Raw genomic sequence first — 115343 nt, forward strand, 5'->3', positions numbered from 1 at the left:
CCATGGGCGACGCGTTTCCGCACGACTTCACATCGAAGCTTCGCCCGGTTTGGCGGGGATACCTCGAAATCCAGCAAGCGCTGGCCGCTGATGATGCGACCGCGGCGAGGTCCGGCTTTCAAAGCGTGAAGCAAACCTTGGCGGCACTGGACACGTCGGGCCTCGACGAAGATCAATTCCGGCTGGGCCGGGCCTTGCTGCAAAACATGATCGAGGCTTGCGACGCCGGCGGCCGGACGGAAGACATCGAAACGCTACGCACGGCCTTCGACTCGTTATCGCGGGCTGCCGATGAGTTGATGCGGTCGACCGGACACGACCTACCCCGGCCCTTGGTCCGCGTGCATTGCCCGATGGCCTTTTCCAATCGCGGCGCGGATTGGATCCAGGCGGAAGGCGACGTCGCGAATCCCTATTTCGGCGCCAAGATGCTCCGCTGCGGTGCGCCGGAGGCGACTTACGCGCCGCGCCGGTCGTCACCGTGACGCCGGAGCGACCTTCCGCGCGCGTCGCGATGACCGCCGCGGAGAGCAGCGCCACCGAAAGCACAAGGAATCCATGCACTGGGGATAGAACCATGAATCAGCGTGAAGATCAGCCTTTTGGTTCCGGTTTCGTGGATGCGGTGATCCGCTTCACGTTGGAAAACAAGCTCGTCGTCTTTCTGATTATCGCGGCGGTTATCGGTTGGGGAGCGGCAGTGATGCCCTTCCGCTGGGAACTGCCCTGGCTGCCGCGCAGTCCCGTGCCCGTGGATGCCATCCCCGACATCGGCGAGAACCAGCAGATCGTGTTGGTGGAGTGGCCGGGGCGATCGCCGCAGGACGTGGAGGACCAAATCACCTACCCCTTGACGACGTCGCTGCTGGGCGTGCCCGGCGTCAAGACGATCCGCAGCTCGTCGTATTTCGGCTTCGCGGTGGTGTACGTGATCTTTCAGGAGAAGGTGGACTTCTATTGGGCGCGGACGCGCATTCTGGAAAGGCTGCCGATCGCGCAGCGACTGCTTCCGCCCGGCGTTGCTCCCACCCTGGGACCGGACGCCACGGCCCTGGGCCAAATCTTTTGGTACACGCTGGAAGGCCGCGATCCCGAAAGCGGAAAGCCTGCCGGCGGCTGGGACCTGGAGGAATTGCGGTCCATTCAGGACTGGCAGGTCCGCTACGCCTTGCAAGCCGCGGAGGGCGTGGCGGAAGTCGCTTCGGTGGGAGGATTCGTACGGGAGTATCAAGTGGACGTCGATCCGGAACTGCTAGCGCATTACGGCGTGACCTTGCACGAGGTGCTCGATGCGGTCCGTCGTTCCAATCTCGACGTCGGTGCTCGGACCATCGAGATCAACGGCGTGGATTACATGATTCGCAGCCGGGGATTCATCCGCGACATCGCGGACCTGGAGAACGCGGTCGTGCGAGCGGACCGCGAGACGCCGATCTTGGTCAAGCATCTGGCCCGAGTGACGACCGGCCCCGCCATGCGTCGCGGCGTGCTGAACAAGGGCGGGGCGGAGGCGGTGGGCGGCGTGGTCGTCGCCCGCTACGGCGAAAACCCCATGGCCGTGATCCAAAACGTCCGCCGAAAAATCGCCGAGCTTGCCCCGGGGCTTCCAGTCAAGACCCTGGCCGACGGAAGCCGCTCCCAGGTTACCGTCGTTCCCTTCTATGATCGCACGGAATTGATTCAAGAGACGCTGGGGACCTTGGGCGACGCCTTGCGCCAGCAGGTATTGGTCACCATCATCGTCGTACTGATCATGGTGAACCACTTCCGCTCCTCGCTTCTCATTTCGTCCCTGCTGCCATTGGCCGTGCTGATGTCCTTCATCGGCATGAAAGTCCTGCATGTCGATTCCAATATCATGTCGCTTGCCGGTATCGCCATCGCTATCGGGACGATGGTCGATATGGGGATCATCCTCACGGAGAACATGTTGCGGCATTTGGACGAGGCAACGCCCGAGGAGTCGCGCGTGGAGGTCATTTTCCGAGCGGCCTCGGAAGTGGGGCGCCCCGTGCTGACCGCCGTAAGCACGACGATTCTGGGATTCTTGCCGGTCTTCGTGATGATCGGGCCGGAGGGCAAGCTGTTCCGGCCGCTGGCTTATACCAAGACGTTCGCTCTGCTGGCCTCCGTGATCGTGGCTTTGACGCTGCTGCCTCCCTTGGCCCACATCCTCTTCAGCGTCAATCGCCCTCGGTTGTGGTTTCGGGTCGGTGCGGCCGTCGCCTTGGTCGCAGCGGGAATCGCGGGCGCCGTCACTTTCGCGTGGTGGTTGCTTCCCGCCGCACTTCTGTGGTCCGGCAACATCCTGATCGCGGAGTTCGCACCGCGTTTTGCGGCCGTCTATCGTCGCGTGCTCACCGCTGCCGCGGCCGTTCTCGGGGTGTTCTTGCTGTCGCAGGACTGGATGCCTCTGGGGGCCGACGCCGGATGGATGCGGAACTCCGTATTCTGCGGCGGCGTGGTCGGCGGCTTGCTCGCGACGTTTCTGATCTTCCAGCGGTTCTACGGGCAACTCTTGCGGTTTTTCCTGGCACACAAGGCGGTTTTCTACGTGTTCCCCATCTCGGCCGTGCTCCTGGCCGGCTGCGTCTGGCTGGGCTTCGAACGCATGTTCGGCTTCCTGGCGCACCTTCCGTCGCCGCTGGGAATATCGTCGGATTCGGTGCGCGGTCACCCCTGGTGGGTTTGGGCGAGCCATGAATTCCCCGGGCTGGGTCGAGAATTCATGCCGCCCTTGGATGAGGGATCCTTTCTCCTCATGCCGACCGCCATGCCGCACGTCTCTTTAGCCCAAGCGGAGGACTACCTCGGCAAACAAGTCCGAGCGATCTCGGCGATTCCGGAAGTCGAATCGGTGGTGGGCAAGCTGGGACGCGTGGAAAGCGCCCTCGATCCCGCCCCTGTGGGGATGATCGAAACCGTCATCACCTACAAACCGGAATATGCCGTCGATGCCGATGGAAGACGGCTCTATTACCGCTATCAGGAAAAGGACGGCCGGATCGAATTCGTTCGCGATGCGGCGGGTAACTTGATTCCCGACCCCCACGGCAAGCCCTATCGCCAGTGGCGGCCGGAAATTCGTTCCTCCGACGACTTGTGGCAGTTGATCGAACGGACGGCCCGACTGCCGGGATTGACGGCGGCGCCGAAGTTGCAACCGATCGCCGCGCGGATCGTCATGTTGCAGACCGGTATTCGAGCCGCCATGGCCGCCCGAATTCGCGGTAATCGCCTCGAGGATATCCAAGCCGTGGGGTTGCAGTTGGAGGAACTCCTCCGCCGGGCGCCGGGTGTCGATTCCAAAACCGTCTTCGCCGACCGCATGGTCGCCTCACCCTATTTGGAGATTCACCTCCGCCGCGACGACTTGGCGCGTTACGGCGTCACGGTGGCCCAGGTGCAAGACCTGGTGGAGACGGCGGTGGGCGGTGAGCCGCTCACCACGACGGTGGAGGGCCGGGAACGTTATCCCGTCCGCGTCCGCTATCTTCGCGAACGCCGTGATTCCATCGAGCAATTGAAGCGGATCCTGGTCACGACCTCCGCCGGCGCCCAAATTCCCCTGGAATTGGTCGCCGACATCGAATACGTACGGGGACCGATGGAGATTCGTTCCGAAGACACCAAATTGGTCGGATACGTGATCTTCGACAAGCTTCCCGGATTCGCCGAGGTCGATGTGGTGGAAGGCTGCCGCAATCTGCTGCGCGATGCTTACGCCAAGGGGGAACTGGTCCTGCCGCCGGGTACGGAGATGCCGACGTTCATCGGTTCGTACGAGAATCAGGTGCGATCCGCGCGGACGCTGGCGGTGGTCATTCCCCTTACCTTTTTCATCATCTTCCTCGTGCTCTATTTGCAGTTTCGCAGCGTGGCCACCACGTTCATCGTGTTCAGCGGAGTGTTCGTGGCGGCGTCCGGCGGATTCCTTTTGCTTTACCTTTACGGCAAGGCGTGGTTCGGGGATTTTGCGGTCTTCGACGTGCACCTGCGACAACTGTTCCAGATGAAGGCCATGAATCTCAGCGTCGCGGTGTGGGTCGGGTTCATCGCGTTGTGGGGTATCGCCACGGATGACGGAGTCGTCATCGCCGGATACTTGGATCAGCAGTTCGCGCGGCAGAAGCCGGGAAGCATCGCCGAGATTCGCGAGGCGACCGTGGCGGCGGGATTGCGGCGAATCCGTCCCTGCCTCATGACGACCGCCACCACCGTCCTCGCCCTGCTGCCCGTTCTGACAAGCGTGGGGCGGGGGAGCGACGTCATGGTGCCGATCGCCATTCCATCTTTCGGGGGCATGTTGATCGAGCTGATGACGTTGTTCGTCGTCCCCGTATCCTATTGCATGGTCAAGGAGTGGCATTGGCGTTGGACCGGCAAGTCGAATAGTCGTTAGAATCGTCACCCGCCGAACGCCGGGACTGCGGTTCTCCCCAAGCACAAAACGGACGGGGCCGGTGCCCGAATCATTTTTCGAGGAATCCGCGGCGAACATCGGAGTCGATTTGCCCAACTCGATTCCGCGACCTACGTTTTTGGGGAATGGAGGCTTTTGCCGACTCCCTTGGGGGTCACACTTCGGGAATAGCCGCATCCGTGGATCACCTCATGAATGCTATTTCTCGTTCTCACGGCCGGACGTTGGGAGCCCTCGTTTCGATAGCGGCCTTGTGCTTGATCGGTTACGCGAGCCGATCTTGGCGGCCGCCGTTGAGCGAGCTGTCGCCCGTTTGCATGGAATCGCGGGGCGGAGATGCGGGAGAATGCCGCGCCTCGTTCTCGCAGGCGATGTCCTTCCGCCGTTCGGCGAGGCCCGCCCACGCCGTGGGCGCGGACGCTCCGCTTGCCGGCATCGCGAACACGTCGGCCATCGACCTGCCGATGCCGAACGGTGACCCGGCGGGACCGCCCGACGAGATCCTCCGCACCGCCCTGGCGCTTGACAACGCGCCCGTCACCGATCCCGACTACGCCTGGCTGGTTGCGACGACGCGATCGGAGACGACGGAGCTGGAACGGCGCATTTTTCAAGACGCCTTGGACGGTCGCTGGGATACGCTGTCGCTTCCGGAAGCGGCCGCGGTGGCTGCGGGAGTCCGAGACGCGGCCGAATTGGAGTGGCTGCGACGCCGCATGGAATCGCATGTGCGAAATGCCGCGAAACGAATTCCCGCCGATGCATCCGCCCGACAAAGACTGGAAGCCGTCTTTCGCTACCTGCATCAAGAGATACTGACGGGCGACTATCGCTTGGAAGCCACTTCGCCCTTGGAGCCGTTGACCCGAGGACGCTACAACTGCGTCAGCGCGACGGTCTGGTTTTGCACGCTGGCGGAGCGTCTCGGCTTGGCGGTGGAGCCGCTTCAGTCGCCGACGCACGCATATTGCCGCGTGGATTGCGGGGGAAAAGCCGTCATCGTGGAAGCGACGTGCGCGGAGTGGTTCGACCTTGGGCGGGACCATCCCGGCGCATCGCCCCGTGAGTACCTTGTCGCTGGGACGGAGAGCATGGAGAGCGGCCCTCTGGTTTCCGGGCCGAAGTCGGCGGGAAACACGAATCCTTACGGAGAGGCGGCCCGACCCCTGAGCCCGGTCGCACTCGTGGGTACGGTGTATTACAACCGCGGCGTCGAAGCCGTCTTGAAAAAACGGTTTTCCGCGGCGGTGGCGGACAACGTGAAGGCGCTCTACCTCGATCCGGGCAACCGCACGGCGCGGGATAACCTTTTGGCGGCGTTGAACAACTGGGCCATCGCGGCGGCCGGCGAGAAGGACTACCCGGCGGCGGCACAACGGCTGCGCTTGGCCGTGCGAATCGACCCCGGTTACGGCCCGTTGCCCGGCAACCTTGCCCAGTTGTATGCCCGCTGGGCCTTGCATCTGGCGGATACGGAGGGTACAACGCAAGCCGCGACCGTCATCCGCGAGGCCCTGCAACTCCTGCCTCCGGAAAAGGCCTTTGCCGAGCAGCGGAAATTCTTGGAAGGGCTTCGCCTCCATTGAGAGATCCTCATGGCGGCAGGGGCGGGGCGACGGTCGCTCCGTATCTCGCAACTCTCTAAAAAACCCCTCCTTGCACGCGGCGATCGGCCGATTCGACTCGGGCGGCAAGTCGCCGCGATCGCTTTTGCCCAAGGCCCTCGAATCCCGTGTATAATATCGGCAGCACGCCGCGACGGCAGGCGTGGGCGGCCTCATCGATTTGCCAGGGGGATTTGGAAGCGAGCCTTGCGTGCGGCCTTTTTCGCGGGTGGCGATGTTTTCTCTCATCGGGGATGCCCATTCGGAAACACGTTTTGGGCGGGAAGCGATTGCGAATAGCGGGTTGCCGGCAAACGGGTCGTTATGATTCGCATGGTGATGAGTCGCCGGAGCGTAGCTCGTGCAGCCCTTGCCGCCGGGGCGATGGTCTGCTGGTTTGCCTTTTGGTGGTGGATCGGGCCTTGGTGGCAGGATCAGTACTACCGGGAGCGCGGCCGAGAACTGCTCTTGCGGCATCAATCCGCCGATGCCCTGTCGGAATTGCGGAAGGCCCTGCGTTACAACCCCCACGATGCCGAGGCGGTATTCCTGTTATCCCGCGCTCACCGCCATCAGGGCGACTTGGAGCGAGCGGATTGGTTGTTGCAGCGCGCGGAGGCGATGGGGCTTGATCCGCGCCGAGGGCGGCGAGAACGGTGGCTCCTTCAAGCTCAGTCGGGAGACCTGCAAGCCGCCGAGCCTCATTTGCGCGAGTTGCTGGTCGATCAAGAGGGCGAGGTCCTGGAAACCTGCCAGGCCTACGTGCTCGGCTACTTCGCCAATTTGAGATTCGATGATGCAAGGCTACTGCTCGATACTTGGCAAAAGGACCATCCCCAAGACCCGCAAGTTCATTACTTGCGCGGTTACTTGAACCAGGCGATGGCGCATTTTCCCGAGGCGGCCGAAGCGTATCGAAAAGCCCTGACGCTCCAGCCGGACCGCGATGAGCTTCGATGCCGATTGGCCGAAGTGCTCATGGAAATGCGGAGGTACGACGAGGCCGCGGAGCTGTTGGAGTACGCGCGGCGATCGAGGACGGCCGTGCCCGAAGCGGCCCTGCTTTGGGCGGAAAGTTCCTATCGTGCGGGCCGCGTCGCCGAGGCACGTGAAGAGTTGGAATCACTCGTGTCGCAAGGAGCGGACGGATTTGCTGCGCGATCCTTGTTGGGGGAAATCTGCCTGGCGGAAGGGGATTTTGCGTCGGCCCTCCCGCATCTGGAGTTGGCGGCGGCGGAACGACCGTTCGATGTCACGGTCCGCAACGCTTTGGTTCAAACCTTGCGAGGTCTGGGTCGCGATGACGCGGCCCGCCCGCACGCCGAATACGTGGCGCAGGCAGAGCCGGCTTTGCGGCGGCTCGATCAGTTGATCCGGACGGCGGTGGAAAAGCCCGGTGATCCGGGAATCCGCTGCGAAATCGGTGCGATTCTGCTGCGGTACGGGAATCCGAACGATGCCGCTCGCTGGCTGCGGTCGGCCTTGCAGCTAAACCCCCGAGAGGCGACCGCGCATGCCCTCTTGGCGGCGTATTATCGCGTCACGGGCGACCTGCTCCAGTCCCGACGGCACGAGCGCGAGGCGGCGGCCTCGGCGTCGGCCGACTCTGCGCGTTCCACGATTTCCGACGTAACGTCGGAAATGCCGGACCACGACCTGCGGGAGGAGGCCGGCAAGCAATGAGCAGGTGGCGCACCGGTCCGCACTTGGCGTGGGCGGCAGTCATCGTCATATTGGGCAGCGTCGCCTTCGTGGTGCTTCAACGCTCTCGGAATCGGCCGCCTCACGTTGATGTGCCGAACGCCACGGCCTTACCCGGCACGAAGCGTGCGGAGCTCACGGGCGAAGCCGAAACGCCCGGCAGGCGTTTTCGCGAATATCGGCCGCCGATCGCGGCGCCGGACGACCGGAAGGTCTCCACCGCGGTACGATTCACCGACATAACGACGTCGAGCGGCATCAGATTCGTTCACACGGATGGATCGAGCGGCCGACACTACATCATGGAGGCGATGAGCGCCGGACTGGCGATCTTCGATTACGACAACGACGGCGACGAGGATGTTTACCTGCTCAACGGTGCCCCCCTGCCCGGCACGGTCGTCGAGCAGCCCCCGCGCAACGCCCTTTACCGCAACAACGGCGACGGCACCTTTACCGACGTCACCGACCAGGCCGGCGTGGGCGATACCGGTTTCGGTCTGGGCGTGACCGCGGGAGACTACGACGGGGACGGCTTCCTCGATCTGTACCTCAACAACTTCGGTCCCAACGTGCTCTATCGCAACAACGGCGACGGCACCTTCACCGACGTCACCGAAATTGCCGGCACGGCCGGCGGCAACAAGGTCGGCGCCGGCTGCGCCTTCTTCGACATGGACGGCGACGGCGATCTCGACCTCTACGTGGCCAACTACGTGAAATTCGATCCGGCAACGCATCGGCCGCGCATGGTACAAGGCGTGGTGTTCTATCCCGGCCCGTTGGAGCATGAACCGGAACCGGATACGCTCTACCGCAATAACGGCGATGGTACCTTCACGGACGTAAGCGCGGAGGCAGGGATCGCTCAACATGCGGGCACGGGTATGGGAATCGTCTGTTTCGATGTCAATGGCGATGAACGAACGGATGTCTTTGTAGCCAACGACGAAATGGCGAATTTCTTGTTTCTCAATCGCGGTGACGGCCGTTTCGAGGAGGTCGGCGTCATCTACGGGGTGGCTTATGATTTGGCCGGGTTACCCCAAGGCAGCATGGCCCCCGATGCAGCGGATTATGATAACGACGGTTGGCCGGATGTGATCGTGACGTCGTACGAGAACGAGTCCGCCATGCTGTATCGGAACTTCGGAGGGGAGTATTTCCTCGATGTAAGTCGAAAAGCCGGATTGGATCGCGCCACGTTGCCGTATGTGACGTGGGGATCGCCTTGGGCGGACTTCGACAATGACGGAGATCAGGACGTGTTTATTGCTTGCGGGCACACGGAGGACAACATCCAACAACGCTATCCCGAACGCCGATACCGTGTGCCAAACTTGGTCCTGATGAATACCGGCGACGGCAGGTTGGCAAACGTCACCTCGCAATGCGGGTCGGTGGCGGAAATCGTGGAAGCCTCTCGCGGGGCCGGCGTCGCCGATCTGGACAACGACGGCGACCTGGATGTGGTCATACTCAATTCGCGACGTCCTCCCACCATCCTTCGCAACGACACGCCGCGGGATCATCACTGGCTCCAAATCAGCCTCCGCGGCGAACCGCCCAACCGCTTCGCCGTGGGTGCCAAAGTCGCCGTGACGGCCGGCGGTCGCAGGCAAGTCCAAGTGGTACACGCCGGCCGCGGCTATCAAAGCCATTGGGGATTGCGGCTGCATTTCGGCCTAGGAAAAAGTACCGTCGCCGACCGCATTGAGGTGACTTGGCCTTCCGGGAAGAAGGAGGTTTTCGAGAACGTGCCCGCCGATCATCATGCGACGCTGACCGCGGGAACCGGCCGGGCCATTCCGCCTTGATGCGGGACCGACTGTGCGGCGTGAACGGTCCCCCGTTGCCGTTTTCGGTTATGGCACCGGCACGACCTCGCCGCCTTTGCGAAGGACGTAGCGCCGATCGACGGCCGGTACTTGGAACGTCTCGACGGGTCCGCCGGGCCAACGGACTTCCACCCGGTCCACGCGATCATACCTCCCTAATCCGAAGTGCAGCCGCAGTCCCCAGTGGCTTTGATAGCCGCGCCCGCTGTGGACCTCATCGACCCACCGCGAGCTTCCCGCCAGGACCGTCACCTTGGCGCCCACCCCGAAACGATTGCCGCCGGGCGCCCGAAGTTCGAGTTGCAACCAATGTCCGGCCGCCGGGCTATCGTTGCGCAACACGGTAACTTTGTCGCGGATATTAAGGACGACCACGTCGAGGTCGCCGTCGTTGTCCAGATCGGCGACGCCGGCGCCGCGACTGGCGAGGACGGGCTTCAGACCGCTTCCACAGTCGGGCGGCAGAGGCATGAAGCCGCCGTGTCCCGTATTCACAAGAACCGTGTTGGCCGCTTTGTACGACGTCGTGTCGTCGTACATATCCACGTAGTCCTCCGTGTGGCCGTTGGAAATGAAAATGTCTCGGAAGCCGTCATTGTTGAAGTCGGCGAGGGCGGTTCCCCAATTGACGTGGCGAAAAACCGCCGCTCCCGCATTGGTTTGGGCGGTGACGTCCTCGAAGTATCCCTTGCCGGTGTTGCGATAAAGGACGGGCAGTTCATTCTGGTAGGAGGTCATGAAGAAGTCCAACAGGCCGTCGTTGTCGTAGTCGCCGCAATCCACGCCCATGCTGGCGTTTTCCTCGCCGTTGCCGTTGTACGCCGTACCGAGAAAGACGGCCTCTTCTCGGAAGGTGCCGTCGCCTTGGTTGACGAAAAAGAAATTCGCGCCGACGTCATTGCAGACGAAGACATCAGGGTCGCCGTCGTCGTCGAAATCGGCGCAGACGATGCCCATGCCGCTGCCCGCGTGCGCGGCGATGCCCGCCTCCTCGCTCACATCCGTAAAAGTGCCGTCGCCGTTGTTGCGATAGAGCGTATCCGGCACGGGGTCGTAATCGCGCGGAGAGGGATAGGCGGGATAGCCGTTTTTCGTCCGCATGACGTGCATGTCGTACTCGAACACGAGATAGTTGGCCACATACAGGTCGAGATCGCCGTCGCCGTCCATGTCGAAGAAGGCGCAGCCGGCGCCGACCTTGTTGCCGCCGGCCGTGCCGGCAATTTCGGTGACGTCGGTGAAGGTGCCGTCGCCGTTGTTGCGATAGAGCACGTTGGGACCGAAGTTGTTGAGGTACAGATCGAGGAAGCCGTCCCCGTCGTAGTCTCCCGCGGTCACGCCCAGACCGAAACCGGTATCGCCCACGCCGGCCTGGTCGGTGACGTCGGTAAAGGTGCCGTCGCCGTTGTTGCGGTAAAGGGCGTTGCGCGGGGGCTGCTCGACGACCGTGCCGGGCAGGGGGGCACCGTTGAGCAGGTAAACATCCTCGTCGCCGTCGTTGTCGTAATCGAAGATCGCCAGTCCGGCGCTCATCGCCTCCATGATGTAGTGTCGGCCGCTCGATCCGTCCGTGTGAACGAAAGTGATACCGCTGGATGCGCTCGCATCCGTGAATACCACGGGGCAGCGCAGGCCCGCATCGAGGGGGGAAGCGTCGCCCGACCGCACATCACGACGCGGCGAGGTCTTGTCATCCTCCGAGCGTTGGACCGGACAGCCGGCGACGAGCAAGATCGCGATCAGCAATGCTGGCGGCGCGAAACGAAGGGGGGCGGATGGATTCATACGCGAAGGACGAGGCCGACCGTTCGGAATGGCTCCCCTAGGACGGGCCGCATGCCCGCGGGTCTTTCCATTGTGGAAGCACTCAAGGGGCCGGTCAAGCTGCATGGTCGAAGCCGCCGTGCGGCGAGCGTGGTTGCCGGTTGCCTGCGGTATAATGAATCGCGATAGGTCGCGTCTTTGTCTATGCCGGTTCTATGGCCGTTGTTCGCGCGGGTGCGGGGTGATCGCGGCGGTGAATGCTCGTCTGTCGGTCGGGTATCGAACTTGAATACGTACTGGCGAAGATGAGCGAATCTCTCGACTCTATTCAATCCGAAGCCCCCATAGGGGATACGTTCGCCAAGGTCGGACCTTCATCCATGGGGTTGCGGCGTCTGGGAGCGGCGATACTTTGTCTCGCTTTCTTGGCGGGACCGGGGCTCGGGGTGTGGCGAACTTCGCTGCGGTACCGGACGGCTCCGGAGCGGGCTTTTCGCGAGGCCCAGACGGCGATGCGCGACGGCGATGCGGCGGCCGTCCTCGCGGCGGCCGAGATCCTTCCGCAACATCCGGACTGGGAACCGCATCGAGCGTTGTTGAACGGCTATCTCCTGCTCCGTCGCGGAAGACCCGGCCCGGCGCTGGACGTCCTGACCGCGGCGCGAGATCATCCGGACACGAGGGCTTGGGCGCTGTGCGCGGCGGGCGAGGCCCTTTATCAATTGGATCGATTGGGCGAGGCCGTGCAGGTGTTGCGGCAGGCCCTGGACATGAAGCCCGATCTGACGGAGGCGCACCGCTGGATCGCCGCCTGTTACTACGATTTGGGGGCCATGAACCAGGCCACGCATCATCTGCAAATCGTCGCTGAACAAGATCCTACCGATGCCCGATCGCTACGTTTGTTGGGGCTGATGTTTCACGATTTCGAAGAGTGGCCGCGCGCGGTGGCGGCCTATCGCGAGTCGTTGCTCCGAGACCCGCGGCAGGCGGCAGCTCCGGAGATTCAATTCGAATTAGCGGAATGCCTGGTGCGGCAGCGCGAATTCGAAGAGGCGTTGAAAATATTGGAGCCCCTGTCGCCGTCCGCGGAAATCTGCGCACTCAAGGCGGAATGCTACGACGGCTTGCGGAATTCCGCCGCCGCGGAGGAGCAGATCACCGCGGCCCTGCAAATGGATTCGGGCAATATCCGTGCCTTGCAGCTCAAGGCCCAACGCCGATTGAACGAGGCCCGTTATGCCGAAGCTGTGGAGGTCCTGGAATCAGCCGTACAAAAACATCCGGCCCATTGGCGGTTCCGCTTCTTTTTGGTGCAGGCATACGAACGCCTGGGTGATCGCGAGTCCGCTCAACGAGAATTGCAGCAGATGCAGGCGTGGCGCAAGCTGCACGACCGCTTCGCCGAACTGCACATGGAGGCCATCAAAAAGCCGTTCGATGCGGCCGTGCGCCTCGAACTGGCGCAGATCGCGGAGAAAATCGATCGTCCGTTGTTAGCACTTTCGTGGTATCGGGCAACCCTCGGGCTGGATCCGGCCAATGAATCCGCTTATCAATCCATTTTGAGGTTGGAGGCCGCGGCCAATCGGGGCGACGTTTCTCCCGCGTCGGGGTCTTCGAAGGTGGAGACCCCGAAAGACGGCGACGGAACTCGCTCGCTGCCTTGAACGCGAGTCGAGCTCGTACCCCTGTGCCATTGTGGCACGGTCGCTCTTCCCTTTGGCTGAAGCGTCAAGGCTTGGCTAAAGCGTTAAGGCCCCAATGCGATGTCGATCGTGTTGCTGCCGGCTTTGACGGTGAACTCCAATCCGGAGGTGGCAGGGTTTCCATATTTGGCCGGTATGCCGCCGGGGGACGAAGCCTGGCCGGCCGGCGGCTGACCTGAAGCGGCCGCCGCCATGGCTTGACCGTACGCTGCCGAGGGATCCGCCGCGTTGATGCTCGACAATTGCTCGGCGCCTTGCTGCACGGTCACCGAGACGCGATGAGTACCGATGATCGCGCCTTTTTCGGCGCCGGTCATCAGCGTGTACCGGCCGTTCGAATCGGTGGTACCGATGGCATTTTGCCCTCCCTCCTTGGGTTGGAACACCACCTGAGCGTTGGCAACAGGCTGACCGTTAAAGGTGACCGTCCCGCTCACGCTGCCGGTCTTCAGGCCGCTACCCTTCGAGCAACCGGTCACGAAAATCGCCCCTGCCGCCACGGCGCTGATCAGGGCCGATGCCGAGACTCGAATTTGCATAGAGACCTCCCGCTCGTACCTTGGATAGACACTGTGCCGAAATTACCTGCGGCTGGCAACAAACGGCCATGCCGCGGCGCCTCATTTCACCACGGATCGAACGTTCGTTATTGGGCGTCAGAAGTTCCCGACGGGCAGGTTATCCCAACGGTCGCCCAGTCGCTGGTAAGTTTCGTAATCGATGGTCTGCGATAGGAACCGAGCCGAACCGTCGGCGAACAGGAATTGGGCACCGCCCGGGTGCTTGGACTTGAACCCTTGCGACGTTTGCCAGTTCCCGTACGCGTTGCAACCGTCCGTGCCGCCGTTGCCCGGTGCTTCGTCCGGGCAGGTGGGATAATTGATGGGCGACGTGGTCGCCGTCCACAAGGCGTTGGGATTCATCCATCCGCCGCGGTGATGATCGCCGCACCAAGGACGGATCTCGCCCATCAGAATCGTGTTCGACGTACCATCGGTGATTTGGGCCATGGTGGCGGCAAAGGAGAAACGGGAAAAACAACCCGACGTTTGATTCGCGCTCTCCGTGCTTCCATGCCCGGTAAGACCGCTGTGGAAATAATTCAGGACATTAGGGGGTTCATAAGCGGTGCAAGACCGGCCGGGCATGGGCTGGAAACCAAGGGACGGCGCGTAATTCGATTGGCCGGTGGTGCCCGCATCGCGCCAGGGATCGCTGGGGCAGCGAAATCCGGGAATCTCCCTGGTGCCGTAGCCCAACGAACTTAGTCGGGCCACGACGTCGCCGCGGAAGTCGAGCTGCTCGTAGAGCGGCCGTTGTTCCACGTAGGGGAGCATTTTTACCAACAGGCTACCCTTGCGGTGAGCACCGGCCTCCCATATGTTGCCGTAGCCGCCCGAGCAGGAACCGGTCCCCGGATTGGCCGGATCACAATTACGGTTGCCGGGCGCGAACTGGAGATTGACGTCATGATAATTGTGCATTCCCAGGCCGAGCTGCTTGAGGTTATTCAAGCATTGACTGCGCCGGGCCGCTTCCCGAGCCGCCTGGACGGCAGGCAACAGAAGGGCGATTAAGATGCCGATGATGGCGATCACCACCAGCAGCTCCACCAAAGTGAAGCCTTTCCATCGGGCCGTAAAACGTAACATAAGGCACCCTCCTTCCGGTAACAACTGACGAAGGACAAAGATCGGTCAACGCCGAAACACCGCCCTGTACCGTGTTACTTGTATCAGCGCCCCGGTGAAATCGAATCGCTTTCACGCGAGTTGGAGGAGCCGTAGTAAGTCGAAACCATCGCAATCTGAAAAGCGACTTTCTATGAGTATCGCAGGTCGGTTGGGCGCCCGATCGCGAACTTCTTCCAGCCGCCGAGCAACGGCCGAGCGCGCCAACCACTTACCGCGTCGCGCAGTATGTTAACGTTGATCGAAAACACTGTCAAGCTTTTTGTGCAAGTCGTTTCATTTCATAAATTGGGCATTCTCGCAGCAATTTACTTCTTTTCGTGTAGATCGATTCAGGCGGGTTTCCACGGATGTTGGTTCTTGCCTGGCGGATCCGAAGTGAGCCTGCGTGGTGGTTTCCGCTATTCGGATATGGGCTTCGGTGTCACATCGTACCGGCCCAGCATCTCCGCCAGCAATTCCATCGGCAAACCGACCACATTCGACTCGCTCCCCTCGATCAGCGTTAACCAATCCAAGCGATCTTGATAGCCGAAGGCGCCGGCTTTGCCTTCCCATTGACCGGTTTCCAGGTATTCCTCGACGGCGTCGTCCGGAATAGGGTGCATCTGCAACACCGAAACGGCGGAGCCTAGCCGAAGCTCGCCGCCGGGATAGTCCCAAACGCATAGCCCGCTGATCACTTCGTGCCGTTGTCCGCGGAGGAGTTGCAAGATGTGCCGGGCGTGATCGCGATCTTGCGGCTTGCCGAGCAACTGCCCGCGGCAAACCACGATGGTATCGCAGGCGAGTATCAGCCCGTTTTCCACCCTCCGGGCCACGTTTTCGGCCTTCTGCCGCGCAAGCCGCACAGCCGTGCGCATGGGCGGTTCGCCGCTGCATACACCTTCTTCGGCCGAGGGATCGGGCGGAATGACGCGAAAGGCGTAGCCCGCCGCCGCCAAAAGTTCACGCCTTCGGGGCGAGTTGCTCGCGAGAATCAGTTCACGCCCGGCTGCACTCTCGGGGCTTTGCCGCATGCCGCCGTCTCCCGTATGCTGAACCCCTAAGGGCGTTTCCGCATTCCGACGTGTCACGTTCCGCGCGAACAGGGTCCAAGGGATGACCCGGTCCGGGTTCCTCAATGGAAATCCTATTTGAAGATCGACAAGTGCTGGTCGTCAATAAGCCGGCGGGGCTGGCCACGATGGGACTTCCCGCGGGTAAGCCCACGCTCCTGACGGCATTGAGGGACTTCATCAAGAGACGGGACGGCAAGCCGGGCAACGTCTATCTGGGAATCGTCAGCCGCCTGGATGTGCCGGTCAGCGGGGCGGTTCTGGTCGCCAAGACCTCGAAGGCCGCCGCTCGGTTGGCCGAGCAATTCCGCCTGCGCTCCGTCGAGAAGACCTACTGGGCGGTCGTGGAAGATGGGCCGAAGGTTCGCGAAGGGCGATTGCGGCACTGGCTTCGCGGCGATTCCCGATTCCGTCGCGTGCACGTCACCCACCGCGGCGATCCCGACGCTCAAGAGGCGTCGCTTCTGATCCGTCGCCTGGCCGCACAACAAGGCTTGGTGTTGCTGGAGATCGAGCTGGAGACCGGCCGCAAGCACCAAATCCGCGTCCAGTTGTCGGCGGAGGGAATGCCCATCGTGGGCGACCGAAAATACGGCAGCCGTCGCGACTTCGGGGGAGGGATCGCCCTGCACGCACGGCGACTGGCGTTCATCCACCCTACGGACAACCGGCTGATGACGGTCACGGCGCCGCTGCCCCGTTCGTGGCAGGCTTTCGGATTTCCGACGGACGCCTTCCAGGAAGGCTCTTAGCGTCTGGGAGGGCTTTTAGCGTCAATCACCGTTTGCGGAGGTCGCGAAGGGCGACTTCACGATTGGCACCGCGGGTCTTGATATAGCCGTCCGCGAGGCGAACTCGGCCGGCTGGGAGGCCGGATCGCCGGGGGAGGTCCGCCGCGCTTTTCGCTGCTTGTTTGGGTAAATCGCCGGGGCTAAGATGATTCCGCGGCTTGCCGGCACGGCGTTGCGTTACGGCGTTGCATCGCGAGGTGCCCGATAACCGGTAGTGCCATACCGTGCGACCGGCGAAGTTGCGGAGTCGCGAGCTTGCGCCGACCACGCAACCGCGAGGCCTATTGCTCTAAAGAGGGCATGGTGATTTGCAACACAAAAGAAATATCTGCGAGTAGAACCTTTCATGGAAACTCTTTTGCGATGGCTCCTACCGACAATGGCGGCGGTGCTGGGTTGCCTGCCGATGATCGCGCTCGAGGGGCCTTTGGGGCCGATCGGCAGTGCCACCGGCTTGCTGCCGCGGGCAACCCGCGCCGGGGAGACGGAAGCGGCGAACAAGCCTCCCGAGGCATCTCAACGGAGTTGGGAGCTGGCAACGTTTGAAGCGGATATCACCATACCCGTCGGTCACGCCTGCATGGGCGGCGGGGTAGCCGACGCGAAGGAGATATTGGATCCCCTCTGGGCCAAGGGCTTCGTGCTGCGGCCCACGAATGCCGGAAAGCAAGATGCCGAGGATCCGCGGTCCGTTTCCCTGAAGGCCGCGGACTTCCCCTTGGTTGTGGTCGCCTTGGATTGGTGTCAGTGCAATAACGACTCGTACGATCGCTGGCGAGAGGTTTTGGCGGAGGCTGCGGGGACGACGCGGCAGCGGGTGTTGTTGGCTACGGTTCATCAGCACGACGCTCCGATTTGCGACCTTCGCGCACAAGAGTTGCTGGACCAAGTCGGGCGGAAAGGGTGGAACTGCGACCCCGAATTTCACGAGCAGGCGGTGCAGCGCGCGGCTAAAGCTCTGCGAGAGGGGTTGAGCAAGCCGCGCCGCGTGACGCACATCGGCCTGGGGCAAGCGAAGGTGGAGAGAATCGCCTCCAACCGCCGCATTCAAGGCCCCGACGGGCGCGTCCATTGGGGGCGAAGCAGTGCCAGCGGGGACCAATACGGCGAAGCGCCGGAAGGCGAAATCGATCCGTGGTTGAAAACCCTGAGTCTATGGGACGGAGATCAACCGCTGGCAGCCTGGAGTTGCTACGCGGTTCACCCGATGAGCTATTACGGACGCGGGCAGGTCTCGGCGGATTTTCCCGGCATGGCCCGCGATCGCCGACAGCGAGATGACCCCGACGTGCTGCAAATCTATTTTACGGGTTGCGCGGGCGATACCACGGCCGGCAAGTACAATAACGGCGATCCGGCCAATCGGCCTGTGCTGGCCGATCGACTTTACCAGGCGATGGTATCGGCTTGGCGAGATACTCGGCGGTTTCCGCTGGAGTCCGTCACGTTCCGCTCTTCGCCCCTCTATTTCGCACCGAGAGATGACGGCAAGTTCACCGTTGCAAGGATGCGGGAGATTCTGGCTGATGAGAACGCTTCTCGTTGGGAGCGGATCTCCGCGGCCTTGGGGCTAAGCTGGCGAGAGCGCGTAGCCGCCGGGCAACCGATCGACGTGCCGTGTTTGGACTTCAACGGCGGCCTAGTGTAGTGTCTCACTCAGATGGGGCCTTATCCAGTGCGGCGCGGGCGCGACGGACTTTGGCGAGGATCGCCTCGGCCTTGGCCGTCCACGTGAAGCCCTTGGGATTGGCATTGTGATCGGCAATGTATTCATAGATCGCCCGTTCCAACTGCCGAACGCTCTTGAAGACGCCGCGGCGAATGCGGCGATCCGTGATGTCGCGAAACCAGCGTTCGACCAGATTCAGCCAGGAACTACTCGTCGGCGTGAAGTGGATGTGAAAGCGTTGGTGCCGTGCCAGCCACCGCTGCACCTTCGGATGCTTGTGCGTGGCGTAGTTGTCCACGATCAAATGCAAGTCGAGTTCGGGCGGCGTCTCCGCATCGATCTTCTTGAGAAACTTCAACCATTCCTGATGGCGATGTCGCGGCATGCACTCGGCGATGACCTTGCCTTCAGCCACCTCGATGGCCGCAAACAGCGTCGTCGTCCCGTGGCGTTTGTAGTCGTGCGTCAGCGTACCCAACCGGCCGGGATACAGCGGCAAACTTTTCTGCGTGCGATCGAGCGCCTGAATCTGGCTCTTCTCGTCGCAGGAGAGCACCAAGGCGTGTTCGGGCGGGTTGAGGTACAGGCCTACGAGGTCCACGACCTTTTCGACAAACCGCGGATCGTTGGAGACCTTGAAGGTCTTCACCAAGTGCGGCTTCAAGCCGTGGTCACGCCAAATGCGATGCACAGTCGCCTTGCTTACCCCCACGGCCTTCGCCATCGAGCGGGTCGACCAGTGCGTGGCGTTGGCGGGCTTCTCCTGCGTCGTCTTGCGGAGGATCTCCGCCTCCTTGGCGGCGCGGACCTTCGGTCTGCGACCGCCGCGCGGCTTGTCCTTGTCGAGGCCCGCCAGACCCGCCTCCAGGAAGCGGGTCCGCCACGTTCCCACCGTGCGACGCGTGCAGCCGAGTTCGGCGGCAATCTCGTCGTTACGCTTGCCCGCCGCCGCGGCCAGGACGATCTTGGCACGCAACACCACGCGTGCCGGCGTGCTCCGACCCCGCGACCATTTCGTCAGCGTCGTTCGTTCCGCGTCACTCAACTCGATGGCTTTCGCAACTCGCATGGCGTCATCCTCCTCGGTCTGAGAGTGAGACGCCGGCGGCCATGGATAAGTTCCCTCAATTACAAGACACTACACTAGCTCTATTCACAGTCTTGCCCGCCGAGAGCTTCGTCGGCTATCAACTGGCCGCCGAGCGGCTGCGGCCCGATTCTTTCGTCATGGTGGCCGGTTTCGGCGACGGAGCACCCGGCTACATTCCCACCGATCAATGCTGGAAAGACGGTTACGATGACGACTACTGCTGGGTGGCGCCGATGACCGATCTTCCCATCTTGGAGGTGCTCCGCCAAGTCTTGGCCGTACCGGCCGATGACGACCGGCCTCCGCCCTCGCCGCTGCCGGCCGAGAAGACCCCCTGGAACTCCCGGCCCCCGGAAATCCGCGTCGAACAGATTCACCAGGAGCTTAGCCCGGAATTCTTGTGGTTCCATCCCCGGGCTGCGGCCGTGCCGGGTGCCGGTTGGAACGGTGCGACGGCCGTCATTTTGACCCTGCAACGGCATTTGGTCGTCTCGGATTACTATTCGGGCCTTTATTACATGCGGACCGATGACTTGGGTAAGACTTGGAGGGGACCGATCGAAGTTCCGGAGTTGGCGTGGCGACCTCAGCCGGATGGTAGCAACTTCGCCGTGGCGGATGTCACGCCGGGCTATCATGCGCCGACCGGCAAAGTACTCGCCATTGGTTGTTATGTCTACTACAGCCGGCAAGGCGGCCAACTTCAGGATCGGCCGCGCTATTCGGGAACGGCGTACGCAGTCTACGACCCCGGTACCGATCGCTGGAGTTCTTGGCAGATCCTGGAACCCCCGGAAGAAGAGAGATTCAATGCGGTCCGGAACGCCTGCTCGCAATGGCTGGTGGAAGAAGACGGCAGTCTTTTGATCCCCGTTTACTTCCAAGCCCGGCCGGAGGATCCCTATGCGGTTACCGTGTTCCGTTGTCGATTCGACGGCCGGAAGCTGACCTATCAAGAGCACGGCGATGAGTTGCAACTCAACGAGGCACGCGGCCTGTGCGAACCGTCGATCATCAAGTGCGGCGAATATTATTACCTGACCATTCGGCATGACCTCCGCGGCTATATCACCCGCAGCAAAGACGGCCTCCGCTGGGAACCGATTCGGCCGTGGACCTTTGACGACGGAAGCGAGCTGGGCAGTTACAACACGCAGCAGCACTGGGCGGCCCGCGGTGAGGAGTTGTATCTGGTCTATACCCGGCGAGGGGCGAAGAACGATCACATCGCGCGGCATCGTGCGCCGCTGTTCATCGCCCGGGTGGATACGGATAGGCTTTGCGTCTTGCGGAATACGGAAAAAACGGTGCTGCCGGAGCGAGGCGCTCAGATGGGCAACTTCGGCGCAGCCCGAATATCCGAACGCGAATGGTGGGTCACCGTGGGCGAGTACGTCTACGCGAACCGAACCGCCGACCGCAGCAAACCCGATCCCCGCGGCGGCGACGGCAGCGTGCTGTTGGGGCGACTCCGCTGGCCGGAGGAATAGGGACGCGGTAATATGGCGGCAGTAATGGTCCGCCGCCCCATGCGATAGGATGCCGCGGCGATTGTCTTTAGAATAGGGACATTCGCCGTGGCCGTGATGCAAGGGGTTGGTGATTTCTCGCCTTGAGCGCCCGGATGCGGTACTGGGGTTGCATCGGGGTTGGAACGGCTTTCGGCGCAGAGAGACGAGGAGCAAGCTATGTCGGTACTGCGATACGGCATCGTCGGTGGCGGTTTCTACGCGAAGTTTCAGCTTCGTGCCCTGACCCAGGTCCGCGGCGTCGAGGTGGCCGGGCTGGTATCGCGGCGTCCGCCGGAGGCGGCTGCAAGCTACGTGCGCGATGTGCGACTGGGCGAAGGACGCATTTTCCCGAGCGTTCGCGAAATGGCGCATCACGTAGACGTCGTGGCAATTTTCTCGCCCAACTTCACGCGCGTTGCGGTCTGCGAGGAGATTGCGGCCGCCTTGAGCGAGGGAGCCAAGCTGCGGGCGGTGATCTGCGATAAGCCGCTCGCACGAAACCTCATCGAGGCGCGACGGATGATCGACCTCCTGCAACCTTTCGGCGTGCCGCTGGTCTATTACGAGAATCAGCTCCACATGAAGGCCGTCAAGGCCGTTCGCGCACAACTGGAGCCGGTGATGGGGGCGATGGGGCCGCTGATGCTGGTCCGCGCCTCGGAGGAACATGCCGGGCCGCATAGCGCGTGGTTTTGGGATCCCACGCAACAGGGCGGCGGCGTGATGGAAGATATGGGATGCCACAGCCTGGCGGTGGCCTGGTATCTATTGACGCCGCCCGGCAAGCCGCTGCGATACCTCCGCCCGGTTTCCGTACAAGCCGACTTGGCGTTACTCAAATGGGGAAGGCCGAAGTGGCGGGCGGAACTGCTCGAGCGATTCGGCGTCGATTATGCGAAGACGCCCGCCGACGACTTCGCCACCGGCTTGGTCACGTTTCAAGATCCCGAGACCGGCTTTCTCAGCAAAGCCCAATTCACGGTCTCGTGGATGTACGACAAGCAGGGGCTGCGGGTAATGATGGACGGTTTGGGGCCGGGCTATGCCTTCGAACTGAACAGCCTGCGGTCGCCGGTCGAGGTCTTCGTCGGCGACGCCGCCGCGCAAGGTCTGGCCGACGCCGAAACGGCCTTGGAAAAGCAGCAGGCCACGCGCGGCCTGTTGACCATTCAGCCCAACGAGCCGGACTTGTACGGCTACGTTGATGAAAATCTCGATCTGGTCGATGCGTTGAATACGGGTCGGCCGCCGCTGATGGATTGGGAATACGGGCGAGAAATCGTTCGGCTGACGATCGCGGCCTACCTCTCCGCGGAGCGCAAGGCCGCGGTGGACCTTACCGATCCGTCCACGCAACAATGGTTGGAAGAATACGTCCCGCTGATCCAACAGGGACGCGGCGCCGAAGTCTTGCATGTGCCGCATGGATCGTCGGGATGAGCCGGCGAATTGCAAGCCACCGGCGGTTACGTTGATTACGATACGGGATGAGTGTGCCCACCGTCGAAACGGGGCGCCGGTTCGTCTTAAACTCGGAATGTGCAACGCTGAGGAAGAACCATGCCAGGAACAATGACGCGATTGGGGGTGGCCGCGGCGGTCGCCGTGTTTTCGCTTGCCGTCCAGGGACCGCAGTTGCGGGCCGAAGACCCGTGGGTCACCTATGAGGGCGGAGAAGGCCCGGGCAAGGGTAAGCACATCGTGTTGGTCTCGGGCGACGAGGAATACCGCTCCGAGGAAGCGATGCCCATGCTTGGCAAGATTCTGGCCAAGCGTCACGGGTTCCGCTGCACGGTTTTGTTCGCGATCAATCCCGAGACCGGGGAGATCGATCCGGTCCATGTCACCAACATTCCAGGCTTGGAGTTGTTGGACACGGCCGACCTGATGATCGTCTTTACGCGATTTCGCAATCTGCCGGACAAGCAAATGGCGTCGATCGATCGCTACGTCAAATCGGGCAAGCCGATCATCGGATTGCGGACGGCGACGCACGCCTTCAACATCCCGGCCGATCGTGCTTTCGCCCGCTACAGCTTCAATAGTAAGGAATGGGACGGCGGGTTCGGGCGGCAGATCCTGGGCGAAACCTGGATCAGCCATCACGGCGCCCACAATAAGGAAAGTACGCGCGGCGTGATTGCGCCGGGGATGGAGCATCATCCCATCGTCCGCGGTTGCGAAGACATCTGGGGGCCGACCGACGTTTATACCGTCCGGTTGCCGCTTCCCGGCGATTCGCAGCCGCTCGTGCTGGGGCAAGTATTGACGGGGATGTCGCCCCAAGATCCGCCGCTCGACGGTCCCAAAAACGATCCGATGATGCCTATCGCCTGGACCAAGACCTATCGGGGCGAGAATGGCGTAATCGGTCGCGTGTTTACCACCACGATGGGGGCCGCCGTGGATCTGAAGAGCGAAGGGTTACGACGGCTGTTGGTGAACGCCGCCTATTGGTGCCTGGGCATGGAGGACAAGATTCCGCCGCGAGCCGATGTGGAAACGGTCGGGCCGTACGAGCCTAGCTACTTCGGTTTCGGCGCGTTCCGCAAGGGGATGCGTCCCAAGGATTACACGATGGAGTGAACCGGGCTTCGTTGTTGCCGTGATGCAAGGCGTGCGGCAACGGCGGATGGCGATAAGGGTACCCGGCACGGCGGCGGTCGATCAGAGAAACGCTTTGTTTTTCGCTTTTTTGGCCTGTTTTTGAAAGATAGGGAGGTAATGTGATGATGCGTATGAAGGAGGCCCTTTCACGGCGCGCGTTGCTGTCACGGGCGACGAAAGCCGCAGCGATTGCGACCGTGCCGTACTTTGTCCCGGGAACCGCGCTGGGGATGAGCAACACCTTTGCGCCCAGCAACCGGATCGTCATGGGCGGATTGGGGATCGGTCCCCGCGGCCGAGAAGATCTTCGGCATTTCTTGGAGAATCCGGACGTGCAGTTCGTCGCCGTTTGCGACGCCCAGGCCGAACGTCGCAACATGGTCAAGCAAATGGTCGATGAACACTACGGCAATACCGATTGCCGCACTTATCAAAACATGTTCGAATTCCTTGCCCGGGACGACATCGACGCCGTGCTGATCGCGACGGGCGACCGTTGGCACACAATGGCGTCGATCATCGCCGCCAAGGCCGGCAAGGACATCTACTGCGAAAAGCCGTGCTCGATGACGATCGCGGAAAGTCGTGCCCTGGCCGACACGATGCGGCGCTATAGCCGCGTGTACCAAGCCGGCACGCAGCGCCGCAATATCGGCAACTTCATCTATGCCGTGAACTTGGTTTATTCCGGACGGCTCGGCAAACTGCACACCGTTCACGCCAACACGCTGGCCCCCGCCACCACGCACGATTGGTTGCCCGAGGAGCCGCTTCCGTCCAAGGACGAGTGCGATTGGGACATGTGGCTGGGACCGTCGCCATGGCGGCCGTTCAATCGCCGCTACGTCAACGGGGGATGGCGGGGCTTCTTCGATTTCCACGGCGGCGGCATCCTGGAATGGGGTTCGCACACCGTGGACCTTTGCCAATGGGCGAACAAGGCCGACGACACCGCTCCCATCGAATACGAGCCGCACGGCAACGAGGTCCATGCCGTGTATGCCAACGGCGTAAAGCTCATCATGCGGGACACGGGTTGGCTGGGTCTGGGCACGTGCAGCGTTCGCTTCGAGTGCGAGGAAGGTTGGATCGAGACCGGGGATCGCGGTCTGGTCGCTCTCGAGCCGGAGTCGCTGCGGGCCGAAATGCCGGTATTTACCATGGCAGGCACGGATCCGAGCACGCACATCCGCGATTTCCTGGATTGCGTCAAGACGCGGGCCAAGCCCAAGGCCGGTGCCGACGTCGCCGGCCAATCGCATATCGCCAGCCATTGTGCGTACATTGCTTGGCAGTTGGGACGCAAGGTCCGCTTCGATCCCGTCAAGGAGGAATTCCTCGGCGACGATGAGGCGAATCGCATGCGGTCAAGGGCCTTGCGCCAACCGTGGCATATCTGATGGGGAAAGCTAGGTAGGGATGGGTCGGACGCGACCGGCCGATCCGGATGGGCGAGCGCGTGCGAGGTATCCGAAAGATCATGCCGCGCGGCTCGCAAACCGATTCCAAAGCCGTTTGACAAATCAGAGGATCGAGATCATGAAATCGGTAACAGGTAGCATGTTTTTGGCGTGCGCGGCGGCGATCGGATGCTTGGTCGCCGCACGGCCTTCACCTGCGCAACAGGCCGGGGCCGTCGATCCGGCTTCGCTGATAGCCGTCCTGCAATCCGCGGATGCCTCGCTGCACGACAAAGCCTTGGCGTGCAAACAGTTGGCCGTCGTGGGCGACGAATCGGCCGTGCCGGTCCTGGCTGCCTTGCTGGGAGACGAAAACCTTTCCCATTATGCACGGTTCGCCTTGGAGCCTATCCCGGGTAAGGCGGTGGACGCGGCACTGCGGGATGCCTTGAACACCGTGCAAGGGACGCTGAAATTGGGCGTTATCAATTCCATCGGTGCCCGCCGCGACGCCGATGCCGTTCCCACTCTGAAAGAACTCCTGGCATCGGAGGATGCCGCCTTGGTCGATGCGGCAGCCTCGGCCTTGGCCCGCATCGGTACGCCCGATTCCGTGGGAATCTTGATCGAGGCGCTCGCTTCGGCTCAGGGGGATCGAGCCGATAGCATCGCCGACGCGCTGGTGATCGGGGCCGACGTCTTGCGGCGAGACGGCAACAAGGAACAGGCGGTGGCCGCTTACCGAGCGTTACGCGGCGCCCGGCTTCCCGTCCGGTACCTGATTGCGGCGGTTCGCGGTGAGATAGAGACGGCGGGCGATGCCGGGCTTGCCCTCTGGGATGAAACGGCGAAGTCCGCGGACGATGCCATGTTCTCCGCGGCGATGGGGGCGGCGCGAGATCTCGATCCCGCCGCAGTGGTTCCGCGCTTGACGCAGCTTTATGCGGCTGCCCCCGCCGAACGGAAAGGCGTGATCCTGCAGGCCATCTCCGATTTGCACGGCGGGACGGCCGCGGAGTTGGCCCGGCAGGCTTTGCAGGGGGATGATGCGGGCCTCCAGGTAGCCGCCCTGCGCGTTTTGGCAAAGCATGGCGGAGCGCAGGATCTCGATCTGCTGGGGCAGGCCGTGGGTAGCGCAAACGATGACGTGCGTGCGGCTGCACAAGCGGCCTTGGATTCGCTCGACGCGCCCGGCATCGGTGAGGCCCTGGCCCAACGCTTGCGGTCGGCAGAAGCAGGTGATTGGCCGGTCCTGGCGGCGACTGCGGGACGGCGCCGTTTGGCGGCTGCCGCGCCGGTGCTCCGCGAGGCGCTCGATTCTCCGGATGCCGCACGACGGTCGGCTGCGGTTACGGCCTTGGGCGCCATCGCCCAGTGGGATGACGTCGTCGCCCTGTTGTCGCGATTGGGCAAAGCGTCCACCGAAGAGGAGAAGAACGTCATTCGCGAAGCCCTGCGGACGGCCTTACGCCGGCAACCCGACGCCGACGCTGCCGCGGGACGCTTGGCGGAGATGCTGAACGGATCCAGCGGCGAAATCCGGGCTTTCATCTTCGAACTGTTGACCATCGTCGGCGGAAAGACCGCCCTGGAGACGGTCGTGCAAGCGGCTCAAGGGAATGATCCCGAATTGCAGGACTTGGCGACGGTCGCCTTGGGCAACTGGATGACGCCGGACGCTGCCCAACCGTTGGTCGATCTCATCGAGTCGGGCAAAGCCGAACGGTTCCAGGTTCGCATGTTGCGGGCATACATCCGCATCGCCCGGCAGTTGAACGTCGAACCTCAGGAGCGGTTGGCCATGTGCGAGAAGGCGCTGGCGCTCGCGCGGCGGGACGCCGAGCGGGAATTGGTGATGGAGGTGCTGGGGCGGAATCCGAGTCCGGCCTCCCTGCAAATGGTGATGGCGGAGATGGGACGCCCCGCTACGGCCGAGGCGGCTTATGCGGCGGCGGTGGCCATCGGTGAAAAATGGACTGCCAACCGCAACCTGGTCACTCAAGCCATGGAGCGGGTCATTGCCGGGACCAAGGATGCCCAGCTTAAGGCCCGAGCCGAAGCGGTTCTCAATCGCATCCGGTAAAGGCGGGGCGGACGATCGGTTTCGAAACGCCGGGCGGCAGGTTTCCATCACGTGGCCTATCCCGGCGCGGCTTTGGTGATTTGGGCGAACGTCGCCCGACTTGTTCACGCTTCGTAGCATACGGTTCCACCGCTCCGCGTCCAATCGGGCGGTGGGGCCGTATCTTTACCGTCGCGATTTCTCGAAAGGTCTCCTTCCCTCGTTGACCTGCTCGGCAGGCAGGCGGTCCGACATGCGGATGAATCGCTACTTGATGCTGTGCGTTTTGGTTTCCTCGCTGGGCGGACTGCTGTTCGGCTTCGACACCGCCGTGATTTCCGGCACGGAGAAATTGCTCCAAAGCGTCTTTCAGTTGTCGGACTTCTGGTTGGGGTTTACCGTGGCCTCAGCGCTGATCGGGACGATCATCGGCTCCCTGACGGCGGGTTATCCCGCGGATCGCTGGGGCCGACGCCCCACCCTCATCTTGATCGCGGTGCTGTATTTCATATCGGCGGTCGGCAGCGGATTGGCATGGGATTGGTTTTCGCTGGTTTTCTTCCGGTTCTTGGGCGGCTTGGGGGTCGGCGGCGCCTCGGTTGTGGCCCCGATGTACATCGCGGAGATAACCCCGCCGCAAGCGCGGGGCCGTTTGGTGGCGGTGGTTCAATTCAATATCGTGCTGGGGATTCTGCTGGCCTTCCTCTCGAACTACGGCATTGCCTTGCTACAGTTGGGCGAGGTCGAATGGCGTTGGATGTTCGGCGTCGAGGCGATTCCGGCGGCGGCCTTTTGGTTCCTGCTTTATGCCACGCCGCGCAGCCCGCGTTGGCTGGTGGCCCGCGGTCGATCTCCCGAAGCAACCGAGGTCCTGGTTCGCTTGGGCGTCGCTGCCGAGCAGGCCGGCCGGCTGGTGCGGGAAATCGAGGAGTCCTTGGCAAACCGCGAGGCGGCGGCTTGGGATGCACTGTTAGCTCGCCGCTATCGAAAGTCCGTGCTCTTGGCGATCGCCATTGCGGCCTTCAATCAGCTTTCGGGCATCAATGCCCTAATGTACTACGCCCCCCGCATCTTCGAGATGGCGGGAGCCGGTAAAGACACCGCCTTTTTGCAGGCCGTGGCGGTGGGCGGTACGAACTTGATCTTTACGCTCTTGGCCATGGCCGTCATCGACCGCTTCGGCCGGCGATTCCTGATGCTGGTCGGTTCCATCGGTTACATCCTCAGCCTCACTGCAACGGCCGGAGCCTTCTACTGGTATGGATCGCATTTCGACGGCCTGGGAAACGCCGTCGTTCTGATCAGCCTCTTGGTGTTCATCGCGTCGCACGCTTTCGGGCAGGGAGCGGTGATTTGGGTCTTCATCAGCGAGGTGTTTCCCAATACGGTTCGCGCCTACGGCCAGGCGTTGGGCAGCTTTACGCACTGGTTCATGTGCGCCGCCATTTCGTGGACGTTTCCCATGATCGCGGCGGCATCGGGCGGTCATGCCTTCGCCTTTTACGCCGTCATGATGGTTCTGCAATTGCTGTGGGTGCTGTTCGTGATGCCCGAGACCAAAGGGGTTCCGCTGGAGGAAATCGAAAAGCGTTTGGCGGGACGCGGGGATACGGCCGCGAGTTGACCAAGGCTGCGTCGCCGCACGAACTATAGCGATACCTATCCGTCATTGGCGGCCTCGAAGGCGACCGGCGGAGTCGCTCCCCCGAGGCGGTGCGCTGGAAAGGGAAATGCTCATGCGGACCTCTTGGAGTAACGCGTTGATTTGGGGCGCCGTGGTGGTGTTGGCGGCGCTGGGGAGAGAGACCGCGGTGATCGCCGAGCAAGAGGCGGGGCAAGAGGAAAGGGATATCCTGATCGACGATTTCGAGAGGGCGGAGTACGCCCCGTGGACGACGGAGGGGGAGGCCTTCGGTCCCGGGCCGGCGGAAGGTACGTTGCCCAATCAAATGCCGGTGACCGGCTATCGCGGCAAGCGGCTTGTCAATTCCTACCACGGCGGCGACGGCCCGCAAGGAAGCCTCGTCAGCCCGCCCTTTCGCATCGAAAGACGGTATTTGTGCTTTCTGATCGGCGGAGGCGGCTATCCGGACGAGACCTTCATGGAGCTGCTCGTGGACGGCAAGAGCGTACGCACCGCTCATGGGCCGAACGTCGCTCCCGGTGGATCCGAGGAGCTGGATTGGGAATCTTGGGATGTTTCCGAGTTCATCGGCAAGACGGCCGTTCTGCGCATCGTGGATCGTCGCTCCGGCGGCTGGGGCCATATCAATGTGGATGAAATCATTCAATCGAACGTGAACAAGGCCGAGGCTGCCGCGCACGCATTCATCCCCGAAGCGAGGTTCCTTTTGCTGCCGGTCGGTGACGACACCGAGCGGATTCGGTGCCGGCTGCGGTTGGGGGATCGCGTGGTGCGCTATTTTGCCGTGGACGTGGCGGAGCCCGGCACGCGGGAACGGTTTTGGGCTTCCGTGGATGTCGCGGAATTTCGCGGTCAGAAGCTCCTGTGGGATGTTCGGCCCCGGTCCGCCGCGGAGATTGTGGCGGCACGCGCACGGCAGGCGGAAATGCCGATCTTCCCCGAGGATTTGTACCGGGAAGCGTTGCGCCCGCAGTTTCATTTTTCGCCCCGCGTGGGATGGACGAACGATCCCAACGGTTTGGTTTATGATCAGGGCGAATACCACCTCTTTTTCCAGCACAATCCGTTCGGCGTTCAATGGGGAAACATGACTTGGGGGCACGCCGTCAGTCGCGATTTGGTCCACTGGGAAGAATTGGGCGATGCCCTTTTGCCCGACGAATCGGGGACCATCTTTTCCGGGTCGGCGGTCATCGATCACGCCAATACGTCGGGGTTGGGGTCGAGCGAGCGCCCGCCTATGTGCGCTTTTTACACGGCGGCGGGCGGCGAATCTTTCGACCCGCGACCGTTCACGCAGTGCATGGCCTGGTCTGTGGATGGAGGGCGAAGCTGGAGAAAGTTCGCGGGGAATCCGGTGGTCGGCCCCATCGCAGAAGGCAATCGCGATCCCAAGGTCTTTTGGTTTGCCCCGACCTCGCGCTGGATCATGGTGCTGTACGTGCGGCGAGATGCCTTTTCCCTCTTCTCATCGCAGGATTTAAAGACGTGGCGCGCAGAGGGCGAAGTGGAGTTCCCCACCGCCTTTGAATGTCCGGAATTGTTCGAACTCCCTATCGAAGACCGGCCTGCCGAGACGCGTTGGGTGCTGTGGTCCGCCTCGGGGAACCATCTGATCGGAAGGTTCGACGGACATGCCTTCACGCCGGAAAGTCCCGTCTTGCGGAGCGAGTGGGGAAAGAATTGCTACGCGGGGCAAACGTGGAATGACGTGCCGGACGGAAGACGCATTTTCATCGGCTGGATGAACTCCGACGGCTCCGCCTACCGCGACATGCCCTTCAGTCAACAGATGACCTTTCCCCGTCGGTTCACCCTGCGAGACACGGAGGAAGGCTTGCGCCTTCACGCCTTGCCCATCGAGGAGATTCAAAGGCTGTACCGCAAAGTGGCGGAGGGACGGGAGATTCCCTTGGCGGCGGACAGGGTTCAGGAGTTTGCGGGCGGAGAATTGCTCGACGTCGAGCTTTCCTTGGAAGGACGTGGGGCGTCGCTCATCCGGGTGAATGTGCGCGGCGTGGAGATTGCCTATCGTCCCGGCGAAGGCGTGTTGGAGTGTCTCGGGAGCAAGATCGAAGGCTTGCCGAAGGACAAGCCGCTGCAACTGCGTCTGCTTGTCGATCGGACCTCGCTCGAGGTTTTCGCCGTGGACGGCCGGTATGTCATGTCGTTCGTCCTGCCTCTTGATCCTCGGCAAACGGGACTTCAGATTACGGCCGATGGTGCGGCGGAGGTTGGTTCGCTTGCGATTCGGGAATTGAGTTCCATCTGGCATGTTTCGGCCGACGGATCGCAGTGATGTCGCAACGCGGCGCGGCACGGAAGACCGGCCTCAACAGAAATCTCGGGATCGGGCGTCGAGGTTTCCCAATAGGGAAGACAGATCCTCCAGTCGCATGACGACGACGTGAAGGACGCCTTCCTGCTTTTGCAGGCGACCGACGGCGAAGAGCAGAACGGCCTCCAGGGCGGCGCTTCGCCAGCGCCGCCATACGTCCGGCTTGACGATCAGGTTGATGATGCCCGTTTCGTCTTCCAGGCTCACGAAGGTAATCCCCTTCGCGGTACTAGGGCGCTGCCGCACCAGAACGATTCCCGCCACGCGGACGGGACTTCCCGGCGGGAGACGTTCCAGCTCTTTCGCCGTCACCGCTCCGCGTTCTCGCAACATGGGACGTAGAAAGAGAAGCGGGTGCTTCCGCAACGACATGCCCGTACAGGCGTAGTCGGCCAACACCTCCTCCACCGGTGCGGCTTTGGGCGGCGAGTACGCGGGGCCGGCTGCGTCTCGGCGGAGGGGCAAGCCGGCTTCTTCCGCGGCGTCGAAGAGCGGCATCGGTCGGTTTTCCGTCTCTAAGGTCTTCCAACCGGCGCGGCGGCGATCCAAGGCCAGGGAACGGAAAGCGTCGGCGCGGGACAGCCGAGCGAGAGCCGATCGCGACAGTCCCGTCCTGCGCGCGAATTCGTCGAAATCGCCGAACGGTCCGCCGCGGTCGCGCTCGGCGACGAGCCTCTCGACGTCTTGACGCCGCAAACCGTCCACCAAGTGGAATCCCAGGCGAACGGCCTTGGGAGGAGCAAGGGCCGATTCCGCGAGGCACGCCGTGGGCTTTTTCCCCGCCGTGTCGTCCGGCGGCGGCGATCCGTGCCAAGGGGCCGCCGGCTCTTCTTCCTCGGTTGACGAACCTTCACGCCGGCGATGGATTTCCTTCGAGGCGAGGTCGGGGGCTTCCGCCGCTCGGGTTTTCGGGCACGGGGCGACGGATCGAGAAGGAGCGCCGACTCGCGGCGCGGCATCCTCCAAGATGGTTTCCCAACGGCTGTAGTTGATATCCACGGGGCGTATTTCCACGCCGTGGCGCCGGGCATCGGCGATCAGTTGCGCCGGGGCGTAAAAACCCATCGGTTGGCTGTTGAGCAATCCCACCGTGAACGCGGCGTGATAGTGATACTTGAGCCAGGCCGAGACGTACACCAAAAGGGCGAAGCTGGCCGCGTGCGACTCGGGAAATCCATAATCCCCGAAACCGCGAATTTGGCGAAAGACGGCCTCCGCGTAGTCGGCGTCGAAGCCTTGGGCGGCCATGCCGTCGATCAACTTTTTGCGGAAGGCGTCGATCAAGCCGGGCCGCCGCCAGGCTCCCATCGCGCGGCGCAACTGGTCGGCCTCCCCCGGCGTGAAACCCGCCGCTTCCACGGCCAGTCGCATGGCTTGCTCTTGAAACAGGGGTACGCCCAGCGTCTTCCCCAGCACGCGGCGGATCGTTTCGTGGGGATAGGTCACGGGTTCTCGCCCCGCCCGCCGGCGAAGATAGGGATGGACCATGTTTCCCTGAATCGGTCCCGGCCGGACGATGGCCACCTCGATCACCAGGTCGTAGAAGCATTTCGGTTGGAGCCGCGGCAGCATGCTCATTTGGGCGCGGCTTTCGATTTGAAAGACGCCCATCGTGTCGGCGCGGCGAATCATGGCGTAGACGCCGGCGTCTCCCTCCGGAATCGAGGCCAACGTCAGCCTTTTGCCGTAGTGCCGCTCGATCAATTGAAAGGACCGTCGCACGGCCGTCAACATCCCCAAGGCCAGGCAATCCACCTTGAGGATTCCCAGTTCGTCCAGGTCGTCCTTGTTCCATTGGATGACGGTCCTTTGCGGCATGGCGGCGTTTTCGATGGGGACGAGTTCGCAGAGAGGACCTCGCGTCATCACCATGCCGCCCGTGTGTTGCGAGAGATGCCGCGGGAAACCGACCAGGGTTTGCGTCAGAGCGACCCATTGCCGGGCCGCGGCGGCGTCCGCGTCGAGGCCGATTTCGCGGAGTCGTCCCGCCAGGTCCGGCTCATTATGAAAGTGCTCGATCCGCTTGGCCAGGCGATCGATCTCCGCGAGAGGAAACCCCAGCGCTTTGCCGGTTTCACGAACCGCGGAACGCGGGCGATAGGTGATGACTTCGGCCGTCATGCCGGCCCGATCTCGGCCGTACTTTTGATAGATGTATTGCAGGATCTCTTCCCGCCGCTGGTGTTCGAAATCGATGTCGATATCGGGGGCCTCATTCCGCTCCCGGCTGACGAACCGCTCGAACAAGAGGTCCATCCGATCCGGATCGACGGCCGTGATTCCCAAGCAGTAGCAGACGGCCGAATTGGCGGCCGAACCGCGACCTTGATAGAGGATGCCGCGCGAGCGTGCGAAACGACCCAGATCCCAAACGGTTAAAAAGTAGGCCTCGTAGTGCAATTCCCGAATCAATCGCAGCTCGTGTTCCAGCAAGCGCCGTACCTTTTCGGGAATCCCTTGGGGATACCGCCGCTGCGCCCCTTCCCAGGTCAAGCGAGCCAGATAGTCGCTCGGCGACTCGCCGTCCGGAGATGATTCTTGGGGATATTCGTACCGCAGTTCATCGAGGGAAAATCGGCAGCGATCGACGACTTCTTCGGTGCGGCGCACGGCATCGGACGATTCCTGCCATAGAGCGGCCGTTTCCTCGGGTGTTTTCAGGCAACGTTGGGCGTTGGCGAAGCGGTGGGCCCCTAATTGATCGACCGTCGTGCCCAGGCGGATCGCGGCCAGCACGTCCGCCAGCGCCGCCCGGTCGGAGTGGTGATAATACACGTCTCCCGCGGCCAGGGTGGGAAGACGCGATCGCCGCGAGAGTTCGCACAGCCACTCCCGGCGGCGGCGGTCGTTCGAGCCGAAATACAACTCGCACAAAAGATAACCGCGATCGCCGAAGAGGGCACGGTATTCTTGCAACCGCGACAGCAGGGCGTCGGGGCGTCGCGCGCGAGGAATCACTCCGGCCAACAACCCCTCCGCGTGTTCCGCCACGTCGGCGAAGGAAAGCGAGCAGCGGCCCTTCTCCGCTCGGCGCCGTCCTAGGGTGATGAGACGGCACAATCGGCCGTAGGATGCCCGATCGGTCGCCCAAAGCACGATCGGCGGGGAATCTTCGGGTTCGATCTCGGCTCCGATCACCAACTTGATTCCTGCTTCCTTGGCCGCGATATGAGCGCGGACGATACCGGCGAGGCCGGCGCGGTCGGTGATCGCCACGGCGCGGCAGCCCATTTCGGCGGCCTGCCGCACGATCTCGTCGGGATGGGAAGCTCCTTCCAGAAACGAGAAGTTCGTCTTGGCGTGCAGTTCGCAATACATGGTGCGAGTCGAGGGCGTAGAAGGACGGCCGCCGAAGGCTCAGCGGCGATAAAAGATCATGCGAAGCAGCCGTGGATGAACCATCGGGCGTCTTGCAGCCGCCGGTAAAGCCACAAGTGCGACCCGTCCTCCCATTCCGTGCGGTAGTAATCGCGCGCGGTCAGCCGGCCGCGCCACCAACCGGTTTCGATGCGCTCCGGACCCCAGGCCCGAATCACGGAAAACCACTTTCCGCGGTAAAAGCAGCGGTAAGGCGGGCCGTCGGGATGCGCCGCCACAACCTGAACCGGAATCGGTCGAGCATATAAGCGCGTCGGTCGAGGGCCGACCTCGGGAAGCGGCGGAGAGTCCCGGCGACTCCGCTTTTGTTTTCGGGCGGACGACAGCGGTATTCCTTGCCAAGCCGCCTCCGGTTCGTATTCGGCCCGCGAAACGGGTTGGAGCACGCGTTCATCGCCCAAGCGGGCGGCAAGCCGCTCCGCCAAGCGTACCCACCGCTCGGTACGTCGTCTTTCTCCCGCCAATTCCTCGAACATCGGGCAAGGGTGCCGGATCAAAGGCGCCGTCTCGACGGCTGTAAGGCGGACCCCGGCCACCGCCCCCGGAAAACGACGGCGCTCCAACCGCAGGTGAATCATCTCCAGAATGCGGCGAGGGTCGGTCGCGGGGATGAAAAATTCCAGGCCTTCCTCCACGCTCCTACCGCCTTCGCAGTGGACGGTGATCGCCAACCTCGTAATGCCCTGATCCCTCACGGCGGGTTGAAGCAGCAAAAGTTCCACGGCCCGCTGGAGGCAGAAGGCGGGCGACTCGGGCGAGGTGCTGGGGTATTCCAACCACTGCGTTACGGATTCTTCTTTGGGAGGCTGCCAGGAGGGGAGGATTTCGGGGCGTCGGCCCAGGATTTCCTCCCAGCGATGCCATGTATCGCGGCCGAATTTGGCGGCGATCTCGTCGGCCGGTATTGCCATGAAATCGGCGACCGTCCGAATGCCTAATTCTCGGCACCAAACCGCGACCTCCCGCCGAAACCCCAATGCCGTAACGGGGTAACGGCGAAGAAATGCGATTCCTCGCCCCGGCGGAATCCAATACACCCAGGAAAGATCGGGGGACGAGGCGCCACCTTCGGTCAGCAATGCCGGTTCTCGCGCAAAGATGCCGGCCATGCCGATCGTGTCTCCGAAGGCGAGGCGGACGGGCGGCGTTCCCAAGTCTTCGCAATCGGCCAGAATGTCCAGTACGAGGGCCGCTTCCGAGGGAAAAAGATGCGACAGCCCCGTGAGGTCCAAAATCAACGCGCGGTCTTCGCAAGGATCCGGCGCGATGCTCGGCGTGTACTTGGTCAATCTCTCAGCCAGTACATCGCGAAGGGATCGCCTTGCATCCCCCCGGAGCCCTTTGGGGTAAGGGGCGGAGGGCGTCGCCGGCATGGAGTCTTTCGGCCAGTCGCCGATCATCAGGCAAAGGATTCGTCGGTTCATGCACGAGTATCTCCACGCTGCGTCCGGGAATCATTCCCCGAGCGAACACTAGATGGATCCGCAGCCGGCGAACCTCCGCAAGCGTGTCGCCGCGATGCGGCCAAGGTAACGGCTCCACGAGGAGGCGAGCAGCGGCCCAGCAAGGCTCGGCTTTTGCCGCGGCCGGCCGCAAGAGCAACCCCAACCCGCCGCCTCTCTCGACGGCCAATTGGAATCGCCGCGGCACGACATCATCCAGGCGGGGAAAGGCGGCGAGCACCACCGCCACGCTTTCATCGGCAAGGCACTGATGCACCGCCCAAACGGCGTCGCGCGGCGATGCCGGGCGGAGGAGGACGGTCCTCTCCGGATCGAGTCCTCGTCGGAATGCCGCCGGCGGATAGAACGTGCCCGTATCGTCCACGATCACCGCCATCCCGCCGCGGCGGCAAGCCGCGGCCGCCAGCCGCAACGCCGTCTCTTCGGCTCCGGAGCCGGGGCGTTCCGCAAGCCATTCCACAAGGGAAGCGGGCGGAATCCCGCCGCCGAGCAATTCTTCGTCGATTTCCCGAATGCCCGTTTGCAATCGCGGACCGGCGGTCGTGGGAAGTGATCGCAATCCCTCCAATCGCCGCCGCAAGTCTTCCACCACCCGGCGAACGGAGGGTCCGGCGAGAGAGGAAGTCTCGGCGGAAGACGTGGCGGTCTTCATGGCGACGTCGTCGAACATCCGGTTTGCATTGGGGGACGTATGTACATGTAGTGTACTTTTGTACCATATCGGCGTCAAGCCGGAAAAACTTGCGTCCTTCGCGGCGGGGAGAGGGATGCGGCCATCTCGAGGACGGAGTTGAACGGCGGCGGCGAGGAACGAAAACAGGAGCGACGACCCGCCGGAATGACGAGACAAGACGAGCCTCGGCATGGACTGCCCGGGCGCCGATCGGGAAGAGCGACGGAGCGCCTCAATCGCCCCAACGAATTGCTAGGAGCGTCCGCAAAAGCTGAGAGAAACCGAGGTGCTCCAACAGCCCGATATCACACTCGAAAGGGACGCAAGAAGCGGGAGTCATGCCTGCTGCGGGGCCGGCTCTTCTTGCGGTTCCGCACTGGGGGGAACGAACTTGGGGGCGGGATTCGTTTGTTTGTCTTCTTCGTTTTCGCGAGCTTTCGGTGGCGTCGGCTTGGCCGTCTCCGTAGCTGCCGACCTCAATTCGTCTTCAATCCCTTGCAGGCCTTTTTTGAATTCCATAAAGCTGCGCCCCACCGAGCGCGCGACCTGCGGAAGGCGATTACCGAATAGCAGCAGGGCGACGATCATGATGATGATCATCTCTCCGCCGCCCGGCATGCCGAATTGCGCCCACAACGGAACCATGAACGCCACCTCCACTCCTGGAACGAGCCGCTGTTCCGCGACCGGACCTGGGGTGATCTCAAGTCGATTTAGGATCCTTCTTTTCCTCGGTAACGGCTTTGTCGCTGCCGTCGTCCTCACCGGAGAGGCCCTTTTTGAATTCCACAACGCCTCTTCCGAGGGAACGCATGACGCTAGGAAGCCGGTTTCCAAATAGCAGCAAGATGATGACGCCGATGATGATCATCTCCATCGGCCCGGGCATGCCAAAAAAGACTGCGAAAGGCAGGGACACGGCGGAAACCTCCGAAATCGAGATCACAAGAGTGGCGCGAGGCGACACGCCGGCGGTGTCGGTGGGCGTCAAAGTTCATTATATTGCCGCAATCCGGGCCGTCAAACTACCCTTCGGGCATTCGGCTTTCGGGAGCCCCGCCGCTCGCGACGGAAGCGTTTGCTCGAGCCGGACGCCGATCGCCGGTGATAGGGGGCCGGCGGGCCTCGGCCGTCACGGCTCGCGTTCCAAGGCATGCTCCCAAAATGTAACCGTGCTTTCCGCCTTGGCGATCACAGTGATGCCGCTTTCCGTGACGAGGAAACCTCGGGCGCGATCCGCATCGGAGTCGTAGCCGATCTCCATGCCCTCGGGAATGCGGACCCGCTTGTCGATGATGGCGCGGCGAACCTTGGCGTGTCGTCCCACCTCCACGCCTTCGAACAGAATGGAGTCCTCGACCAAGGCGTAACTATTGATCCTGACGCGGTGCCCGAGGATGGATCGCCGCACCGTCCCCCCGGAGACGATCGTTCCATTGCAGACGATGCTGTCCAGGGCCTGACCGCATCGTTGGGGATCGGCGAACACGAATTTGGGAGGCGGATAGTTCGGCTGGTACGTGCGGATGGGCCAGCGCTCGTCATAGAGATTGAGTTCCGGGTCCACGCCCACCAGGTCCATATTGGCCGCGTAAAAGCTGTCCAACGTTCCCACGTCGCGCCAGTACGAGTTCCGCTTGCGGTTTTCGTCCATGAACGGATAGGCGAACACGCGGTGGGCGTGCAGGATGGAGGGAATGACATCGCGGCCGAAATCGTGCGTGCTGCCGCGTTTGGTGGCGTCGCGGCACAATTCCTCGAACAGAAAGCGGGCCGGAAAGACGTAGATGCCCATCGAGGCGTAACACCAACCCGGCTCCTGGGGGATCGACTTGGGGAATTCCGGTTTTTCCTCGAAACCGATGACGCGACCGTCGGCATCGACTTCGAGGACGCCGAATTGGCGGCTGGCGGTCTCGCAGCGCTCTTTGAGGACGCCGATCGTGGCGTCGGCCCCCTGCGCCACGTGATACTCCACGAGCCGGCGGTAATTCATTTTGTAGATGTGATCGCCCGCGAGAATAACGACGTAATCCGGGTGCTCCTTTTCGATGGCATAGATGTTTTGGTACACGGCGTCGGCCGTACCCTGGTACCAGTTTTCGTCGATCCGCTGTTGGGGAGGTACGACATCGGCGAATTCGCCCAGCTCTCGGCAGAAATAGCGCTGCCAGCCCATGTTGATGTGCCGATCCAGGCTCATGGCTTTGTATTGCGTGAGGATCAGGATCTTTCGCAGCCCGCTGTTCAGGCAGTTCGACATCGTGAAGTCGATAATGCGGTAGGCGCCGCCGAAGGGAACGGCGGGCTTGGCGCGGTCCCGCGTCAAAGGATCCAGCCGCGAGCCTTTGCCGCCTGCCAAGATTACCGCCACGATGCGTTCTTGCGTTGCGCTCATCACCGATCTCCTCGAGCCACGTTTTCTCGGATCGCCGAGCCGACCGTCTTGCCGTGCGTGCCCCACTCGTTGACGATCATCGCCGCGGTCAAGGCCGGCCGAAGAGGGACGGAATCGGCAGCATCGTCCGCCGGCCGTATTCCCTTCCGGTTCGCCCGCGGTCCGCTCTCTGTCACATTGTATCGGCAGGGTCGCGCGGCGCGGTACCACCTTGCGACGCCTTTGCGGGACTTTTGGCTTGGGTGGGGCGGACAACCGCGTCGAAGTTTTCTTCAAGCCTTCGAAAATGCGATCACGCACGCTCGCAAGGAATCGTAGCGAGCGATTGGATCGAAGTTTACGCCATCGTGGGGCCGATACCGAGGGCTTTTGGACTCAAATGAATGAATCAAACGTTTTGACAGCCGGGATCGTCATAAAGATTAAAAGGGCGCGGCGAGTCGTAGGCTCTCGCGCCGGCTCCGACCTCCGGTCGCGTCGGCGGCGTTACGGGGCCGTCTTCAAGGCCGAGATGATCGAATCGGGGTCGCGATCGATCCAGCGGCGCTGCCACAATTCGAAAAACAACAAGGCCCAGATGCGATGGCTATGATTCCAGACGCCGGATTGGTGTTCTTGGAGCAGTCGCCGCACGGCCTCGGGCCGAAACCATCCTCGGCGAAGCGTTCGGCCGTCGAGCAGAATGTTCCAGGCCGGCTGAGACAGCGGTCCGCGGAACCAGTGGTCCAGGGGGACGCCGAAACCCATCTTACCCCGCCGCAATATGGAAGGCGGAATCAAATCGGAAAAGGCCTCGAGGAGAATCCGCTTGCCTTTTCGCCCTCGCAATTTCGCTCGTATCGGTAGCGAGGCGGCCAATTCCACCACGCGGTGATCCAGGAAGGGCGGCCGCGTCTCCAGGCTGTGCGCCATGGAAGCGATATCCACCTTGACCATCAGGTCGCAGGGCAGGTACGTCGTCAAGTCGGCCAGAGTGGTGGAAGTGATGATATCCCGCCCGGAGGAGCGGGCGTAGCTCTCTTCCAGGAAATCGGCGGGATCGTAGCCGTCGAGCGCTTCGTGAAACTGGGGCGAATACAGTTCGGCACGCCGAGCCAGGTTGAAGATCGCGATCCAATCCAAGTAGCGGCGTTGTGGGGAGAGTTGCAGCGACTCGGCAAACCGCCGCACTCGGCTCCAGAAGGATTTCTGACGGCGTTGCGGCAGGGCGCGCCACCACGGTGCCGTCGACAGCCGGCGAATCGCGGCCGGCAGGGCGTCGAACCGTTGACCGATGCGCATGGCCCAATACCGCGGATAGCCGGCGAACAGCTCATCGCCTCCGTCGCCGGTCAGGGCCACGGTCACATGCGATCGGGTTTCACGGGATACATACCAAGTGGGGACGGCGGAACTGTCGGCGAACGGTTCGTCGTAGTGCCAAACCAACCGGTCCAAGATTTGAACCGCGTCCGGCTCCACGCGGAACTCGTGATGTTCGGTTCCGAAGGCATGAGCCGCCGTTTTGGCGTAATCGGTCTCGTCGTATTCGGCGATAGGGAACCCGATGGAAAAGGTCTTGACGGGGGACGATGAGAATTGTTGCATCAGCCCGACGATGATCGTGGAATCGATTCCCCCGGAAAGAAACGCCCCCAACGGAACCTCGGACTCGAGGCGGATGCGGACCGAATCGCTGAGCAAGGCGCGAAGATGATCGCCGGCCTCGGAGACTTCGCGCTCCGAAAGTTCGCGATTGAAGTCGGGATTCCAATACGGGCGAATTCGCAATTCGCCGTTTTCGTAGACGGCCATGTGGGCCGGCGGAAGTTTACGGATGTCGCGGTAGATCGTCCGCGGATGCGGGACGTATTGGTAAACCAGATACGCGTCCACGGAGGCGGGGTCCACCTCGACCGGCATGCCCGGCACCGCCGGCAGGGCCTTCAACTCGCTGGCGAAGGTCAAACGGCCCCGCTCTTGGCGGTAGACCAGCGGCTTTTCCCCCAAGCGATCGCGCGCCAGGATCAAGCGTCTGCGATTCTCATCCCACAAAGCGAATGCGAACATGCCGTTGACGTGCTCGAGGAAGTCGTCTCCCTCTTGCTCGTACAGGTGGATGAGAACCTCGGTATCGGAGTGCGTGCGGAAGCGGTGGCCCTGCCGTTGCAGGCGATCGCGCAGGGCGCGAAAGTTGTAGATTTCGCCGTTGAAGACAATGTGGATGGAGTCGTCTTCATTGCTCATCGGCTGGCGGCCGCCGGAGACGTCGATGATGGAGAGGCGACGATGGGCGAGACCGGCGGTGATGCTCGGCGATGTCTCCGAGGGGGGCAAGGTCCGCAGGAACAGCCCTTCATCGTCGGGACCGCGATGCCTCAAAACGTCGGCCATGCGGCGGAGGGTCGGCGAGTCCAGGGCCAGCCGAGAGTCGGTCCACACAGCGCCGGCGATCCCACACATCAGGACTTTCTCCCTCCATCACAAGGCAAGAGGTTGTCGTTCAAACGCACGGACAGGCCGACTGAGCCGGCGCCGGCCTCCGGCTCAGCAATCCCTCGTACAGGCGGCAGTAGGCGTCGGCCATGCGCGAAAGGCTGAATTCGTCGCGGGCACGGCGTCGAGCCGCTTCGCCCATGCGACGTCGCAGGTCCTCGTCTTCGAGCAGTTTCTTGGTCTTGGCGGCCAGGGGCGCCCTCCCGCTCTTTCCGGCCGGGACTAGGAAACCCGTTTCGTCCGGGACGATCAATTCACGGTTGCCGGGGATATCCGCGGCGACCACCGGCACCCCACAGGCCATGGCCTCCAAAACGGCATTGGATTGCCCCTCGTACGCACTGGTGTTCCAGAGCACGTCGAAGTGCGGCAGCCAACGGGGCAAGTCCGTCCGATGCCCGACGAAGTGAACCCGATCCGCGATCTCGATTTGGTCGCGATATTGGATTAACCTTTCCCGCAGCGGGCCGTCTCCGATGACCAGCAGATGGACGTCGTCGCGGATGCGCTTCAAGAGATCGGCCGCCCAAATCGCGTCCTCGACCCGTTTTTGCGGCCAGAGGCGACCGACCAGCGCAATGACCCGAGCTTCGTCGGGCAGGCCGAATTCCAGTAGCATCGCCCGCCGGGAATCCGAAGGGGCGGGCGGCTCGAGGACCGCATTGGGGATGACGACGATCTTATCCCGGGGTATCCCGTGGGAAGCGTAGAAATCTTGGACGTAACGTCCGTTCACCACGACGGCGTCGCTCCGCCGGGCCAAGAAACGATCGATCGTAAAATGCCACCAGGACTTCCAGTAATCCGCACAGCGCTCCGAGGCGATGATATGAGGCACGCCGGTCCGCCACGCAGCCCAACGACCGTAGGCGTTGGCGGCGAAGAGCCAAGTCTGAACGATATCGGGGCGGATTTGCCGGAGGAAACGGCGGAGACGCAGATAGGCGAAGGGATCGAGCTTGGTCGCCTTGCCGATCACGGTGACGGGGACGCCGGCCGCCTCCAGCTTCTTCTGGTAAGGGCCGCCGCGCGTTAGGGCGCATACATGCACCGGCCAGCCGCGGCGTTTCAGCTCACCGGCCAAAAGAGCCAACTGCTTTTCGGCTCCCGCCTGGTCCAACGTGGGGATGATGTGCAGTACGGTTCCCGTTTCGGACACGAAGTACAATCCCTATGGTTGCTGTGCCGGCGGGTCATGACGGCTCTTGCCCGCGCGTATCCGCGTAACGCGCTCCAACACCGGACGCTCTTGCCGCCGCCGAAAGTTCGCCATTTTCCGGCCGGTTGGGGTACGGATTACGCGAAAATCTTTGTGGCTCTTACTCGGTTTATCAGTCCTCGCCATTGTGGTCAAGACTAACATGCATGCTGCCATGCATGCTGTAAGCGAGGGCCGAATGCTCGAGGAAACGCCGCCTAATTCCTCGCCGACACGGCAAGGATGCTTCATGCTGCGGAGGTTTTTCGGCGGGCAAGCAGCCGCGAGAAAAGCTCCAGGTGGGCATCCAGGACCTGATCGAAACCGAATTCCGCCTCGACCCTTGCCCGGGCGCTGTCGGCCAACGACCGTGCCAATTGAGGCTCTTCCATAAGCCGCAATAAGGCTCGGCTGAGAGCCGCGGGGGATCGCACCGGCACGAGCAGCCCGTCACGATCCGGACGGATCAAGATGCGGTTGCCCGGGATGTCGGTGGCGACGATGGGCAGGGCGGCCTCCATTGACTCCAAAAGCGCCAGGGGCATTCCCTCTTGGTGCGAGGGAAAAACGAAGAGATCCGCCGCCATCAGAAAATCGCGGACGTCGTCGAATGCCCCCGGCAGCACGATGCGGTGTTGGAGGCCCCTTGCACGGATTGCCCGCCGCAAATCCGCTTCCAGCGGACCTTCTCCCACCAACCAAAGATAAGCGTTGGGGTGCCGGTGAACTACGGTTTCCCAGGCTTCGACCAGCTCGAGCAACCCTTTTCCGAAATGGAGTCGACCGACGTAAACGGCCGCCACGTCGGACTCGGCCGCCCGGAGTTGCGGTTGGAGTCGTCCCAGTGCATCTCGGGCACGGTTGCGGTCGGTCGGCGCCCGCTTCGCGCGGACAACGATGCCGTGGGGAAGAAGGTGCAGGCGATCACGTGGGTAACCGGCGGCGAGCAGCTCGTCGAAGACCTGCGGGCTGGGGGCCGTGATCGCGTCCGCCCGGCGGCAAATCCGACGGATATGGGTGCCGAGCAAGGCGGTTTGCTGCCACGCACAGTCGCCCGTCGGGCCGCTTCCCGGCGCGAAAAGAATGACGGGATGCGTTCGGGAGACGGCTTGGATCGTCGCCCAGGCATCGTGCTTCAGCATGGCCGTGTAGACGACGTCGTACTCGAGCGCATGTCGCCGCAGCCAGCTCTTGAGCGCCTGCATGTAGCGGAGCGTTCCCCAAAAACGCACGTTGGGATTGGGCAAGCGAAGGACGGGAACCCCGCGGAAATGGATACGGTCGGGCCAAGATGGATCCAGCCTGGCGGTCAACAGCGTGACCGAGTTGCCGCGCGGGGCCAAAGCGGCGGCCAACTCGGCCATGAATCGTTCGGCTCCGCCGATGAGCGGCCAGAATCGCCGGGTGACCAACACGACGCGCAGCTCGGCCGTCACGATGCGGCTCCCGGCGAAAGCTCCGCCGACTCCAGCGCGGCGACGTAGGGCAGGTGGCGATATTGGCCCGCGTAATCCATGCCGTAGCCCACCACGAACAGGTCCGGTATTTCGAATCCTTTGAAGTCCGGTTGGATGGGGGTGCGACGCCGACCTTGCTTGACGAGGAGCACGACGGAGCGCACGCGCGCGGCCCCCAGATCGTCGAGCTGCGGAATTAACTCCCACAATGTCTCACCGGTATCGAAAATATCATCCGCCACCAATACGTCGCGGCCTTCCACGATCGGGGCCAGGACGTCCGGGTTGATGACCAGCGGTCCGGGGCGCTCCGAGGTATCCATCGGTTGGCGGGAGGACACCATCTCCAGTTCGTAGGGAATGCCGATTCTACGGATCAAATCCGCCAAGAACACCACGCTGCCCAGCAGCAGGCCGATGATGGTGAGTTTGCGCCCCGAGTAGGCTTCCTCGATTTGCCGCGCCAGGCGATCGACCGTTTCCCGCAATTGCTCCTCGGTAATCAAAACCCGCATGTCATGACCTCCTTCCGGTCAGCGAGGTGTCCAGGAACGGCCTCGGGCGGAACTCATTCGCCGGGGCTGATGTGCAGGCAACAGCATCCGTCCTCGCCGGGTTGCCAAGTATCGGCTCGAAATCGGAAGCCGGCGCCTTCAAACGTGCCGTAATCCACCTCGGCCGCGATGCGGCAGAGCGTCACCACCAGCTCGTCCGATAGCCCGGCCTCTTGCCATGCCTCCCGCAAAGGACAGCGGCGGAAATAGATGTCCAAGCCCTCGGGCGAGCTGTTCAGCACCTCCGGTTGGAACATGCGGCCTTCATCGGGGATGTCGCCCAAAAATGCCGCCTTCAGACCTTCAATGTTTTTGGGGGCATAGGGGCGGAATTTTCGGCCCACCTCTTCACCGCGACGCCGGATTGCCCGCTTCATGATTTCCTCGGCGCGTTCGGGACCCACTTCGGCCGAGAGTTCGTCGAAGAGATGCCAATAGATCAGGGCGCGATTTTTGTAGGCATCGTACAGACGCCGTCGCAAATCGCTCTCGACGGAGTTTTGGTCGGGGGATGCGTTCATCGCGAGGGGATCCTTATGCTCGATGCTTGGATATTTCGGGATACGCAGCTTGCACGGCCGCGCTCGGCGAGATCGGTAAAGCCCCGACCAAGCCGTTTGACATGCCGGGTCCGGAACCGTCGTTCAGCCGTTGGCGTTGCAACCTGGGTGCATGCTGTCACAAAGAACGATGGTAAGGCACTGTGGCGATCGTGGCAACTCGCCCTCGTGCATCGGATGTCAAAGGCGTAGTCGTCGCTCGACCATCCGGGAAGATTAGGGTCGCAATCCTCCGCTCGGGCGCCGCACGGCGGTCGGTCGGAGGATGGGTCGAAAGAGCCGCGCCGGGCTTGCATCTTGTCGGCGGCCGCGGAAGACGCTAGCTTAGGACTTCGGAAACACGCCCGGATCATGGATTCCGCGGCGGTAGGCGGGCGCGGCCTTCCCGTCCCGAATTGGGAGAGGGCTAAGCTGCGTTCATGCCGGAAAAGAGGCTTTTCTTGGTGATTCGGCGGGAGATCAGCGAGGAGTCCATCATGGCTAAACGGGGAGAGCGGCGGTTCGCCATCGGCGTGGATTACGGCACCAACAGCGTTCGCGCGGTCGTTGTGGATGTCGCCGACGGCTCGGAGGCGGCAACGTCCGTCTTCCCCTACCCCAGCGGAGACCATGGGGTGATCCTAGATCCGAAGAACCCCAATCTCGCGCGCCAAAACCCGGCCGACTATGTGGAAGGGTTCTATCGCTCGGTACGCGGCGCGATCCGGGCCGTCCCGCGCGACGCCGGGTTCCGTCCCGAGAACGTGGTGGGAATCGGGATCGACACGACCGGTTCCACGCCGTTGCCGGTGGATCAGGACGGCCTGCCGCTGGCCTTTAAGAAGGAGTTTCAGCATCATCCGGCCGCGCAGGCCTGGTTGTGGAAAGATCACACTTCCTACCAAGAGGCGAATGAGATCACGGAAAAGGCTCGGGCGATGGGGCTGCCGTATCTGGCGAAGTGCGGCGGGACCTACAGCTCGGAGTGGTTCTGGTCCAAGATTCTGCACTGCCGCCGGGCACATCCGAAGGTCTTTCAAGCCGCTTATGCCTGGGTGGAATTGGCGGACTTCGTACCCGCATTCATTACCGGAAACCTCAAGCCCGAGACCATGCCGCGCTCGATCTGCGCCGCGGGTCACAAGGCCATGTACCACGAGTCTTGGGGCGGCCTGCCGAGCGAGGAATTCCTGGCCGCGCTGGATCCGGACTTGGTTAAAGTCCGCAGGCGATACGCCGATCGGGCGATTCCTTCCGACCGGGCGGCGGGACGTCTCGATCCCGCCGTGGCGAAAAAGGTCGGTCTGCCGGCGGGGATTCCGGTGGCGGTGGGCGCGTTCGACGCTCACATGGGTGCCGTGGGCGCGGGCATCAAACCCGGCACGTTGGTCAAGATTATCGGCACCAGTACCTGCGACATGATGGTCGTGCCTTTGGACCAGGACCTTCCCGACATCCCCGGGCTGTGCGGCATCGTTCCGCATTCCATCGTGCCCGGCATGTACGGCTTGGAGGCCGGCCAGTCCGCCGTGGGCGATATCTTTCATTGGTTCGTGCAGCACTTGACGCCCGCGGCCTATTCCGCCAAAGGAGATCCGCACGCCAATCTGACGCGGCAAGCGGAAATGCTCAAGCCCGGCGAAAGCGGACTTTTGGCCCTGGATTGGAACAACGGTAACCGAACGATCCTGGTTGATCCGCTCTTGACGGGGCTTTTGATCGGCCAGACGCTGGCAACGACCGCTCCCGAGGTCTATCGAGCCTTGGTGGAAGCCACGGCCTTCGGCGCGTTGACCATCATCAAGAGGTTCGAAGAATACGGCGTGGCGGTCAAGGAAGTGGTCAACTGCGGCGGCATCGCGGAGAAGAATCCCTTCGTGATGCAAATCTACGCCGACGTCTGCAATCGACCGATGAAAATCAGCCGGGCATCGCAGACCTGTGCCTTGGGCGCCGCCGTTTTCGGCGCCGTCGTGGGCGGAGTCTACAAATCCGTGCAACAGGCTCAGCAACGCATGACCGGCACCAAGGCCGCCGTTTTTCGCCCCCGCAAAGCCGCGGCGGAAACCTACGCCGAGCTGTATCAACTCTATCGTCGTTTGCACGATGCTTTCGGGCTGCCGAACGCTTCGGGGGAGCTGTACGACGTGATGAAGCGGCTGATCGCCGTTCGCAAACGAGTTCGCGGCGAAAAATAGCCGTGCCGGGCGTAGAATATGAGGGCATTCCGTGTCGGACTCGGCGCCGTCCGCTCGAAACGGCGAAACCGCGCCCCCGCGCGTTCCGCAAAGGAAACGGTCATGGATTTGAAGGAATTACGAGAACAGGTCTGCTGGGCGAACAAGCTCCTCGCGCAGCACGGATTGGTTTGTCTTCACTCGGGAAACGTGAGCGGGTTGGACCGCGAGAGCGGGCGCTTGGTCATCAAACCGTCGGGCGTCGATTACGAAACCCTGACCCCCGACGACATGGTGGCCGTAGAACTGATTACCGGCAGAGTGCTCGATTCCCGCTTGCGTCCCAGTGTAGACCTCCCGCATCACCTACACCTTTACAGGAATCTCCCGGGGGTCCAAGGGATCACGCACACGCACAGCACGTACGCCACGGCCTGGGCGGCGGCGGGGCGGGCCATCCCGCTCTGTCTCACGCCGATCGCCGATCACTTCGGAGCGGAGATTCCTTGTGCTCCCTACGTGGACAATGACGGAAACAACATCGGCCAGGCCATCATCCGCTATCGCAATCGAGCACCGGCCATCCTGCTGGCCAATCACGGCGCGTTTACCTGGGGACCGACGGCGCTCGATTCCGTGAAATTGGCGATCGTCTTGGAGGATGTGGCCAAAAAGGCCTTCCTGGCGGCGCAGTTGGGAGGGCCGTTGACCATTCCGCCCGACGAAGCACGGAAATGGTACGATCGGTATCACCACGGATACGGTCAAATCGTACCCCCACGTACTCCGTCCACGGTGACGCGGTCGGGCGGTTGAACGTCCGAGCCGATCCCGCCCCCCGAGTTTTCAACCGCCGGGTTCCGCAGGGGAGGCTTCAGCGGCCGCCTTGGCCTTTTCCCGACGCATGAACTCTTCAATACCGCGCTCAAACTCGTCCGTTTGCTCCGAGTCCGGACTGCTCCCTGTGGGCGCGACCGATTTCGCCGGCGGAGCATTCGCGGGGGCGGTACCGGCGCGGCGCGTGCCCAGCAGCAAGAATACGACCGCGGCGACGGACAGCACGACGGCCCCGGCGATCAGAGCGGCCGGCAGTCTTCGTTGGACGCGGCGAACAGCCGCTGCGTCCGCTCCGGCGACGGCTTTCGGGCCGCTCGCTTCCACGGCGGACTGCTGAGGCTTGGCCGGTCTCCGATCCGGCCGAGTCGCGAACGGCGCCGGCCGAATGTCGGCGGGACCGGGTACGGCGGCCTCGGCGGGGATTTGGGCCGAAACTGCCACGCCTTGAGATGCCGGCTCGCCTTCCGGTTCCGGAGCCGCTCCGATTTCCTCCAAGGGTTTTGCTCGCACCAAGTGCTGCGAGCGGCCTTCCTCCCATTGCCGGATAGCTTCGACGACCGACCGGGCGTGGACCGGACGCTCCTCGGGCGACTTGGCCAGCATCCATGCGCACAGCCGGGCCAATTCCTCCGGCACGTCGGGCCGCAAGGACGCCAGGGGAGGCGGCGGCGTCATCTGGTGCTTCAAAATGCGTTCGGCCACGGTCCCCTCGGCGAAGGGCGCCCGCCCCGTCAGGGCAAAGAAAAAGGTGCACCCCAGTGAGTAGATATCCGCGCGGCAGTCGAGCGAACCGCTCTGCATGGCCATTTCCGGGGCCATGAAATCCACGCTGCCGACAAGGCCGTCTTGAGGCTGCGATCCGGCGGCGCGTTCGCCTTGAATCAGTCGGGCCATTCCCAGGTCCATGATCTTGACCACCCCCTGTCCGTTAATCAGAAGGTTGGCCGGCTTGATATCGCAGTGCAAAACGCCTTGATCGTGGACGTGGCTCAGCCCGTCGGCGCATTGCCGGATGACGTCCGCGGCTTCCGGAATGGGCAAGGGTCCGTGTGCGTCCACCAACTCTTGCAAGCTTTCCCCTTCCACGTACTCCATGACCAGATAATACTGGTCGCCGAACGTATCGACGTTATAGGCATGGACGATGTTGGGGTGATCGAGCGCGGCGATGGAGCGGGCCTCCGTGAGGAATTGCTCGACCGCCTGCGGGTTGCGGCGGATGCGCGGCGAGATCAGTTTGATGGCGGCTCGACGGTGCATGGTGACGTGCTCGGCCAAATAGACCTCGCCCATGCCGCCTTGCCCCAATAGCCGGAGCAAACGATACTTGCCCAGAAAGAAATTGCGGCGACCGCGCAGCAGCTCCGCCAACTGCCAGTCGGTCAGGAGATTCCGCTCCTTCAGCCAAGCCAAAGCGTCCTCGACGGCCGGACCGCGGTCGTCACGCATCAGCTCGCGCCATTGCTCGTCATCGAGGAGGCGACTTTCCCGCAACCGTTGAAAGGCGGCGTCATTCATCGAGAGGGACATGAGTTACCGGTGGTTCTTCCCCTGGGCAGATCCGCGCTGAGCCGTCGGCTAATGCTCCGTCGAAGACGGTGCTCCCGAGGCCGCCGGGGCGGTCTTATCAGGCGGCGCGAACGGCCCTACGGCAATATCATCCGAGATTCCTCCCTTTTCGCCACCGTCATTATGCAAATTCTCGCCGACCGAGTAAACGATCCAACCTTTCTCCGTTGAAGCCAAGCGAAGCTCTTGCCCGTCGAAGGGGTCGCGTTTCCATTCGGCCGGCACTTCGACTTCACGTAGGCTTTGGGGCAAGACACCGTTCGCTTGAGTTTGCTCCAGGATGTGACCGGCGGTGAGCAGCAATCGCCGGAACGCTTCCACGCGGAAGGCGTCCGCGATGGCCATTTTCAACGAGGGGGCCGTCATCTTGGCGGCGTCCGTCTCGGGAGAGACGTAGCTTTCGATCCTGACGTTGGCTATGTCTCCGTAAACGCCGGTCTTCAATCCCGATTCCAGCCTCTCGAAATACTTCACGTAATTCAGGCGGAAGCGATTGTACGCGTAGCGTCTCCAATAGGAGTCCTTGTCCGGATAGCGCTCGGTCCATGCCAGCCCGAAAGCCCTTTCCTGTCGAATCACGGCAAGCAGACGATCCGTCAGCGGCGGCGATTGCGATAAGGCTTCCAAAACCGCCTTCGCCTCCGCAAGCGGCCCCTCTCGCAAGAAGACGTGGAGCAACTCCAGTGCTTGTTTCTCGGCGAACAGGGAGGTTTGCGAGGCCATAGCCCCCGGCAGCCCTTCGCAGCGACGCGAGAACCGCAATAGTATCTGAATAACGTGCGCCAGTTCCGCCCAATCCTTCTCTTCCAGAGCCAGCAGGGCGCGGAAATGCAACGCTCGGGCGACGGTCGTGCGGGACTGCGTGACGGAGACGATGTGCTGCATGAATTGTTCGAGCGACTCCGCGGGCGGCGGAGCATCCGCCGCAGGCGAGCTTGCCGCCCACTTCTCCACGTCGGCCGCAAAGTCGGGATGGCCCGCAATGGCTTGACGCGCGCGGGCCAATCCTTGCTCGTTGTAGCGACCGTCTGTGAGAACGGCCGGAGCATAGGAATCCTGCAACTTCTTGCAAATGTCCTTGGCGGCGGCGAGGGCGGCTTCGAAAGCTTGGTTCGCCTCTGCGGCATCCTCCGTACCGGGGCCCGCGGTCGTCGCCTCGGTCAATTCCGCCAAGCTGATCGGCGCTCCCGACTCTTTGATCTTGGCAAGATTGTTCGCAATCGAAGCAGTCGAAACTTGCGTCAATACGGCAAATACAGCCGACGCGCACAGTCCAAGCACGACGATTCCCAATAACGCCCAAAGAATTCGTTTGTTCGATGCCACGTGTTCCGTTCTCCGGCCGCACACCGAGACCGCCGATACCGGCGGGGGAGCGTGCTGGGGTAATGAATGTTCTTGACTACCGAAAGCCTGCCGCCGGCCGCCGTATAGTCGGCGAAACGGTCTCGTAGAGGGCACGACGACGCGGGTCGCTCCGCGATGCATGCGTTCCGCCCACGTGCGAGGACTGCCGATCCCGGTCGCTCATTATGTGCTGGAATGATTCCGCGTTACAAGCATTTTGCGCGGTGTGCGATTCGTTGGCACCGTCCATGAGTAGCATGAACGGCGGGAATTGCCGCCGAGGTCGGAATCGCGCTCCCGGCGGCGTGCCCGTTCCAGAGCGGCGTCATGGAGGGCGCGCGGGCGGAGGCATTCGAGGGGGGAGCGGAATCCTCGGGAACCCGCCGCGGATGTGTCCCCGAATGATCGCGGATGACGGCGGTCCCTAGCCCGCGGCACCGATTCGAGGGTCTTCCTCCGGGAAGGAGCGAAAGTGTTGAGGTCGCACGAAAATCCGGCTTCCCAAGGTCCAATCGCGAGGCAGGTCTCGGCCGTTTCCCGGTTCGACCGTGAAAACCTCCCCCGATTCCGCTTGCAACCAAAGCCGCTCGCGGGCCCCCGCTGCGTGCACGCGGAGAATCTTGGCCCAGAAACCGTCAGATTCGGCCTTGCCGCTGAGAGCGAATTCGTGGGGACGCACGAAGACGACGGCTCGTTGTTGCGGCGTCGAATTGCCTGACGCGATGTCGGCCGTACCGAAGACGATCCGATCCCCGTCCCGTCGCCCGGAAAAGCGGTTGACCGCGCCGACAAACTCGGTGACGAAGGCCGTCTTGGGGCGATTGTAAACGTCCTCGGGCGTGCCGACTTGCTCGATCCGCCCGTCGTTCATGACCACAACTTCATCGGCCAGTTCCAAGGCCTCGTCCTGATCGTGGGTGACGAAGACGCTCGTCAATCCGATCTCGTCGTGCAATCGTCGTAACCACGCGCGGAGCTGCCCCCGAACCTTGGCGTCCAAAGCGCCGAACGGTTCATCGAGCAGCAGCACTCTTGGCTCCACCGCCAATGCCCGCGCCAGCGCCACCCGCTGCCGCTGCCCTCCCGAGAGCTGGTGCGGGTAGCGATGACTCATTTGTTCGAGCTGAATCAAGCGTAAGAGGGAGGTGACGCGGTCCGCGACGGCTCGATCGGAGAGGCCCAAGCGGCGACGCTGCACGCGGAGTCCGAAGGCGATGTTCTCGAATACGGTCATGTGCCGGAACAGGGCATAGTGCTGAAACACGAATCCCACCTCGCGTTGCCGCGGGGAGTGCGCGATCACGTCGCGGCCGTCGAAAAGGACCGCGCCCTCGCCCGGGTCCGGGTTTTCCAGTCCGGCGATAATGCGCAGCAACGTGGTCTTGCCCGATCCGGACGGCCCGAGCAGGGCCGCCAGGCGTCCCGACTCGATGGTCAGCGATACTTGATCCAGTGCCCGAAAACCGCCGAACGTCTTCGACAAATTGCGTATCTCGATTTTCACGGCGCGCTCTTCCGTCGCAATAGGGTTTTGTGCGGTCGGCGATCCTGCTCGTAGGCTCGCTCCATGATCCTTTTGGAGATCAAGGAAACCAGGGCCGCGATGGTCAACAGGGATGCCGCGGCAAAGGCCGCGGAAAAACGGTACTCGTTGTAAAGAATCTCCACGTGCAGCGGCAGCGTGGTGGTCGAACCGCGAATGTGGCCGGAGACCACGGATACCGCCCCGAATTCGCCCATGGCGCGGGCCGTACAAAGCACGATTCCATAGAGCAACGCCCAGCGGATGTTGGGTAAGGTCACGTGCCAAAAGATCTGGAAGCCGTTCGCGCCGAGCAGCCGGGCGGCCTCTTCTTCCTCCGTCCCCTGCGCTTCCATGATGGGAATCAACTCCCGCGCGATCATGGGCAGGGTTACGAATGCCGTGGCGAGTATGATGCCCGGCACCGCGAAGATGATTTCGATTCCCCACTGCGCGAGGATCCCTCCCAGCCAGGAGTGACGGCCGAACAACATGACCAGCAATAACCCGGCCACGACGGGCGATACGGCATAGGGTAAATCAATCAGGGAAAGCAAAAGATTGCGTCCCCGAAACCGATGCTTTCCCAAACACCATGCGGCAAACAGGCCGAACACCGTGTTCAGCAGCAAGGCCGCGACCGTTGCGCACAGAGTCAGCCGCACCGCGGCTAAGGCCTCCGGTTCGGTTATCGCCGCAACGTAGGCCCGCCATCCGTGTCGAAGGGCTTCCCTGAAGACCACCGCCAAAGGCAAGATCAGAAAGGTCGCAAGAAAGCCGACGACGACCGCGATCGCGGCCGCGCGAAGCAGCCGGACCCCGCTGTCGGCGCCGGTGCCGCGGCTGCCCGACGCTGCTTTGCGGAGCGGTCTTGCGCCCCGATCGCCGATGAGCGGCCGATTTTCCACGGTGGGAGGACGCATCATGCCGTCTCCGTGTAGCGAAAGGCTTCGACCCTCGCCTGAAAGCGGTTGATAGCCCACAGCGCCGACAAAGACATGAGGGACATCAAGACGGCCAAAGCCGCCGCGCCCTGATAGTCGTATTCTTCCAACTTGATCACGATCAATAAGGGGGCGATTTCGGTCTTCATCGGCAGGTTGCCGGCGATGAAAATCACCGATCCGTATTCCCCCAGCCCGCGAGCGAAGGCCAGCGTAGCGCCGGTTAACAGGGCGGGAAACAGCGAGGGAAAAACCACGCGTCGAAAGGTCGCCCAAGGCCCGGCTCCCAGGCAGGCGGCCGCTTCTTCCATGGCCGGATCCAGATCTTCGATCGCGGGTTGCAGCGTCCGGACCACGAACGGCAGCCCGATGAACATCAGGGCGATCACGATGCCGAGCGGGGTGTAAGCCGCCTGAACGCCCAACGGCTCCAACATCCGCCCGATCCAGCCGTTCGGGGCAAAGAGCGTGGTCAACGCAATGCCCGAAACGGCCGTCGGCAGCGCGAAAGGGAGGTCGATCAGACCGTCCAGCCACCTACGGAAAGGGAAACGATAACGGACCAGCACCCAAGCGGTTAAGAAACCCATCACGGCGGTGAGTAGAGCGGCGATCAAGGCCGTGGAGAAGCTGAGTCGAATTGCCGCCCACACCCGCGGTTCCCGGAGGGTGGAGCCGATCGCACGCCAATCGCCCGATGCCAGGAATCCGGCCAGCGCCGCCCAAGGCAGCAACAACATCACTCCTAGGTAGGCCAGGGTGATCCCCAGGCTCAATCCCAGGCCCGGCAGCGCGCCTCGATTCGAGAAACGTGAATGCATCGTGCATCCCCTAACGTTCGGCGTTCATGATTTGGTCGAAGCTGCCGACGTCGTCGAAGTGCTCCCTTTTGGCCCGTTCCCAGCCGCCGAAAACCTGATCCACGGTGAATCGTTCCAGATTGGGGAACCGTTCTCGGAATTCCTCGGCCACGGTGTCGACCGACGGACGAAAGTAGTGCTTGGCGATGACGCGCTGCGCTTCGGGTTCGTACAGGAATTTCAGGTACGCCTCGGCGTATGTCCGCGTGCCGCGTCGATCGACTACCGCATCCACGACCGCGACGGGAGGTTCGGCCAGGATGCTGACGGAGGGCAATACTATTTCCAGTCGATCCGCCCCCAATTCCTTGACGGCCAGTAGGGCCTCGTTTTCCCAAGCAATCAGTACGTCGCCGATTCCCCGCTGCACGAAGGTATTGGTCGCCGCCCGGGCACCCGTATCCATCACGGGAACGCGGCCGAAAATCCGCTTGACGAACGCTTGCGCGTCCTCTTGCGCCCGAGCGACTTCTTCCTTCGCGCGGGGATCGCGGAGCTTGTCCCAGGACCCCAGCGAGCGTTTCAAGGCGTATCCCCACGCCGCCAGATAGTTCCACCGTGCGCCGCCCGAGGTCTTCGGATTGGGTGTGACAACCGCGACGTCGTCCCGAGCGAGATCATCCCAGTCTCGAATGCCTTTGGGGTTTCCTCTGCGAACCAGGAAAACGACGGTCGAGGTGTAGGGACAGCTATTGTTCGGGAACTGCTTTTGCCAATCGCGGCGTATCCAGCCGCGCAATTCGGCGATGGCGTCGATATCCGAAGCTACCGCCAGCGTCACCACGTCGGCCTCCAAGCCGTCGATCACCGCCCGCGTCTGCTTTCCCGATCCGCCGTGAGATTGCCGAACCGCGACCTGCACTCCGTTTTCTTTCCACATCCGTTCGGCAAACATGCCGTTGATCTCGTGGTACAACTCCCGCGTAGGGTCATACGAAACATTGAGAAGCGTGACGACGTTCTCCGACTTCCGGCAGCCGGCAAAAAGGGTGCAGATCAGCAGTCCGAGCCCGCCGCCCAGGAGGAGGATAAGTCGAGCGCTGATGCACGGCTGGACACCGCGGCAAAGAAAACAGGCGAGGGCGCGCCGTCTCACAGCCGCGCGCCGCTGCGTCTGACACCTTGAAGCGAGGAACATGAATTGATTTACCCCCGTCTGCGCCATCGATTTTCCGAAACGAGTGTCCGCGTCGCTCCCCGGGGTTTCACCATTTGCAATTCCCTTTCCATTCGTTTTGAAAACGTCACAAGTGATTATTTGGATTCAAGATATAGCGATCGATGGATTCCTGATCGACAATTGGCAGGACGATCCCTTGATATTTAGCGGATAAAATCCGTTACAATCAACGGTATGCCGTGTTATTTAACGGATTCTTGGGGTGGTTTTTCGTTTTGAGCTGGGGAGGCACAGCCATGTCGGTCCCCCGATCCGTCGTAGCCGCCATTTGGAGGGAAGCCAGTCGCCATCTCGAGATACAGGAGACGACCGAAGCGATCTTTTATGCGATCGCCGAACATCTGCCCGCCGCCTACCTCGTTGTTCGCCGCCTTCAACTCGCGGAATCGCAGTTGGAAACGGTTGCGGCCGCCCTTACTTCGCCTCCTTGGTTGGGGCATCGCGTGGCCCCGCTCCCGCCCCCTCTTCTGACCCAAGCGATCGATTTCGCCGTTCGTGGTTCCGTTGTCGAATTCGTCCCCGAGGAGCCCGGTCGATTGGACGGTGAAGTTCACTGGATGCTGGGAAACCCGCCCTGTCCCATCTTGCTGGGAGGTCTTCGCAACGAGGATCGCCCTCTGGGGCTTTTGGCTGTGGCGGGAATGCCCGGCACACGCTTCTCTCCGTCGGATCGAGAGTTCTTCCAGCTCCTTTTGGAGCCGTTTGCCACGTGCCTGGAGAACGACCAACGCATTCGGGAGATTTCCGTGCTCCGGGAAGCCGCCGAGGCCGACAAACAACGCCTTCTGACCAAGCTCGGCCGACAATCGCTGGGCGACACGATCGTGGGCGCTGAAGCGGGCCTCCGGCACGTGATGGAGCGGGTGGATCTGGTGGCCGCCTCCGATGCCCCCGTCTTGCTCCTCGGCGAGACCGGAACCGGGAAGGAGTTGATCGCCCGAGCGATTCACAGCCGGTCCCGCCGTGCCCGAGGCCCCTGCCTAAGAGTCAATTGCGGGGCAATTCCCCCGGAATTGATCGATTCACAGCTCTTCGGACACGAGCGCGGGAGCTTTACCGGGGCTTCCGAGACGCACCGCGGCTGGTTCGAGCGGGCAAATCACGGAACATTGTTCTTGGACGAGATCGGCGAACTCTCCTTGCCGGCCCAGGTTCGCCTTTTGCAAGTCTTGCAAGACGGGGCCTTCGAGCGCGTCGGCGGACGCCAAACCATCGTGGTGGATGTTCGCATCGTGGCCGCGACCCACCGTGACTTGCGGGAAATGGCTCAGAATCGGTTGTTTCGCGAGGATCTCTGGTACCGTTTGGCGGTATTCCCGATCTTTCTGCCGCCGTTAAGGGAGCGATTGGAAGATATCCCCGCCCTCGCCCGACACTTCGCGGAGCGGGCGGCCGTCCGGTTCGGGTTGGCGTTGCAGTTGCCGAACGAGGAAGACCTCCGTCTGTTGATGGCCTATCACTGGCCGGGCAACGTGCGCGAGCTGGCGGCGGTCATCGACCGCGCCGCCATTTTGGGAAATGGCAAGCGGCTGGAGATCGCGAAAGCCCTCGGTGTCGGCGATCCGGAGACCTCGACCGGCGCGGGGTTTCGCTCGGCCGAGCCGAAAGGGCGAACAACCGAGCCGTTCGTTTCCCTGGACGAGGCCGTCCGCAGGCACATCATCGAGGCCCTGCGTCGCACCGGCGGCCGAATTGAAGGCCCGCGCGGAGCGGCCGCCCTGCTTCAAGTCAACCCACACACGCTTCGTTCTCGGATGCGGAAACTCGGCATACCGTGGAAACAGTACAGGAACCTTTAGGAGGGGGTTTTAGCCCCTTGAAGACGGGATTTGTCCGGATTTCTTGTCTGTGATGACCTGGATCAGCCCCCAACCTGGGCTTGCCGACTCCAGGGTATATCGAGCGGCCGTCTCCGGCCGGCACTTTTGCCAATCTCTCGCTCGTCCGGTTAAGCCATAAACGCGGAACTCTCAGCCTCAGCAGTGCATCCAAATGTTAACCGCGAAGGTCATCGCCCACACTTTGCTTCGAGATGGATGGGCCGTGTGAGCTGCCGAAGGGAAGCGAAGGATCGCGGTCCCCGAATACCGCTCACCCTGACTGGAAGCCTTGTTAAAGGTTTTACAGGGTGGATCGCCTGGGTAAATCGAGGCCTTTGCGGAGAATTGAGAATTGCGGCGCACCTCCGGGAAGGGAGGGGGCCTGGCGGCGCCGCGGCGTCAAAAAGTACCGCACTGGAGGTCGCGCCTTGACGGCCGAGTACACTGCAATCATGATAAAGCAGTCGATATGGAGAGCATGGATAAAAAATCACGCCGCTCCTTCGGTGCATATCCCAGAAAAGTGCAGTTCAAGGGATCGCCGAGGGCCGAGGTCGTCCGGTCCCGGCTCGGTATACGTCTTTTTTTGAGGTTCGTAACAGGTTTTGGGTTGCGGCACTTGAGATTTGGGCCGGTGTCTGGGTGAGCTGGGCGAAACCGAATGCTTTCCCATTTGCTCGCGTGAGACTCGTCGAAAGGATTCTCGCACACACCTGCAAGGGCGGAACTGACAACGACTGAGGAATCTGACATGGCGCAGTTTCGGTTGTCCTCTCGGCGGCATAAAAAGTCCCTCTGGGAGACTTTATGGAATCGGCGCGGCGGCAAGTCGCTGGGAAAAAAGAGGACACGCAAACATCGTCGCCTCTCCCTGGATGCTCTGGAAGAGCGGACGCTGCTCAGCGTTACACCGGTCGATGTTCTGGATAAGCTCGTCAATCAATCGCTGCTTCCCTCGTCGACGAACGGTACGATCGCCGGTCAATCGATCGCCGTCGATAATGACGGCGATTTCGTGGTGGTTTGGACTCGTTACGATGCGATCATGGATCCGTTCTCCGGGTCGCCGATGCTCGATCCTTTGACCGGGCAACCTCTCACGGAGGCGAACATTTATGCTCGCTATTTTACCGACGAGGTCCAACGCATCACGCTGCCCAGCGGCGTTCTCAACGATGCGAACTCCAACCAGCACGCGAAGGTGTCGTTGATCTACGGCGGCACGACGCTGGTGCAACGTCTGAACATTACGGCGACGTACCAGCCCTACACGTCGTTTCAGCAGAATATCCAGGGCACGTTCGTGTTGCAGGCCGACACCAACGGCGACACGATCATTTCGCCCACCGAGCGAGTCACGATCGTTTATGACGAGACGGTCGCGCCGAATCAGTTGGCCGGCACGATTCAAGCCGGGCTCCAAGGCTTGGGCGGCCCGTTGCAAAATGCGAAGGTTACGGCGGTCAGCGGCCGCGAGTTCCTCATCGAATACGGCAGCGCGGCGCTGGGTGTCAATCAGCCCAAACTCTCGGTAGCCAATCCCAATTTCACCGGCGGGTTTTTCCCCAACGTCTCGGTGACGACGGTCCGGCAGCCGACCCTGATCGCCGACATTCCGATTTCTCCCACCAACCCCCAAGCAACGGCGACGGCGATCGAGCAGTACTTCAACGCCCGGCTGCAAAGCGAACCGCTGGGACCGATCGACTTCCCGCCTCCCGATCGTGTGCCGAGCGGCGTGGAAGGTCCTTACACGGAACCGACCACGATTGTAACCGCACGGCCGCGGATCTCCGTTACCGCCCGCAGCGCTACGGAATTCGACGTGCGATTCGTGGGCGACTCCGGCAAGGAGGATCATCCCGAGCTGATCATCGCGGAGGTCAAGGACGAATTGGGGAACAACCTCTTGCCCTCCGCGCAAGCGAAGGTCGTCACACTCAAGGAATCGAGTCCGGAATTCCGCGTGAATCCGGAAGAGCCCGATGACCCGTTCACGCCCGGACCGGACAAATACAACCAGACGAACCCCGCCGTGGCCATGGACGCGGACGGCGATTTCGTCATCGTGTGGCAAGGAGAGGTTCCGGATTCACAAGTTTTCGGCAGCGTTACCGACATTTTCGCGCGCCGATATCGTCCTGCGGCGAAGGCAGACCCGGATACCGACGGTGTTCCCGGCGTCGAGGTCGTGGCGATTCCCGATACGGAAAACATCGCGCGCGTGGACCCCTACACCTTCCGCGTGAACGACGAGACCACCCGTCCGCAATTCCAGCCGGCGGTGGCCATGGATAACGTCGGCAACTTCGTCATCGCTTGGGCGAACGGGGCGCAGGACTTCAGCTTTTTCAACGGCATCAAGGCCCAGATCTTCAATCGAAAAGGCGAGCGCATCGGGACGGAGTTTTTGGTCAGCACTGAGGAAACGGCGATCCAGTTCGATCCGTCGGTGGGTATGAGCCACGACGGCAACTTCGTCATCACCTGGGATCGTACGGACGACGTTCGTTATCTGACGGGCGGGCCTTTCGCCTCCGCGGTCTTCGCCAAGGCTTACGACCTGAACGGCCAAGTGCTGCTAAACCAGTTCGGCGTGGGCGGCGGCGGGGCTTCCACGGTGGCGTTCGATTCCGCCAACCATTTCCTCGTCACTTGGCAAACGATCGGCGATGCCGACAACACGGGACAGACCAGTTCCGGCGTACGCGCCATCATGTACGAACTGGTGGACGCCCAGGGGAATCCCACCGGAACTGTCATTCGCGACGTGTTCCGGGCCAATAGTGCGTCTTTGGCGGCCGGCGGCGCACCGCTTTGGCCGGGCTTCCAGGGCGGCGCCCAAGCCGGACTCGACGCCGACGGCGACATCGTGATCTCTTACGAGGGTTACGGCCCCGACGTCTCGACCGATGCCTTCTTGTTCGCCAATGCGTTTCTCCAACGTCAAATCAACGCCACGACCAACTCCGACCTGTTGACCTATTTCGATCCCAGCTTCGAGTTCTTCCCGGTCGGATTCCAAAATAACGGCGACGTAGACGGGGCGCTGGAAGAGATTCTCGTGCGGGCGGTCAATCGCGGCGCCAACGCGGAGCAGATCGGCCGACTGCGCGGCATTCTCGACGGTGTGGTCGGCCTCCTCCGCGGCGAGGCCAACGGCATCATGTTCAGCCGTTTCGATGCCGATCCCAACTTCAATGTGGTCACGCTCTTCAGCGATAGCATCGCCAATGCCTACCGCGACGGCCACAACCAGCGATACTTCATCATCATGAATCGCAACCTGAACTGGGAATCGTTCCAGGTTCGGCTCTTCCGCGGCGGGCAGGCAGGATTCGAGAACCTCACGATCGATAACCTGCAAATCAATAACGTGTGGAGCTTGCAGCAAACGGTCGATCGCATCGATGCCGTGTTGGAGGGGGCGGCCCGAACCGGCGTGAACTGGGCCGAGACGACTTACGAAGGTCCCATCGACGTGCGTCTGCTCTCGTTCGCGGAAATCCTCGACCGGCAGGGCACGCCCTGGGAAGTTAGGGACGGACTGGGAAACCCGATCGATCCACTCAATTTTGCGGTCTTCGAAGTCACGTTCCAAGGCGAAGGTCACGACTGGCCGTTCACGTTGATTCCGAACCCGGGGGCGCCGGGCCGGGCGGGCGGGGCCGACGTGCCGCCGCCTTCCATCGTCCAATATACGGCGGCCGACGAAGGCACGACTCAGACGCAAGCCTCGCTGGGCGTCACGCCCGAGGGGTCCTTCGTCATCGCTTGGACGCAATGGGAGCGGGCCACGGACGGTACGATCACCAACTCCACGATTCGCTATCGCCAATTCCTGGAAACGTTGGACACGGCCGGCCCGATCGTCTCCGATGTGCTGGCCCCCGACGGCCAGGCCATCGACGGGACCCAGTTGGTGACGCCGAACGGAGTGCAGTATCTGGTGATCGACTTCGACGAAGAAATGCTCGCCTTCGACGACGCGACCCTGGCCTGGGCCATCCAGCAGCGGGACCAGGCCCTGGCCAACGGCCAGCCGGTTCCCGCCTCCGTCAAGCGCGTCTTGGATAGCGTCACGAACCCCGAAAACTATCGCCTGTCCAAGGACGGCGTCCTGATGGGGGGCGCGGTGACGCGCGTCCACTTCGGCATGAACAAAGCGGCGGAGCTGGGGACGCAACTCGGGCTCGATGTTCCGGCCGCCAATAAATGGCAGGCGGTCCTGGAAATCGACGCCGACCCCGGTCAAGCCGGATTGCAACCGCTGGACAGCGCCGTTTACCAACTGGAGGTCTTGGCACCTGTTCCGGCGGGTCCCGGTCAGACAGAGCAAAGCGGGGTGCGAGATAAGGCCGGCAACCCCTTGGGTCGGACCGGGTTCAACCCCAATGGGTCCAATTATACGCTCGGTTTTCGTCTCTTAGTCGGCGTTCCCGGCCCGGGAGTACCCGGAACGCCCGGCGCAGGCGATGTGGACGCGATTGCCAACACGACCCTGCTCGACAATCAAACCGCCCCCGCCGTGGCCATGAACAACAACGGCGATTATGTGGTGGTTTGGGTCAGCCCCGGCCAAGGAGCCGATACCGGAACCACGAACACCAACATTATCGCTCAGCGGTACAATCGCCGCGGTGAACCCCAGGGTCCGGAGTTCATCGTCAACACGTTCGAGACCGGCAACCAGGTCGAGCCGGACGTCGCTATGGACGATGCCGGCAACTTCGTCGTCGTCTGGTCCGGACAGGGCGATACCGACGCGGACGGAATCTGGGCTCGCGTCTTCGATCGCTTCGGCACGCCGCAAGGTCAACAGTTCCGCGTCAATCAGTACCGCCTGAACGCCCAATACAGCCCCAAGGTGGCGATGGATTCGGTGGGTAATTTCGTCGTGACCTGGAGCAGCTTCGGCCAGGATCTCGACAGCAACGCGGTGATCGGGCGGCGGTACAACCGTTTCGGTCAGGCTCTGGGCAATGAATTCATGGTCAATTTGCCCAACTCGAGCTCGCAGCGGAATTCCGACGTCGCCATGGACGACGCCGGGAATTTCGTCGTCGTATGGATGAGCGACGGCCAAGACGGCAACGATTGGGGCGTGGTAGCCCGGATCTTCAACGCCGATGGAACCGCCCGGACCGGTGAAATCCTTGCCACCCAATACCGCGTCAACCGCCAGATCGATCCCCGCGTGGCGATGGACGCCGACGGTGATTTCGTCATCACTTGGAGCAGCTTCGGGCAAGACGGCAGCGGCTTCGGCGTGTTCGCCCGACGGTTTGCGCCGAACGGTACTCCGAAAGGTGATGAGTTCCGGGTCAACCAGACCACATTGCACTGGCAATATCAGAGCGATGTGGCCATGGACAAGGCCGGCAATTTCACCATCGTTTGGACGACGATGGGCCAGGACAACGATTTGGCCGTGGATTGGGGCATCTACGCTCGCATGTTCATGGCCGACGGAAACGACTACGTGCTGCCGCCCAAAGGCCAGGCGGGGGAGTTCCGCGTGAATGCCGACGTGACGGGGGACCAAGTCACGCCCGTCATCGCCATGGACGCCGTCGGCAATTACGTGGTGGCTTGGGTCGGCCCCTCCACCGATCCCGATCCTCTCGTGGCGGCCGCCAATGGAACCGACATCTTCACGCGCTTGCTCGATCCTCCCGGTGTGCAACCCTTGGGGGTGGAGATTGCGCAACTGGCCCTGCGGGGGACCGAGGGCGATGACGTGATCGAGTTCATCGCCGGCGCCACGCCCGAGAATTGGACCGTCAAGATCAACGGCAACCTGCAAGCAATTCCCAAGACCCTTACCTATCTGATCATCGACGGTTTGGGCGGCAGGGACACCGTGTCGATTCGCGGAACCGCCGGAAACGACACCGCCGTGGTGTGGTCGAGCGGGGCCGCCGTCATGTTCGGGGGCATCTATCGCTTCCAAGCGGAAAACGTGGAGAGCGTTTCGATCGACGGCTTGGGCGGAACGGATTCGCTGACCGTGTATGACTCGCCGCGGGTCGATACGGTGACGGCCCGCCCCGGGTTGCTAACGATCTCCGATGCCGAGCAAACCTATGCTCACACGGCCAAGAACTTCGAGCAGGTGTTGATGATCTCCCAGGCCGGCGGCGAGGACGTGGCCTTCCTCTACGACTCGTCCGGGGATGATCTGTTCACGGGCACGCCGACGTACGGTGAGATGACCGGTGCGGGTTTCCGCTTGCGAGCGGAGAACTTCCGCTATGTTCATGCTTACGCGACGGGCGGCGGCTTCGACGCGGCGCAATTGTACGACTCGTCCGGCAACGACCGTTTCGTCGCCACGCCGGAATACGCGCTGTTCGACGGCTCGAATTTCTACTTCCGAGCCAAGTTCTTCGACGCCGTCCATGCCTACTCCGTCAACGGCGGCTACGACACCGCGTTGATCAAGGGTTCGGCGGGCGACGACAAAGTGGTCTTGGACGCGGTTCAAGCGAGGCTGAATTCCGGCAGCTATGTGCACCGAGCCAAGTTCTTCGACGAGGTCACCTTCCGCGGCAACGGAGGGCGAGACATCGCCTACGTGACCGGCGGGACCGTGATCCCCGGCGTCGTTGCCCCCGGAACCGAACCCGTACCGTCCGGTGCGGCGGAGGTTGCCTATCTGACGGGCCTCTACAAGATCAACGTCACCGACGAAGGCGGCGTGGTCGGAAAGAACAGCACCATTCGTACCGCAATCGACGCCGTCTTCACGTCATTCTGGCTCTGAGCCGAAGACTCCCGCGCGGGTCGGATCACCGCGCGGCGGTTGGAATGTCGTACGCTGCCACGGCAAGACGACAGGGCGTCCGGACTTGATCGCCCGGACGCCCTGATTTTTTCGAAATGCCGCAAGCCGCCGTGCCCGGCCGTGCCCACTGCCGGGCGCGGTCCGAGGCGACCGGACGACGATCAGCGAATCAATACTCGCGGTCGGTCTTTACGCCCGGCATGGGCTGCGGATACAGCCCGTTCTCTTGTACGGTGACCGGGGCGGGTGAGTCGTCCGTGAACTTGTCGACATCCGGCGCCATTTCGTGCGGGCAATTGAGGATATCCTCGCGGGTCACGATGCGACCGGTATGTGCGGCCATGCGGCCCATCGACGTGACGAGACTTGCCTCCACGCCGCGCTCCACCTCGTTGTAGGGCTGATCCGTACGAATGGCCTCGATCAGGTCGTCCCACTCCAATTGGTAGGGGTTGGGTTCCGGCTGGGGGAATGCCCAAAGCTGATTCTCGGGGCTGAAAACGTGACCTTGGAAGGTCCGGACCTTGCCCGGTGTATGGGCGGAGGTGGAGACGATGGCGCATCCTTTAGTGCCGTGGACATAGCTGGCGAATTCGTTGTGGCAGCCGGCCATCTGGCGACCGAAGTAGAACAGTTTGGTGCCGTCCGGATAGGTGTACTCGACGGAATAGGTGTCTAGATTCTGATCCACGGCGTTCCCGCGGTAGTGCCTTCCGCCCAAGGCGTGGGCCTTGACGGGAAAGGCCCCCTTCATCCAAGAACATTCGTCGATCTGGTGGATGTAGAAATCGCTATATACGCCGCCGCTGGCCCAGATGAAGCTGTGGAACTGCCGCACCTGATACAGCAACTCGGTGATGCCGTCGGGCTTGGGGCCGCAGTTTGCCGCCGGACCGCCCATCCGATAGGCGTGCATCATGGTGATCTCGCCGATTTCGCCGTCTTCGATCCGCTTCTTCAATTCCCGGCGACCGCGGCAGTGACGCACCATCAGGCCCACGCCGACCTTGAGGTTCTTCTCGCCCGCCTTCTTGGCCAAGTCGAACATTCTCCGCGACGTCGGGCCGTCGACGGTGATCGGCTTCTCCATGAAGACGTTGAGATTCTTGTCGATGGCATAAGTGAAATGCACCCAGCGGAAAGCGGGAGGCGTGGCGAAGATGGCCACGTCGCCCGGCCGAAGACAATCCATCGCCTTCTTGTAGGCGTCGAACCCCAGGAACTTGCGATCATCCGGCACGTCGACCTTGTCGCCCATCCGTTCCTTGAGGCTTTTGTAGCTGTTTTCCAGCCGGTTCGGGAAGACGTCGGCCAGGGCGACCAGCTTGATCGGGCCGTTTTTTACGGAAAGCGCGTTCTGAGCGGCGCCCGTCCCCCGGCCGCCGCAGCCGATCAGGGCCACTTGAATGGTATTATCCTCTCCCGCATGAACGGAGGGCACAAACGTCCCGGCCAGCGCCGACGCGGCCGCGATGCGACTCGTGGTTTTCATGAATCCTCGTCGCGTGGAGCCTTCCAGTCCCTCATCTCTCATTGCAAGCCTCCTCTTTGGAGATTCAAAACTACGCGAACGCTACCGTTTTTCCCAAACGTGAACGCCGGAAACGCTCGAAGGCCGCCGCGCGGTCGCAGCGGACCGGCGACGCCGAATCGAAGCGAAACGCCGCGACACGCCGGGATCGTCAGTTCCGATTGGGGATCCGCCAATTGGGGTGCGGAACGTGGGCTTCGTTCATGTAGCGCACGGCCTGCTGCACCACCGCCGGGTACTCCTCCGCCACGTTGCGTGTCTCGCCCAGATCGTCGCTCAAGTCGTAAAGCTCCACGGGTCCGGAGAGCATGGGCTTGCGGATCGCCTTCCAGTTTCCGAAGCGGACCGCTTGCGCAGAGCCTCGCTCGTAGAACTCCCAATAAAGATACTCGTGAGTCTTCTGCTCATCCGGTCGTCCGAGCAAAGTGGGCAGGAAGCTGACGGCATCTCGGTCCGGCGGTAAGGGCACCCCGGCCAAATCGCACAAGGTAGCCATCATATCGCCGAAGTACGCGACGTGATCGCTGACCGTTCCCGGCGCGACCCGTCCCGGCCACCAAGCGATCAAGGGGACGCGTATTCCGCCTTCGTACAGGTCTCGCTTCATGCCGCGCAGCGGTCCGGAGGGCTGAAAGCGCCGCGGATCATGGCCGGCCTCGTTGTGCGGCCCATTGTCCGAACTGAACATGACCAGCGTGTGCTCCGCCAAGCCCAATTCCCGCAACCGGTCGAGGAGCCGCCCGACATCCGCATCCATCCTGGTGATCATCGCGGCCTGCCCTTTGTCGGGGTCCGGCCAGTCCTTATCGGCATAGATGCCGTAGTCGGGAACCTCCGCGCCGTTGCCCGTGCCGCGGGTGCCTTCGTTGTTGGCGTGAGGAATCGTCAGGGCCAAGAACAGGAAGAAGGGGCGATCCCGATTTTCGGCCACGAATTGCAGGGCTTCGGCCGCGAATAAATCGTGCGAATAGTCGATGCGCTTAACGGCATAACCGGGCGTAAAGCCACCGCCGTAATCCGGCCCCGGCCCGTCCTTCTTGCCCTCCAAACCGACGACTTCGTTTCGGAGAGGCACTTTTTCCAGGTTCCGCCAGAGGTATTCGGGATAGTAATTGTGGGCATGACCTTGATTGAGATAACCGAAGAAATAATCGAACCCTTTCACGAGCGGATGCCCCGGCTCGTTGAGTTCTCCCAAACCCCACTTGCCGATGAGGGCGGTGCGGTAGCCGGCGGAGTGCATGAGTTCCGCCAGGGTGACGTCTTCCGCCCGCAGCGATTGGTTGATGCGCTGGTTGCCCGGTGCGTTCCCGCGGACATGGCAATGGCCGGTATGCTGCCCGACCATCAAGACGCAACGCGAGGGAGCGCAAACCGTGGCCCCGGCGTAAAACTGCGTGAATCGCATCCCCTCGGCGGCCATGCGATCGAGTCGCGGGGTCTGGATGATCTGTTGCCCGTAGCAGCCCAAGTCCCCGTACCCGAGATCGTCCGCGAGAACGAAGATCACGTTGGGCAGCGGCCTCGCCGTCTCGGCGGCGGAGCGTTCCGCGGCGAAACCCCATCGGCCGAAAAGGATCGGCCCGAATAAAAACGCAACGAGCGCGGCGAAACGTGCGGTGACAAGCAGGTATTCCATGGCGTGGCCTTTTTTCGAAATCCCAATCGTCGCCCATGTACTGAGACGAATCCGCGAATGCTGCCGCATTGTATCGCGCGGCCCGCCGAGATCACAACCCTCTTTGCCGGCCTGCCACGGACGCCCGGAACCCCGGGTCGGTCGGGATCGCCCGGCTGCCGCCCGTTCCGCACAAAGACTATAATTCCATAGTTCCGCAGGTTGGAGTGGTTGTCTGTCCCGCAAGGAGGTTGGCGCCGCTTGGTCGGCGCCGCCTAAGGGGCGGCTCTTACGGAGAATGAATGATGGAAGGTGAAATACTGAACCGTGCGCAAGCAATTCGAGAGCGGCTGACTCAATTGCGAGACTCTCTTTGACTACGCGGGAAAAAAAGCCCGCGAGGCCGAAATCGAATCCATCATGTCCGGGCCGGATTTTTGGAACGACCAGGAGAAGTCGGCCGAAATCTTGAGCGAATTGAAGGCGGTTCGGGCGGTCCTCAAGCCGATCGACGAGGCCTTTCGCCAACTCGAGGACGTTGACGCCATGATCCAATTGGCGGAGGAGGATCCGGCCTTCGGGGAAGAGGTTCCTTCCGCCGTGGAAAAGCTCGATCGTCTCGTCGAGGATTTGGAGATCAAGTCGCTGCTCAACGGCGAGCACGATGCTTGCAACGCCCTGTTGACGATCAACGCCCGCGACGGCGGGACGGACGCCCACGATTGGGCCGCCATGCTCTTGCGGATGTACATCCAGTGGGCCGAGAAGCAGGGGTACGAGGTGGAGCTGCTGGACCGCCAAGATGGCGAAGTCGCCGGGATCAATTCCGCCACGATCGCCGTACGCGGTCCCATGGCCTACGGCTATTTGAAGGGCGAAACGGGCATCCATCGCCTGGTCCGCATCAGCCCCTTCAACGCGGAAGGCAAGCGGCAGACCAGTTTCGCGGCGGTGGATGTCACCCCCGAGATCACGAACGACAACGAAATCGTCATCCGCGACGAAGACCTCGAGGAACAGGCCATTCGGGCCAGCGGTCCCGGCGGACAGCACGTCAATAAGACGTCCAGCGCGATCCGCCTATTGCATGTCCCTACGGGGATCATGATCAAATGCCAGAGCGAGCGGAGCCAGCATCAGAATCGCGCGATGGCGCTCAAGATGTTGCGTGCGCAACTCGCCCGATTGGAGGAGATCAAGCGCGAGGAGGCCTTGGCCGCCAAGTACGAGTCCATGCCCAAGACCGGTTTTGGATCTCAGATTCGCAGCTACTTCCAGCACCCCGACCAAAGAATCAAGGACGCGAGGACCGGCTATTCGCTGAACAATTTCCAGGCCGTCATGGATGGAGACATTCAGGGGTTCTTGGATGCTTACCTACGCTGGCGCGTCGCGCAGGAGGACGCCGCCAAGGCAAAGGCCAAGGCCGCGGGGAAAACGTGAAACGAGGCGGTCAAGAATCGGCCGTGAGATGCCTTTCGCGAGGCCGCGGGGACGCAGTTCGATGGATATGCAGCGGATTGCCAATTTGAGATTGGAGTACACCGACCGTTACGTCGTGGTGGAGGGGGATCGCCCCGAGTTGGCGCGGTTTCACGGCAGGGTCGGAAGGGTACAGACCATCAATTGCAACGGCCGCGCGGTTGTCCAGTTCGAAGGCGTGGACCGATCGTGGTACGACCTCGATCTGGATTATTTGAAGATCGTGGAGGCTCCCAAAGCGCCGGGCGAGTCGAAAGCCTCGGGGACCGCGGGAGACGCGAACAAGCCGCCTTCCGAGGCTGCAAAGGCCAAGGGCGATGCTTACCGACCGTCCGCCCTGGAGATCGCCCGTGAGACCAAGGAGAAGGCCCCGCCTCCCAACGTCTCCCCTCCGGCGAATGAAGAACCGCCCGAGAAAAAATCCGGCATCCCGTCGGCAAACCCGGGATGATCGGTCCGCAGCGTCGCGCGGCGGACGCCGCGGATACCGAGGGTGGCGATGCCGTTCGTCTTCGCGGCCCCGAGTCCGATCCGTATGCCGCGTACCTTTTCGTAGGATTGTGCCCGATGACAGACGCGCGATTCCTTCAGGTCTTCGTCACCGTTCCCAGCGCGGAGTTGGGCGACAAGATCGCTTCGCGGGTGGTTGAAGAGCGGCTTGCCGCTTGCGTGCAACGGATGGGCCCGATCCGCAGCGTTTACCGCTGGCAGGGAAACATCGAGAGCAGTGAGGAGTGGCTGTTGATGCTGAAGACGGACGGCGACTCGTGGCCGGCGCTCCGGGAACGCATCGTCGCCTTGCACTCTTACGAAGTTCCGGAAATCCTGGCCCTCCCCGTCGTGGAAGGCCATCCGCCGTATCTGCGGTGGGTGGCCGAATCACTTCGGCGCGACAAGGCCTCGCCCGAAACGTGAGGCCCGCTTCGCCTCACCGTCAATCCAGCCAATCTCGGTCGCGTAGGCGTTGCGGGGCATAGACTTCCGTCACGTAGCTGATGTCCTTGGAGATCAAGGCCTCGACCTCCAGCTTGAAGCCGTTGTCCAGCAGCTTCTTAATTTCCTCCTGCCACGCCTTCTTGTTGGCGAACCACGGATATTCCATGATTTGCTTGGCCCGCTTGCGGTCCGTATCGGTCAAGTTGATGATCACGCTATCCGATAGGCCGCAGCGCTCGAAATCAAAGGACCGAAGCCCCAAGAACCGGGCGTCGGGAATCGCCATCCGCTGGGATTCGTAGGCGAGGTTGATCGAGCCTTGCTTGATCACGCTGTAGATGTAATACCCCCAGGGGTCGTTGTCCAACAGGCAATAGACGGGCAGCCCCAGTTCCTGATGCATCCGGTGCAGCAATCTCCGCACGCCGCGCGGTGGCTGCCCCATGCCGTGCGTCAGAATGCACTTGTGCTTCCGCCAGAATTTGTCCTCGTTGAATCGCCGCCAAACCGTGTCCTTTTCGACGTGCAGGATGAACTCGGCGTTGCACTTCACGAACTGGATCACGCTCGGTTCCACGATGGAGGGAATGGAGTAACCGCCGGACCCCATTCGCGTGCAATCGATCTCGTCCCCGCTGTCGCGGAGGGTGATTTCGCCGACCATGGCGCCCCGATTGCTGGCATAAACGTGCAATTCTTCGCGCAAGGCATTCAGCGTCACCTCGACGTCTTCGATGACCGGATCGCACTCCTCTTGCGTGGCGAACGTCTCCTCCCGGGTTCCGTCGATGGTGTGCTTGAGTAGGTAGAACAAACCACGGATGCTGGTCGTCTTGCTTTGCTCGATCAAGCGTTTGCAACCGCTCGCCACCAACATGGTCTGCATGTAGCTCTTAGCCTGGGCCAGATTGAAGAGGTGCCGGCGATTGCGGGCGTTGCCCATCTCGATGAAGCGCTTTTTGCGGTTGTAATGCACGTTGGATAGGGTGCGCGACGGGATATCGAGATAGGGATCCTTCCCCGCCCGGGCGGCCGTGATCACATGGTCGGCCAACCCGGCGATTCGCTCTAGGGTGCGTTGATCGCGCTCATCCAGCGGAGCGGCGGCGGTGGTACCGTTCTCAGGACTTTTCGTTTTCTTTCTCGGCATATCGATCGATTTCGAACTTCGCAAAAACCCTAGCGAGCCGTCTCGCCTTTGCTTTCCCAAGCAAGATACTTCCAGGCAATCCATCGAGTTTAGAGGAGATCCGCGTCAATCTACAAGCGCCCACGGAGAATCTCCGGCACGGCAAACCAAGCCGTTCGGCCCAGCTCGGGAGGCGGACGCGCGACGGCGGCTTGCGCATAGTCCCCAGTCTACCCATAACTCCGACCCCGCGATGCGATGTTCCCATTCGTGGGGATTTCTTGTACGGTTTGCGGAACCGGTTGCCACTAATATGGGTTGGGGAACGGTCTTTTGCCGCGTTCCTATTGCGGATATCGGACCGAGCCGCCGAGGGCCGTCCTTTTTCGGGAGACGCGAGGTTGACATGCGACTGACTTTGCGAACGATGCTGGCCTATCTGGACGATATCCTCGAGCCGGAGGACGCTGCCGACATCGGTCGAAAGATCGAGGAAAGCGAAGTCGCCAAGCCGCTCGTCCGGCGCATTCGCGAGATCACCCGGCGCCTTCGCGTCGGTGCGCCGCCGGTGCTGGAGGACAAGCCGCTATTGGACCCGAATACCGCGGCCGAATATCTCGACAATACGCTGCCGCCCGATCGTGTCGCGGAATTCGAGAAGGCCTGCCTGGAAAACGACACTCAGTTGGCCGAGGTCGCCGCTTGCCACCAGATTCTGTCCATCGTGCTGGGCGAGCCGGCCGAAGTTTCTCCGGCGACCCGAGAGGCCATGTACCGGCTGCTCGGAACCGCCAAAGAACCGACCGAAAAAGACATCGTTCGATCGCTTTTTCAGGAAGACGGCGTTGCGTCCGAAGCCCAGGCTGCGCGTGAAGAGGTGCCGCCTACCGCGCCGTCCGATCAGCCGGCGGCGTCGATCGAACCGTTCGCGCCGGGCACGGCGGAAGACGATCACCCGCGGTGGTTCTTCCCGACCCTGATCACCGTCGCCCTGGTCGGCGCACTCGTTGTGCTGGGAATCTGGTTCTACAAGACCCAGTTCTCCGGCGAGCCCGGTTTCTTGAGCAATCAGGAGACCGCCATGGTACCTCCGGGCGAGAGTGCGGTGAACGATATCCCACGTCCGGCGTCGCACCGAGATGACTCCGCGAGCCCGCAATCGGAACAAGGCTCGGCACAGGAAGTTTCCGGTGAACAGGGCCCGTCCGGCCCTGCTGCGAACGGCTCCGCGCCGCCGCCCGATTCAGGCTCCGACACCCCAAGCTTGCCCGGCGATTCGCCGTCGCAGGGCGTGCCCGTGTCGGAACAGCCGACACAGGGAGACGCGACTCAGCCGCCCATGGGGCGGGCCGATGGTGCGTCTGAACCGCTTCCGGACGCATCCGTTTCGCCGGCGGGAGGCGCCCTGTCCGCCGCAGCGTCCCAACCCGCCGGACCCGGTCAAGAACAATCCCCGGAACCTCCGGTGGGAATGCGGCCGCTGCCCCCCACGCAACCGGCTGACCTTCCGCAAGCGGTCCAACAGCCGGGTCCGGCGGATTCGACTGCCGTGCCGCCGGGTCCGCTTCCGAGCACCGATTCGGCGCCGCTGCCTCCGGAACCGGTCGGCGAATTCGCTCCGGACGGCCGACTGCCGCAAATGCTTTTCCGCATGACGGGCATGTCGGGAAGCTTTCAACCCATCCGCGCCGCCGAAAAAATCAACAGTTATGAGCGATACTTCGTCCCCCCGGGTTTTCGCGCTCGGATTCTCATGCCGGCCGTGGAATTGGTCTGTATGGGCCCCTTGTTCTTTGAAATCCTTTCCACCGACGCCGCGGGTTCCACGGGCCTGGGGCTGAGCTACGGAAAGATGATCGTGAACGCCCGCGCGGGAGAGGGCGGCATGTTAGGCCCGCCCACGTTGCGATTGAACTTCGGCAGTCTTTCCGGCATTTTGCAGTTGCGCGAAAACTCCTCCGTCGGTCTGGAGGTGGCCCGGGAAGACGCCATCACGAACGACCCGGAAACCAAGCCGATACCCTGGATCGTGGACCTCTACGTCTTGTCGGGAGAAGTCGTTTGGGGGGATTCCGAGCACTATCGACCGTTGACCTTGGTGCCCCAGGTTCAAGTGCGATTGTCGGAACGGGAACTGCGCACGGTTCCCCTCGCCGGTCCCGTGGCCTGGCTGAACCCTCTCCTCTCCGCGGAGCGCCTATTGGAGGAAAACGCGATGGGGCTGATGACCGACGCACTTTCGGGCGACGCCAAATCGCCGCTTATGGTCTTGGAGGAATTGTCGGGGCATCGCCAGCAGGAAGTCGCCTGGCTGGCGCAGCGAACCTTAGCTTTCCTCCGGTACCCGGGGCCGTTGTGGCGATCCCTCGACGAGCCCGCCGCCAAGGCCCGGTGGACGCAAGCCATCGAGCAGTTGCTCACCGTGGTTCGCCAATCACCGCAAGCGGCGGCGTCCGTCCGTGCGTCCGCCGAGGCCGCGTTCGGCGAGCGAGGCCCGCTCCTTTACGCCCTGCTGTGGAAGTACGGCGCCACGCTCGACCAGACGCAGGCCGGGGAATTGATCGAGCTTTTGGGCCACGACATGTTGGCGGTGCGAGTATTGGCCTTTTGGAACCTGCGCCGCGTGACGGGCATTACGCTGAACTACGAACCGAACGCCATGCCCGTGGAACGCCAACGTGCCATCCGCCTCTGGAAAACCCGCTTGGAAGGACCGGCAGGCCTGCCGAACGTATCCGGCCGCACCTAGCCCCGCTCGAAACGCTTCTCGACGGAGGTCCGGCACCGATCCCCCTTTGCCGGAACGAGGCATCACCGTAGTCTGAAGATTGTCGGCGGCGGGCCTTACGCCGATCCTTCACGGGCGACTCCGCCGCCTTGGTTCCGGGCTTGCGTTCGGCCGTCTCATTGCGGCGAGCACCGTCGCGCGCATGCTTCGGCCGAGCGGCGGGGTATTCCATCATCCTTCCCGAAACGGTACGAAAGTCATCCCATGCGGATCGTCTTGTGCTTTCCCAACGAAGAACCGCAACGGCGCCGTATCGCGGAAGCCGCACCGTGGGCCGAAGTGGCCGACGTACCCCAAGAGCGCATCGCGGAGGAACTGCCGGAAGCCGATATCTTCTGCGGCCACGCCAAGGTCCCCGTTGACTGGGACGCCGTCGTTCGTCGCGGCCGATTGCGTTGGATCCAGTCTTCGGCGGCCGGGATGGATCATTGCCTGGTACCTCCCGTTATCGCTTCCGACATCGTCGTGACGAGCGCTTCCGGCGTCTTGGCCGATCAGGTGTCGGAGCATACGGTGGCCCTGGTCACGGCTTGGCTTCGCAGTCTCCCCGTCTTTTTCGCGGCCCAAAAGAAGCACGAGTTCATCCGCCGCCCTACCCGGGATCTGCATCACAGTACGATCCTCATCGTGGGCTTCGGCGGCGTGGGACGGCGCTTGGCGCAAGTCCTGCGAGTCTTCAAGACGCGTCTTTGGGCGGTGGATCTTTTCCCCGTGGATAAGCCGGAGTACGTCGAGCGGTTGCTGTCGCCGGCCGAGTTGCCCTCGCTTCTGCCGCACGCCGACCTGGTCGTTTTGGCGTTGCCGCTGAACGCCGCCACGCGGCACGCCTTCGGTGCCGCCCAATTCGCCCAAATGAAACCGGGGTCGCTTTTCGTCAACGTGGCCCGCGGCGCCATCGTGGTAACCGAGGACCTCGTGGCCGCCCTGCAAAACGGCCCTATCGCCGGAGCCGTGATGGATGTGACCGACCCGGAGCCGTTGCCCGCGGATCATCCCCTGTGGGACCTCCCCAACGTCATCATCACGCCGCACGTGGGCGGTCAGTGCGCCGGCCGCGCCGACGACATTACGCGGCTCTTCTGCGAGAATCTTCGCCGCTGGCACGAGGGGCGTCCGCTGATCAACCTCATCACGGACAAGCAGGCGGGATTTCCATTTCGAGACGGCAAGACGCCGCTTTGGATCGACGTGTGCGACTCGATCTCTTGATGCCGCGCGTACCCGATTGCTCTGGTCTCGAAATGGCCGCGGCCGCGTTGTGCCGGGCCGATGTGATCGTTTCAGGCTAAGGCCGGCGCTGGGAAGAGCGGTTTTTGGCCCGGAACCTCGGCAGCCGGGTCGGCCGACGCGCCTAGACCGGGAAATAGGCCCGGAGGGATTCGAACCCCCGACCAAGGGATTATGAGTCCCCTGCTCTCACCGCTGAGCTACGGGCCCGTCATCGCCGCCTCTCGTTGTCGCCCCCTTGCCGGTCGCCAAGCTCCGTCGCGAAACGGGGCTGTGCGGCGACAAATCTCAATCTAATAAAGGACCGGCAGGATGGCCAGACCCAACCCCCGTCGCTGAAGCCTTGGTCGTCGTCGGAGACTGCCGCTGTCGGCGCACGCTGATTTGGGCCGTCATGGGGCAACAGAAGAGGCCGCCGAACGAAGCTTTCCCTTGCGACTTTCTCTTACGCCCTCATCGGCACCCAGGCTTGTGACACGGGCTGGCGCATAACGCGGCGAAAGGCGTGGAGTGGTCGCTCCGGCCCGTCATGTTCTGCATAGGCGTTGATCGCCGCGCGGGCATGCGGAATCCGTCGGCGCACAGCGCATAACGCGGAACCGCATGCTCCGATCGGGGGCCGCACTTGCGGGCGTTCCTTTGCCACAACTCCATCCCCCTATAGACGCTCGATAAATAGAACGCGAGGTTGCAGGGATATTCCCGTCGCCAGGTGTGTGGATATCCAATTCGACTGGTCGTCGAGTCGAGGTCTGTGTGCACAAATATAGATTCTGTAAAGACTTGAGGCATCATTCCGGTGTCGGAATGCGGTAGCGGGTTTGGAAGTCTAAGTGTTATTAAAGATAGAGAGAATTGAGGAAAAACTTTAACAAAACTTTAACAGTTCCTTAATAATTCCCTAACAATCGACCGCTACAATCAGCTCAAAACAAGGCAAGCGGAACGCGGCGGAAAGCAAGCGGAAAGCGTCGCGACGAAGGCGAAACGGCCGTCGGAAACCTGCGACAAACCGCCCCCGCCGGCCGGTCGGCAACGATGCGTGGGAAGGCCTTAGTTTGTCGGGAAGAGCGGACCGAACGCAAGGAATACAGGGAGGAGAGTCGGCCATGATGCGTCCGAGCAACAAACCGTCACGGCGATCGGCGACCACACGCCGTTCGAGAAGCCGGCGGGCGATCACATTGATCGAGATGCTGACGGTCATCGTCATCATCAGCCTCTTGATCGCGATTCTCCTGCCGGCCTTGAACGCCGCCCGCGAATCGAGCCGCCAAGCCGCCTGCGCCGGCAACCTGCGGCAGATCGGCCTGTCCCTTCAATCGCTGGCCCAGGCCGAGCGCGGAATGCTGTGCAGCGGTGCCATGGATTGGCAGCGCGACGGCAGCGTGACCTCCATCGGCTGGGTCGCTGACCTTGTCAGCAGCGGTACCCCGGCGGGCAAGCTCCTCTGTCCCAGTAATCCCGCCGTCTTGACCGAGGCCTACAACGATCTGCTCAACCTGGACGTTACGAGTTGGGGGCCGGAGGACCCGAGCAATCCGGCGACGTGGACGTGCGGGGTCAACCATAAAGGAAAGGCGGCGGAGGCCCTCCCCGACGGAAGTCAAAAGCGAGATCCCTGCGAGGAGATCATCAGCACGCAGCCGACGCCGAGCGACGCCCGCGACACGCTCGTGCTCGAAAGAATCTACAAGGAGCATTACAACACCAACTTCACGGCTTCCTGGTTCCTGGTGCGGTCCGGGGTCAAGATCGATGCGACGGGCAATCTGGCAGGCTTGGGCGGCGGATGCGAGAACAGCCCCCTAGCGCGGGGTAGCACGCTCGGGCCGCTCAACCTGAGCATGTTGTCGGCGGGATCGGTGGCCAGCTCCTTCATCCCGCTGATCGGCGATGGGCAGGTCGCCGCCCGATTGGAACGCCCCTTCGGCAGGTTCAATGCCGGCTCACCGATGGTCCTGGCCTTTACCCGCGGACCGGTCACCAATCCCCAGATGCAATTCCTTTCGGTTCCCTCGGGCACGCCGCGCGAAGGACCGAACGGTTGGTGGGCCTTATGGAACGCCACCCGCCAGGACTATCGCGGATTCGCTCCGGTTCACCGCGGGTCGGCCAACATCTTGATGGCCGACGGGAGCGTGCAGTCGTTCAAGGATAACAACGGCGACGGCCTTCTCAACAACGGGTTCACCGCCGATTCGGCCAACGGATATGCCGACTCGTCCGAGGAGCTGCCGCGAACGGAGTTCTGGAGTCGCTACGAATTGCGGCAACCTTGAGGACGAAAGGGGATGACCTGAACCGAGAGGCTGCATGGGTATGTATTTACGAGCAACCTGCGGGCGCATCGGAAAGGGGCACAGGGGCACGATGCGCTGCGATCCGCCGGACGAACACCGGACGTCGTTCGGCCATACCGCCCGCAAGCCGGGCAGACGGGAAGAGCACGGATGCCGACTAACGAAACCGGGCGGGGCATCGGTCCGCCAACCAAAACCCCGCCCATCGGCATCGGACATCGCGAAAGGAGGACCCCCGCAACATCCGACGATCGAAGTGAACTCTAGTGAAATTGTAGCCCAACGGGCAAGCGCGAGCAAGCCGAATACCGGCGGCCGCAAAGGGGCTCCGACGCCGTCCCCGGTCGAAAAAACAGGCGTCCAAGCGTTTCCGTTTTAAACAGCGCCGCTCCGCCGACGGCGGCGGGGGCGGCACCCCAGAGTGAGTTTTCCCAACAGGAGAGAGAAATGAGACGTTCTACGCCTCGCAAAGCGTTTACGTTGATCGAGATGTTGGTGGTCATCGGGATCATCGCGATCCTGGTGGCCCTGCTTTTGCCGGCCTTGCAGGCCGCCCGCGAGCGGGCCCGCGCCGCCACTTGCCAAAGCAACCTGCGGCAATTCGGCCTGGGGCTGCATATCCACGCCGACCGCGACCCGCAAGGTCGGTTCTGCTCCGGCGCCTACGACTTCAGGCGCGACGGCTGCCCGGACACCTACGGCTGGGTCGCGGATCTGGTCAACGGCGGCATCTGCCAGCCCGGCAAGCTGCTCTGCGTCAGCAGCTCGCTCCCCGGCCTGGAGAAGCTGAATGACTTGATCGGAATCACGGGGTCTAGCAACCCCGCCGAAGGCGTTATCGTCAGCGAAATGCTGACCAACGCCTGTGGGCAGTTGGCTACCGGAACGGGTACCGCGGGAACGGACCCCTACGAGATCGGTGCCATCACCTATTTGGGTACGGCCGATGACCGTGCTTCCACCATTGCCGATCGCCTCTTGGCGGCCGGCTACAACACCAACTACGCGGCCAGCTACTTCTTGGTCCGCGGTGAGCCGGTGCTGGCCGTGCAGTCCGTAAGCAACGTCCCGTTCGTTCAAGCCGGCGATGCCGAAACTCGATTGCCGAGTGGTAACCCTAACAATTTCGGTATTGGCAAGTACAAGGGGAAAGAGGACAGCACGGGTCCCTTGAGCCGCAGCGCCCTCGACGGTTCCACCATCCCCAGTTCGATCGTGCCGCTGTTGGGCGACGCCGGACCGGGCGACGTCAAGGAGGCCGTGCTGACCAACACCATCGTGGATAAAAACGGGAAGGCGTACGCCAAGCAGGGCGATCGGCTGGCGGAGTCGTTCAACGACGGCCCGGCGTATGTCGATTCTACCAACACGCGTCTCACTTTGCTTGCGCAAAATCAGGGCCTGCAAAAGCAGATGGATGCCGAAGCGGGCCTGATCGACCTGGGCAAGGCCGATGGCACTCCCGACGCCGCGTACACCAAGGACGGCCAAACCGCGCCGGTTGACCAGTACTTCTTCCGTCAGGACACCCGGGACTGGTACGCCGTGCATCGCGGCGTGGCCAATATCCTGATGGCCGACGGCAGCGTTCAGGAGTTCACGGACCTCAACGGCGACGGCTATCTGAACCCCGGCTTCGAGATCCCCATTTGGGACGAGGACGGCGACGGCGTTGCCGGCGAAGCGGAGGACTACTTCAAGACCGGTTACCGCCCCGGCCCGGTGGAGTTGGAGCCGTTCCGGATGTTCAACGGCGTGTTCATTCGCAACAACAACGCGGGCAAGCCGCTGAACTTCGAATGATAGCCCAGGTTTCGGGCTGCATGAGATGTTGAGAGGTCCTCTGACTCGACCGTACAGGGCCGAGTGGGTCGCAGCGAAGGGTTTATCACCCGCAGGGAGCGGGCCGGGGACTTGCCGACGCGAGTCCCCGGTCTTGTGTTTTTTCAAGCATGGAGTAGGCAGTAACACGAGCCTCGGGCGTCAGCCCGAGGTGGTGGAGAATAGGTGCACGAGCCTCGGGCGTCAGCCCGAGGTGAAAGACGGAGTGGAAGAAAGTGAGTCCAAGATCCTCGGGTCACCACCGGCTGACGCTGGTGGCTCGGGCGCGACGGTGCAATCCGAGCCTCGGGCGTCAGCCCGAGGTGAAAGAACGAGATTCACGAGCCTCGGGCGTTAGCCCGAGGTGGAAGTCTCGAGAGGCGATCTCCCGCTAACCGGAGCAGGTGCGACATGTCACAAGACCATGCGATCATCCAAGGGAGATGGAAGGCACGAAGGCGGAATGGGGCCGTCTTGGCGACCCTCATCACGCTCTCCTTGGCGATGTCGGCGCTCTCCTCGGGCTGCGGCAGGAGCGATCCTCGCCTCCAAGCGTGGGGCGGCATGAGCAAGGAAGAGTGGCTTGCACAATACAAGCAACGCAAGGAACAAGAGGTAGCCGAGGAGGAGGCGGCACGGCAAGCCGCCGAGGCGAAAAAGCAAGAGGAGGCGGAAGCGGCGGCTGCGCGGGCGCGCAAACCCCGTTCCGCGCCCAAGGCCAAAGGTCCGGACCCCAATCGATCCTTGGAAGCGGACGACCCGCCGGCCGCGGCTCCGGCCGTTCAACCCCAGGTTCCACCTCAGCCGCAGGCGGCGCCCTATCCGGCTGATTTCTCGGAGTGGACGATGGAACATTTCGAGAGGGCCTGGAAGGAGCGATCGGAACGATTGCATGCGGCCATTGCGGCGCTGGGCACGCTGCATGTGGGCGATCCTACCGCGGCGGAAAACCTGGCTCGACTGTCGGACCTGTGGTTTCAAGCGGCCAAGGGTTCATCCGCCGGGAAGACCGGCGCGGAGGACGCCTTGTATCTGCGCGGGATCATCACGGCCTTGCTGAGAAATCGGACGGCCGCCGCGGAAAAGGCGATTCTGCGAGCTTGGCAAGAGTCCGTGGATCGCCGGGACGCCGAGGCCGCGAAGATCATCTTGGAGTCGATCTTCGGCGAGAGCGACGCCGCGAGCGGCAATGTTTTTACGACCGTGGCGAATGACCTGGCGCGATTGTCCGCCGGGTCGGATTCTCAGTGGGTAAGCGAAGCGGTGGGCGGAGCCTTGACTTCGGCGGCGGCCCCCGTGCGGCAAGCGATTTGGCAGCGGCTGTCCGCTCTCCCGGATTCGCCCCTCCGCCGGACCGTGTTGGCGGTGTTGACCCGGGCCGAAGAGTCCAACGTGCAACTGCTGCTGGACGTGATCGCAACGCTTCCGCCGGAGGCGCAGGAAGAGGAATGGCGGAGGGCTGTGGAATGGAGCGGTGCTCGATGGCGATCGCTCCTGGAAGGCCGGCGAAGCGATTCCCCCTATCAGCTCGTATCGGTCGGCGTCGGTTCCTTGCCGGTCCTGTGGAGCGATGAGGTTGCGGAGAAGGCCTGTCGAGCATTGGATCGGGTGGTGTTCTTGCGGGATTCGGCGGGGGCGGTGCGATTCGCCGCGTCGCTCCCCCTGCCTGAGACGCGGGCCGCGGTCCGCCGAGTCTTGCGGAGTCGGTGGAGCGAAGAGCCCCAAGGTATCTTCTCCTCCCTGGAATATTCGGATCCGGGCCTGATTGCGGTATTGAAGGATTTGCTGCGGGAACATCAAGACTCGGCCGTGGTCCGCTACGGTCCGCGACCGCCGTCGTTCACTTCTCGCGGGGACGGCAAGGCACCGGTACGTCGCCCGCGCGAAATGCCCGTGGCGCCCGTCGTCGCCGCGCAGGGGAAAGTCCGCTGGGAGTATCAGGCGTGGCTGGACGAGACGTACGCCGTAATCGACCGCTGGATGAACCGCTTGGCCGCGGGAACGGTCTTGGATCGCCGACGAGCCTGGGACGCCGCGACGCTGCTGGATTTCGCCGTGCATTCGGAAGATTGCCCGGGCTGCGCGGTGACCCTCGGATTATCTCCCGGACGGCCGACCGAGGCTGATTCGGCGGAGGTTCCGTTGGCGGAGATCAGTTACGTGCGCCTGGCGGATCATGCCCGCCCGGCGACCGTGGTGTCGCATTATCGCAAGGTGCTGCCTCCGGTGCGGGAACGCCCCTTGCCCAACGGCTTGTGGCTGGAATACGTTTCGTCAGACGGGAACGGCGTGTGGACATCCGTGGATGTGAGAATCACGGCGGTGGATCCGACACGGCCGGCACAGGGGGCGCAAGACCTATTCGTGGAGATTTTGCGGATCAAAGCCGCCGTGGCGCTGCCGGAAAAAGAAGTTGCCGCAACGCAAGCGGCGCCCGGTTCCTGATGGCGGAAGCTTGGAGGACCACGATCGATGTGGATACTTCGTCGATTTACGATCGTAGTGGGGATTACGGCGGTTGCAGCCGCCGTCGGCGTTGTGATCGGGTGGGCCGGTTCCCAAGTCGGCGAGGGGAATGCCGATGCACCTTCCCAGATGCTCGATTCAGGCCGGGATGTTCCCGGGCCCGACGCTGAAGACGTGCGCGAACCGGCGAGGTCGCCGCGGGAGTCTCCCAAAGCGGTGGTACTCGAGCCGGAGCACAACTTCGGATCGGTCGATTTGAATACGGAAGTGGTCCACCGCTTCAAGATACGCAACGAGGGAACGGCCCCGCTGGAGCTGAGGCTGGGAGAGTCCACGTGTCGGTGTACGACGGGCGACGTGCCTGCGGAGCCCATCCCGCCGGGTGAAGAGACCGAGGTGACGGTGCGATTCTTGGAGGAAAGGCATTACGGGCCGTTCCGGCAGTATGCCGAAGTCTTGACGAACGATCCGGAGAACCCACGCCTGACCCTGACGATTCGCGGCATCGTCAAGAGTCGACTGGCGGTCGATCCGGAAAGGCTGGACTTTTCCGGCATGGCCCGCGGAGTCCCGGCGACGCGCAGCATGACGGTCTATTCGCAAACGTGGCCGGAATTTTGGTTGGAAGTGGAAAGCGTGACGCCCGACGGCGTGAATTGCCGTTTGACTGCGGTTTCGGCCGAGGGCTTGCGGCACCTAGACGCCCTGAGCGGGTACCGTCTGGACGTGGACGTGCCGGCCGATTTGACTCAGGCCAAGCTGGAAGGCGAGGTCCGGCTGCGGGCGGTGACGACGGCGGAATCGGAGCCGCAAACCGTCGTTATTCCCTTCTCCGGGGCGCCGCCGAGCAGGATCGAGATCGACAGCCCCTTTCTCGGCGGGGGACGGCTGCTGAACTTCGGCCGAATTCCTCAGGGCAAGCGCGTGGAGGCGGTGCTGACGGTGCGGACGCGCGACCTGCCGGATCCTTTGGCCTTGCAGGAGGCCGTTTGCGATCCGCCGCATCTGCGCGTCAACTTGCAGCCGGATCCGGCGGTGGCGGGAAACTACCGCCTGAGCATCGAAGTTCCCGCCGATGCGCCGCGTTTCGTGCGTCTGCGGGGTCAGTCGGGCAAAGTCAAGGTCACCTTCAACGATCCCGCCCAAACCTCGTTCGGGTTTATCATTTGGGCGGCCGTCGTCGATCCCGAGATCAGTCTCCCGCGATGAGCGATCCCCACATGAAATCACCGGATACTCCGGCACTTCCGGCCGGCGGTGCGGCGGCGGAACAACAAGAGATTGTTCAAAGACTCTTCGCCACTTGGCGAGAGTTGCGTAATTTGGGATTGCCGTTCGACCAGGCAGCGCTGTTGCACGAGGCCAAGTTGCTGAACCTGCCCCGCGCAACCGGTGCCTTGGCCGATTACCTGGAAACGATCCTCGATATCGTTCCGGACGGTGCGCCCGAGCGAGATTGGCGGCTGTTCAATGCCGCTCTCGCCAAGTTGGCGGCGGACCTCAAGACGGATCCGGAAGGACCTGCGAAGGGGACGCCTCACAACGGGAAACCGGGGACTCCCGCCGCGGAAGATACGCTCGCCCGTGACGTGATCTGCCGAGAATGCGGCGCGAACAATCCGGCACGGCGGAATTTCTGCGGTCAGTGCGGGGCGGGGCTGTGGTGCGTCTGTCCGGGCTGCCAATCGCGCGTGCCCAGCGACGAGACTTTCTGCGGCGTGTGCGGCTACCTCATCGGCGAGGAACTGACCAAGTTCATCTCCAAGGTGCGGCAGCTCCTTGCCAGGGCCGAGGAATTGGCCGCCCAAGGAAAACCCGCGGACGCAGCCGCCTGTTTAGAACAGATCCCCAGGGGAAAACGGGCGTGGTACGAGCATGCCCAAATCCTCCGCAAGGTCGATCAACTGCATTCCGAGCTGGCCCCGCTCTTGGCTCGACGCCAAGCGGAAGTCGCATCGGTGATGTCGCAAGCGGCGGAGAAGGCCCGGGCGGGAGATTACGAGGAGGCCGTCCGAATCCTGGCCGCATTGCCTCGCGATATGCAATCTCCGGAGGTGCTCAATGCACTCGATCAGTACCGGCGCCATCTCGTGGCAATCTCTCAGTTGGAATCGGAGCTATCGCTTAGCATTCAAAAGAAGGACTTGCAACGGACGCTGAACGCCGCGCGGCAGTTGCTGGCCTTGAAGCCCCAGCACCCCGCCGCCCGCGATGTGGTGCGGAAGCTCCAGCCGGTGGTCCAGAAGCTGGTGGAAAGGCACGTTCAACACAACCGGTTCAGCGAAGCCCTGCAAGTGCTGGAAACATTGCCGGAATCGTGTTGGGGCCCCGAATTGGCGGCCTGGAAGGGGCGTATCGCGACGGTCGATGCCCTGATGCGGCTGGTTCGAGCGGCCCATTACACGTATCCGTACCTGGAGGTCGCGCTGCGGCACTTGAACGGATTGTTATCGCCGGGGCAAGCGCCGATTCCTTTCGAAAAGGAGGCGGCCGCGTTGCAAGCCCCTCTTCCATCGCCGAAGGCCTGGAATCGTCCTCTGCGCGAGCCTTCGCGCTCGGCGCTGGGGCCGCGGATCGAGTGGATCACGCAATTCCGCCGCATCCTCCCCGCTGACTCGGCGGATCGCGAACTCTTGCGGCGGTATCCCGGTGCATTCCTTTCGGCGGTGGGAGCTGCGTTGCAGGGATTGGGTGCCGGACCGCTCTCCCTGAACTTGATTCCCGCCGAATCGACGGGACTGATCGGGCGGCTGTTTCGGCGGCTTCGGCCGAAGGCCCGTTCGGCTTGGGGAGTATCGTTCGGAGGGACGGCCTTGCGCGCCGTTCGGCTCGAAAAGGACGCGGCAAGCGGTGCCGTCGCCCTGACCCACCTGGATCTGATCGAGCACGAAAAGCCCCTGTCGCATACGGCCAACCGCGGTCAGGTCTTGGAGATTCTCAAGGACGGCATCCAGCGGTTGCTCTCGCGTCAGGAGACCCCGGCCGACGAGCTGATCTTGGCGTTTCCCCCCACTCTTACCGTGACTACCGCCACGCTCCTCCCACGTTTCGAGCCGGATCAATTGGAGACCGTGCTCGCCTTCGAGGCCAAGCGACTGTTGCCCGACAAGGGAAAAAACGTGACCTGGCAATTCGAAACCTGGAGGGAGGCCGTGGGGACTACCGTCGGCGGATCCCAGACTTGCGTCGTCCTGTGGGCCATGAATCGCCTCTTCCTCAATGAAGCCTTGGATCGACTTCGCGGAATCGACATTCTCCCCGACGCGGTCACCGGGGAGTCCGTCGCTCTCCTGAATTGGTTCTTGGCGGATTACGTCCGGGAAGTCGGGCACAACAATGGAACGCCATCCGCGGAGGACGACGGTGCCCCAGTGCGGCGCTACGATTTGCCGCTGCTCTTGGTTGATTTGGGAAGCAGCGCATCGCAGGTGTATTACGTTGCACCGCACCTTTGCCGAACCTTGGGGCTGGGTATCGCGGGTGAGGCGTGGATCCGAGCCATCGCCAAAGAGCTGAAAATCACGTACTCCTCTGCGGATCGATACGCCCGTGATTGGCAACGGATCGAGGATTTCAGCCGGCTGCTGCCGCATCTCGAGCAGTTCCGACGGCAGGCTTACGACGACATGGCTCGGGTTCTGGAGCGATTGCAACGGGACGAATTGGAATTGCCTCACTCAATCCTCTGCACCGGCGGTGCCGCCTGCATACCGGGACTTTTGGATGCCATGATTCAGGGACCCGGGCTGTGAACCGCTCTTCGCGCCGCCGCCCTGTCCATCGCCGCGCCTCCGATTGAGTGGCTCCGTGAAGCCGCTTCTTCTATCAGTCGCTATGGATTGTGGCATGTGATAAAAGCTCGGCGTCGGGGGAGGGCGGGTTGAAGGCGTTCCAGCTTGTGCTATCTGCTCGGAATGGCCGTCTATCACGGGGCGTGCGCAGAACACCCGCTCAATGCCGTCGGCAATGACTGCATGCTCTTGAGAGGCTTCTTCTGAAGCAGGCCGAGGTTCATCGCGGCGGCCGTTCCTAGCTCACTCAGTTTTGCCCCAGGGCATAACCCGAGGCATCATCCGGAGGAGCTGATGGTGCCGCTGCGTCGGCTTGCGGATCGTTTCGAAACCATCCACGGCCGATGTCCGCGGAACATTGCGATTCCCCCCTTCTTGTGATCGTCATACGCTCTGACGGCGCTTCCATTCTTGATGCTTGGTGGCACGGCTTCTTGTTCTTGTTGGCGGCGAGACTTCCGACGATGGGGCCGTTGCGCCACGAGAGACGGAAGGTTGCGAGGCTGTTTCGGGTTGGTAGGGCAAACCGCCCGAACCCGGACGAACGGTGGTTGCGTAATCATGATGGAGTACGTCATAATGAGAATCCGCTCCGCCGGGGTATGGCTTGGTAGCGAGCTGGGGAGTATTTCGATTCTTCGTTCCAACCTCGGAAGCCGACATGCAGAATGCTCCGGGCCCGTTGGCCGAGTTGTTGAAGCAGGACCCACGCTATAAGCTGGACGCCTACATCTTCGTCTTTCGCGCCATCGATTATGCGCGGCAATTGGGACTCGGTAAGGCCGCGCCGAGTGAGCCGCTTTCCGAAGAGGACGAGGGCGAAGAAGAGGAGCCGCAGCGGCACGTGACGGGTCAAGAATTGTGCATGGCCGCACGCGATTATGCCTTCGAGCAATACGGCTATCTGGCCCAGGCCGTCCTCAATAGTTGGGGAATCCGTACCACCGGTGATATCGGCGAAATCGTTTACAACCTCATCCGCATTGGGATGATGCGAAAGACGCGCGAAGATCGTCGCGAGGATTTCGACGAGGTTTACGATTTCGACGAGGCATTCGGGCGAGGTTTCCGCATCTCGGTATCGGGAACGAAGGACGGCGAGGAGTAACTCATGGGCGGGGGCACGCATCCGCTTGCCGGTGCTTCGCAGGCGGCGGGCATGCCGAGCGAGGAGGGCGGCGGGCGTCGGCCAAACGCGGCGCGACGCATGCTGCTCGGCGCGGCATTTCTTCTTTGGTTCGCATGGATGGCCTTCCTCGTCTCGTTGGCCGTATGGAAATGACAATCCGATGATCGCGCTGTGACCGCGTTGCCGCCGCGAGGCGGGGTTGACAGCAAAGCCCCCTCCGTACAGACTGTTTTATATCTGCGTATCTGTGCAGATACGCATTAAAAGAAACAGGAAAGCCGTGAGCGCGGAAAAACTAGCCGACACGCTCAGAGTTTTGGGGGATACGACCCGCCTACGATTAGCCGTTCTGTTGGCGGCTCGCGGCGAATTGTGCGTTTGCCATCTGGCGGAAGCACTCGGGGAGCCGGACTTCAAAGTTTCGCGTCACCTTGGGGTCATGCGGGCGAGCGGTTTGGTGGAAGTCCGGCGCCGAGGCGTTTGGAAGCACTATCGCCTCGCGGACTTGAGCACGCCTTGCGGGCGAGCGATCGTGCATCTGCTGCAAACGTGCCTGGAAGAGATTCCAACCATGCAGACGGACCTAAAGCGCTGCGATGCGGTCGCTACGGCCATTGCGCTGTACGGCCCGGGATCCGGCGCCGCCCTGGCGACGGTCGTGGGCGTACTCGTGGAAGTCCCCGTGATGCTGTCCGTCTGCGCGGCCTGCAACCGAACTCGAGGTTGGTTTGCGGCACACGCCGCCTGACTTCCGAAGACGGACCGATCAGTCCGAGCCATGCGAATAGCGATGCCGCTGCCGGCCCCGAGCTTGCGGCATTGCAACGCGGCAGCAGCACGAACCGCCCGAAGGTCATGGATGCGAATCGATGATCCTGGCCGTCCATTGCGGCTTTAGGCTTTCCAACCGTATGTCGGACCAAGCGGCCCAATCGCCGATCGAGTTGTCGGCCGGACCGACGTCGGCGATGAGTTTGATGCGAATGCGTTTGCCGACCCAGGGGGATAAGTCCGCTTCCAACGGTTCCCAAGCGTGACGCCCCCATTGCCGTTCGGCGACGACGGTCTCCGCGCCGTCGTTTTCCACGACGGCCACGCGGAACAGAATTCCGTCGCCGGGATCGCTGCCGTCGCCTTTTCCGACGAGGCAGCGCAAGGCGGCCGGCCGGGGGGGCAGCTCGACGGCATCGAAAATCGCGAATGTGTAGCCCACGCCGTGCCGGTACGGGGGGTGCATGAACAGCGACGGGCGTTCAACCCCGCCGCAGCTCGTCGCCGTCAGGTGCGCATGGGCGCCGCTGCCGCTTTGAAAGAGACGCTCGCCGGAGCCCCGGAGGCATTCGCCGGCCGCGAATCTCTGAAAATCAGCGGGAAGGCGAACCAGGCCGCGTTCGACCTTGCAGCGCCAAGTTTTCTCGAATTGCAAACGGCCCACGGTCACCCTCAGCGGGATGTCGCGGACCTCCTCATGATCGAGCGTCCACGCCTCCGGTTCGCGGTAGTGCCACGGCTTCCCCGCTTCCAAGGGCGGCCCGACTTGCCGGCCGTTCAGTTCCACCACTCCGGATCCCAACTCGGCGGGGAATCGCGGCGCTAGTGTAGTGTCTTGTAATTGAGGGAACTTATCCATGGCCGCCGGCGTCTCACTCTCAGACCGAGGAGGATGACGCCATGCGAGTTGCGAAAGCCATCGAGTTGAGTGACGCGGAACGAACGACGCTGACGAAATGGTCGCGGGGTCGGAGCACGCCGGCACGCGTGGTGTTGCGTGCCAAGATCGTCCTGGCCGCGGCGGCGGGCAAGCGTAACGACGAGATTGCCGCCGAACTCGGCTGCACGCGTCGCACGGTGGGAACGTGGCGGACCCGCTTCCTGGAGGCGGGCCTGGCGGGCCTCGACAAGGACAAGCCGCGCGGCGGTCGCAGACCGAAGGTCCGCGCCGCGAAGGAGGCGGAGATCCTCCGCAAGACGACGCAGGAGAAGCCCGCCAACGCCACGCACTGGTCGACCCGCTCGATGGCGAAGGCCGTGGGGGTGAGCAAGGCGACTGTGCATCGCATTTGGCGTGACCACGGCTTGAAGCCGCACTTGGTGAAGACCTTCAAGGTCTCCAACGATCCGCGGTTTGTCGAAAAGGTCGTGGACCTCGTAGGCCTGTACCTCAACCCGCCCGAACACGCCTTGGTGCTCTCCTGCGACGAGAAGAGCCAGATTCAGGCGCTCGATCGCACGCAGAAAAGTTTGCCGCTGTATCCCGGCCGGTTGGGTACGCTGACGCACGACTACAAACGCCACGGGACGACGACGCTGTTTGCGGCCATCGAGGTGGCTGAAGGCAAGGTCATCGCCGAGTGCATGCCGCGACATCGCCATCAGGAATGGTTGAAGTTTCTCAAGAAGATCGATGCGGAGACGCCGCCCGAACTCGACTTGCATTTGATCGTGGACAACTACGCCACGCACAAGCATCCGAAGGTGCAGCGGTGGCTGGCACGGCACCAACGCTTTCACATCCACTTCACGCCGACGAGTAGTTCCTGGCTGAATCTGGTCGAACGCTGGTTTCGCGACATCACGGATCGCCGCATTCGCCGCGGCGTCTTCAAGAGCGTTCGGCAGTTGGAACGGGCGATCTATGAATACATTGCCGATCACAATGCCAATCCCAAGGGCTTCACGTGGACGGCCAAGGCCGAGGCGATCCTCGCCAAAGTCCGTCGCGCCCGCGCCGCACTGGATAAGGCCCCATCTGAGTGAGACACTACACTAGTCGCAGTTCGCAGCGGTCGTCGAACGCGAGTTGTGCGTCCACCAGCGGTACGACATCGAAGTCGATCCAGGCGTCCTCGAAGGATAGCCAGAGATGCGAACCGGCGGGCGCGTCCGCGGGAACTTGCCACGTGTGCGCCTCCGTCCCCTGCACGACGACCGTCTCGCCGGGCACGACCTGGGTGCGGTGGCAATCGAGGCCGTGCGGCCTCTCTTCCCGGGGCGAGACGACGTAGCTGAACGCCCTGGGAACGGGCAAGACGTGAACGAGCCCGCGACTATAACGGATCTCGGGGCTGCCGATCTGCGTCCCCTCTTCGTCCAAAGCGGTGACGTCGGCCGAGCGGCCGTCGAGACCGATCGCGAACTCTCGACACTCCCCCACCGGGATGACCTCGAACCGGCCGTCCTCTCGCTTGTGAGCGATCAACTGGCCGTCGGAGGCGGCCTTGGGAAATCGCGTGAATCGGCCCCGACCGTCGGCGTACACATAGGCGGGCGAGTCCACGTAATCGGCGCGGCGGCCGTCCAACAGGGCGCTGTACGCCAGCAGCTCGCCGTCGTCGCTCCGCGCCAGCCAGCCGTTCGGCGGCAAGACCATGCCGTCGACGGCCCAATTCTCATCGGGATGCCCGTTGACGGTAACCGTCAGGCCGTTCGAATAAACAGTGCGGATTTGAGACCGGGTGAAGGCTCCCGTGGCCAGTGCGGCGGAGCTATCCAGCAGCTTGCCGCTTGCATCCGCGTAGCGAATGTCCTTTGCCACGGCTTGAGCGTAGGCGGCATGCACTTGTTGCAGATTGAAGTAACTGCGGGCGGCGGTCGGCATCCCACCGTGCAGGACTAAGAATCCCGTATGACCGAACGCCAGCGTCGCGGCGAGAAACCGGTCCAGGCGGGTCTCGCGGTCCTCCGCGGTCTTGCCCAAACCAACGTTACCGAAAAACATCTCGGGGTTTCCCATCCCGAAATTGCAACCAAGGGGATGCAGTTTGCGGAGGTCGAAGTCGACCAGCCACGGCTGCTCGCTCAGGCGGGCCGATTGGTCTTGCCCGTAGTTGCCGTCGGTCAGACCGCAATAGTACCAGTGGTTGTTGCCTTCGCTATAAACCGGGCCGTTCCAGGTCCGCTTTTGATGCAACATGATTTCGCCGTAGGCGTAGAAGGTGGCGGCGAAGGTGCCGGCACCGGGCACGCGGGCATCATAATCCACGTAGCTCCACGGCCGGACCGCCGTGTGAACGTCGCAATACGCCGTGTCGAGTTGGAACTTCTCTTGGATGATGGGGGCCAAGCGGGCCTCGAATTCCACGGCCCGCGCCGGTTTGGGATTGTAGCAGCGAGGCCAGGCGGTTTGCCAATTGCCGTCGGGCAGCCGCGTCACCATGTCCTCGTGCCAAAACTCGTTCACCGGCGCGAAATCGGTATAGTTGTTGTAAATGCCGTAGCGAAAGCCGAGGGCGCGGACCTTGCGGGCGTATTCTGCTTGCCCCTCGTCGCCGCCTTTGCCCGGCGCGGCCCGGGTACGAAACGTGAAACTCTCGCCGCCGTCCCTCCATCCCGTCTCATGGTCCGTGATGACGACCTTGGTCATGCCGTAGCGGGCGAGTTGTTTCCACAAGGCATAGTCTTTGGCACGATCCGAGGCCCCGTGGGCGATCCACAGCCGCTCCCCGGCCACGTGCATCCACGGTGATTGCGGATTGGGGATATTCGGCAGGACCTCTTCGAATCGGGAAGAAACCGTCAGAAACAGCCGCTCGAAGCAGTCGTTGCGGACGCCGTCGGTTTTGGGGAGATAGCGGGAGCCGCCGTTATACACCACGCCCTCGCGGATGACGCCGTTGGCCGCCCACAGGGCCGAGGCGTTCGAGCGATAATGATCCATGATTCCGAAGATGAAGACGGGTTGATCTTGGGTTCCGGCGACTACGACGGCGGGACGTTGCTCGTCGCATGTGAGATACGGCAGCGTCACGAGCCGCGGCTGCGGCAACCCCTCGGCGCGACCGAAACGGAACTGCTCCACGTGACCGCCGCGGCAGGCGACGTCCACCACCAGCGACTTTTGCCACAGCCGAAAAGCGTACTCCACCACGGCCTCGTGTTCACCGCAGGGCTTCCGCCATCGGGCCGTGACCGAGTCGCCGTTTCTTTCACAAGACAGCAGCGCGGCGGGACCGGGCCGGTCCGTCGCCTCCTCGACCGTGGGCGGGGCATGGCCGCCTTTTTCGTCACGCGCGAACACGACGGCGCCGTCCACCATGGGCCGAAATTCGAAGCGCGGGCCGGGCGACGCCGCCGCCTCAGCCTGTTTCGGTTCCCATGTCGCCGAGATGTCGGACAGCGTTCCCGTTCGGGGAAGGTAGCGATACTCGAGACGTCCGTCCGAGCCTTGATACACGAAGAGGAACGCATCTCCCTCTTGCTTCAAATCGACCGTGAAATCGGCGGTCAAGTTGTCCGGCAAAAGCGTCTCTTCGCGAGTGGGAAACGGCAGCGTGCCCGGTCCGGTGTTCGTCCCGACGGGTTGATCGGCCGGCAGGGTGAGGTTCCGGCGCGGCCGCGGCTCGAAGCTGAGGGGCGGCAATTCCTCGCGATAGACGGACAGGTTGTCGAAGTGCAGTTCACGATCCTCGCTGTTCCGACCGCGCGTGACCTCGATCGCCGCCAGCGTGGCGCCGCTCTTGAGCTCGGCCGCTTGGTCCGGCGGAAGCTTGCGGTGCATCAACCACCATTCCCGCCAGTGCACGGTTCCCAAAGGCACGCGGACTTCCCGGCCGGCACTCGTGCGAAATAGGATCGCGATCTCGACGGGCGGCGTATTGGGGTCGGGGACCCAGGCCCAATTGTTGCCGTAGACCCAGAAGTTGATGCAGTCGAAGTCATCGGGCAGCGTAATCGGCTGAGAAAGACGGATTAAGACCCGCGGCTGCGGTCCGGTGCCGCGGTAGGTCAACGTTCCTACGAAACGACCCCAGAGTTGCTGCCGCCTGGTGCGAGCGAACGACGCCTCGGCGTCGCTGCATGTCACGCTCCACCCCTCGAGGTCTTCGAAGTCGATCAAGGCCGGGTGATCGTCCTCCATCCGCTCCGCCCAGTCCATTTCGTAAGGCCGCGAGCCGACCATCTCTTCCGCGAAGGCGTCGGCGCTCATCAGCAGGCACAACGGAATCGCAAGGAGCGGCAAGGTTCGCATGAAGGCACCTCTCGGATGGACGATGACGGCGGGCAATGAGGCAGGGCAAAGGGAAATCCTGGAACGGGATCATAAGGTCCCGCCGGCTAGGCCGCAAGCATGACGCAAAATCGCCGCCCAGGGTTACGGCGATAATTCTTGCCGGAGGGGACCGACAAACCTCGCGCCAGGATCGGCCGGTCGGAATTCAACGGGATTCAATCGCTTGAGAACCGTAACAAGAGCATTTACAATTTCGCCTACCTGAGCCGCGTGAGGCGCCGAACGACTGCGGACGACCTCGCACTTGGCCGCGGGATGCAAGCGTGACGCCGTGGCGGGCGGTTCGAAGCCGAGCCGCTGGGGCGACGAGCGCCGCGGGCGTCATGCGCTGTTGGGATTCCACGCGATCGTTGTTCTCCCTCCGCCTTTTTTCCCGGACCGACCGACCATGCCTACGCCGAAGCCGATTCTTCCCCAAGTGGACGCATCTTCTTCCTCGGTTTCAAAAGGTTGCTGCGATTCCAAGACCGCCGGTTGCGGCGAGATCGTCACGCGACGGCGATTTCTGGAGCGGGGACTTCAAGCGGGCGCGGCCGCGGCCATCCTCTGCGGAACGCCGCGTTGGGCCGTTGCCGGGCCGTTTGAGCCGAGCGACACCGCCGACCATTTCGTGCCCGCCGACAAGAAGCTGCAACCGGAGTGGATCGCTCGGCTGTTCGAACGCGGCGAGCGGACGTGGTACTCCGGCGGGGATTTGGACAAGATCGCCATGCCGGTGGGAGGAATCTGCGCAGGCCAGCTCTATCTCTCCGGGGACGGGCGGCTGACACATTGGGATATTTTCAATAAGACGGCATTCAGCGGCTACGGCGCGGACAATTATCAGAAGAATCCCGCCCCGAATTATCCCGCAGTGCAGGGTTTTGCGGTGGCCGTGCGTCAAGGCGACAAGACCTGGCGGCGACCGCTGGATCGCACCGGATTTCCCAACGTCCGCTTCAACGGCGAGTACCCGGTGGCCTGGGTGGAGTATCCGGACCCGGCCCTGCCCGTCCACGTGACGTTGCAGGCCTTTTCCCCCTTTATTCCGCTGAATGAAGAAGATTCCGCACTCCCGGCCACGCTGCTGACCTACACGATCAAGAACGTGTCGGACGGTGCGATCGAAGTGACGCTGGGCGGGTGGTTGGAGAACGCCGTCGCCTGCCATTCCGCCGCATGGTTCTTCGGCAAGCGCAAGGCCGAGTGCCGGCGAGACGGCACCGGCGGACGAATCCGCTTCACTGTGGAATCTTCTCCGCCGCCCGCCGGACTCCGCGAGCCGCGCGTCTTGGCCGACTTCGAAGGCCCCGACTATGGTGCGTGGACGGTGGAGGGAGAGGCCTTCGGTTCGGCGCCGGCGAAGGGCACGCTGCCCAACCAGCAGGAAGTCAGCGGATTCGCGGGCAAGGGGTTGGTGAACTCCTTCCTCGGCGGAGATCGGCCGCAGGGTAGGCTCGTCTCGCCTCCGTTCGTCGTGGACCGTCGCTTTATGAGCTTCCTCATCGGCGGCGGAAACCATGCGGATAAAACATGCATCAATCTTCTGGTGGACGGCCGAGTCGTTCGCACGGCGGTGGGGCGGAATCAAGAGAAGTTGGAATGGCAAAACTGGGACGTTCGTGAGTTCGAAGGCAAGACCGCCCAAATCGAGATCGTGGACCGTGAGTCGGGCGGATGGGGGCACATCAACATCGATCAGATCGAATTGCGCGACGACCCTCGTTCCGTGCCGGGCGGGCCGCTGGAAACGCAACCCGACTTCGGGGCCATGATGCTGGCCGCAATGGAGGCCGTTGTGGAAGGGCGGCCGGCCGAGGCCGAGGTCTTGGGCGCGATGTGGCCGGGCCGGGCGGAGCCGCTTCCCAGCTTGTTCGAGGCCGATGCCTTGCCCCAGGGGGCCGCCACCCTTTCCGGCGAGGCACCGCTGAGTGAAAAGCAGATCGGCGGCTTGGCCTACCGGCTCGAGCTTCGACCGGGCGAAACGGCCCGGCTGACCTTCGCCGTCGCGTGGCATTTTCCGCAGCGTCCGGAACGCGGGAATTACTACGCGGTGCGATTCCCCGACGTGGACGCCGTGTGCGATTATCTTCAAGCCCACCTGGGGCGATTGAAAGAGCAGACGTTGAAGTGGCACGAGATTTGGTACGAAACCAGTACCTTCCCGCGGTGGTTGATGGACCGTTTGCTGTCCACGGTTTCCACCTTGGCTACCGGGACTTGCCAATGGTGGGCCAACGGGCGTTTTTGGGCCTGGGAGGGAGTGGGATGCTGTCACGGCACGTGCGCCCACGTTTGGAATTACGAGCACAGCATGGCCCGCTTGTTCCCGCGTCTGGAACGATCGGTTCGCGAGATGCAGGATTTCAACCCCGAGGCCGGGTTCGATGAGAAGACCGGTGCCGTGAGATTTCGCGGCGAAGGATGGGCGATGTGGGCGGGCGACTCGCAGGGCGGCACGATACTGAAGGCTTACCGCGAACATCAATGCTCCAAGGACGACGCGTTCCTACGAAACAATTGGCCGCGAATCAAGAAGGCCTTGGAGTTCCTGTTCGAGCAAGACGGCAATGACGACGGCCTGATCGAAGGCGAACAGCACAACACGTACGACATCAACTTTTTCGGCCCGAATACGATGATCGGGTCGCTCTATTTGGCGGCATGCCGCGCGGCCGAGGAGATGGCCATGGAGCTGGGAGACGAAGCCTTTGCCCAAAAGTGCCGCCGCGTTTACGAAGCGGGGCGCGAGGCCGCCATGCGGGAGTTGTTCAACGGCGAATACTTCATTCAGAAAGTCGATCTGGAGAAGCATCCCAAGCATCAGTATGCCGACGGCTGCCTGTCCGACCAACTGTTCGGACAAGGCTGGGCGCACTTGGTCGGTTTGGGCTACATCTATCCGTCCCAGGCAGTCCGGTCCGCCTTGAAGGCGATTTGGACGTACAATTGGGCGCCGGATGTGGGGCCGCAAAACCAGGCCCATCCCCCGCAACGATGGTTCGCCCGGCCCGGACAAGCCGGCCTCTTCACATGCACCTGGCCGAAATCGAAGCACCTGGGTCCGGACAGCGTCCTCTATCGCGATGAAATCTGGACGGGCATTGAGTACCAAGTGGCGGGTAACATGGTCTGGGACGGTATGGTGACCGAGGCCCTGGCCATTTGCCGGGGAATTCATGAACGGTACCATCCTTCGAGCCACAATCCGTGGAATGAGGTCGAATGCGGCGACCACTATGCCCGGGGTATGGCGTCGCACGGTGTATTCCTGGCGCTCTGCGGTTTCGAGTATCATGGGCCGAGATCCCACCTGGGATTTGCACCCAAGTTGAATCCGGAGCGATTTCGTGCTCCGTTTACCGCGGCTGAAGGCTGGGGAACGATCGAGCAGCGGCGCGAGGACGGGCGTCAGATCAACGTTGTAACGGTGCTGTGGGGGAATGTTCGCCTGAAATCATTGGCGTTGGAGGCCCCGACGGAAGCCCCGGTGATGGCGACCGTACGAAAACGCGCCGGGGAAACGGTCATCGAGTTGCCCGGTGCCGTCGAGCGTTGCGGCAATCGCGTTACGATTACCCTGGGACGGGAGGCGACGCTTCAGGCGGGAGAGGCGTTGGAGGTAACGATCGCCTAATCGCTGGGTTGGATGAGGACAAACGCGGCGTGCCGGCCGGGGAACATTTCCGGTCGGTCGCCGGTGGGCGGTGCACGGCGGGAGAGGGTTTATGCGGGGCGGCAGGCCCGATCCGTCGTCCAAAATGTCGGCTGAAAGATCGACACTCATTAGGAGGTAACGATGAGAGCAACTGCGGCTTTGGGAGTTTTGGCGTCGCTACTGGCGGTCGGACCGGTATGGGCACAATCCGCGTCGTATACCTACAGCGACCTCGTCATGCAGATGGTCGACCCGCGAGCACCTGCGGTTTTGCCCGCCGACGGTGAATGCTGCAAGCAGTGGTCGAGCTGGGACCGCGCCAGTCGGTATGACGAAGCGACGGGGAAATACGTGAATTGGGATGCCAACGGCGACGGCGGCGGGATCATCCGCGAGGAGAACGGCCTGCAAGTGATGGCCGAAATGGAAGGTCCGGGCTGCATCTGGCGGATCTGGTCGGCCTTGCCCCAAGACGGCCGCGTCAAAATCTACTTGGACGGGAGCGACGAGCCGGTCGTGGACCTGCCGTTCAAACAGTATTTTTCGGGCGACACGGCTCCCTTCAATTTCCCTGAGCTTTCGTATGCCTTGGAAAAATTCGGGTGCCGAGGACAGAACCTCTATCTTCCGATCCCATATCAAAAGTCCTGCAAAATCGTGGCCGAGAAGGGCTGGGGGGCGTATTACCAGTTTGTGTATCGTACCTATCCCAAAGGCACTACGGTGCCGACCTTCAGTCCCGAACTTGTCGCTCAACATGCCCAGTTGCTGGGCAAGGTGCACAAGTTCTTCGAGGCGAAGATGGGAGATTTGCCGCCGGTGTACGCCGGAAAAGAGTTGGAGGCGAACGGCGGCCGGCTGGTGTTGGCGCCCGGCGAGCGGCAGTCGCTTGAGCTGACCGGTCCGCGCGCGATCGTCGCTCTGAAGGGCAAGGTTTCCACGAGCGATGATCGCGAGGACCAAATGGCGGCCATGCGCCGGGTAACGCTGAGCATCACGTGGGACGAACAAGCGAAACCCGCCGTATGGTGCCCCGTGGGCGACTTCTTCGGTACGGCCCCGGGAGTCAACTACTACAAGGGATTTCTCACCGGAATGACGGAGGAGGGCGGATATGCCTACTGGTACATGCCCTTCGCTCGCAAGGCGAGGATCGAGGTCTGTAACGAGGATGACAAGGCCCGGACGATCGACTACGAAGTCGTCAGCATGCCGTTGGAGTCGTTCGAAAACCTCGGCTATTTCCATTGCAAGTGGCACCGGGATACGTTCGAAGTGCCGGCCGACCGTTGGCCGGATTGGTCGCTCTTGCGAACCGAAGGGCGCGGCCGTTTTCTCGGCGTAATGCTGCACGTGTGGAATCCCGTCGGCGGTTGGTGGGGCGAAGGCGACGAGAAGTTCTTTGTGGACGGCGAGAAGTATCCCTCCACGTTCGGGACCGGATCCGAGGACTATTTCGGCTACGCTTGGTGCGACCCCAACCTTTTCCAGCGCGCCTACCACGGTCAGACGATGACGCAAAACAACAAAGGGCACCAGTCCGTCTACCGTTGGCACTTGGTCGACAACATTCCGTTCCACACGGCCTTCGACGGTTACATCGAGAAATACTTCAAGACCGAGGAAAAGGGCACGGAATACGCCGTGACGGTCTGCTGGTACTTGAACGGCGAGGGCGCGGATCCGTATCAGCCGGTTGCGGTCGAACATCGCCACGGTTATTACGTCAAGCGCCCGGCCGTCGCGGGAGGATTTCGCATTTTGAACGAGCCGATGGGTAACGTCCAAACCCAGGACATGCGGCACTTCGGCGCGGGCAAGTGGAGCCGTGACGATCATCTCTGGTGGACCGATGCCCGGCCCGGCCACGTCCTCGAAGTCGCTTTCCATGCCGAGCGCGGCGGAAAGCACAAGCTCGGGGTAATTCTGACCAAGGCCCGGGATTACGGGATCGTGCAGTTGTACGTGAACGGCCTCAAGGCCGGCGATCCCATTGATTTGTACAATCCGGAAGTGATCCGGACCGACGTCATTCCGCTGGGCACGTTCGATCTCAAGGAGGGTGAAAACACGCTGAAAGTCGAAATCGTCGGAGCGAACGACGCGGCGGTCAAGGCGTACATGTTCGGGCTGGATGAGGTCGTGGCGGAGCCGGCCGACTGACGCCGACGGGATCCTCGGGCGGCGTGACTCCGAAGCGGCGCGGAATGCGCCGTCGTCATCGCAGCCCTCAGAGGAAACTCGGTCCGGCAATCGCGCTTTTCGTTCTACGAAAGCGCTTGTATGACGTGACCGCTCGGATTATGCTTGCGTTCGACTTTGGTGGTCCTTCCGCAGGCCGGCCGACTTCCCGTTCGGGGCGCCGGTTTGCATTGTCCTCCGGCTCCCAGGGGAGATTTTCATGCAACGCCGCAAGTTTTCACGAAGAAGCTTTCTCGGGGCGAGCGCCGCGGCGGTCGGCGGTTGTTGGGTGCTGCCGTCGTGGGCGGAATCGCCGAACGAAAAACTGAACGTCGCCGTCGTCGGCGTGGCGAACCGAGGCGCGGCCAATCTGTCGGGCGTGTCCTCGGAAAACATCGTGGCCCTGTGCGACGTGGACGCGAATTACCTGGCGGCGGCGGCCAAGGACCATCCGCAAGCCCGGCTGTACCGCGACTTCCGCCGGATGCTGGACGAGTTGCAGAACTCGATCGACGCGGTGGTAGTCAGTACGCCCGACCATACGCACGCTCCGCCCGCGGCGGCGGCGATGAGCCTGGGCAAGCATTGCTACTGCGAAAAGCCGCTCACGCATTGCGTTCAAGAGACTCGGGTGCTCACGGAATTGGCCGTGAAAAACCGTTTGGCGACCCAATTGGGTACGCAAATCCATGCGGGCGACAACTATCGCCGTGTGGTGGAGCTGGTCCAGGCCGGCGTGATCGGCCCGATCTCGGAGGTGCACGTGTGGTCGGCCGCCAGTTACAGCGCGGGAGACCGCCCGACCGATACACCGCCCGTTCCGGACTATTTGGACTGGGATTTGTGGTTGGGGCCCGCCCCGTATCGGCCGTACCATCCGACGTATTTGCCGGGCCGCTGGCGGGGCTGGAAGGACTTCGGCAACGGCGGGCTGGGAGATTTCTTCTGCCACTACTGCGATCTCGCCTTTTGGGCGTTGGACCTTCGCTATCCGCTGACGGTGGAAGCGGAAGGCCCGCCGCCGCATCCCGAGGGAACACCGCCGTGGCTGATCGTGCGCTACGAGTTCCCGGCTCGCGGCGATCTTCCCCCCGTCAAGCTGACATGGTACGACGGCGGCAAGCGTCCCCCGTTGCAGGCCGAGGCCGGCTTGCCGGATTGGGCTTCCGCCGTATTGTTCGTAGGGGAAAAGGGCATGCTCTTGGCCGACTACGGCAGGCGCCTGCTGTGGCCGGAGGCGAAATTCGCCGACCTGACCCCTCCGCCGCAGACGATTCCGGCGTCCGTCGGCCATCACTTGGAATGGATCGAGGCTTGCAAGGGACGCGGCACGACGACGTGCCGCTTCGAGTACTCCGGCCCCCTCACCGAGGCCGCCCTCCTGGGCACAGTCGCCTTCCGCACGGGCCGAAAGATCGAATGGGATGCCCAGAACCTCAAAGCCATCGGTTGTCCCGAGGCTGATCCCTGGATCAATAGACCCTATCGCGAAGGATGGAAATTGTGATCCGCCGGGCGACACCGATTTTTGCCGGGCTGCTGGTACTGAGTTGGGCATCGCTTAGTATGCTTGCGGGCGAGGAGATCGCTTACGATACCGCGAGTGATCCCGCGGTTGCCGCGGCATTTACCCCCACTGAGCAATACCATGAGGAACGCATCGTCGGCCGGCGCGTTTTGGTGCATCCCGACCTCTACCAAGACGGTGCGCTTTGGGGTCGGGTCAAACAATCCTTGACCGAGCAGCTCGAGGAGATCGATCGCGTTCTTCCGCCGGAGGCGCTGGAACGGGTTCGCGGCGTGACGATCTGGGCGGAACGGGAAGCGAATCCTCGCGGCGCAATGGTGTATCACCCCAGCCGACAGTGGCTGGCTTCGCACGGCGTCAATCCGGATAAGGCCAAGGGGATCGAAATCTCCAACGCCCGAAACTTCCTCGGCTGGCGCAAGGCCCAGCCGTGCATGGTGTTGCACGAAACCGCCCATGCCTACCACGACCAAGTGTTGCCCGACGGATACGGCAATCGCCGCATTCGCGAGGCCTGGGAGCGGGCAACGCAAGCGGGGTTGTACAATGAAGTCAAGCACGTTCATGGGCACACGGAAAGAGCCTATGCCGTTAAGGACCCGATGGAGTTTTTCGCCGAGAATACCGAGGCCTTTTTCGGGCGGAACGACTTTTACCCTTTCGATCGCGAGGAGTTGCGCCGGCACGACCCGGAGACCTATCGCATGATTGCCGAGCTGTGGGGAGTTCCGCTCTCGGACGGGGAGGCGACGCCCGACTCGCGGTGATGTTGGGAACGGAAGGGTACGCCCGTCTCGGCGGTCCTTTTCAAGCTTTGAGTGCGAATAGGCCGTCCCGGCCGAATCGTTGTTGCAACGACGGAGTGTATCACGGTCTTGGCGATTCCAAGTTCTGAGGTTGCGCCTTCGGAGGATGTTATGCGTAACGGTACTGCCACACGTCGAGGTTTCTTCGCGTCCGGCGCCCTGGGGCTCTTGGCGCCGAGCCTCCTGCCCGCCTCCCTGGCGGCCGGCATGGAAACGAACGAGAACAAGGTCCCCTTTCGGCTCGCTCTGGCCTCGTACACGCTCCGCGCGTTTCCGTTGACCGAGGCCTTGGCGATGACCCGGCGGGTGGGGTTGAAGCACATCTGCCTCAAGTCCTTCCATTTGCCGCTGGAGGCGTCGCCGGAGGAAATCGCGCGCGTCCGCAAAGAGGTTGCCGACGCAGGCATCGATTTGTATGCCTGCGGTGTGGTCAACATGTCCGACGAAAACGAGGTGAATCACGCGTTCACCTATGCCGCGGCGGCGGGGATGCGGGTCATCGTGGCCTCTCCCGATCCGGAGCTGGTGCCGCTGTTGGATCGCCGCATTCGCGAGACCGGCATCGCGGTGGCGATTCACAACCACGGGCCGGGCGATAAGAAGTTCCCCACCCCGGAAAGCGTTTACGAGCGCGTCCGACCCTTCGATCGACGTTTGGGTTTGTGCATGGATATCGGCCACACCGTTCGTATCGGGGCCGACCCGATTGCCGATGCGGAACGATTCGCGGACCGATTGATCGACGTGCATCTGAAGGATGTCGACCAAGCCGCCCCCGCCGGGAAGTGCGTGGAGGCGGGGCGCGGGATCATCGATTTGCCGGGGTTCCTGCGGAAATTGGTCGAGATCCGGTTTTCGGGCATGGCGGCCTTCGAGTTCGAGAAGGATCAGGACGATCCGCTGCCGGGCTTGGCGGAAACCGTCGGTTACGTCAACGGAGTCTTGGATACGCTGGTTTCCCGATGAATTGCCGCGGCGCAGGGTGACGGAACCGGATAGTTCGCGGCGAGGTCGCTCAAGGGCCGCAGTCGCGCGAGACGATCACGCTCCCATGTCGACAGGAGAAGTGCAATGCGGAGTTGGTTGTGCTTTGGAGTTTTGCTGTTGTGGTTGGGCGGTTTTGCGGTCGATGGCGGCTATGCAGCCGAGCCTGCCGAACGGGCGGTTGAGGTGGCCGTCGATGTGACGCAAGCAGGTCCCCCGATTTCGCCGTACATCTACGGGCAATTCATCGAGCATCTGGGCCGGTGCATTTACGGCGGAATCTGGGCCGAGATGATCGAGGACCGCAAGTTCTTTCACAGCGTCGGGAGCCGGCCGTCGCCGTGGTATCCGATTGGACCGCAAGGCGCCGTCGTGATGAGCGATCGCGACCCCTTTGTGGGCGACCATGTGCCCGAGATTCGAGCGACCGGCGAGACGCCGTGCGGAATCGGGCAGGGCGGACTGGGCGTCATCGCGGGCCGAGAATACGTGGGTTATGCCTGGCTGGCGGGCGACGCGGAGGCGGCTCCGGTCGATATCTGCCTCGCCTGGGGCGAAGCCGAGGATGCCAGGCAGGTTGTGACGGTCGCCGAGCTCAAGGCGGCATATACCCGTGTCGAGTTCCGCTTTTCACCGCAAGTCGGTTCCCAGGATGCGCGGCTGGAAATTGCGGCTCGGGGTCGCGGAAGCCTGCGAATCGGCACGCTGTCGCTCATGCCCGCGGACAACATCCACGGTATGCGAGCCGACACGATCGCGCTGTTAAAGGAATTGGATTCGCCGATCTATCGCTGGCCGGGCGGAAACTTCGTCAGCGGCTACGATTGGCGCGACGGCATCGGCGATCGTGATCGACGACCCGTCCGCAAGAATCCGGCCTGGCAAGGGATCGAGCCGAACGACTTCGGCATCGACGAGTTCATGACGTTTTGCCGCGTCGTCGGCACGGAACCGCTGGTCGTGGTCAATACCGGACTCGGCGACGTCGCCATGGCCTTGGAAGAGTTGGAGTACGTGAACGGGGCGGCCGACACCCCCATGGGCAGTCGCCGGGCCCAAAACGGACATGCCGAACCGTACCGAGTCAAGTATTGGGGAATCGGCAACGAAATGTACGGCAATTGGCAATTGGGCCATATGCCGTTGGAAGAGTACGTCAAGAAACACAACGCTTTCGTGGACGCCATGCGGGCCAAAGATCCCGGCATCCAGGTGGTCGCGGTCGGTTCCGTCGGGCCGTGGACCGAGGGCATGTTCCGCCACTGTGCGGACCGCATGGACCTATTGAGCGAACACTTTTACGTGGGCGCCAAGCAAGACCTTGCCCAGCACGTGGCACAGGCGGCCCAGCGCGTCCGTGAGATCGCGGCGGCTCATCGCAAGTACCGGCAGGAAATCTTGGGCGGCAAGGCCGTGCCGGTGGCTTTGGATGAGTGGAATTACTGGTACGGCGATCACGTTTTCGGCGAGCTGGGAACGCGGTATTTCCTGCGAGACGGCCTGGGCGTCGCCAAGGCACTGAACGAATTCGCCCGGAATACGGATGTCTACACGATGGCCAATTATGCCCAGACCGTCAACGTCATCGGCGCCATCAAGACCACGACCACGGCCGCCGCGCTGGAAACGACCGGTTGGATGCTGGTGCTCTATCGTCGCCACTTCGGTCAGGTGCCGGTGCAAACGCGCTGCGAGGGACCGCTGGATGTCCAAGCAGCGCTCAGTGAGGACGGCCGCTTCCTGACCTTGGCCGTGGTCAACGCCGCGACCGAAGCCGCCGAACTTCACCCGCTTGTGCATGGAGCGAGCCTGGGAGACGTGACGGAAATATGGCAGGTGGCCGGCGACGATCCCATGGCTTACAACGATCCGGGCAAGCCTCCGCGGGTCGCACTCCGGCGACTCGACGTCGCGGCCGGGCAAGCGTTGCAGGTGAGTCCCTTGAGCGCCACCATTTTCCGCATTGCCTTGAAGCGGGAATAAACGGGGAACGGGCTTGATCGTGACGCGCGCCATGATGCCGTTGCGAACGCATCCAGGCTAGCGTCGGGCTTTGTGAGGTCGATGTTCCGTCCGGCCGCTCTCGAGCGGGAATGTTGATTGTCCGCGGGGTCCGGAGCGATCCCGCACCGGCAAATGAACTCAGATAAGCATAAGGAGAAAACCCCCATGAAACGATGGCTGATGGGCGTCTTGGCAACCCTCGTGCTGGCTGGCATGGCGATCGCCGCTAGGTCGGCGGCCGAAGCCCCGGCCAAATACTCTCACGCGGGGCAGCTTCGGCACGTGGTGCTCTTCAAATTCAAGGACGGCACGTCGCCCGAGGACGTTGCGACGGTCGAAAAGGCCTTCGCGGCGTTACCCGGGAAGATTCCGCAAATCGCGGGGTTCGAATGGGGCACGGATTGCAGCGTGGAGAATCTGTCCCAAGGATTTACCCACTGCTTCGTGCTTACTTTCAAGAGCGAAAAGGATCGGGACGAATACTTGCCGCACCCGGAGCATAAGGCCTTCGGAAAAGTATTGGGACCGCACTTGGATAAGGTGCTGGTGGTGGATTACGTCGTTCGGGAATAGATCCCGCCCGAAAGAAAGCGGCGGCTCCCGCGAATCGCACGCGGAGAGGCGGGGTTCGGGCGATTTTTGCGAGACGTTTTCGCTGCGCTAAACGCCTCGGACCACTCCGGGGGCGATGTCCAGGTCCAGGCCGTCGAATCGCCCGGCCCGCCACTTCTCCACGGCGATCGCGCCCATCACGGCGTTGTCGGTACACAACCGCAGCGGCGCAACGTACAGCTTGACGTCGGCGTCCCGTACGGCGGCTTCGAACCGCTCGCGGAGTCGGGCATTGGCGGCTACCCCTCCGCCCACGCAGAGCTTTTTTACCCCGGAACCCGTCACCGCCCGCATCGTCTTCGTGACCAAACAGTCCACGACCGCCTCTTGAAACGAGGCCGCCAAGTCGGCGATCTGCTGTTCGCTCAACGCGACTTCCGTGGGATCGTGCCGACCGGGGCCGGTGATCGCGTAGCGGACGGCCGTTTTCAGGCCGCTAAAGCTGAAGTCCAGCGAGTCGGGATCGTCGAGCAGGCCCCTTGGAAAGACGTAGGCTTGAGGATTGCCTTTCTCCGCAGCGCGCTGGATGGACGGACCGCCGGGATAGGGCAGCTTGAGCATGGAGGCCACCTTATCGAAGGCCTCCCCGGCCGCGTCGTCGATGGTCGAGCCGAGCAATTCGAAGTCGAGTGCGTTTCGGCAGCGATAGAGACTGGTGTGCCCGCCGCTCACCACCAGGCCGACGCAGGGGAAGACGTCCTCACCCGAGGCGATGCGGCAAGCGTATACGTGGGCTTGCAAATGGTTGATGCCGATGAGCGGGATGTCGAGCGCCGCGCATAAAGCCTTGGCGGCACAGAGACCCACCAGTAGCGACCCCGCCAGTCCCGGCGTATGCGCGACGGCCACGGCGGCCAAATCGGTAAGCCGGATTTCCGCCCTTCGGATCGCCTCGTCAATGACGGGCAGAATGCGTTCCACGTGCGCCCGGGAGGCGATCTCCGGCACGACTCCGCCGTAGCGCCGATGGAGATCGTCTTGGGATGCGACCACGGAGGCCAGGACGCGCAGGTCCTCTGTGATGACGGCGGCGGCGGTCTCGTCGCAGGTGGTTTCGATCGTCAGAAAGTGAACGGACATTCTCACTTCCTCGAAAGGGCGGGGTAAGGCGGCGGCTCCGGTCGAACGATGCGACTACCGGTTAGTCACGCCCCCTTGGGATGTCGGTGCCGCACCGCGGATCAATCACCCCTATTTGGGAGCGGAGCACAACGGCCCCCGCGTCGGATGCTAGTCGTCGCGGAAGGCGATTCTTAGACTACAGATAGCCTCCGGTCGGATCGAAGAGGATCGACGGTGCCTTGCGGAGGCAATCCCCGCTCGGTCGGCCAACCTCTTTTTTACGCGGTGAATCGTGCCGAAACAATCCATACGGAATCAACTCCTCAAACCTTTGAACGCGCAGCAGAGGGACGCCGTTACGCACGGCGAGCAACCGCTCTTGATCGTGGCCGGCGCCGGTACGGGCAAAACGGCCACCATCGTGCATCGTGTGGCATGGCAGATTCTCGACGGCGTTCCGCCGCACCGCATCATGCTATTGACGTTCACGCGGCGCGCCGCCGAGGAGATGATTCGCCGCGTGAATGCCGTGCTGCGTCGCATGGCGTTAAGCGAGGAAGGCTCGACGTTGATGACGACGGGCTTGGTGGGCGGCACCTTTCACGCCGTCGCGGTCCGCATCCTGCGGCAATACGGCTTCCGGATCGGCCTGTCACCCGACTTCACCGTGCTGGATCGCTCCGACGCGGAAGACTATCTGGATGTCCTGCGGGCGGAGTTGAAGCTCACGGAAAAGACGAGCCGCCGCTTTCCCAAGAAAGGGACGTGCGCCGATATCTATAGCCGCATTGTCAATGCCCAAGAGCCGTTGGAAAAGGTTTTGGAGGATCGTTTTCCTTGGTGCCGAGGTTTCGAGGAAGATCTCCGCGAGCTGTTTTCGCTCTATCAGCGGCGGAAACTGGAGAACGTGAACCTCGATTTCGACGACCTGCTGTTGAAATGGCGGGAAGCGTTGGAGGATCCTTTTGTGGCGTCCGAGACGGCCCGGCGATTCAGCCGCGTTTTTGTGGACGAATACCAGGATACCAACGTTCTGCAAGCGGAGATCCTGTATCACCTTTGCCCGACCGGCGCCGGTCTGACCGTCGTCGGCGATGACGCCCAGTCGATCTATTCGTTCCGCGCTGCGACCGTCCGCAATATCCTCGACTTCCCGAAGCATTATCCCGAGACGCGGCTGGTGGTTTTGGAGCAGAACTATCGCAGCACGGTCCCCATCCTGCGTGTCGCCAATGAGGTCATGGCGGCGGCGGCCGAAAAGTTCACCAAGAATCTTTGGTCGTGTCATGAATGCGGCGATCAACCGCTGCTCGTGGCGTGCGAAGATGAACAGGATCAGGCGGAATACGTCGTGCGCCGCGTCTTGAGTCTGCGGGAAGAGGGTATCGACTTGCGATGCCAGGCGGTCCTTTTTCGCGCCGGACATCACAGCTTGGTCCTGGAGGCGGAGCTGACGCGGCGCGGTATTCCCTATCACAAGTACGGCGGGCTGAAGTTTCTGGAGACGGCCCACATCAAGGACTTGTTGGCGTTTCTGAAGTTGGCGGAGAATCCGCGCGATATCGTCGCCGGCACTCGCGTGCTGCGGCTCCTGCCCGGCATCGGTCCGGCCAAGGCCCGCTCGCTCTTGGGACTTTTGCCGACCCGCCCCGTTCCCTTCGATGCGTGGCGTTCGATCCAGCCGCCCGCCGCCGCTCAAAAGTTGTGGCCCGGCTTGGTGGGACTCATGGAGCGGCTCTGCGATCCACAGGCACCCCTCGTCTCGCAAGTCGCCGCGGTCCGGGAGTTTTACGAGCCGCTGCTGCCGGAGCTTTACGACAACCCGTCTCCGCGGGCACGCGACTTGGAACAGGTGGAATTGATCGCGTCGCGCTACGCCGATCGCCGCACCATGCTCACCGAGATCACGTTGGACCCGCCCTCTTCCACGCAGGATCTGGCGGCGGATCCGCTGCTTGACGACGACTACTTGATCCTCAGCACCATCCACTCGGCGAAGGGACTGGAATGGGACGCGGTCTACGTACTCAACGCCACGGACGGTCACATTCCTTCCGATATGAGTACGGGTTCGGAAGAGGAAATCGAAGAGGAACGGCGTCTCTTTTACGTGGCCTTGACGCGAGCCAAGCGGCATCTCGCCGTCTGCCATCCCACGCGTTACTACATTTCCCGCTACTCCGGCGACGCCCATTACGGCTTCGCTCAGCTTTCCCGCTTCGTCAGCGAAAGCGTACGGGAACATGTGCGGTGGCAGACTTCGACCGATGAGCCCGTTTCGGACGAGTTGGCGGACGCGGTCACTCTTTTTCAGGCCGAAAGATGCGAGTGGCAGGATGACGCGGATAGCTGGCCTCGCGATCGTCCGTTTCCATGATGCAGGTGAAGTCGAGCCGCGCCGAGACGCGGTCCCATCGCTAGGCGGCAGGAAAGGATGGGAGGATGCCGGTCACTCTTCACCGGCGGAATCCGACCACGGTGCGGTCAACGCCCTTCCGTTATGACGGCGATCCAGGCCGAGCAGAAAGGGCACGGTGCGGGCGGCCCATTCCCGCGGCTTCGGGTATTGAGCCGCCTGTTCGCCGAAGCAACTGCGGAGCATGTCCGTATCGATGATGCCGGGGTTCAAGGCGACGGCGGCCAACGGGGGCGGCAATTCCTCGGCCAAAGATTGCGTCAATCCTTCCACGGCCCATTTCGTGGCGCAATACGGGGCCGCTTCGGCGGCTCCGGACCTGCCCCAGTACGAGCTGAAGTTCACGATCACTCCACGCCCCCGGCGGAGCATGGGCGGGACAAAATGCCGAATCGTGCTGTGTACCCCGCCGATATTCACGCGAAGCAGATCGGCGAACTCTTCCGGCGGAACTTCCCACAGCTTCGCGTTGCGGTTGATAATCGCCGCGTTGTTGATCAACAGATCGGGTGGACCGAGGTCGCGGATGACTTCGTCGGCCCAGGCCGCCGTTTCGCCGTCGCGGGACACGTCCACGACGTGAAAGCGATGCTCGGGATGTTCCCGCGAAAGCGCGGCGATCGTCTCGGCGGTGCGGGCGCAACCGGCCACGCGGTGGCCGAGGGCGATGAATTCTCCGCACATGGCACGCCCCAACCCGCGGCCCACCCCCGTTATCACGATACATCTCGGCTCCATGCCGCAACTCCAGGCATCTTCGGTTTCGGCCGATCCGGCACGTGCTCGGCCTTCGCAGTCCTTGGAATGAATCGGCAGACGCGAGGCTGTCTTTTGCGGCCGCGATCTACTTGAGACGGCCGGCCGCCCAGCGAATTCCACGGAGCAAAAGCTTAGGATAAGCCGGGTTTTTCCAGGCCTGGCTGTCGTGACCCAATTGCAGATAGAAAACGCGGCTCTTGCCGTATTCGCCGGTCCAGGCGATTTCCGTGTTGTTCTTGGGGTTATCGGTCGTCAAGAGGACGTGCACCTTAGGCGATACGTAGAACCCGTGGTAGGTTTCGTCGTGAATTGTGAAGTCCTTGATCCCCTTCGTAATGGGGTGTTCCGGGTCGGCGATATGGATGTTGAGCGTCTGGTCATGATCCCAGGTCGAGGCGGAATAGCTCTTGCCGTCGATTTCGCAGGCCTCGTGCAAGTACTTGCCGCCGATGATATTGCGGTACTCAGCCCAGTCGCGATGCGCGCCGAGGTTGTGATGTAGCGCCACCACGCCGATGCCCCGGTTGAGGAGGGCGAGGAATGCTTCCTGTTGCTGTGGCGAGATGCCGGGCACCATGTCGTACATCACGAGGACGTCGTACTTGTCGGCCGCCTCCGGATTGAGGGCGTCCGCCTGCTCCGGCAGTTGACTCTTGGTGTATTCGACGTTGGGAAAGGCGTCGAACATGGCGAAGAACGCATCTTCCTCGAAACCGTGCCCGCCGTAAGTCAAAAGCACGCGAATCGGCTTGCGCGGCTTGGCCGCCCCTTCCTCCGAATAAGCGGAAAACGGGATGCCGGCCGCGACCGCCGCGCCCAAAACCAAGGCTGGCAGAGAAACTCGATGACGCGCCATGATGGGACCTCTCCGGATACGGGCCAAGGTTATTGCCCGGGTTAGCCACCGCCCTGCCGCTTCGCGGTGAAACCCGATTGCAACCGCTACTCTAGACCGGGCGATTCCGCAAGTCAACAACTCGGAGGGCCGTTTGCGGGCCGCTGCCGAAGCGAGGCTTCCGCCTCTAACGACAGCGATGCGGCAACCGAGCCGTCGGGCAAGGGTCGTCGGGATCCGGAACGGCGCGCGACGCGCAGGCACGGTGCCAAGCCGTCGGCATCCTTAATTTTTGGTGGGCGGAGTAGGCGTTTGCGTTTGCCCGCCGCAATCGGATAGAATGTGTTTTCGACGGTGAATTCGGAAACAGCAAAATGCCCGTCTTATAGCTGTTTCGGGGTGTTTTTTTGCGAACATAGTTTTCCCGTTTTTCGTAGCAAAATGTGGCGATATCGAGGCCGCTGCGGATGCCGTGCCGCCCGATTTTTTGGTTGGCGCCAAGTACCCGGCGTGACCGCTGCGAGAGTTGCAATAACCCCCTCAGTAGAGTGGAATCCGTCGGAGACGGCGTCGTTGAGTCGGCCGTCGGCTGCGACCAAGTTTTTCGGGTGCTAAAAGGGGCGACGACAGCACCTTTACACTCCAAATGCATTCGGGAACGGGAAAAGGGTCGATGCAGAATCTTTCCATTAGTCATGCCGGTATGAGAATTATCAAGCTCTTGGTGGGCAATCCGCCCCGGAGCGTTGCCGATCTCATTCGAGAGATGAAGGTAACTCGTACCGCCATTACCGAGCAGTTGAACGAGCTTGTGGCGGCGGGGCTTGTGGAGCGGAAGTTGCAAAGGTTGCAGGGGCGAGGCCGTCCGCGCCACGTGTATTCCGCGACCACCAGCGCCTTGCTGCTGCTTTTCGCGAAGAATCAGCGACTGGTGCTGCCGACGATTTGGCGGGCGATTCGTGAAATTGGCGGTGCGGAACTGACGGAAGAGGTTGTCCGTCGCGTGAGTGCGGTTTTGGCCCAGCATTACCTCCAAAGAATTCACGGCACGACACCCGCCGAGCGCTTGAGCGAGATGACGGCCATTCTCCAGGAGGAAGGGGTTTTGGTGGAAATCGAGGAGGATATGGGGCAACTGACCGTGCATCAGCGAAGCTGCCCCTATATCATCATGTTCGAGGAGAACCGAGCCGCCTGCCTTCTGGATCATGAGATCATTTCCACGGTGATCGGAGCACCCGTCAAGCAGGTGGCCTGTCGTCATGACGGGGCTCCTTGCTGCGTCTTTGAGATCAGCGGTGTTTCGTCGGACGCTCCCGCAACTACCGTGACGATGTGAGCGGCGACATCTTCCCTTCCCTGGACCTCGGCAGCACACGGAGTCGCGCGTGAAGGATAGGCGATCGCGACAAGACCGCTTGCCCCACGAACGTCCGGGCGCGACTGTGATGGATGACGCGGAAACCGGCTCCCGACGGGGCGGCCGAGCGGCGGGGTTGCGGGGGACCCGTCCCGTTTTGAAGATTCTGTTATGCGCGGTCGCACTGGTGTTATTGGCCGGCGGCTACGCAGCGTGGGACTGGTGGTATTGTTTGCCCGACTCGGTTCAGGCGGAGTACGTCGGCCGTCAAAGCTGCGCGGCATGCCACGAGCAGGAGTGCCGGCTTTGGGAAGGCTCCGATCACGATTTGGCCATGGATCGAGCCACGCAGCAGACCGTTCTCGGCGACTTCGATAATCAAGAGTTTCTGCACATCGCCTTCAGCGAGCTTTGGCGTCTGCCGGAAGACGAACTGCGGCGGTTGACGGAGCGCATTCCCGACCACGTGTTGGCCCTCGCCTTGCAAGAGTACGAGCCGCCGCCCATGCCGGAGCTGGGCATCGAGCATCCCAGCGGAGAGGAATCGCGGCGGAGGATTGCGGCGGTGCTTCCGGAATCGCGGCGAGCGACGATCCGCGAGGAAGCGGACTGGAAAAAACAGTTCGCGCGCCCGTGCGACATCACGGCGGCCCACCGAACCATTCGCGATATCGCCGCGGAAATGGCCCGTGCCGGCGAATTGCATCCCACCTTCGCCCTTCGCAGTCGCATGTTTCGACGCGACGGTAAGTTCTTCGTCGAAACCGACGACCGGGAAGGAAAGCTCCGCGCATTTGAAGTCAAGTACGTCTTCGGCGTCTATCCCTTGCAACAGTATCTGGTGGAGTTTCCCGACGGGCGGATCCAGTGTTTGCCCCTGGCCTGGGACGTGAAGGGCAAGAGCTGGTTCCACCTATACCCTTCGGAGCCGATACCGCACGAGGATCCCCTGCACTGGACCGGCTCGCTCCAGAACTGGAACTATATGTGCGCGGATTGCCACACGACCAATCTTCGCAAGAACTTCGATGTGGCGAGCAACACGTACCGCACGACCTGGTCCGAGATCGACGTCAGTTGCGAAACCTGCCACGGTCCCGCGAGCCTGCATGTCCGATTGGCGGAATCATGGAGCCTATTTTGGGATCGCAAGCGGGGTTACGGGTTGCCGCAACTGAAAGGGGCCCCCAGTACCGTGCTGGTCGATAGTTGCGCCCCGTGCCACGCGCGGCGGCGGCCCTTGAAGGAAGGCTTTGTCGGCGGAGATCACTTCCTGGATCATTATTTGCCGGAATTCTTGGACGGCCGACTCTACTATCCCGACGGCCAGATCTTGGACGAGGACTACGAATACGGATCGTTTACGCAAAGCCTGATGTATCGCAAGGGCGTCCGGTGCTTGGACTGCCACGATCCCCACACGGGACGGATCAAGTTCGCGGAAGCGACGCAGCCGGGAGAAGTGCGAGAGCCCTATGTAGACAACCGGCTGTGCGGGCAATGTCACATTCCCGCCAAATATGATACGCCGTCGCATCACTTTCATCCCAAGATCGGCGAACCCGGTAGCCGCTGCGTGGACTGCCACATGCCCGAGACCACCTACATGGTCGTCGATGCGCGCCGCGATCATAGTTTCCGGGTGCCGCGTCCCGACCTCACGGTGAGTTTGGGCATCCCCAACGCTTGCAACCTCTGTCACCAGGACAGGGCGAAAGGCGAGTCTCCGCAGTGGGCGGCCGACCGGATCGAAGAGTGGTACGGTCACAAGCCGGATCGCAATCATTTCGCCTACGCGTTTGAGGCGGGGAGGCGGGGCGATGTCAGCGCCGCCGCGGATCTAGCCGCCGTGGTGCGACGCCAAGACCTGTCCGGGATGGTGCGGGCGAGTGCGTTGTTGTTGTTATCGCGCGTTTCGCCGGAAACCGCCCTGGGAAGCGTCGTCGCGGTCGCCCGTGAGGCGGATCCCTTGTTGCGGATTGCGGCCGCGCGGGCCTTGCAGGAGCTGCCGCCCGACCCCGGCACGCTCGCTCGCGTGAAAAACCTTATGGAGGATCCCATCCGGGCGGCCCGCTTGGAGGCCTTCCCTTGGCTGCTGCAATTCGCGCCGAGCGATCGCCGACTGCTCTCCCCGGAGGTGGTGGATCGTCTGGCGGCGGAATACGTTGCGGCCCAAAAACTGGTCGAAGACCAGCCCGGCGCTCACGTCAACTTGGCGCTGCTTTATGATGCGTTGCAGCAATGGGATGAGGCGGAAGCGGCGTATCAGACTGCGCTGCGGCTCGATCCTGGATTTCTTCCGGCTCGGAATAACCTGGCCATGCTGCTGGCCCGGCGGAATCGCTGGGAGGAGGCCGAGCGGCAGTATCGCTTGGCGATCGAAACGAATCCGAATTATATCCCGATTCGCGACAATCTGGCTCGCTTGTATTACCAACAAGGTCGCACGGTGGACGCCGAACGGGAGTTCCGCGCCATTCTCGAAAAGGTCCCAACCGTGGGCGACGTGTGGTTTTCCCTGGGATTGCTGATCGCGGAGGATCCTGCGCGATTGGCGGAGGCGGCGGAGTGCTTGCGTCGGGCGGCGGAGCTGATGCCCGGCGACGCGCGCGTCGCCTACAATGCCGGCTTGGCTTTGCACAAGGCTGGGGAGCTGGACGAGTCCGAAGCCCTGTTTGCACGGGCCTATCGCTTGGGAAATCCCAGTCCCGACTTACTCCAGGCGTACGCCTTGCTGCTCGTCGATCTTAAACGCTGTGCAGCGGCGAGGTCGATGGCGGAGGAGTTGCGGGCAAGGTACCCGTCGCCTGCGGCCGAGCAGTTCTATCGTGCCGTGGCGGATCGCTGCGCCGAAGGCGGCGCTCCGTAAGCCAAGATGGATGCCGCATCGTCGCCCGGGATCTCACGATCATCCCGAGACCGGGCGCAACCGACGTGCTTGCAAATTGTGATGGACGAGGAAGGATAGGACTTTCATGCGTGATCGCCCCAAGAGTCTCGCCGCCTTCGAGCATGCCAAACGATGGATCCCGGGGGGAGTGAACAGTCCGGCGCGGGCATTCGGTGCGGTCGGCGGTACGCCGCCTTTCATTGCCCGCGGCCGGGGTGCCTACCTTTGGGACATCGACGGGAATCGATACATCGACTACGTCGGCTCTTGGGGACCCATGATTTTGGGGCACTGCCACCCGCGGGTGGTCGCCGCCGTCGGCGAAGCCTTGGCAAAAGGCACCAGCTTCGGTGCCCCCACCGAGGCCGAAACCCGCCTCGCCGAGCTGATCGTGGAAATCGTGCCGTCCGTGGAAAAGGTTCGGTTGGTGAACTCGGGTACGGAGGCCGTCATGAGCGCCCTGCGTCTGGCACGGGGCTATACCGGCCGGGCCAAGATCGTGAAATTCGCGGGCTGTTATCACGGGCATGTGGACAGTCTGTTGGTCGCGGCGGGCAGCTCGGCGGCGACTTTAGGAGTGCCGAGTTCTCCCGGCGTGCCGGCCGCCGTGGCGCAGGATACCGTGGTTTTACGATACAACGATGCGGACGAGGTCCGCGACGCCTTCCGTCGTCTGGGAGATCAAGTCGCCGCCGTGATCGTGGAGCCTGTGGCAGGCAATATGGGCTGCGTTCCCGGCACGCGCGAGTTCTTGCAGACCCTCCGCGAACTCACCTTCCAAACCGGCGCCGTGTTGATCTTCGACGAGGTGATGTCCGGCTTCCGGGTCGCACTGGGAGGCGCCCAATCGCTCTACGGAATCACGCCGGACTTGACCACACTGGGAAAGATCATCGGCGGCGGCTTGCCCGTCGGGGCCTACGGAGGTCGCGCGGAGATCATGAATCACATCTTGCCGGCGGGAAAGGTCTTCCAGGCCGGTACGCTGAGCGGAAATCCTTTGGCCACCGCAGCCGGGATTGCCACATTGGAAGTCCTTCGCGAGACGGATCCGTTTCCTGCGCTCGATCGGGCTTCGGATCGCTTGGCCGAAGGATTGCGGGCCGCCGCGGAAGAGGCCGGTGTTCCCTGCTCCATCGGCCGCTGCGGAGCGATGCTGACCCTATTCTTCACGCCGCAGCCGGTAACGGACTGGGACACGGCCGCGGTCTGCGATACGGCGGCCTTCGCCCGATTCTTCCATGCCATGCTGGACCGCGGCGTTTACCTTCCGTGCAGCCAATTCGAGGCGATGTTCCTCTCCGTGGCGCATGGGGACGAGGACGTCGATGCCACCATCGCCGCGGCGCGCGAGAGCTTCCGGGAAGTCCGTGCCGCGAAGTGACTGTCCGGCCTTGCCGAAGAGCCATGAATGAATCGCCGAGCAAGACGGACTTGTGCCGCCCGGCGCATGTGTTGCCGGCAACTCCGTGAGAGGTCGTCGGGCACGTTCCGAAATCGACGCGAGGGGGGAAAGGCAAACGGCGGTCAGCACGGCGTAGGCGCTGGGCGCGGCGGCCCGCACGGTTCATAATCGGCGATGGTTGTGGCTTCAGGTTGTGCGGAACCGGCTTGGGGGAACCGGCCCCAGGCTCGGCCGCGCGAAGTCATTGCGGTCGATTGCAGCGAGTACGCGGAGTCTGTCCGGAGCAGGCGACGCCCTCACCCGTTTCGTTTGGTGGTCACAGGGGAGAAAGAACGTGCAGCACGCAGGATTGAATTCGTTTCGTCGGCTCGACCGGCGGGCCATCCTATTCGTAATGGCGGCGTCCATGACGGCGGTTTGTTCCGTCGCAAAGGCCGATCAGGCAGCCGAAACCCCCGCGCGTGCCAGCGAGATCGAATCCACGGATCATGCCGTTCCGAGTCTGAAGGACGCGTTCAAGGAGCATTTTTTGATTGGAATGGCGGGCGATCTGC

General features: G+C 62.5%; 73 protein-coding genes and 1 tRNA gene (2 of these 74 running past the window's edge). 44 read left to right on the top strand and 30 right to left on the bottom strand.

Annotated features, from left to right (window positions below; translation table 11 throughout):
• The 5 genes from ACZ5B4_RS00570 to ACZ5B4_RS00590 all read left to right on the top strand — a co-directional run.
• Positions 1-485: the 3' portion of a heavy metal-binding domain-containing protein gene (locus ACZ5B4_RS00570; protein WP_464912492.1), read on the top strand. Its footprint begins 1453 nt before the window's first position; the window shows 485 of its 1938 coding nt (coding positions 1454-1938); its start codon lies beyond the left edge, outside the window; its stop codon occupies positions 483-485.
• Between the two features lie 92 nt (positions 486-577).
• Entirely contained in the window at positions 578-4402 is a 3825-nt protein-coding gene (locus tag ACZ5B4_RS00575) for an efflux RND transporter permease subunit (RefSeq protein ID WP_464912493.1), read from the top strand.
• Between the two features lie 212 nt (positions 4403-4614).
• The gene (locus ACZ5B4_RS00580; RefSeq protein WP_464912494.1) at positions 4615-6009 is read left to right on the top strand and encodes a SirB1 family protein; all 1395 of its coding nucleotides are present in this window, start codon (positions 4615-4617) and stop codon (positions 6007-6009) included.
• Between the two features lie 342 nt (positions 6010-6351).
• Positions 6352-7710 (top strand): tetratricopeptide repeat protein, encoded by a 1359-nt coding sequence (locus ACZ5B4_RS00585; RefSeq protein WP_464912495.1) that lies wholly within the window; start codon positions 6352-6354, stop codon positions 7708-7710.
• Positions 7707-9545: a CRTAC1 family protein gene (locus ACZ5B4_RS00590; protein ID WP_464912496.1), complete on the top strand. Its 1839-nt coding sequence runs from the start codon at positions 7707-7709 to the stop codon at positions 9543-9545. The genes ACZ5B4_RS00585 and ACZ5B4_RS00590 overlap by 4 nt, the downstream gene beginning before the upstream one ends.
• A gap of 48 nt (positions 9546-9593) precedes the next feature.
• Here ACZ5B4_RS00590 and ACZ5B4_RS00595 read toward each other — a convergent pair whose 3' ends face one another.
• Positions 9594-11351 carry a CRTAC1 family protein gene (locus ACZ5B4_RS00595; RefSeq protein ID WP_464912497.1) on the bottom strand — a complete coding sequence of 586 codons (1758 nt, stop codon included), beginning with the start codon at positions 11349-11351 and terminating at the stop codon, positions 9594-9596.
• A 284-nt stretch (positions 11352-11635) separates the two neighbouring features.
• Here ACZ5B4_RS00595 and ACZ5B4_RS00600 point away from each other — a divergent pair, with 284 nt between their 5' ends.
• Entirely contained in the window at positions 11636-13000 is a 1365-nt protein-coding gene (locus tag ACZ5B4_RS00600) for a tetratricopeptide repeat protein (protein WP_464912498.1), read from the top strand.
• 83 nt (positions 13001-13083) lie between these two features.
• Here the strand turns inward: ACZ5B4_RS00600 and ACZ5B4_RS00605 are convergent, their stop codons facing one another.
• The 3 genes from ACZ5B4_RS00605 to ACZ5B4_RS00615 form a co-directional block, all read right to left on the bottom strand.
• Positions 13084-13578, bottom strand: a complete 495-nt coding sequence (locus ACZ5B4_RS00605) for a transthyretin-like family protein (RefSeq protein ID WP_464912499.1) — start codon at positions 13576-13578, stop codon at positions 13084-13086.
• 117 nt (positions 13579-13695) lie between these two features.
• Positions 13696-14691, bottom strand: a complete 996-nt coding sequence (locus ACZ5B4_RS00610; RefSeq protein ID WP_464912500.1) for a DUF1559 domain-containing protein — start codon at positions 14689-14691, stop codon at positions 13696-13698.
• Positions 14692-15131: 440 nt separating this feature from the next.
• Positions 15132-15749: a Maf family protein gene (locus tag ACZ5B4_RS00615; protein ID WP_464912501.1), complete on the bottom strand. Its 618-nt coding sequence runs from the start codon at positions 15747-15749 to the stop codon at positions 15132-15134.
• Positions 15750-15853: 104 nt separating this feature from the next.
• Between ACZ5B4_RS00615 and ACZ5B4_RS00620 the strand changes: the two genes are divergently transcribed.
• Positions 15854-16540 (top strand): RluA family pseudouridine synthase, encoded by a 687-nt coding sequence (locus ACZ5B4_RS00620; protein ID WP_464912502.1) that lies wholly within the window; start codon positions 15854-15856, stop codon positions 16538-16540.
• A 385-nt stretch (positions 16541-16925) separates the two neighbouring features.
• The gene (locus ACZ5B4_RS00625) at positions 16926-18227 is read left to right on the top strand and encodes a hypothetical protein (protein WP_464912503.1); all 1302 of its coding nucleotides are present in this window, start codon (positions 16926-16928) and stop codon (positions 18225-18227) included.
• A 4-nt stretch (positions 18228-18231) separates the two neighbouring features.
• Here the strand turns inward: ACZ5B4_RS00625 and ACZ5B4_RS00630 are convergent, their stop codons facing one another.
• Positions 18232-19317, bottom strand: coding sequence for an IS630 family transposase (locus ACZ5B4_RS00630; RefSeq protein ID WP_464911496.1), 1086 nt, complete (start codon positions 19315-19317; stop codon positions 18232-18234).
• A gap of 41 nt (positions 19318-19358) precedes the next feature.
• Here ACZ5B4_RS00630 and ACZ5B4_RS00635 point away from each other — a divergent pair, with 41 nt between their 5' ends.
• The 7 genes from ACZ5B4_RS00635 to ACZ5B4_RS00665 all read left to right on the top strand — a co-directional run bounded on the left by ACZ5B4_RS00635 (position 19359) and on the right by ACZ5B4_RS00665 (position 30862).
• A complete protein-coding gene (locus tag ACZ5B4_RS00635) occupies positions 19359-20828 on the top strand; it encodes a sialidase family protein (RefSeq protein WP_464912504.1) in 1470 nt (489 codons plus the stop codon).
• A gap of 198 nt (positions 20829-21026) precedes the next feature.
• A complete protein-coding gene (locus ACZ5B4_RS00640) occupies positions 21027-22289 on the top strand; it encodes a Gfo/Idh/MocA family protein (RefSeq protein WP_464912505.1) in 1263 nt (420 codons plus the stop codon).
• 120 nt (positions 22290-22409) lie between these two features.
• A complete protein-coding gene (locus ACZ5B4_RS00645; RefSeq protein ID WP_464912506.1) occupies positions 22410-23435 on the top strand; it encodes a ThuA domain-containing protein in 1026 nt (341 codons plus the stop codon).
• Between the two features lie 143 nt (positions 23436-23578).
• On the top strand, positions 23579-24856 hold the full coding sequence (locus ACZ5B4_RS00650; RefSeq protein WP_464912507.1) for a Gfo/Idh/MocA family protein: 1278 nt from the start codon (positions 23579-23581) through the stop codon (positions 24854-24856).
• Positions 24857-24995: 139 nt separating this feature from the next.
• Entirely contained in the window at positions 24996-26939 is a 1944-nt protein-coding gene (locus ACZ5B4_RS00655; protein ID WP_464912508.1) for a HEAT repeat domain-containing protein, read from the top strand.
• Positions 26940-27171: 232 nt separating this feature from the next.
• Positions 27172-28542 carry a sugar porter family MFS transporter gene (locus ACZ5B4_RS00660; protein ID WP_464912509.1) on the top strand — a complete coding sequence of 457 codons (1371 nt, stop codon included), beginning with the start codon at positions 27172-27174 and terminating at the stop codon, positions 28540-28542.
• A gap of 112 nt (positions 28543-28654) precedes the next feature.
• Positions 28655-30862, top strand: coding sequence for a glycoside hydrolase family 32 protein (locus ACZ5B4_RS00665; RefSeq protein WP_464912510.1), 2208 nt, complete (start codon positions 28655-28657; stop codon positions 30860-30862).
• A gap of 33 nt (positions 30863-30895) precedes the next feature.
• Here ACZ5B4_RS00665 and ACZ5B4_RS00670 read toward each other — a convergent pair whose 3' ends face one another.
• The 10 genes from ACZ5B4_RS00670 to ACZ5B4_RS00715 all read right to left on the bottom strand — a co-directional run bounded on the left by ACZ5B4_RS00670 (position 30896) and on the right by ACZ5B4_RS00715 (position 45018).
• The gene (locus tag ACZ5B4_RS00670; protein WP_464912511.1) at positions 30896-34219 is read right to left on the bottom strand and encodes an error-prone DNA polymerase; all 3324 of its coding nucleotides are present in this window, start codon (positions 34217-34219) and stop codon (positions 30896-30898) included.
• Between the two features lie 56 nt (positions 34220-34275).
• Entirely contained in the window at positions 34276-35703 is a 1428-nt protein-coding gene (locus ACZ5B4_RS00675; RefSeq protein WP_464912512.1) for a Y-family DNA polymerase, read from the bottom strand.
• 1048 nt (positions 35704-36751) lie between these two features.
• Positions 36752-37060 (bottom strand): Sec-independent protein translocase subunit TatA/TatB, encoded by a 309-nt coding sequence (locus ACZ5B4_RS00680; RefSeq protein ID WP_464912513.1) that lies wholly within the window; start codon positions 37058-37060, stop codon positions 36752-36754.
• 58 nt (positions 37061-37118) lie between these two features.
• Entirely contained in the window at positions 37119-37334 is a 216-nt protein-coding gene (locus ACZ5B4_RS00685; RefSeq protein ID WP_464912514.1) for a Sec-independent protein translocase subunit TatA/TatB, read from the bottom strand.
• Positions 37335-37547: 213 nt separating this feature from the next.
• A complete protein-coding gene (gene glgC, locus ACZ5B4_RS00690) occupies positions 37548-38813 on the bottom strand; it encodes a glucose-1-phosphate adenylyltransferase (RefSeq protein ID WP_464912515.1) in 1266 nt (421 codons plus the stop codon).
• A 486-nt stretch (positions 38814-39299) separates the two neighbouring features.
• Entirely contained in the window at positions 39300-41255 is a 1956-nt protein-coding gene (gene asnB, locus ACZ5B4_RS00695; protein WP_464912516.1) for an asparagine synthase (glutamine-hydrolyzing), read from the bottom strand.
• 40 nt (positions 41256-41295) lie between these two features.
• Positions 41296-42447 (bottom strand): glycosyltransferase family 4 protein, encoded by a 1152-nt coding sequence (locus ACZ5B4_RS00700; protein ID WP_464912517.1) that lies wholly within the window; start codon positions 42445-42447, stop codon positions 41296-41298.
• Between the two features lie 287 nt (positions 42448-42734).
• Positions 42735-43922: a glycosyltransferase family 4 protein gene (locus tag ACZ5B4_RS00705; protein WP_464912518.1), complete on the bottom strand. Its 1188-nt coding sequence runs from the start codon at positions 43920-43922 to the stop codon at positions 42735-42737.
• A complete protein-coding gene (locus tag ACZ5B4_RS00710; RefSeq protein WP_464912519.1) occupies positions 43919-44458 on the bottom strand; it encodes a phosphoribosyltransferase in 540 nt (179 codons plus the stop codon). Before ACZ5B4_RS00710 ends, ACZ5B4_RS00705 begins: the two co-directional genes overlap by 4 nt.
• Positions 44459-44511: 53 nt before the next feature.
• Entirely contained in the window at positions 44512-45018 is a 507-nt protein-coding gene (locus ACZ5B4_RS00715) for an L-2-amino-thiazoline-4-carboxylic acid hydrolase (RefSeq protein WP_464912520.1), read from the bottom strand.
• A gap of 458 nt (positions 45019-45476) precedes the next feature.
• Between ACZ5B4_RS00715 and ACZ5B4_RS00720 the strand changes: the two genes are divergently transcribed.
• Both ACZ5B4_RS00720 and ACZ5B4_RS00725 read left to right on the top strand, forming a co-directional pair.
• Positions 45477-47234: a ribulokinase gene (locus tag ACZ5B4_RS00720; protein WP_464912521.1), complete on the top strand. Its 1758-nt coding sequence runs from the start codon at positions 45477-45479 to the stop codon at positions 47232-47234.
• A gap of 102 nt (positions 47235-47336) precedes the next feature.
• Positions 47337-48029: a class II aldolase/adducin family protein gene (locus ACZ5B4_RS00725; protein WP_464912522.1), complete on the top strand. Its 693-nt coding sequence runs from the start codon at positions 47337-47339 to the stop codon at positions 48027-48029.
• A gap of 30 nt (positions 48030-48059) precedes the next feature.
• On the opposite strand, the gene ACZ5B4_RS00730 is transcribed toward ACZ5B4_RS00725, so the two are convergent.
• The 6 genes from ACZ5B4_RS00730 to ACZ5B4_RS00755 all read right to left on the bottom strand — a co-directional run bounded on the left by ACZ5B4_RS00730 (position 48060) and on the right by ACZ5B4_RS00755 (position 55388).
• Positions 48060-49580, bottom strand: coding sequence for a serine/threonine-protein kinase (locus ACZ5B4_RS00730; RefSeq protein WP_464912523.1), 1521 nt, complete (start codon positions 49578-49580; stop codon positions 48060-48062).
• A 48-nt stretch (positions 49581-49628) separates the two neighbouring features.
• Positions 49629-50945 carry a hypothetical protein gene (locus ACZ5B4_RS00735; protein ID WP_464912524.1) on the bottom strand — a complete coding sequence of 439 codons (1317 nt, stop codon included), beginning with the start codon at positions 50943-50945 and terminating at the stop codon, positions 49629-49631.
• A 445-nt stretch (positions 50946-51390) separates the two neighbouring features.
• Positions 51391-52470, bottom strand: a complete 1080-nt coding sequence (locus ACZ5B4_RS00740) for a sulfate/molybdate ABC transporter ATP-binding protein (protein WP_464912525.1) — start codon at positions 52468-52470, stop codon at positions 51391-51393.
• The gene (cysW, locus tag ACZ5B4_RS00745) at positions 52467-53414 is read right to left on the bottom strand and encodes a sulfate ABC transporter permease subunit CysW (protein ID WP_464912526.1); all 948 of its coding nucleotides are present in this window, start codon (positions 53412-53414) and stop codon (positions 52467-52469) included. Before cysW ends, ACZ5B4_RS00740 begins: the two co-directional genes overlap by 4 nt.
• Complete coding sequence (cysT, locus tag ACZ5B4_RS00750) at positions 53411-54253, bottom strand: sulfate ABC transporter permease subunit CysT (protein WP_464912527.1); 843 nt, start codon at positions 54251-54253, stop codon at positions 53411-53413. The genes cysW and cysT overlap by 4 nt, the downstream gene beginning before the upstream one ends.
• Positions 54254-54263: 10 nt before the next feature.
• The gene (locus ACZ5B4_RS00755) at positions 54264-55388 is read right to left on the bottom strand and encodes a sulfate ABC transporter substrate-binding protein (RefSeq protein WP_464912528.1); all 1125 of its coding nucleotides are present in this window, start codon (positions 55386-55388) and stop codon (positions 54264-54266) included.
• Positions 55389-55708: 320 nt separating this feature from the next.
• On the opposite strand from ACZ5B4_RS00755, the gene ACZ5B4_RS00760 reads away from it, so the two are divergent.
• Together ACZ5B4_RS00760 and ACZ5B4_RS00765 are read left to right on the top strand one after the other, a co-directional pair.
• Positions 55709-57271, top strand: a complete 1563-nt coding sequence (locus ACZ5B4_RS00760; protein ID WP_464912529.1) for a sigma-54 interaction domain-containing protein — start codon at positions 55709-55711, stop codon at positions 57269-57271.
• 772 nt (positions 57272-58043) lie between these two features.
• On the top strand, positions 58044-64058 hold the full coding sequence (locus tag ACZ5B4_RS00765) for a hypothetical protein (RefSeq protein ID WP_464912530.1): 6015 nt from the start codon (positions 58044-58046) through the stop codon (positions 64056-64058).
• A gap of 190 nt (positions 64059-64248) precedes the next feature.
• On the opposite strand, the gene ACZ5B4_RS00770 is transcribed toward ACZ5B4_RS00765, so the two are convergent.
• Together ACZ5B4_RS00770 and ACZ5B4_RS00775 are read right to left on the bottom strand one after the other, a co-directional pair.
• Positions 64249-65613: a Gfo/Idh/MocA family protein gene (locus ACZ5B4_RS00770; protein ID WP_464912531.1), complete on the bottom strand. Its 1365-nt coding sequence runs from the start codon at positions 65611-65613 to the stop codon at positions 64249-64251.
• Between the two features lie 148 nt (positions 65614-65761).
• Positions 65762-67249, bottom strand: a complete 1488-nt coding sequence (locus ACZ5B4_RS00775; protein WP_464912532.1) for an arylsulfatase — start codon at positions 67247-67249, stop codon at positions 65762-65764.
• A 284-nt stretch (positions 67250-67533) separates the two neighbouring features.
• Here ACZ5B4_RS00775 and prfB point away from each other — a divergent pair.
• The 3 genes from prfB (at position 67534) to cutA (ending at position 69625) form a co-directional block, all read left to right on the top strand.
• Positions 67534-68671, top strand: a protein-coding gene (gene prfB, locus ACZ5B4_RS00780) for a peptide chain release factor 2 (protein ID WP_464914040.1) whose coding sequence is annotated in 2 segments (ribosomal slippage) — positions 67534-67602 and positions 67604-68671 — 1137 coding nt in all. Because the reading frame shifts where the segments join, the coding sequence is not laid out codon by codon here.
• A 61-nt stretch (positions 68672-68732) separates the two neighbouring features.
• Entirely contained in the window at positions 68733-69161 is a 429-nt protein-coding gene (locus ACZ5B4_RS00785; RefSeq protein ID WP_464912533.1) for a hypothetical protein, read from the top strand.
• A 116-nt stretch (positions 69162-69277) separates the two neighbouring features.
• The gene (gene cutA / locus ACZ5B4_RS00790) at positions 69278-69625 is read left to right on the top strand and encodes a divalent-cation tolerance protein CutA (RefSeq protein ID WP_464912534.1); all 348 of its coding nucleotides are present in this window, start codon (positions 69278-69280) and stop codon (positions 69623-69625) included.
• A gap of 19 nt (positions 69626-69644) precedes the next feature.
• On the opposite strand, the gene ACZ5B4_RS00795 is transcribed toward cutA, so the two are convergent.
• On the bottom strand, positions 69645-70796 hold the full coding sequence (locus ACZ5B4_RS00795; RefSeq protein ID WP_464912535.1) for a DNA topoisomerase IV subunit A: 1152 nt from the start codon (positions 70794-70796) through the stop codon (positions 69645-69647).
• Between the two features lie 385 nt (positions 70797-71181).
• On the opposite strand from ACZ5B4_RS00795, the gene ACZ5B4_RS00800 reads away from it, so the two are divergent.
• The gene (locus ACZ5B4_RS00800) at positions 71182-73524 is read left to right on the top strand and encodes a hypothetical protein (protein WP_464912536.1); all 2343 of its coding nucleotides are present in this window, start codon (positions 71182-71184) and stop codon (positions 73522-73524) included.
• A 243-nt stretch (positions 73525-73767) separates the two neighbouring features.
• Positions 73768-74772, top strand: coding sequence for a D-2-hydroxyacid dehydrogenase (locus ACZ5B4_RS00805; protein ID WP_464912537.1), 1005 nt, complete (start codon positions 73768-73770; stop codon positions 74770-74772).
• 155 nt (positions 74773-74927) lie between these two features.
• Here ACZ5B4_RS00805 and ACZ5B4_RS00810 read toward each other — a convergent pair.
• Positions 74928-75000 (bottom strand) — tRNA-Ile (locus ACZ5B4_RS00810).
• Between the two features lie 899 nt (positions 75001-75899).
• On the opposite strand from ACZ5B4_RS00810, the gene ACZ5B4_RS00815 reads away from it, so the two are divergent.
• From ACZ5B4_RS00815 to ACZ5B4_RS00845, 7 genes are all read left to right on the top strand, one after another.
• Complete coding sequence (locus ACZ5B4_RS00815) at positions 75900-77072, top strand: H-X9-DG-CTERM domain-containing protein (RefSeq protein WP_464912538.1); 1173 nt, start codon at positions 75900-75902, stop codon at positions 77070-77072.
• Between the two features lie 468 nt (positions 77073-77540).
• Positions 77541-78896, top strand: coding sequence for a DUF1559 family PulG-like putative transporter (locus ACZ5B4_RS00820; protein ID WP_464912539.1), 1356 nt, complete (start codon positions 77541-77543; stop codon positions 78894-78896).
• A 429-nt stretch (positions 78897-79325) separates the two neighbouring features.
• Entirely contained in the window at positions 79326-81359 is a 2034-nt protein-coding gene (locus ACZ5B4_RS00825; protein WP_464912540.1) for a hypothetical protein, read from the top strand.
• A 27-nt stretch (positions 81360-81386) separates the two neighbouring features.
• Positions 81387-82589, top strand: coding sequence for a DUF1573 domain-containing protein (locus ACZ5B4_RS00830; protein ID WP_464912541.1), 1203 nt, complete (start codon positions 81387-81389; stop codon positions 82587-82589).
• A gap of 11 nt (positions 82590-82600) precedes the next feature.
• Positions 82601-85132, top strand: coding sequence for a double zinc ribbon domain-containing protein (locus tag ACZ5B4_RS00835; protein WP_464912542.1), 2532 nt, complete (start codon positions 82601-82603; stop codon positions 85130-85132).
• 700 nt (positions 85133-85832) lie between these two features.
• Positions 85833-86279: a Minf_1886 family protein gene (locus ACZ5B4_RS00840; RefSeq protein WP_464912543.1), complete on the top strand. Its 447-nt coding sequence runs from the start codon at positions 85833-85835 to the stop codon at positions 86277-86279.
• Between the two features lie 301 nt (positions 86280-86580).
• A complete protein-coding gene (locus ACZ5B4_RS00845) occupies positions 86581-87048 on the top strand; it encodes an ArsR/SmtB family transcription factor (RefSeq protein WP_464912544.1) in 468 nt (155 codons plus the stop codon).
• A gap of 105 nt (positions 87049-87153) precedes the next feature.
• Here ACZ5B4_RS00845 and ACZ5B4_RS00850 read toward each other — a convergent pair whose 3' ends face one another.
• Positions 87154-87930 carry a hypothetical protein gene (locus ACZ5B4_RS00850; RefSeq protein ID WP_464912545.1) on the bottom strand — a complete coding sequence of 259 codons (777 nt, stop codon included), beginning with the start codon at positions 87928-87930 and terminating at the stop codon, positions 87154-87156.
• 41 nt (positions 87931-87971) lie between these two features.
• Between ACZ5B4_RS00850 and ACZ5B4_RS00855 the strand changes: the two genes are divergently transcribed.
• Positions 87972-89057: an IS630 family transposase gene (locus tag ACZ5B4_RS00855; RefSeq protein WP_464911496.1), complete on the top strand. Its 1086-nt coding sequence runs from the start codon at positions 87972-87974 to the stop codon at positions 89055-89057.
• Between the two features lie 4 nt (positions 89058-89061).
• On the opposite strand, the gene ACZ5B4_RS00860 is transcribed toward ACZ5B4_RS00855, so the two are convergent.
• Positions 89062-92268 carry a hypothetical protein gene (locus ACZ5B4_RS00860; RefSeq protein WP_464912546.1) on the bottom strand — a complete coding sequence of 1069 codons (3207 nt, stop codon included), beginning with the start codon at positions 92266-92268 and terminating at the stop codon, positions 89062-89064.
• A gap of 430 nt (positions 92269-92698) precedes the next feature.
• Between ACZ5B4_RS00860 and ACZ5B4_RS00865 the strand changes: the two genes are divergently transcribed.
• The 7 genes from ACZ5B4_RS00865 to ACZ5B4_RS00895 all read left to right on the top strand — a co-directional run bounded on the left by ACZ5B4_RS00865 (position 92699) and on the right by ACZ5B4_RS00895 (position 104023).
• Positions 92699-95926, top strand: coding sequence for a GH116 family glycosyl hydrolase (locus ACZ5B4_RS00865; RefSeq protein ID WP_464912547.1), 3228 nt, complete (start codon positions 92699-92701; stop codon positions 95924-95926).
• Positions 95927-96088: 162 nt separating this feature from the next.
• Positions 96089-98110 carry a glycoside hydrolase family 172 protein gene (locus ACZ5B4_RS00870; protein ID WP_464912548.1) on the top strand — a complete coding sequence of 674 codons (2022 nt, stop codon included), beginning with the start codon at positions 96089-96091 and terminating at the stop codon, positions 98108-98110.
• A gap of 238 nt (positions 98111-98348) precedes the next feature.
• Positions 98349-99635, top strand: a complete 1287-nt coding sequence (locus ACZ5B4_RS00875) for a Gfo/Idh/MocA family protein (protein WP_464912549.1) — start codon at positions 98349-98351, stop codon at positions 99633-99635.
• Complete coding sequence (locus tag ACZ5B4_RS00880) at positions 99623-100423, top strand: zinc-dependent peptidase (protein WP_464912550.1); 801 nt, start codon at positions 99623-99625, stop codon at positions 100421-100423. Before ACZ5B4_RS00875 ends, ACZ5B4_RS00880 begins: the two co-directional genes overlap by 13 nt.
• A gap of 150 nt (positions 100424-100573) precedes the next feature.
• Positions 100574-101428, top strand: coding sequence for a sugar phosphate isomerase/epimerase family protein (locus tag ACZ5B4_RS00885; RefSeq protein WP_464912551.1), 855 nt, complete (start codon positions 100574-100576; stop codon positions 101426-101428).
• Positions 101429-101533: 105 nt separating this feature from the next.
• On the top strand, positions 101534-103429 hold the full coding sequence (locus tag ACZ5B4_RS00890) for an alpha-L-arabinofuranosidase C-terminal domain-containing protein (protein WP_464912552.1): 1896 nt from the start codon (positions 101534-101536) through the stop codon (positions 103427-103429).
• A 186-nt stretch (positions 103430-103615) separates the two neighbouring features.
• Positions 103616-104023, top strand: coding sequence for a Dabb family protein (locus ACZ5B4_RS00895; protein WP_464912553.1), 408 nt, complete (start codon positions 103616-103618; stop codon positions 104021-104023).
• Positions 104024-104110: 87 nt separating this feature from the next.
• Here ACZ5B4_RS00895 and tsaD read toward each other — a convergent pair whose 3' ends face one another.
• Entirely contained in the window at positions 104111-105142 is a 1032-nt protein-coding gene (gene tsaD, locus ACZ5B4_RS00900; protein WP_464912554.1) for a tRNA (adenosine(37)-N6)-threonylcarbamoyltransferase complex transferase subunit TsaD, read from the bottom strand.
• 274 nt (positions 105143-105416) lie between these two features.
• Between tsaD and ACZ5B4_RS00905 the strand changes: the two genes are divergently transcribed.
• Positions 105417-107501, top strand: a complete 2085-nt coding sequence (locus tag ACZ5B4_RS00905) for an ATP-dependent helicase (RefSeq protein WP_464912555.1) — start codon at positions 105417-105419, stop codon at positions 107499-107501.
• A gap of 72 nt (positions 107502-107573) precedes the next feature.
• On the opposite strand, the gene ACZ5B4_RS00910 is transcribed toward ACZ5B4_RS00905, so the two are convergent.
• Positions 107574-108278, bottom strand: coding sequence for an SDR family oxidoreductase (locus tag ACZ5B4_RS00910; protein ID WP_464912556.1), 705 nt, complete (start codon positions 108276-108278; stop codon positions 107574-107576).
• Between the two features lie 106 nt (positions 108279-108384).
• Positions 108385-109155, bottom strand: a complete 771-nt coding sequence (locus ACZ5B4_RS00915) for a ThuA domain-containing protein (RefSeq protein ID WP_464912557.1) — start codon at positions 109153-109155, stop codon at positions 108385-108387.
• A gap of 652 nt (positions 109156-109807) precedes the next feature.
• On the opposite strand from ACZ5B4_RS00915, the gene ACZ5B4_RS00920 reads away from it, so the two are divergent.
• From ACZ5B4_RS00920 to ACZ5B4_RS00935, 4 genes are all read left to right on the top strand, one after another.
• Positions 109808-110473, top strand: a complete 666-nt coding sequence (locus ACZ5B4_RS00920) for a helix-turn-helix transcriptional regulator (protein WP_464912558.1) — start codon at positions 109808-109810, stop codon at positions 110471-110473.
• Between the two features lie 49 nt (positions 110474-110522).
• The gene (locus ACZ5B4_RS00925; RefSeq protein ID WP_464912559.1) at positions 110523-113363 is read left to right on the top strand and encodes a tetratricopeptide repeat protein; all 2841 of its coding nucleotides are present in this window, start codon (positions 110523-110525) and stop codon (positions 113361-113363) included.
• A 106-nt stretch (positions 113364-113469) separates the two neighbouring features.
• The gene (hemL, locus tag ACZ5B4_RS00930; protein WP_464912560.1) at positions 113470-114768 is read left to right on the top strand and encodes a glutamate-1-semialdehyde 2,1-aminomutase; all 1299 of its coding nucleotides are present in this window, start codon (positions 113470-113472) and stop codon (positions 114766-114768) included.
• A 355-nt stretch (positions 114769-115123) separates the two neighbouring features.
• On the top strand, positions 115124-115343 hold the beginning of the coding sequence (locus ACZ5B4_RS00935) for an endo-1,4-beta-xylanase (RefSeq protein WP_464912561.1). 965 nt of this gene lie beyond the right edge of the window; only the first 220 of its 1185 coding nucleotides appear in the window; the start codon lies at positions 115124-115126; the stop codon falls past the right edge of the window.

The organism is Thermogutta hypogea, from assembly GCF_055386265.1.

What these genes read in the sequence shown, in the direction of transcription:
- ACZ5B4_RS00775 (WP_464912532.1), bottom strand. Translation starts at nt 67,249, where the DNA reads ATGGAATACCTGCTTGTCACCGCACGTTTCGCCGCGCTCGTTGCGTTT.
- ACZ5B4_RS00585 (WP_464912495.1), top strand. Translation starts at nt 6,352, where the DNA reads ATGATTCGCATGGTGATGAGTCGCCGGAGCGTAGCTCGTGCAGCCCTT.
- ACZ5B4_RS00795 (WP_464912535.1), bottom strand. Translation starts at nt 70,796, where the DNA reads ATGCCGAGAAAGAAAACGAAAAGTCCTGAGAACGGTACCACCGCCGCC.
- hemL (WP_464912560.1), top strand. Translation starts at nt 113,470, where the DNA reads ATGCGTGATCGCCCCAAGAGTCTCGCCGCCTTCGAGCATGCCAAACGA.
- ACZ5B4_RS00870 (WP_464912548.1), top strand. Translation starts at nt 96,089, where the DNA reads ATGAGAGCAACTGCGGCTTTGGGAGTTTTGGCGTCGCTACTGGCGGTC.
- ACZ5B4_RS00680 (WP_464912513.1), bottom strand. Translation starts at nt 37,060, where the DNA reads ATGGTTCCGTTGTGGGCGCAATTCGGCATGCCGGGCGGCGGAGAGATG.
- ACZ5B4_RS00575 (WP_464912493.1), top strand. Translation starts at nt 578, where the DNA reads ATGAATCAGCGTGAAGATCAGCCTTTTGGTTCCGGTTTCGTGGATGCG.
- ACZ5B4_RS00615 (WP_464912501.1), bottom strand. Translation starts at nt 15,749, where the DNA reads ATGCGGCAAAGCCCCGAGAGTGCAGCCGGGCGTGAACTGATTCTCGCG.
- ACZ5B4_RS00620 (WP_464912502.1), top strand. Translation starts at nt 15,854, where the DNA reads ATGGAAATCCTATTTGAAGATCGACAAGTGCTGGTCGTCAATAAGCCG.
- ACZ5B4_RS00890 (WP_464912552.1), top strand. Translation starts at nt 101,534, where the DNA reads ATGCGGAGTTGGTTGTGCTTTGGAGTTTTGCTGTTGTGGTTGGGCGGT.
- ACZ5B4_RS00725 (WP_464912522.1), top strand. Translation starts at nt 47,337, where the DNA reads ATGGATTTGAAGGAATTACGAGAACAGGTCTGCTGGGCGAACAAGCTC.
- ACZ5B4_RS00805 (WP_464912537.1), top strand. Translation starts at nt 73,768, where the DNA reads ATGCGGATCGTCTTGTGCTTTCCCAACGAAGAACCGCAACGGCGCCGT.
- ACZ5B4_RS00605 (WP_464912499.1), bottom strand. Translation starts at nt 13,578, where the DNA reads ATGCAAATTCGAGTCTCGGCATCGGCCCTGATCAGCGCCGTGGCGGCA.
- cysW (WP_464912526.1), bottom strand. Translation starts at nt 53,414, where the DNA reads ATGATGCGTCCTCCCACCGTGGAAAATCGGCCGCTCATCGGCGATCGG.
- ACZ5B4_RS00670 (WP_464912511.1), bottom strand. Translation starts at nt 34,219, where the DNA reads ATGTATTGCGAACTGCACGCCAAGACGAACTTCTCGTTTCTGGAAGGA.
- ACZ5B4_RS00600 (WP_464912498.1), top strand. Translation starts at nt 11,636, where the DNA reads ATGAGCGAATCTCTCGACTCTATTCAATCCGAAGCCCCCATAGGGGAT.
- ACZ5B4_RS00835 (WP_464912542.1), top strand. Translation starts at nt 82,601, where the DNA reads ATGAAATCACCGGATACTCCGGCACTTCCGGCCGGCGGTGCGGCGGCG.
- ACZ5B4_RS00785 (WP_464912533.1), top strand. Translation starts at nt 68,733, where the DNA reads ATGGATATGCAGCGGATTGCCAATTTGAGATTGGAGTACACCGACCGT.
- asnB (WP_464912516.1), bottom strand. Translation starts at nt 41,255, where the DNA reads ATGTGTGGGATCGCCGGCGCTGTGTGGACCGACTCTCGGCTGGCCCTG.
- ACZ5B4_RS00665 (WP_464912510.1), top strand. Translation starts at nt 28,655, where the DNA reads ATGCGGACCTCTTGGAGTAACGCGTTGATTTGGGGCGCCGTGGTGGTG.
- ACZ5B4_RS00580 (WP_464912494.1), top strand. Translation starts at nt 4,615, where the DNA reads ATGAATGCTATTTCTCGTTCTCACGGCCGGACGTTGGGAGCCCTCGTT.
- glgC (WP_464912515.1), bottom strand. Translation starts at nt 38,813, where the DNA reads ATGAGCGCAACGCAAGAACGCATCGTGGCGGTAATCTTGGCAGGCGGC.
- ACZ5B4_RS00595 (WP_464912497.1), bottom strand. Translation starts at nt 11,351, where the DNA reads ATGAATCCATCCGCCCCCCTTCGTTTCGCGCCGCCAGCATTGCTGATC.
- ACZ5B4_RS00815 (WP_464912538.1), top strand. Translation starts at nt 75,900, where the DNA reads ATGATGCGTCCGAGCAACAAACCGTCACGGCGATCGGCGACCACACGC.
- ACZ5B4_RS00840 (WP_464912543.1), top strand. Translation starts at nt 85,833, where the DNA reads ATGCAGAATGCTCCGGGCCCGTTGGCCGAGTTGTTGAAGCAGGACCCA.
- ACZ5B4_RS00635 (WP_464912504.1), top strand. Translation starts at nt 19,359, where the DNA reads ATGGATAAGTTCCCTCAATTACAAGACACTACACTAGCTCTATTCACA.
- cysT (WP_464912527.1), bottom strand. Translation starts at nt 54,253, where the DNA reads ATGCATTCACGTTTCTCGAATCGAGGCGCGCTGCCGGGCCTGGGATTG.
- ACZ5B4_RS00715 (WP_464912520.1), bottom strand. Translation starts at nt 45,018, where the DNA reads ATGAACGCATCCCCCGACCAAAACTCCGTCGAGAGCGATTTGCGACGG.
- ACZ5B4_RS00730 (WP_464912523.1), bottom strand. Translation starts at nt 49,580, where the DNA reads ATGTCCCTCTCGATGAATGACGCCGCCTTTCAACGGTTGCGGGAAAGT.
- ACZ5B4_RS00830 (WP_464912541.1), top strand. Translation starts at nt 81,387, where the DNA reads ATGTGGATACTTCGTCGATTTACGATCGTAGTGGGGATTACGGCGGTT.
- ACZ5B4_RS00655 (WP_464912508.1), top strand. Translation starts at nt 24,996, where the DNA reads ATGAAATCGGTAACAGGTAGCATGTTTTTGGCGTGCGCGGCGGCGATC.
- ACZ5B4_RS00895 (WP_464912553.1), top strand. Translation starts at nt 103,616, where the DNA reads ATGAAACGATGGCTGATGGGCGTCTTGGCAACCCTCGTGCTGGCTGGC.
- ACZ5B4_RS00865 (WP_464912547.1), top strand. Translation starts at nt 92,699, where the DNA reads ATGCCTACGCCGAAGCCGATTCTTCCCCAAGTGGACGCATCTTCTTCC.
- ACZ5B4_RS00710 (WP_464912519.1), bottom strand. Translation starts at nt 44,458, where the DNA reads ATGCGGGTTTTGATTACCGAGGAGCAATTGCGGGAAACGGTCGATCGC.
- ACZ5B4_RS00915 (WP_464912557.1), bottom strand. Translation starts at nt 109,155, where the DNA reads ATGGCGCGTCATCGAGTTTCTCTGCCAGCCTTGGTTTTGGGCGCGGCG.
- ACZ5B4_RS00770 (WP_464912531.1), bottom strand. Translation starts at nt 65,613, where the DNA reads ATGAGAGATGAGGGACTGGAAGGCTCCACGCGACGAGGATTCATGAAA.
- ACZ5B4_RS00800 (WP_464912536.1), top strand. Translation starts at nt 71,182, where the DNA reads ATGCGACTGACTTTGCGAACGATGCTGGCCTATCTGGACGATATCCTC.
- ACZ5B4_RS00825 (WP_464912540.1), top strand. Translation starts at nt 79,326, where the DNA reads ATGTCACAAGACCATGCGATCATCCAAGGGAGATGGAAGGCACGAAGG.
- ACZ5B4_RS00820 (WP_464912539.1), top strand. Translation starts at nt 77,541, where the DNA reads ATGAGACGTTCTACGCCTCGCAAAGCGTTTACGTTGATCGAGATGTTG.
- ACZ5B4_RS00920 (WP_464912558.1), top strand. Translation starts at nt 109,808, where the DNA reads ATGCAGAATCTTTCCATTAGTCATGCCGGTATGAGAATTATCAAGCTC.
- ACZ5B4_RS00640 (WP_464912505.1), top strand. Translation starts at nt 21,027, where the DNA reads ATGTCGGTACTGCGATACGGCATCGTCGGTGGCGGTTTCTACGCGAAG.
- ACZ5B4_RS00855 (WP_464911496.1), top strand. Translation starts at nt 87,972, where the DNA reads ATGCGAGTTGCGAAAGCCATCGAGTTGAGTGACGCGGAACGAACGACG.
- ACZ5B4_RS00765 (WP_464912530.1), top strand. Translation starts at nt 58,044, where the DNA reads ATGGCGCAGTTTCGGTTGTCCTCTCGGCGGCATAAAAAGTCCCTCTGG.
- ACZ5B4_RS00610 (WP_464912500.1), bottom strand. Translation starts at nt 14,691, where the DNA reads ATGTTACGTTTTACGGCCCGATGGAAAGGCTTCACTTTGGTGGAGCTG.
- ACZ5B4_RS00875 (WP_464912549.1), top strand. Translation starts at nt 98,349, where the DNA reads ATGCAACGCCGCAAGTTTTCACGAAGAAGCTTTCTCGGGGCGAGCGCC.
- ACZ5B4_RS00850 (WP_464912545.1), bottom strand. Translation starts at nt 87,930, where the DNA reads ATGGATAAGTTCCCTCAATTACAAGACACTACACTAGCGCCGCGATTC.
- ACZ5B4_RS00645 (WP_464912506.1), top strand. Translation starts at nt 22,410, where the DNA reads ATGCCAGGAACAATGACGCGATTGGGGGTGGCCGCGGCGGTCGCCGTG.
- ACZ5B4_RS00910 (WP_464912556.1), bottom strand. Translation starts at nt 108,278, where the DNA reads ATGGAGCCGAGATGTATCGTGATAACGGGGGTGGGCCGCGGGTTGGGG.
- ACZ5B4_RS00860 (WP_464912546.1), bottom strand. Translation starts at nt 92,268, where the DNA reads ATGCGAACCTTGCCGCTCCTTGCGATTCCGTTGTGCCTGCTGATGAGC.
- ACZ5B4_RS00675 (WP_464912512.1), bottom strand. Translation starts at nt 35,703, where the DNA reads ATGAACCGACGAATCCTTTGCCTGATGATCGGCGACTGGCCGAAAGAC.
- ACZ5B4_RS00880 (WP_464912550.1), top strand. Translation starts at nt 99,623, where the DNA reads ATGGAAATTGTGATCCGCCGGGCGACACCGATTTTTGCCGGGCTGCTG.
- tsaD (WP_464912554.1), bottom strand. Translation starts at nt 105,142, where the DNA reads ATGTCCGTTCACTTTCTGACGATCGAAACCACCTGCGACGAGACCGCC.
- ACZ5B4_RS00660 (WP_464912509.1), top strand. Translation starts at nt 27,172, where the DNA reads ATGCGGATGAATCGCTACTTGATGCTGTGCGTTTTGGTTTCCTCGCTG.
- ACZ5B4_RS00630 (WP_464911496.1), bottom strand. Translation starts at nt 19,317, where the DNA reads ATGCGAGTTGCGAAAGCCATCGAGTTGAGTGACGCGGAACGAACGACG.
- ACZ5B4_RS00760 (WP_464912529.1), top strand. Translation starts at nt 55,709, where the DNA reads ATGTCGGTCCCCCGATCCGTCGTAGCCGCCATTTGGAGGGAAGCCAGT.
- cutA (WP_464912534.1), top strand. Translation starts at nt 69,278, where the DNA reads ATGACAGACGCGCGATTCCTTCAGGTCTTCGTCACCGTTCCCAGCGCG.
- ACZ5B4_RS00885 (WP_464912551.1), top strand. Translation starts at nt 100,574, where the DNA reads ATGCGTAACGGTACTGCCACACGTCGAGGTTTCTTCGCGTCCGGCGCC.
- ACZ5B4_RS00625 (WP_464912503.1), top strand. Translation starts at nt 16,926, where the DNA reads ATGGAAACTCTTTTGCGATGGCTCCTACCGACAATGGCGGCGGTGCTG.
- ACZ5B4_RS00650 (WP_464912507.1), top strand. Translation starts at nt 23,579, where the DNA reads ATGATGCGTATGAAGGAGGCCCTTTCACGGCGCGCGTTGCTGTCACGG.
- ACZ5B4_RS00590 (WP_464912496.1), top strand. Translation starts at nt 7,707, where the DNA reads ATGAGCAGGTGGCGCACCGGTCCGCACTTGGCGTGGGCGGCAGTCATC.
- ACZ5B4_RS00720 (WP_464912521.1), top strand. Translation starts at nt 45,477, where the DNA reads ATGCCGGAAAAGAGGCTTTTCTTGGTGATTCGGCGGGAGATCAGCGAG.